Origin of the sequence: Epilithonimonas hungarica (genome assembly GCF_900102265.1) — a bacterium.
Lineage (GTDB): Bacteria > Bacteroidota > Bacteroidia > Flavobacteriales > Weeksellaceae > Epilithonimonas > Epilithonimonas hungarica.
The window spans coordinates 634,385-749,727 of the sequence record NZ_FNBH01000002.1 but is presented as its reverse complement, the minus strand read 5'-3'; the positions used below and the strand labels follow the sequence as shown (position 1 = coordinate 749,727).

General features: G+C 36.4%; 117 protein-coding genes and 3 tRNA genes (2 of these 120 running past the window's edge). 70 read left to right on the top strand and 50 right to left on the bottom strand.

Features of this window, described 5'->3' with window-relative positions; translation table 11 throughout:
• The 5 genes from BLT30_RS10690 to BLT30_RS10670 all read left to right on the top strand — a co-directional run.
• Positions 1 to 513, top strand: partial view of a DUF3341 domain-containing protein gene (locus BLT30_RS10690; RefSeq protein ID WP_089873519.1) — the 3' portion only. Its footprint begins 18 nt before the window's first position; 513 of the gene's 531 nt are visible here — the last part of the coding sequence; the start codon falls outside the window, past its left edge; the stop codon is at positions 511 to 513.
• The gene (locus tag BLT30_RS10685) at positions 506 to 1,231 is read left to right on the top strand and encodes a c-type cytochrome (protein ID WP_089873518.1); all 726 of its coding nucleotides are present in this window, start codon (positions 506 to 508) and stop codon (positions 1,229 to 1,231) included. Before BLT30_RS10690 ends, BLT30_RS10685 begins: the two co-directional genes overlap by 8 nt.
• Before the next feature lie 11 nt (positions 1,232 to 1,242).
• A complete protein-coding gene (locus BLT30_RS10680) occupies positions 1,243 to 2,577 on the top strand; it encodes a quinol:cytochrome C oxidoreductase (RefSeq protein ID WP_089873517.1) in 1,335 nt (444 codons plus the stop codon).
• Between the two features lie 76 nt (positions 2,578 to 2,653).
• On the top strand, positions 2,654 to 3,349 hold the full coding sequence (locus BLT30_RS10675) for a 3'-5' exonuclease (RefSeq protein ID WP_089873516.1): 696 nt from the start codon (positions 2,654 to 2,656) through the stop codon (positions 3,347 to 3,349).
• Positions 3,350 to 3,351: 2 nt separating this feature from the next.
• Positions 3,352 to 3,678, top strand: a complete 327-nt coding sequence (locus BLT30_RS10670) for an SUF system Fe-S cluster assembly protein (RefSeq protein ID WP_027383088.1) — start codon at positions 3,352 to 3,354, stop codon at positions 3,676 to 3,678.
• Positions 3,679 to 3,711: 33 nt separating this feature from the next.
• Here BLT30_RS10670 and BLT30_RS10665 read toward each other — a convergent pair whose 3' ends face one another.
• The gene (locus BLT30_RS10665) at positions 3,712 to 4,116 is read right to left on the bottom strand and encodes an OsmC family protein (RefSeq protein ID WP_089873515.1); all 405 of its coding nucleotides are present in this window, start codon (positions 4,114 to 4,116) and stop codon (positions 3,712 to 3,714) included.
• Positions 4,117 to 4,234: 118 nt separating this feature from the next.
• Positions 4,235 to 5,083, bottom strand: a complete 849-nt coding sequence (locus BLT30_RS10660) for a beta/alpha barrel domain-containing protein (protein ID WP_089873514.1) — start codon at positions 5,081 to 5,083, stop codon at positions 4,235 to 4,237.
• Positions 5,084 to 5,384: 301 nt separating this feature from the next.
• Between BLT30_RS10660 and pepT the strand changes: the two genes are divergently transcribed.
• From pepT to BLT30_RS10640, 4 genes are read left to right on the top strand one after another with little or no spacing between them, the layout of a single operon-like run.
• Positions 5,385 to 6,635 carry a peptidase T gene (gene pepT, locus BLT30_RS10655; RefSeq protein ID WP_089873513.1) on the top strand — a complete coding sequence of 417 codons (1,251 nt, stop codon included), beginning with the start codon at positions 5,385 to 5,387 and terminating at the stop codon, positions 6,633 to 6,635.
• Between the two features lie 28 nt (positions 6,636 to 6,663).
• Positions 6,664 to 7,083, top strand: coding sequence for a SufE family protein (locus BLT30_RS10650; RefSeq protein WP_027383098.1), 420 nt, complete (start codon positions 6,664 to 6,666; stop codon positions 7,081 to 7,083).
• Positions 7,084 to 8,049: a glycosyltransferase family 9 protein gene (locus tag BLT30_RS10645; protein WP_245707162.1), complete on the top strand. Its 966-nt coding sequence runs from the start codon at positions 7,084 to 7,086 to the stop codon at positions 8,047 to 8,049.
• Complete coding sequence (locus BLT30_RS10640; protein WP_089873512.1) at positions 8,046 to 8,948, top strand: glycosyltransferase family 2 protein; 903 nt, start codon at positions 8,046 to 8,048, stop codon at positions 8,946 to 8,948. The genes BLT30_RS10645 and BLT30_RS10640 overlap by 4 nt, the downstream gene beginning before the upstream one ends.
• Here BLT30_RS10640 and BLT30_RS10635 read toward each other — a convergent pair.
• From BLT30_RS10635 to BLT30_RS10595, 9 genes are all read right to left on the bottom strand, one after another.
• Positions 8,923 to 9,393 (bottom strand): VanZ family protein, encoded by a 471-nt coding sequence (locus BLT30_RS10635; protein WP_089873511.1) that lies wholly within the window; start codon positions 9,391 to 9,393, stop codon positions 8,923 to 8,925. The two genes, BLT30_RS10640 and BLT30_RS10635, sit on opposite strands and share 26 nt — an antisense overlap.
• A 186-nt stretch (positions 9,394 to 9,579) precedes the next feature.
• Positions 9,580 to 9,654: transfer RNA gene (locus BLT30_RS10630), tRNA-Val, on the bottom strand.
• 49 nt (positions 9,655 to 9,703) lie between these two features.
• Positions 9,704 to 9,778, bottom strand: a tRNA-Val gene (locus BLT30_RS10625).
• Between the two features lie 35 nt (positions 9,779 to 9,813).
• Positions 9,814 to 9,888, bottom strand: a tRNA-Val gene (locus BLT30_RS10620).
• Between the two features lie 44 nt (positions 9,889 to 9,932).
• On the bottom strand, positions 9,933 to 11,171 hold the full coding sequence (locus tag BLT30_RS10615; RefSeq protein WP_089873510.1) for a bifunctional folylpolyglutamate synthase/dihydrofolate synthase: 1,239 nt from the start codon (positions 11,169 to 11,171) through the stop codon (positions 9,933 to 9,935).
• 92 nt (positions 11,172 to 11,263) lie between these two features.
• Positions 11,264 to 11,926 carry a hypothetical protein gene (locus BLT30_RS10610; protein ID WP_089873509.1) on the bottom strand — a complete coding sequence of 221 codons (663 nt, stop codon included), beginning with the start codon at positions 11,924 to 11,926 and terminating at the stop codon, positions 11,264 to 11,266.
• Between the two features lie 3 nt (positions 11,927 to 11,929).
• Entirely contained in the window at positions 11,930 to 12,574 is a 645-nt protein-coding gene (locus BLT30_RS10605) for a MotA/TolQ/ExbB proton channel family protein (RefSeq protein WP_089873508.1), read from the bottom strand.
• Positions 12,575 to 12,675: 101 nt separating this feature from the next.
• Positions 12,676 to 13,605: a ferric siderophore ABC transporter substrate-binding protein gene (locus tag BLT30_RS10600; RefSeq protein ID WP_245707161.1), complete on the bottom strand. Its 930-nt coding sequence runs from the start codon at positions 13,603 to 13,605 to the stop codon at positions 12,676 to 12,678.
• A 73-nt stretch (positions 13,606 to 13,678) separates the two neighbouring features.
• A complete protein-coding gene (locus tag BLT30_RS10595) occupies positions 13,679 to 14,137 on the bottom strand; it encodes a hypothetical protein (protein WP_089873507.1) in 459 nt (152 codons plus the stop codon).
• A 227-nt stretch (positions 14,138 to 14,364) separates the two neighbouring features.
• Between BLT30_RS10595 and BLT30_RS10590 the strand changes: the two genes are divergently transcribed.
• From BLT30_RS10590 to BLT30_RS10580, 3 genes are read left to right on the top strand one after another with little or no spacing between them, the layout of a single operon-like run.
• Complete coding sequence (locus tag BLT30_RS10590; RefSeq protein ID WP_089873506.1) at positions 14,365 to 16,164, top strand: DUF885 domain-containing protein; 1,800 nt, start codon at positions 14,365 to 14,367, stop codon at positions 16,162 to 16,164.
• Positions 16,164 to 16,760: an HPP family protein gene (locus BLT30_RS10585; protein WP_089873505.1), complete on the top strand. Its 597-nt coding sequence runs from the start codon at positions 16,164 to 16,166 to the stop codon at positions 16,758 to 16,760. The genes BLT30_RS10590 and BLT30_RS10585 overlap by 1 nt, the downstream gene beginning before the upstream one ends.
• 4 nt (positions 16,761 to 16,764) lie before the next feature.
• Positions 16,765 to 17,211 carry a DinB family protein gene (locus tag BLT30_RS10580; RefSeq protein WP_089873504.1) on the top strand — a complete coding sequence of 149 codons (447 nt, stop codon included), beginning with the start codon at positions 16,765 to 16,767 and terminating at the stop codon, positions 17,209 to 17,211.
• Here BLT30_RS10580 and BLT30_RS10575 read toward each other — a convergent pair whose 3' ends face one another.
• Positions 17,212 to 17,832, bottom strand: a complete 621-nt coding sequence (locus BLT30_RS10575) for an endonuclease III domain-containing protein (RefSeq protein WP_089873503.1) — start codon at positions 17,830 to 17,832, stop codon at positions 17,212 to 17,214.
• Between the two features lie 35 nt (positions 17,833 to 17,867).
• Here BLT30_RS10575 and bcp point away from each other — a divergent pair, with 35 nt between their 5' ends.
• Positions 17,868 to 18,314, top strand: a complete 447-nt coding sequence (bcp, locus tag BLT30_RS10570) for a thioredoxin-dependent thiol peroxidase (RefSeq protein ID WP_089873502.1) — start codon at positions 17,868 to 17,870, stop codon at positions 18,312 to 18,314.
• Between the two features lie 72 nt (positions 18,315 to 18,386).
• Positions 18,387 to 19,397: a S41 family peptidase gene (locus BLT30_RS10565; protein ID WP_089873501.1), complete on the top strand. Its 1,011-nt coding sequence runs from the start codon at positions 18,387 to 18,389 to the stop codon at positions 19,395 to 19,397.
• A gap of 35 nt (positions 19,398 to 19,432) precedes the next feature.
• On the opposite strand, the gene BLT30_RS10560 is transcribed toward BLT30_RS10565, so the two are convergent.
• The 4 genes from BLT30_RS10560 to BLT30_RS10545 form a co-directional block, all read right to left on the bottom strand.
• Positions 19,433 to 19,900 carry a GyrI-like domain-containing protein gene (locus BLT30_RS10560; protein WP_089873500.1) on the bottom strand — a complete coding sequence of 156 codons (468 nt, stop codon included), beginning with the start codon at positions 19,898 to 19,900 and terminating at the stop codon, positions 19,433 to 19,435.
• Positions 19,901 to 19,902: 2 nt separating this feature from the next.
• A complete protein-coding gene (locus BLT30_RS10555; RefSeq protein WP_089873499.1) occupies positions 19,903 to 20,415 on the bottom strand; it encodes a GNAT family N-acetyltransferase in 513 nt (170 codons plus the stop codon).
• A 151-nt stretch (positions 20,416 to 20,566) separates the two neighbouring features.
• Entirely contained in the window at positions 20,567 to 21,040 is a 474-nt protein-coding gene (locus BLT30_RS10550; protein ID WP_245707160.1) for a GNAT family N-acetyltransferase, read from the bottom strand.
• Positions 21,041 to 21,088: 48 nt separating this feature from the next.
• The gene (locus BLT30_RS10545) at positions 21,089 to 22,159 is read right to left on the bottom strand and encodes a calcium:cation antiporter (RefSeq protein WP_089873497.1); all 1,071 of its coding nucleotides are present in this window, start codon (positions 22,157 to 22,159) and stop codon (positions 21,089 to 21,091) included.
• 160 nt (positions 22,160 to 22,319) lie between these two features.
• Here BLT30_RS10545 and BLT30_RS10540 point away from each other — a divergent pair, with 160 nt between their 5' ends.
• On the top strand, positions 22,320 to 22,766 hold the full coding sequence (locus BLT30_RS10540) for a carboxymuconolactone decarboxylase family protein (protein WP_089873496.1): 447 nt from the start codon (positions 22,320 to 22,322) through the stop codon (positions 22,764 to 22,766).
• A gap of 46 nt (positions 22,767 to 22,812) precedes the next feature.
• Here the strand turns inward: BLT30_RS10540 and BLT30_RS10535 are convergent, their stop codons facing one another.
• Entirely contained in the window at positions 22,813 to 24,945 is a 2,133-nt protein-coding gene (locus BLT30_RS10535; RefSeq protein WP_089873495.1) for a S46 family peptidase, read from the bottom strand.
• Positions 24,946 to 25,033: 88 nt separating this feature from the next.
• On the opposite strand from BLT30_RS10535, the gene BLT30_RS10530 reads away from it, so the two are divergent.
• Positions 25,034 to 25,471, top strand: a complete 438-nt coding sequence (locus BLT30_RS10530; RefSeq protein ID WP_089873494.1) for an META domain-containing protein — start codon at positions 25,034 to 25,036, stop codon at positions 25,469 to 25,471.
• Positions 25,472 to 25,595: 124 nt separating this feature from the next.
• Positions 25,596 to 26,009, top strand: a complete 414-nt coding sequence (locus BLT30_RS10525; protein ID WP_089873493.1) for an OsmC family protein — start codon at positions 25,596 to 25,598, stop codon at positions 26,007 to 26,009.
• Positions 26,010 to 26,012: 3 nt separating this feature from the next.
• Here the strand turns inward: BLT30_RS10525 and BLT30_RS10520 are convergent, their stop codons facing one another.
• Positions 26,013 to 27,572, bottom strand: coding sequence for a tetratricopeptide repeat protein (locus BLT30_RS10520; protein WP_089873492.1), 1,560 nt, complete (start codon positions 27,570 to 27,572; stop codon positions 26,013 to 26,015).
• Positions 27,573 to 27,816: 244 nt separating this feature from the next.
• On the opposite strand from BLT30_RS10520, the gene BLT30_RS10515 reads away from it, so the two are divergent.
• The 8 genes from BLT30_RS10515 (at position 27,817) to BLT30_RS10480 (ending at position 35,957) form a co-directional block, all read left to right on the top strand.
• A complete protein-coding gene (locus BLT30_RS10515) occupies positions 27,817 to 29,961 on the top strand; it encodes a T9SS type A sorting domain-containing protein (RefSeq protein ID WP_175487175.1) in 2,145 nt (714 codons plus the stop codon).
• Positions 29,962 to 30,124: 163 nt separating this feature from the next.
• Positions 30,125 to 31,339: a GTPase HflX gene (gene hflX, locus BLT30_RS10510; protein ID WP_027383120.1), complete on the top strand. Its 1,215-nt coding sequence runs from the start codon at positions 30,125 to 30,127 to the stop codon at positions 31,337 to 31,339.
• Positions 31,339 to 31,968 carry a DUF4919 domain-containing protein gene (locus tag BLT30_RS10505; protein WP_089873490.1) on the top strand — a complete coding sequence of 210 codons (630 nt, stop codon included), beginning with the start codon at positions 31,339 to 31,341 and terminating at the stop codon, positions 31,966 to 31,968. Before hflX ends, BLT30_RS10505 begins: the two co-directional genes overlap by 1 nt.
• A gap of 31 nt (positions 31,969 to 31,999) precedes the next feature.
• The gene (locus tag BLT30_RS10500; protein ID WP_089873489.1) at positions 32,000 to 33,283 is read left to right on the top strand and encodes a cation:proton antiporter; all 1,284 of its coding nucleotides are present in this window, start codon (positions 32,000 to 32,002) and stop codon (positions 33,281 to 33,283) included.
• Between the two features lie 164 nt (positions 33,284 to 33,447).
• The gene (locus tag BLT30_RS10495) at positions 33,448 to 34,077 is read left to right on the top strand and encodes a chloramphenicol acetyltransferase (protein WP_089873488.1); all 630 of its coding nucleotides are present in this window, start codon (positions 33,448 to 33,450) and stop codon (positions 34,075 to 34,077) included.
• A gap of 7 nt (positions 34,078 to 34,084) precedes the next feature.
• The gene (locus BLT30_RS10490) at positions 34,085 to 34,909 is read left to right on the top strand and encodes a SecDF P1 head subdomain-containing protein (protein ID WP_089873487.1); all 825 of its coding nucleotides are present in this window, start codon (positions 34,085 to 34,087) and stop codon (positions 34,907 to 34,909) included.
• The gene (locus BLT30_RS10485) at positions 34,906 to 35,622 is read left to right on the top strand and encodes a DNA alkylation repair protein (RefSeq protein ID WP_089873486.1); all 717 of its coding nucleotides are present in this window, start codon (positions 34,906 to 34,908) and stop codon (positions 35,620 to 35,622) included. Before BLT30_RS10490 ends, BLT30_RS10485 begins: the two co-directional genes overlap by 4 nt.
• Entirely contained in the window at positions 35,622 to 35,957 is a 336-nt protein-coding gene (locus BLT30_RS10480) for a DUF6122 family protein (protein ID WP_089873485.1), read from the top strand. Before BLT30_RS10485 ends, BLT30_RS10480 begins: the two co-directional genes overlap by 1 nt.
• A 24-nt stretch (positions 35,958 to 35,981) precedes the next feature.
• On the opposite strand, the gene BLT30_RS10475 is transcribed toward BLT30_RS10480, so the two are convergent.
• Complete coding sequence (locus BLT30_RS10475; RefSeq protein WP_089873484.1) at positions 35,982 to 36,362, bottom strand: group III truncated hemoglobin; 381 nt, start codon at positions 36,360 to 36,362, stop codon at positions 35,982 to 35,984.
• A 268-nt stretch (positions 36,363 to 36,630) separates the two neighbouring features.
• Here BLT30_RS10475 and BLT30_RS10470 point away from each other — a divergent pair, with 268 nt between their 5' ends.
• The 3 genes from BLT30_RS10470 to BLT30_RS10460 all read left to right on the top strand — a co-directional run bounded on the left by BLT30_RS10470 (position 36,631) and on the right by BLT30_RS10460 (position 38,464).
• Positions 36,631 to 37,584, top strand: coding sequence for an ion channel (locus BLT30_RS10470; protein ID WP_089873483.1), 954 nt, complete (start codon positions 36,631 to 36,633; stop codon positions 37,582 to 37,584).
• A 2-nt stretch (positions 37,585 to 37,586) separates the two neighbouring features.
• Entirely contained in the window at positions 37,587 to 38,075 is a 489-nt protein-coding gene (locus tag BLT30_RS10465) for a YkgJ family cysteine cluster protein (RefSeq protein WP_089873482.1), read from the top strand.
• A gap of 98 nt (positions 38,076 to 38,173) precedes the next feature.
• Entirely contained in the window at positions 38,174 to 38,464 is a 291-nt protein-coding gene (locus BLT30_RS10460; RefSeq protein ID WP_089873481.1) for a hypothetical protein, read from the top strand.
• Between the two features lie 31 nt (positions 38,465 to 38,495).
• On the opposite strand, the gene hemE is transcribed toward BLT30_RS10460, so the two are convergent.
• From hemE to hemA, 4 genes are all read right to left on the bottom strand, one after another.
• Entirely contained in the window at positions 38,496 to 39,521 is a 1,026-nt protein-coding gene (gene hemE / locus BLT30_RS10455) for a uroporphyrinogen decarboxylase (RefSeq protein WP_089873480.1), read from the bottom strand.
• 137 nt (positions 39,522 to 39,658) lie between these two features.
• Positions 39,659 to 40,342 carry a uroporphyrinogen-III synthase gene (locus tag BLT30_RS10450; protein WP_089873479.1) on the bottom strand — a complete coding sequence of 228 codons (684 nt, stop codon included), beginning with the start codon at positions 40,340 to 40,342 and terminating at the stop codon, positions 39,659 to 39,661.
• A gap of 133 nt (positions 40,343 to 40,475) precedes the next feature.
• A complete protein-coding gene (gene hemC, locus BLT30_RS10445) occupies positions 40,476 to 41,384 on the bottom strand; it encodes a hydroxymethylbilane synthase (protein ID WP_089873478.1) in 909 nt (302 codons plus the stop codon).
• Positions 41,353 to 42,642, bottom strand: coding sequence for a glutamyl-tRNA reductase (hemA, locus tag BLT30_RS10440; RefSeq protein ID WP_089873477.1), 1,290 nt, complete (start codon positions 42,640 to 42,642; stop codon positions 41,353 to 41,355). The genes hemC and hemA overlap by 32 nt, the downstream gene beginning before the upstream one ends.
• 287 nt (positions 42,643 to 42,929) lie before the next feature.
• Between hemA and BLT30_RS10435 the strand changes: the two genes are divergently transcribed.
• The 5 genes from BLT30_RS10435 (at position 42,930) to rodA (ending at position 48,671) form a co-directional block, all read left to right on the top strand.
• Complete coding sequence (locus BLT30_RS10435; RefSeq protein WP_027383133.1) at positions 42,930 to 43,955, top strand: rod shape-determining protein; 1,026 nt, start codon at positions 42,930 to 42,932, stop codon at positions 43,953 to 43,955.
• Between the two features lie 25 nt (positions 43,956 to 43,980).
• Positions 43,981 to 44,835, top strand: a complete 855-nt coding sequence (mreC, locus tag BLT30_RS10430; RefSeq protein WP_089873476.1) for a rod shape-determining protein MreC — start codon at positions 43,981 to 43,983, stop codon at positions 44,833 to 44,835.
• Positions 44,825 to 45,331, top strand: coding sequence for a hypothetical protein (locus tag BLT30_RS10425; RefSeq protein WP_027383135.1), 507 nt, complete (start codon positions 44,825 to 44,827; stop codon positions 45,329 to 45,331). The genes mreC and BLT30_RS10425 overlap by 11 nt, the downstream gene beginning before the upstream one ends.
• A gap of 86 nt (positions 45,332 to 45,417) precedes the next feature.
• A complete protein-coding gene (locus BLT30_RS10420) occupies positions 45,418 to 47,445 on the top strand; it encodes a peptidoglycan D,D-transpeptidase FtsI family protein (RefSeq protein ID WP_089873475.1) in 2,028 nt (675 codons plus the stop codon).
• Positions 47,442 to 48,671, top strand: a complete 1,230-nt coding sequence (rodA, locus tag BLT30_RS10415; RefSeq protein ID WP_089873474.1) for a rod shape-determining protein RodA — start codon at positions 47,442 to 47,444, stop codon at positions 48,669 to 48,671. Before BLT30_RS10420 ends, rodA begins: the two co-directional genes overlap by 4 nt.
• Positions 48,672 to 48,751: 80 nt before the next feature.
• Here rodA and BLT30_RS10410 read toward each other — a convergent pair whose 3' ends face one another.
• Together BLT30_RS10410 and BLT30_RS10405 are read right to left on the bottom strand one after the other, a co-directional pair.
• Positions 48,752 to 50,125, bottom strand: coding sequence for an alpha-amylase family glycosyl hydrolase (locus tag BLT30_RS10410; protein WP_089873473.1), 1,374 nt, complete (start codon positions 50,123 to 50,125; stop codon positions 48,752 to 48,754).
• Between the two features lie 263 nt (positions 50,126 to 50,388).
• Positions 50,389 to 52,011 carry an ABC-F family ATP-binding cassette domain-containing protein gene (locus BLT30_RS10405; protein ID WP_089873472.1) on the bottom strand — a complete coding sequence of 541 codons (1,623 nt, stop codon included), beginning with the start codon at positions 52,009 to 52,011 and terminating at the stop codon, positions 50,389 to 50,391.
• A 158-nt stretch (positions 52,012 to 52,169) separates the two neighbouring features.
• Here BLT30_RS10405 and smpB point away from each other — a divergent pair, with 158 nt between their 5' ends.
• The 3 genes from smpB to BLT30_RS10390 all read left to right on the top strand — a co-directional run bounded on the left by smpB (position 52,170) and on the right by BLT30_RS10390 (position 55,041).
• Entirely contained in the window at positions 52,170 to 52,634 is a 465-nt protein-coding gene (gene smpB, locus BLT30_RS10400; protein WP_089873471.1) for an SsrA-binding protein SmpB, read from the top strand.
• 67 nt (positions 52,635 to 52,701) lie between these two features.
• Positions 52,702 to 54,195, top strand: a complete 1,494-nt coding sequence (locus tag BLT30_RS10395; protein ID WP_089873470.1) for an OmpA family protein — start codon at positions 52,702 to 52,704, stop codon at positions 54,193 to 54,195.
• A gap of 105 nt (positions 54,196 to 54,300) precedes the next feature.
• Positions 54,301 to 55,041 (top strand): YebC/PmpR family DNA-binding transcriptional regulator, encoded by a 741-nt coding sequence (locus BLT30_RS10390; protein ID WP_089873469.1) that lies wholly within the window; start codon positions 54,301 to 54,303, stop codon positions 55,039 to 55,041.
• Between the two features lie 72 nt (positions 55,042 to 55,113).
• Here BLT30_RS10390 and rpmA read toward each other — a convergent pair whose 3' ends face one another.
• Positions 55,114 to 55,371, bottom strand: a complete 258-nt coding sequence (rpmA, locus tag BLT30_RS10385) for a 50S ribosomal protein L27 (RefSeq protein WP_027383144.1) — start codon at positions 55,369 to 55,371, stop codon at positions 55,114 to 55,116.
• A 28-nt stretch (positions 55,372 to 55,399) separates the two neighbouring features.
• Positions 55,400 to 55,795 carry a 50S ribosomal protein L21 gene (gene rplU / locus BLT30_RS10380; RefSeq protein WP_027383145.1) on the bottom strand — a complete coding sequence of 132 codons (396 nt, stop codon included), beginning with the start codon at positions 55,793 to 55,795 and terminating at the stop codon, positions 55,400 to 55,402.
• A 385-nt stretch (positions 55,796 to 56,180) separates the two neighbouring features.
• Here rplU and BLT30_RS10375 point away from each other — a divergent pair, with 385 nt between their 5' ends.
• The 4 genes from BLT30_RS10375 (at position 56,181) to BLT30_RS10360 (ending at position 60,070) form a co-directional block, all read left to right on the top strand.
• On the top strand, positions 56,181 to 57,683 hold the full coding sequence (locus tag BLT30_RS10375; RefSeq protein WP_089873468.1) for a GH3 auxin-responsive promoter family protein: 1,503 nt from the start codon (positions 56,181 to 56,183) through the stop codon (positions 57,681 to 57,683).
• Positions 57,680 to 58,045: a hypothetical protein gene (locus BLT30_RS10370; protein ID WP_089873467.1), complete on the top strand. Its 366-nt coding sequence runs from the start codon at positions 57,680 to 57,682 to the stop codon at positions 58,043 to 58,045. The genes BLT30_RS10375 and BLT30_RS10370 overlap by 4 nt, the downstream gene beginning before the upstream one ends.
• Positions 58,046 to 58,197: 152 nt before the next feature.
• Complete coding sequence (locus BLT30_RS10365) at positions 58,198 to 59,433, top strand: MFS transporter (protein WP_089873466.1); 1,236 nt, start codon at positions 58,198 to 58,200, stop codon at positions 59,431 to 59,433.
• Between the two features lie 13 nt (positions 59,434 to 59,446).
• A complete protein-coding gene (locus tag BLT30_RS10360; RefSeq protein ID WP_089873465.1) occupies positions 59,447 to 60,070 on the top strand; it encodes a hypothetical protein in 624 nt (207 codons plus the stop codon).
• Between the two features lie 50 nt (positions 60,071 to 60,120).
• On the opposite strand, the gene glmM is transcribed toward BLT30_RS10360, so the two are convergent.
• Positions 60,121 to 61,503, bottom strand: coding sequence for a phosphoglucosamine mutase (gene glmM / locus BLT30_RS10355; protein ID WP_089873464.1), 1,383 nt, complete (start codon positions 61,501 to 61,503; stop codon positions 60,121 to 60,123).
• Positions 61,504 to 61,573: 70 nt separating this feature from the next.
• On the bottom strand, positions 61,574 to 62,572 hold the full coding sequence (locus BLT30_RS10350) for a DUF4421 family protein (protein ID WP_089873463.1): 999 nt from the start codon (positions 62,570 to 62,572) through the stop codon (positions 61,574 to 61,576).
• 129 nt (positions 62,573 to 62,701) lie between these two features.
• Between BLT30_RS10350 and BLT30_RS10345 the strand changes: the two genes are divergently transcribed.
• Positions 62,702 to 62,926, top strand: a complete 225-nt coding sequence (locus BLT30_RS10345) for a DUF2683 family protein (protein WP_089873462.1) — start codon at positions 62,702 to 62,704, stop codon at positions 62,924 to 62,926.
• The gene (locus tag BLT30_RS10340) at positions 62,914 to 63,204 is read left to right on the top strand and encodes a type II toxin-antitoxin system RelE/ParE family toxin (protein WP_089873461.1); all 291 of its coding nucleotides are present in this window, start codon (positions 62,914 to 62,916) and stop codon (positions 63,202 to 63,204) included. Before BLT30_RS10345 ends, BLT30_RS10340 begins: the two co-directional genes overlap by 13 nt.
• Here the strand turns inward: BLT30_RS10340 and BLT30_RS10335 are convergent.
• The 5 genes from BLT30_RS10335 to BLT30_RS10315 form a co-directional block, all read right to left on the bottom strand.
• Complete coding sequence (locus BLT30_RS10335) at positions 63,201 to 63,344, bottom strand: FeoB-associated Cys-rich membrane protein (protein WP_083600775.1); 144 nt, start codon at positions 63,342 to 63,344, stop codon at positions 63,201 to 63,203. The two genes, BLT30_RS10340 and BLT30_RS10335, sit on opposite strands and share 4 nt — an antisense overlap.
• Before the next feature lie 7 nt (positions 63,345 to 63,351).
• Positions 63,352 to 65,382: a ferrous iron transport protein B gene (gene feoB / locus BLT30_RS10330; RefSeq protein WP_089873460.1), complete on the bottom strand. Its 2,031-nt coding sequence runs from the start codon at positions 65,380 to 65,382 to the stop codon at positions 63,352 to 63,354.
• Positions 65,379 to 65,633 carry a FeoA family protein gene (locus BLT30_RS10325; protein WP_089873459.1) on the bottom strand — a complete coding sequence of 85 codons (255 nt, stop codon included), beginning with the start codon at positions 65,631 to 65,633 and terminating at the stop codon, positions 65,379 to 65,381. Before BLT30_RS10325 ends, feoB begins: the two co-directional genes overlap by 4 nt.
• A gap of 98 nt (positions 65,634 to 65,731) precedes the next feature.
• Positions 65,732 to 66,637: a GLPGLI family protein gene (locus BLT30_RS10320; protein WP_089873458.1), complete on the bottom strand. Its 906-nt coding sequence runs from the start codon at positions 66,635 to 66,637 to the stop codon at positions 65,732 to 65,734.
• 56 nt (positions 66,638 to 66,693) lie between these two features.
• Entirely contained in the window at positions 66,694 to 67,446 is a 753-nt protein-coding gene (locus tag BLT30_RS10315; RefSeq protein ID WP_089873743.1) for a Rossmann-like and DUF2520 domain-containing protein, read from the bottom strand.
• 141 nt (positions 67,447 to 67,587) lie between these two features.
• On the opposite strand from BLT30_RS10315, the gene BLT30_RS10310 reads away from it, so the two are divergent.
• From BLT30_RS10310 to serS, 16 genes are all read left to right on the top strand, one after another.
• Entirely contained in the window at positions 67,588 to 68,145 is a 558-nt protein-coding gene (locus BLT30_RS10310; RefSeq protein WP_089873457.1) for an RNA polymerase sigma factor, read from the top strand.
• Positions 68,146 to 68,215: 70 nt separating this feature from the next.
• Entirely contained in the window at positions 68,216 to 68,797 is a 582-nt protein-coding gene (locus BLT30_RS10305; RefSeq protein WP_089873456.1) for a hypothetical protein, read from the top strand.
• Between the two features lie 18 nt (positions 68,798 to 68,815).
• Complete coding sequence (locus tag BLT30_RS10300; protein ID WP_089873455.1) at positions 68,816 to 69,421, top strand: hypothetical protein; 606 nt, start codon at positions 68,816 to 68,818, stop codon at positions 69,419 to 69,421.
• A 131-nt stretch (positions 69,422 to 69,552) separates the two neighbouring features.
• Positions 69,553 to 71,694, top strand: coding sequence for a peptidylprolyl isomerase (locus BLT30_RS18530; protein WP_089873454.1), 2,142 nt, complete (start codon positions 69,553 to 69,555; stop codon positions 71,692 to 71,694).
• 124 nt (positions 71,695 to 71,818) lie between these two features.
• Positions 71,819 to 72,772, top strand: a complete 954-nt coding sequence (locus BLT30_RS10290; RefSeq protein ID WP_089873453.1) for an MlaD family protein — start codon at positions 71,819 to 71,821, stop codon at positions 72,770 to 72,772.
• A gap of 2 nt (positions 72,773 to 72,774) precedes the next feature.
• On the top strand, positions 72,775 to 74,091 hold the full coding sequence (locus BLT30_RS10285; protein WP_089873452.1) for a 4Fe-4S dicluster domain-containing protein: 1,317 nt from the start codon (positions 72,775 to 72,777) through the stop codon (positions 74,089 to 74,091).
• Between the two features lie 68 nt (positions 74,092 to 74,159).
• The gene (locus BLT30_RS10280; RefSeq protein WP_089873451.1) at positions 74,160 to 75,545 is read left to right on the top strand and encodes an AAA family ATPase; all 1,386 of its coding nucleotides are present in this window, start codon (positions 74,160 to 74,162) and stop codon (positions 75,543 to 75,545) included.
• 8 nt (positions 75,546 to 75,553) lie between these two features.
• Positions 75,554 to 76,084, top strand: a complete 531-nt coding sequence (locus tag BLT30_RS10275) for a hypothetical protein (RefSeq protein WP_089873450.1) — start codon at positions 75,554 to 75,556, stop codon at positions 76,082 to 76,084.
• Between the two features lies 1 nt (position 76,085).
• Positions 76,086 to 76,871 carry a (Fe-S)-binding protein gene (locus tag BLT30_RS10270; protein ID WP_089873449.1) on the top strand — a complete coding sequence of 262 codons (786 nt, stop codon included), beginning with the start codon at positions 76,086 to 76,088 and terminating at the stop codon, positions 76,869 to 76,871.
• Between the two features lie 32 nt (positions 76,872 to 76,903).
• Positions 76,904 to 78,040: a hypothetical protein gene (locus tag BLT30_RS10265; protein ID WP_089873448.1), complete on the top strand. Its 1,137-nt coding sequence runs from the start codon at positions 76,904 to 76,906 to the stop codon at positions 78,038 to 78,040.
• 23 nt (positions 78,041 to 78,063) lie between these two features.
• Positions 78,064 to 78,552, top strand: coding sequence for a hypothetical protein (locus BLT30_RS10260; protein ID WP_089873447.1), 489 nt, complete (start codon positions 78,064 to 78,066; stop codon positions 78,550 to 78,552).
• Positions 78,553 to 78,578: 26 nt separating this feature from the next.
• On the top strand, positions 78,579 to 79,712 hold the full coding sequence (locus tag BLT30_RS10255) for a glycosyltransferase (protein ID WP_245707159.1): 1,134 nt from the start codon (positions 78,579 to 78,581) through the stop codon (positions 79,710 to 79,712).
• 2 nt (positions 79,713 to 79,714) lie between these two features.
• Entirely contained in the window at positions 79,715 to 80,977 is a 1,263-nt protein-coding gene (locus tag BLT30_RS10250; RefSeq protein ID WP_089873445.1) for an oligosaccharide flippase family protein, read from the top strand.
• Between the two features lie 70 nt (positions 80,978 to 81,047).
• Entirely contained in the window at positions 81,048 to 82,949 is a 1,902-nt protein-coding gene (gene asnB, locus BLT30_RS10245; protein ID WP_089873444.1) for an asparagine synthase (glutamine-hydrolyzing), read from the top strand.
• 25 nt (positions 82,950 to 82,974) lie between these two features.
• Positions 82,975 to 83,478: a hypothetical protein gene (locus tag BLT30_RS10240; RefSeq protein ID WP_089873443.1), complete on the top strand. Its 504-nt coding sequence runs from the start codon at positions 82,975 to 82,977 to the stop codon at positions 83,476 to 83,478.
• Positions 83,479 to 83,567: 89 nt separating this feature from the next.
• Positions 83,568 to 84,836 carry a serine--tRNA ligase gene (serS, locus tag BLT30_RS10235; RefSeq protein ID WP_089873442.1) on the top strand — a complete coding sequence of 423 codons (1,269 nt, stop codon included), beginning with the start codon at positions 83,568 to 83,570 and terminating at the stop codon, positions 84,834 to 84,836.
• Positions 84,837 to 84,932: 96 nt separating this feature from the next.
• Here the strand turns inward: serS and BLT30_RS10230 are convergent, their stop codons facing one another.
• The gene (locus tag BLT30_RS10230) at positions 84,933 to 87,059 is read right to left on the bottom strand and encodes a helix-turn-helix domain-containing protein (protein ID WP_089873441.1); all 2,127 of its coding nucleotides are present in this window, start codon (positions 87,057 to 87,059) and stop codon (positions 84,933 to 84,935) included.
• 76 nt (positions 87,060 to 87,135) lie between these two features.
• Complete coding sequence (gene ruvC / locus BLT30_RS10225) at positions 87,136 to 87,690, bottom strand: crossover junction endodeoxyribonuclease RuvC (protein ID WP_089873440.1); 555 nt, start codon at positions 87,688 to 87,690, stop codon at positions 87,136 to 87,138.
• A 76-nt stretch (positions 87,691 to 87,766) separates the two neighbouring features.
• On the opposite strand from ruvC, the gene BLT30_RS10220 reads away from it, so the two are divergent.
• Both BLT30_RS10220 and BLT30_RS10215 read left to right on the top strand, forming a co-directional pair.
• Complete coding sequence (locus BLT30_RS10220) at positions 87,767 to 88,630, top strand: phosphatase PAP2 family protein (RefSeq protein WP_089873439.1); 864 nt, start codon at positions 87,767 to 87,769, stop codon at positions 88,628 to 88,630.
• 126 nt (positions 88,631 to 88,756) lie between these two features.
• Entirely contained in the window at positions 88,757 to 91,489 is a 2,733-nt protein-coding gene (locus tag BLT30_RS10215) for a M16 family metallopeptidase (protein WP_089873438.1), read from the top strand.
• 225 nt (positions 91,490 to 91,714) lie between these two features.
• Here BLT30_RS10215 and BLT30_RS10210 read toward each other — a convergent pair whose 3' ends face one another.
• The 4 genes from BLT30_RS10210 to BLT30_RS10195 form a co-directional block, all read right to left on the bottom strand.
• Positions 91,715 to 92,500 (bottom strand): FRG domain-containing protein, encoded by a 786-nt coding sequence (locus tag BLT30_RS10210; protein ID WP_089873437.1) that lies wholly within the window; start codon positions 92,498 to 92,500, stop codon positions 91,715 to 91,717.
• 107 nt (positions 92,501 to 92,607) lie between these two features.
• Positions 92,608 to 92,988 (bottom strand): VOC family protein, encoded by a 381-nt coding sequence (locus tag BLT30_RS10205; protein ID WP_089873436.1) that lies wholly within the window; start codon positions 92,986 to 92,988, stop codon positions 92,608 to 92,610.
• Between the two features lie 183 nt (positions 92,989 to 93,171).
• Complete coding sequence (gene hemH / locus BLT30_RS10200; RefSeq protein WP_089873435.1) at positions 93,172 to 94,206, bottom strand: ferrochelatase; 1,035 nt, start codon at positions 94,204 to 94,206, stop codon at positions 93,172 to 93,174.
• Between the two features lie 115 nt (positions 94,207 to 94,321).
• On the bottom strand, positions 94,322 to 95,200 hold the full coding sequence (locus BLT30_RS10195; RefSeq protein WP_089873434.1) for a NifU family protein: 879 nt from the start codon (positions 95,198 to 95,200) through the stop codon (positions 94,322 to 94,324).
• A gap of 363 nt (positions 95,201 to 95,563) precedes the next feature.
• Between BLT30_RS10195 and BLT30_RS10190 the strand changes: the two genes are divergently transcribed.
• Together BLT30_RS10190 and BLT30_RS10185 are read left to right on the top strand one after the other, a co-directional pair.
• Positions 95,564 to 96,082 (top strand): gamma carbonic anhydrase family protein, encoded by a 519-nt coding sequence (locus BLT30_RS10190; RefSeq protein WP_089873433.1) that lies wholly within the window; start codon positions 95,564 to 95,566, stop codon positions 96,080 to 96,082.
• Positions 96,083 to 96,121: 39 nt separating this feature from the next.
• Positions 96,122 to 97,069, top strand: coding sequence for a YihY/virulence factor BrkB family protein (locus BLT30_RS10185; RefSeq protein ID WP_089873432.1), 948 nt, complete (start codon positions 96,122 to 96,124; stop codon positions 97,067 to 97,069).
• Here the strand turns inward: BLT30_RS10185 and BLT30_RS10180 are convergent.
• Positions 97,062 to 97,490 (bottom strand): hypothetical protein, encoded by a 429-nt coding sequence (locus tag BLT30_RS10180; RefSeq protein ID WP_139166619.1) that lies wholly within the window; start codon positions 97,488 to 97,490, stop codon positions 97,062 to 97,064. The genes BLT30_RS10185 and BLT30_RS10180 overlap by 8 nt on opposite strands.
• A gap of 178 nt (positions 97,491 to 97,668) precedes the next feature.
• Here BLT30_RS10180 and BLT30_RS10175 point away from each other — a divergent pair, with 178 nt between their 5' ends.
• Positions 97,669 to 98,724 carry a DUF4407 domain-containing protein gene (locus BLT30_RS10175; protein WP_245707157.1) on the top strand — a complete coding sequence of 352 codons (1,056 nt, stop codon included), beginning with the start codon at positions 97,669 to 97,671 and terminating at the stop codon, positions 98,722 to 98,724.
• A 31-nt stretch (positions 98,725 to 98,755) separates the two neighbouring features.
• On the opposite strand, the gene BLT30_RS10170 is transcribed toward BLT30_RS10175, so the two are convergent.
• Complete coding sequence (locus tag BLT30_RS10170) at positions 98,756 to 99,103, bottom strand: hypothetical protein (RefSeq protein ID WP_089873429.1); 348 nt, start codon at positions 99,101 to 99,103, stop codon at positions 98,756 to 98,758.
• A gap of 342 nt (positions 99,104 to 99,445) precedes the next feature.
• On the opposite strand from BLT30_RS10170, the gene BLT30_RS10165 reads away from it, so the two are divergent.
• On the top strand, positions 99,446 to 100,312 hold the full coding sequence (locus tag BLT30_RS10165; protein ID WP_245707169.1) for a T9SS type A sorting domain-containing protein: 867 nt from the start codon (positions 99,446 to 99,448) through the stop codon (positions 100,310 to 100,312).
• A 130-nt stretch (positions 100,313 to 100,442) separates the two neighbouring features.
• Here the strand turns inward: BLT30_RS10165 and guaB are convergent, their stop codons facing one another.
• The 8 genes from guaB to BLT30_RS10125 all read right to left on the bottom strand — a co-directional run bounded on the left by guaB (position 100,443) and on the right by BLT30_RS10125 (position 108,938).
• Positions 100,443 to 101,903 carry an IMP dehydrogenase gene (gene guaB, locus BLT30_RS10160; RefSeq protein WP_089873427.1) on the bottom strand — a complete coding sequence of 487 codons (1,461 nt, stop codon included), beginning with the start codon at positions 101,901 to 101,903 and terminating at the stop codon, positions 100,443 to 100,445.
• Between the two features lie 215 nt (positions 101,904 to 102,118).
• Complete coding sequence (locus BLT30_RS10155; protein ID WP_175487173.1) at positions 102,119 to 103,726, bottom strand: BamA/TamA family outer membrane protein; 1,608 nt, start codon at positions 103,724 to 103,726, stop codon at positions 102,119 to 102,121.
• 51 nt (positions 103,727 to 103,777) lie between these two features.
• Positions 103,778 to 104,572 (bottom strand): SDR family oxidoreductase, encoded by a 795-nt coding sequence (locus tag BLT30_RS10150; RefSeq protein WP_089873425.1) that lies wholly within the window; start codon positions 104,570 to 104,572, stop codon positions 103,778 to 103,780.
• Complete coding sequence (locus tag BLT30_RS10145; protein ID WP_089873424.1) at positions 104,573 to 105,244, bottom strand: hypothetical protein; 672 nt, start codon at positions 105,242 to 105,244, stop codon at positions 104,573 to 104,575.
• A 20-nt stretch (positions 105,245 to 105,264) separates the two neighbouring features.
• Entirely contained in the window at positions 105,265 to 105,924 is a 660-nt protein-coding gene (locus BLT30_RS10140) for a hypothetical protein (RefSeq protein WP_089873423.1), read from the bottom strand.
• Between the two features lies 1 nt (position 105,925).
• Complete coding sequence (locus BLT30_RS10135) at positions 105,926 to 107,146, bottom strand: 3-phosphoshikimate 1-carboxyvinyltransferase (protein WP_089873422.1); 1,221 nt, start codon at positions 107,144 to 107,146, stop codon at positions 105,926 to 105,928.
• 74 nt (positions 107,147 to 107,220) lie between these two features.
• Positions 107,221 to 107,547 (bottom strand): nucleotide pyrophosphohydrolase, encoded by a 327-nt coding sequence (locus BLT30_RS10130; protein WP_089873421.1) that lies wholly within the window; start codon positions 107,545 to 107,547, stop codon positions 107,221 to 107,223.
• A complete protein-coding gene (locus BLT30_RS10125) occupies positions 107,547 to 108,938 on the bottom strand; it encodes a hypothetical protein (protein WP_089873420.1) in 1,392 nt (463 codons plus the stop codon). The genes BLT30_RS10130 and BLT30_RS10125 overlap by 1 nt, the downstream gene beginning before the upstream one ends.
• A gap of 192 nt (positions 108,939 to 109,130) precedes the next feature.
• On the opposite strand from BLT30_RS10125, the gene BLT30_RS10120 reads away from it, so the two are divergent.
• The 6 genes from BLT30_RS10120 to paaC form a co-directional block, all read left to right on the top strand.
• Entirely contained in the window at positions 109,131 to 111,212 is a 2,082-nt protein-coding gene (locus BLT30_RS10120) for an alpha-ketoacid dehydrogenase subunit alpha/beta (RefSeq protein ID WP_089873419.1), read from the top strand.
• Between the two features lie 69 nt (positions 111,213 to 111,281).
• Complete coding sequence (locus BLT30_RS10115; protein ID WP_089873418.1) at positions 111,282 to 111,896, top strand: TetR/AcrR family transcriptional regulator; 615 nt, start codon at positions 111,282 to 111,284, stop codon at positions 111,894 to 111,896.
• 312 nt (positions 111,897 to 112,208) lie between these two features.
• Positions 112,209 to 113,291 (top strand): 1,2-phenylacetyl-CoA epoxidase subunit PaaE, encoded by a 1,083-nt coding sequence (gene paaE, locus BLT30_RS10110; RefSeq protein WP_089873417.1) that lies wholly within the window; start codon positions 112,209 to 112,211, stop codon positions 113,289 to 113,291.
• A gap of 361 nt (positions 113,292 to 113,652) precedes the next feature.
• Positions 113,653 to 114,612: a 1,2-phenylacetyl-CoA epoxidase subunit PaaA gene (gene paaA / locus BLT30_RS10105; RefSeq protein WP_063970554.1), complete on the top strand. Its 960-nt coding sequence runs from the start codon at positions 113,653 to 113,655 to the stop codon at positions 114,610 to 114,612.
• Positions 114,613 to 114,672: 60 nt separating this feature from the next.
• Complete coding sequence (gene paaB, locus BLT30_RS10100; protein WP_063970555.1) at positions 114,673 to 114,960, top strand: 1,2-phenylacetyl-CoA epoxidase subunit PaaB; 288 nt, start codon at positions 114,673 to 114,675, stop codon at positions 114,958 to 114,960.
• A 313-nt stretch (positions 114,961 to 115,273) separates the two neighbouring features.
• On the top strand, positions 115,274 to 115,343 hold the 5' end (the start) of the coding sequence (paaC, locus tag BLT30_RS10095) for a 1,2-phenylacetyl-CoA epoxidase subunit PaaC (protein ID WP_089873416.1). Its footprint extends 695 nt past the window's final position; the window shows 70 of its 765 coding nt (coding positions 1–70); it begins with the start codon at positions 115,274 to 115,276; the stop codon falls past the right edge of the window.

The window sequence follows — 115,343 nt, the reverse complement described above, 5'->3', positions numbered from 1 at the left end:
ATATATGGACTTTACGGCGACGACGATGATCTAATGCACGGCGTTAAAGCCTTTAATGACACTAGTATAAAAATTAACGAAGTTTATACACCATTCCCGGTTCACGGACTAGACAAAGCTCTTGGTTTAAAGAAAACCAGAATTTCTGACGCTGCATTTATCTATGCTTGCTATGGTGTTACAATCGGGATTACTCTGACCGCTTATATTATGAATCACGACTGGCCACAAAATATTGGAGGTAAGCCTTCTTTTGACTGGTTGCACAATATGCCGGCTTTCTTGGACCCAATGTTTGAATTGATGGTTTTCTGTTCTGCTCACTTGATGTCATTGACTTTCCTTGTAAGAAATAAAATGTATCCGGGAGCAAAACCTCAGAATCCAGACCCAAGAACTACGGATGACAAATTTATGATGGAGTTTATTGCTAAAGATGATCAAGAATTGGATTTTATTAAGCAAAAACTTATTGATACAGGTGTTGAAGAAATAACAGTTAAAGATGCTTAAGATGAAGAATAGTATATTAAAATTGACTGCGATCTTTGGTTTAACAACTGTTTTACTGAATTCTTGCGGTGGCCCAAAAGATAACCCGCCTTTGGTATATTTTCCAGATATGTATTTTCCTGTAGCTTATGATCCATTGATGAAAGCTAAAGATGCATATTCTGATCACGAAAATGAAATTCCTGCTTTTGTAGCTCGTAATGGAGCAACTGGACTTTCTCCTGTAGAAGGAACTGTTCCTCAAAACAAGGACGGAATTGTAAGTGAAGAAACTCTGCCTAAAAATGTTGATGAATATAACGCAGGATATGATGCTTCAAAATTGGTAACAGCTTCTCCTTTAAAACCTGAGAATCTTGAGAAAGATTTGGCAAGAGGGAAAGTATTGTTCGACCATACTTGTTCTGCTTGTCACGGTACAGGAGGTGATGGACAAGGACCAATTGTAAAAAGTGGTGCTTATTCTGGAGTTCCTAATTATGCAGATAGAGATATTACAATCGGTTCAATCCATTATGTTTTGACCAACGGTAGAAACGCAATGGGTTCATACGCAGGACAATTGAATGTGGGAGATAGATGGAGAGTGGCTTTATATGTCTACAATACTTTTAAAGCACCAACTGCTACAGCAGCTCCGGCCGCTGCAACTCCAGCTACGACAGAGAAAACTACCACTGCTCCTGCAGCAGCTGAAGCTAAAACCAATGCTAAATAAAAAAATAGAAAATGTATAGTTTTTCACCTAAATTAAGATTATATTCAATTATACTCATTGTTGTAGGAGTTGCTTTATTCGGTATTGGTTATGCACTTAACCATGGATTGGATGATACGGCAATCTCCCATTGGATGGAGTCAGTTCACTCAAAAGGACACGAAGCTCCTTCACATTCAAGCGAATTGGTTGGTCCACAAGACCACGAAGCGCATTTGGAACACGCTAAGCATCAGATTCATAATCAGCCGTTGGCAGCAATCCATACATTTGCGGTTTTCGCTTTTGGAATCAGCTGTTGTGCATTATTCTTTTACAGTATTCAGCATGCTGCACATGCGGGCTGGTCTATTATTGTAACAAGAGTTATGGAAGCTATCGCTTCATTCATCCCTTACGGAGGAGCTCTTTTAGTTATAATTATGTTACTGAATATTTCAGGATACGGGCACCTTTTTCATTGGATGGACCCAGAATTGACAGACCCGAATTCCCCAGAATTTGATGTGATATTATTCGAAAAGAAAAGATTTTTAAACATTCCTTTCTATGCTATCAGAACATTTATTTATGTTGTAGGAGCGTCTTTCTTCGTTTGGAAACTGAAAAGTATTTCTAAGAAAGTTGATGAGAACAAAGGAGACAGAAAAATCTACGCAAGTTTGTACAGCTGGAGCGTTGGTTACATTGCATTCTTCGGATTTGCATCTGCAGCTTGGGCTTGGGATTGGTTGATGTCAATTGACCCACACTGGTATTCTACACTTTATATCTGGTACTCAATGGTGAGTTGTTTATCAACTTCTATTGCGGTAATGATCATTATCAGTGTCTATCTTAAGAAAAAAGGAGTTTATCCTCAGTTCAACAATAACCATCTTCACGACCTAGGTAAATTCTTATTTGCTACAAGTATGTTGTGGTCTTACCTTTGGTTCTGTCAATTTATGCTTTATTGGTATGCGAACGTTCCGGAAGAGGTTAACTATTTCTTTGGTAGATTCGAATATTATGCACCGACTTTCTTACCAATGTTGATCATTAATTTCCTTGCTCCGCTATTGGTTTTAGTAAGTAGTAGCATCAAGAGGAATTATAAAGTGGTAACGTTTATGGCTTGTGTTGTAATCATCGGTCACGCAGTGGATTATTTCAATATGGTAATGCCGGGAACAGTCGGTCCTTATTGGAACAATGCTTCAAACGCATTATTAGTTTTAGGTTCATTTGTTTTCGTAATTGGTTTGTTTACATTCACAGTGATGACAGCTTTATCAAAACTGAAATTAATGCCAACTGGAAACCCATTCTTCCACGAATCAGAGATTTACGAATATCCATTCTAATTAATTTTAGATCTGAAAATATAAACCCAGCAGCAATGTTGGGTTTTTTTATTAATTTTAAAAAAACAAAAGACAAATGATTCATAAGATCCCAATCGAAAATATACTTTTCCTCGACATTGAAACAGTTCCTCAAATTGATACTTGGAACAACCTGGATTCTACAACACAATACCTTTGGGATAAGAAAACTAAGTCTCAAAGAAAGGAAGAAATCGAAGCTTCAGAGTTCTATGAACAAAGAGCTGGAATTATGGCAGAATTTGGGATGATCATCTGCATTTCTATTGGAATGGTTGATAGCAATTCCGGAAGACTTAAAATCAAAACCTTTTCGGGAAAAGAGAAGGATTTGTTGATTTCATTTTGTGAACTCTTCAATAATCCTCGATTAAATAATGTCATACTTTGTGCGCACAATGGTAAAGAATTCGATTTTCCCTATATTGCGAGGCGGCTTTTAATTCACGGAATTCAACCGCCGATCCCGTTTCAGATGTTTGGAAAAAAGCCTTGGGAAATTCCTCACATCGATACGATGGAACTTTGGAAATTCGGAGATTGGAAAAGTTATGTTTCGCTGGAATTATTGGCCCATATCTTCGGAATTCCCACTCCCAAAGATGATATCGACGGAAGTATGGTGGCCGATATATACTACAAGGACGGCGATATAGACAGAATCATTCATTATTGTGAAAAAGATGTCTTAACTTTGGCAAATATTTTCAGACGGATGCGTCAGGAAGATTTATTAAAAAGATTAGATTAAAAATGAAATATACAGACGACCAAATTGCTGATATTGGTGAAGAAATAATTAAAGAACTTAAAACGGTTTTTGACCCTGAAATTCCGGTTGATATTTATGAATTAGGGTTGGTTTACGATGTACAGATTTCTGATGAAGGTGAAGTTCTCGTGATAATGACCTTAACTTCTCCGAATTGTCCGGTTGCAGAAACCCTTCCGGTAGAAGTAGAGGATAAAGTAAGAGGAGTAGAAGGTGTGAAATCCGCAAAAATCGAACTTACTTTTGAACCGACCTGGACCAAAGAAATGATGAGTGAAGAAGCCAAGTTTGAACTTGGTATGTTATAAAAATAAATCCTGCAATTTGCAGGATTTTCTATTTTAATTTTGATATTCAAATAGGAATATTTTCTTGATATCTGGATGTAAACTAAGATACACTGGACTTGTTTTAGCTGTATTTTCGACAAACTCTTTTTCTTCCGGACTGTAAGAATGTGGGAATTTGAAGACGCAGAAAATCTCACCAATTCTTCTTGGTTCAAAATACATTGTTTTTTTCAATTCGCAAGTTGCACCTGTGATATCAATATTTCTATCCTTGCCCAAAACAACAAGTGAAGCGAATACACTCTCTGCCAATGCCGTTGCAAAAATATCTGTCGGTGAAAAATGCTCACGTACAGTAAAATCATTGGAAGGAACATACGTTGAGAAAACTTCACCGGAGGCTTCGTGCACAGATTCAATTTTTGATTCTCCTAAGTAAGTAGTTTTTGAAGTCATAACCGATAGTTTTTTAATTGTTTTTTCTGTAATAAATTTACATCATTTTTTTGAAATCCCGAATTCTGAATGTGAATAATTATTAAAATATGATATAATTTATGTCTACATAGAGAATTTAAAAATGGAAAATATCTTTTGCCATATTGTATGCACTCTCAAAGTGGAGTAGATTCTGATGAATATCCAATTTTTCTGATTGCATAAAAGTGAAAACCTTTTCTGTAGGCATATTTCCAACCAGATCATCTTTCGCCATTGGACAGCCTCCAATTCCTTTTATGGCACTATCAAATCTTCTGCAGCCTTCATCATAGGCAGCTTTCAGTTTGATGTAAGAATCCTCGTATCGGTTATGAAAATGTGCCCCGAAATTGATGCCCGGGTATTTCACAGGAATTTTGTTAAACAAAAGCGATATTTTTTCCACATCGCCAACGCCTGTTGTATCAGAAAGTAAAATATTTTTGATTCCAATTTCCTCAAAACGCTTGGCCCAAAAATCCACATCTTCCCATTTCCAGCTCTCGCCGTAAGGATTCCCAAAGGCCATCGAGAAATAGAGATTCAGTTGTCTGCTTTCAGATTTAGTAAGCTCCAAAATATTCACAACTTCTGTGAAAGCTTTTTCACGACTTTTATTTGTATTTCTGTGTTGGAATGTTTCAGAGATTGAGAAGGGAAATCCCAAAATGTCAACTTGCTCGTGAGTTAAAGCTTTTTCTGCACCTTTCAGATTGGCAACGATTACAGAAAGCTTGGTGTTGGAAAGCGATTTGTCGATTTCATCCACAACAATTCCAGAGTCCGCCATCTGGGGCATTGTTTTCGGGTTGACGAAGCTTGCGCAATCTAAAACATCAAAGCCCACTTCCATCAACCGGTTGATGTAGTCTATTTTCGTTTGCGTGGGAATCATTTCTCCCCAGCCTTGCATTGCGTCTCGTGGACATTCTGTTAAGAACATTTTATCATTTTTTAATTATTTGGGAGTGTCCTTTTGTCCCGATTTTATCGGAACAAGCAGGTCGCGCTTTCCGCTATATCTTTTTCTTTGCAAACCTTCATTCTTCAGGCTTACAAAGAAAAAGGATGCCGCTGCAATCGCTCAGGCGTGCAATTCGGCGTTCCAGTGCGACTCATTGGCGCTCACTTCGCTCGCACACAAATACATCCAAAATTTTGACAAATCACACTCATCAATCCTTCAGATATTATTTGTCGTTCACTGCATAAATATATAACTTTGCGGAGATATAGCAAATTATATGGAAAACATCCAATTGGACGGAGTTTGGAAAGAAAAGCTCCTGAACAGATTCATCAAATATATCAAGATATTTTCTACCAGCGATGCAGAAAGCGAAACTACACCTTCTACGGAAAGACAGTGGGACATAGCGAATTACCTTCATGAAGAATTGAAGGAATTCGGTTTGGAAGATGTAAGCATAGATGAAAAGGGATATGTTTTTGGATTTATTCCTTCTAATATTGAGGAAACTGTTCCACAAGTTGGATTCATTGCGCATTACGATTCTTCCCCAGATTTCAATGGTGAGAATGTGAATCCACAGATCTGGGAGAATTATGACGGAGAAGATCTGTTGCTGAACAAAGAAACAGGATTTACTCTGTCATCATCAAAATTCAAAGACCTTAAAAAATATATCGGACAAACCATCATCACAACAGATGGAACAACATTGTTGAGCGCTGATGATAAAGCTGGTGTTGCAGAGATTGTAACTGCGGCAGAATTTCTTCTGGCCAATCCACAGATCAAACACGGACGAATTTCTATTGGATTCAATCCGGATGAAGAGATAGGAAGAGGCGCGCATCATTTTGACGTAGAGAAATTCGGAGCAGAGTGGGCTTATACAATGGACGGCGGGGAAATAGGAGAGTTGGAGTATGAAAACTTCAATGCGGCTGGAGCAGTGATAAAAATCCATGGATTGTCAGTACATCCAGGTTATTCTTTCGGAAAAATGCTGAATGCAGGTTTAGTGGCTTCAGAATTTATCAATTCGCTTCCAGCGAATGAAACGCCTGCAACGACTAAAGGCTTCAAAGGTTTTTTCCATTTGACAGATTTCGAAGGTGATGTTTCCGAAGCTAAACTTCAGTACATTATCCGTGACCACGATGACCAAAAATTCGAAGACAGAAAAAAACTGATTTCGGGAAAAGTTGAAGAAATCAACAAAAAATATGGAGACAAAACTGCTGAGATAGAAATCAAGCCGCAATATCTCAATATGAAAAAGCAGTTCGAAGGCAAAATGCATATTGTTGATATTGCAGAACAGGCAATGAAAGATTCCGGAATCGAGCCGAAAATCAAGGCTATCAGAGGCGGAACAGACGGCGCCCAGTTGTCTTATATGGGATTGCCTTGCCCGAATATTTTTGCTGGTGGACACAACTTCCACGGACCTTACGAATTTGTACCTTTGGAAAGTATGATTGCGGCCGTAAAAGTGATTGTAAATATTGCCCAGTCGGTAAAATAATTTAATTTTAAATCAAATAAATTTCTGAATGACAATCAAAGAAAAACAACAAGAACTCATTGATGAATTTGCCTTTCTGGACGATTGGGAGCAGAAATATGAATATATCATAGACCTTGGGAAAGAGCTAAAAGGACTTCCTGAGGACAAAAAAACAGATGATAATCTCATCAGAGGCTGCCAGTCAAAAGTTTGGATCGATGCAGAGTTCAAAGATGGAAAATTGTTTTTCAATGCGGATTCTGACGGAATCTTGCCAAAAGGAATTGTTTCGCTTTTGGTGAGGATCTATAGTGGACATTCTACTCAAGAAATCCTTGACTCGGATTTTGATTTTATATCTGAAATCGGATTGCAGGAATTCTTGTCCCCATCCAGAGCCAACGGCTTAATGGCTATGACCAAGCAGATCAAATTTTACGCTGTTGCATTTCAACTAAAGAAGTAGGTGAAAAGAATTCTGGCATATCGTTTTTCTGCATTCGGAGATGTAGCCATGACAGTTCCCGTCTGCGTAGAGTTTCTGGAACAGAATCCTGATGTTGAAATTGTATTTGTGAGCAGGGACAATTTCAAAGATCTTTTTGACAAACATCCGAGACTGAAGTTCCACGGAGTCAGCTTCGATGATTATAAAGGGATTTTCGGAATCAGAAAACTGACGAAACAATTGATCAGACAATTTAACCCCGATTACGTTGCCGACCTACATGATGTGATCAGAACCAAAATGATCAATTCTATTTTTTTTAGACATGGTTTCAAAGTTTATCAGATCGATAAAGGAAAAGATGATAAAGAGCGACTTACAGATGTCTGGAATCTTGATAAATTTCAGCTGAAAAGAACAGTTGAAAGATATGCCGATGTTTTTCGGAGAATGGGTTTCAAGTTGGAATTGTCACATCAATTACGGCCTGAAATTGTCAATAAAAAAGATATTGGATTTGCACCTTTTGCACAACACAAAGGAAAGATGATGCCGGAAGAAAAATCTTTTGAATTGGCAAAAATCCTAGCAAAAACCCATAAGGTTTATTTTTTCGGAGGAGGAAAAGAAGAAAATGAGATTTTAACAAAATGGGAAAGTCAAATTCCAAACACCTATAGTTTATCAGGTAAATTATCGCTGAAGGAAGAACTTAAAAAAATTTCTGAACTGAAAGTTATGATCTGTATGGATTCTGCGAACATGCATTTGGCAAGCCTAATGGGAACTAGGTGTATTTCTGTCTGGGGTTCTACGCATCATTTTGCCGGCTTTCTTGGTTACGGACAAAGTGAAGATGATATTGTCCACGTTAAGGATCTATCTTGCAGACCTTGTTCTGTTTTCGGCGATAAAGAATGTTTCCGGGGCGATTATGCATGCCTGGAAGAAATTAATATACAGAATATTATAGATAAGGTATGAAGCTGAGTATTTGTATTCCTATTTATAATTTTGATGTCAGTGAGCTTGTTAATGATCTTTACAGCCAGATTGCTTTGGATAATCTGGATGCGGAGATCATTTTAATTGATGATGCTTCTAAAAAAGAATTCATTGACAAGAATAGAGCTCTGGAATCCAAATCTGATCAATTCATTTTCCTTAATAAAAATATAGGACGTTCCAAGATACGAAATCTATTTACAGAATATTCAGACTCAGAGTATTTACTTTTCCTGGATTGTGATGGAAAAATAATTGATAAAAACTTTCTCAAGAAATACTTTGATTTTATTAATGGAAAAAACCCCGATGTTATTTACGGAGGTAGAAAAGTAGATGAGAAGAAACCGGAATTGGAATTTGGTCTACGCTGGAAGTTTGCGACCGAGCGAGAAAATTTGCCGGTGAAAGAACGGATCAAAATGCCATATTCCAGTTTTCAGACCAATAATTTTATTGTTAGGAAAAGTATTTTGGAAAAAGTTCCTTTCAATGAGGGAATAACTCAGTATGGTTATGAAGATCTGATCTTCGCCAAAGACCTTTTTAAAATCAAGGTTAAAATTGAGCATATTGATAATCCGATTTTCAATAATGATGTGGAAACCAATGTCATTTTTCTTGCAAAAGCAGACCAGTCTGCGAAAAGCCTCTCTCAGTTAATCAAGAAAGATAAAGATATCGAGAGAATATCTAAAATAAAATTGGCCAAAGCTTATTTTAGATTAAAACGGACCGGAGGAATTTTTATTTATAGGTTTATCTATAAACTATCGAAGCCATATATAGAAAAAAAACTTCTAGGAGGACATGCATCTCTAAAAGCCCTTGATTTTTATAAATTGGGACAACTTATTGGTTATATGAATAAGAATTGATCTTGGGATACCCTAATCCTAACTCTAGTCTTATATTAGCTATGTTCAGCCACGTTGCTAATTTCAGCCCGAAATACCCGATCAACATCCCAAAAGTATTAAGAAATACATCATCGATGTCAGCTGTTCCTCTAGCTGTGTAAAGCTGTGCTAATTCTATCATTGATACCCAGGAGATAAACAGGCAAAATAACAAGGGAAGATTGTTGAGGCGCTTATCTAAAATGCTTAACCATCCGTATGGAATGAATACCAATATATTTCCTAAAATATTGACCATGAATTTCTGAGAAAAAAACTGATGATAATTGAGGAAGTATTGGATACTGTGAAAAGGATTTAATTGTAAAAACCCGAATTCAGGATGTCTTCCGCATCCATAGAACATCATATATAACAGAAAAATAGTGTAAAAGAAGATCAACACTGCATAATATCTTTTCATAGGTTTCCTTTTTAGGGGATTAGTAATTAAAAGAGTTTTATACCAACAAGGCGTAACAATTTTATCTTTTACAACTTATCAAAAATCTTTCCGTTAACTAAGAATTAAACAAGTGATTAGCTTTTTTATAAAAACTTTAACATTATGTTAAATGAGAAAATAGAAATTAACAAAATTTTAAGAAAGTGGGCAGTACAGGATTCGAACCAGTGACCTCTGCGATGTCAACGCAACGCTCTAAACCAACTGAGCTAACTGCCCAAAACTTTGACTTTAAAGAAAAAATCTCCCAGTTTCCTGAGAGATTTTGTGGGCCCTGAGGGATTCGAACCCCCGACCCTCTGGGTGTAAACCAGATGCTCTGAACCAACTGAGCTAAGAGCCCTGAAATTTTTTTAAAGGCTTCAGTATCCTTTTTTGTGGGCCCTGAGGGATTCGAACCCCCGACCCTCTGGGTGTAAACCAGATGCTCTGAACCAACTGAGCTAAGAGCCCGCAACGGTTTGCCGTTTTGAGTGGTGCAAATATACAACTTATTACTAAATCAACAAATTTTTTTCTAAAAAATCTCCCACTACAAAGTTGCTTCCGCCGATGAAGACCATTTCCCCATCTTTACAATTCTGTTTTGCAGAAAGATAGCCATCTTGGACGCTATTGAAGATTTTATAATTTAATTCAGATTTTTTCAAGAGATATTCATAATCCTCGGGATGCCTTCCTCGGGTGATGGTTGGTTTTACAAAATAAAATTCGGCTTCGGAAGGTAGCATTGGGATTACTTCATCTATTTTTTTATCATTGACGAAGCCAAGAACAATATGTTTATGCTGAGAATAACCTTTCAGTTGATTAAAAACTTCTTCCAAACCAGCTTGATTATGCCCTGTATCGCATATTGTTAAAGGCTCTTTTGAAAATTCATACCAACGACCAATGAAGTTGGTATTTCTGTGAACATTCAAAAGTCCGGATTTTAAATTTTCATCATTGATTTCAAATCCTTGATTTTTTAATTCATTTACCAAAGCTAAAACCACTTTGATATTCTTCTTTTGATAATTACCTTTCAAATCAGATTCTAAAGTCGTTTCTATTTTTGTTGCATCTACAAAAGCAGAACATGTTTTTTTGGCTTTATTAGTGATGATCTCCTTTACAGAAGGATTTTCGTCCCCGGAAATAATTTTAATATTTTCTTTTATAATTCCAGCTTTTTCTCTGGCTATTTCTTCAATAGTATCGCCTAAGATATTCTGATGGTCAAGCCGAACATTCGTAATCGCAGAAACCAAAGGTCTGATGATGTTTGTAGAATCCAATCTTCCACCCAGGCCAACTTCAATAATTGCCAGATCGACCTTTTGCTGATAAAAATATTCAAATGCCATTATCGTTGTGAACTCAAAAAAAGAAGGCTGAATTTCGGATGGCAATTGTTTTAATTTTTGAATAAAATCGTAAACAAATTCCTTATCACAATTTTTTCCGTCAACTTTGATCCTTTCTGTAAAATCAATCAAATGTGGCGAGTTGTAAAGCCCGGTTTTATAACCAGATTCCTGAAGGACCGAGGCCAGCATATTGCTTGTAGAACCTTTTCCATTAGTCCCGCCAATGTGGATGGTTTTGATTTTATCTTGCGGATTTCCGAAAAAATCACAAAGTTTTCTGATATTGTCGAGTCCGGGTTTGTAAGCCTTTTGTCCGTCAATCTGATAATTAGGAGCTTGAATAAAAAGCCAGTCAACGGCTTCCTGATATTCTTGTGAAGTCATATTTCAAAATGAAATACAAATTTAAAAATAAGGAGAAATCAATGGAAATTAATTTTGGAAATTTAGATAAAAAAAATTTTAACGGAATGAGGTTAGAAATTGATAGTGTAAGTTCCCTGGGAAATATTCTGAGACTTCTTTGCTTTCACATATTTTTTTGTCCAGATCACGGCTGCGGTAATATTACAGGCGTCTTTTATTCCACTACTTCGTCCGGCGTTGGTCACATTTCCTGCTTTATCAACGGTAATGAACATCACGAGCTGACCCTTGGTTTTACAATTATGAGAAGGTAGTTTTCCTGCTTTTCCCATCGTTCCGGGGATGAAAGCAGTAAGGATTCTGTCTTTTCCAATTTTAGTGATTTTGCCATCCTTTGAATCAGTTGTTTTAGAATCCTTTGTTTCTTCTTTTTTAGTGAGTTTTTTATCGTCTTTTACGGGGTTTTCTGTTGATTTTTTCTCTTCTTTAACTGGTCCTTTCTTTTCCTCATTTGGAGAAACTTTAGCAATAGAAACGGTGTCAGGAGGTAGAACTTCAACGTCCGGAACGTAGATTTCTTGTTTTACGACAGAATCTTGTTCTGGTTCTTCAATAACTGATTTTACAACCTCAGTAATTATAGGTTTTGGCTGTTCAGAGGCTTTGTAATAAAGAGAATTAAAGGAAAATAAAAGCACAAAAAATAACAACGCAACGACATAAAATGCAATTGGCAATCCGGATAATTTTTTTGTTCTTCTTTGGAATTCCATTTTCTAAGAAGGTTTATTGATGATATCCAAAAATTCGTTTGTATGATATTGGATTTTCATCAAAAGATAATCAACTTTCGAAACCAAGATATTGTGAAAAACATAAGATAGAAAACCGACCAAAAGACCGATTGCAGAAGGGGCTAGGGCTTTATAGAAATCAGCAGCAAGAAGATTCTGAGAAATCACAGAATCTGTTTTGGATATCGTTCCAAATGTAGAAGCTAAAATGAGAACACCACCAAGAAGTCCTAACATAGGCGCAGCACCGGAAAGCGTTGCTAGAAAAGTGATATTTTTTTCTGCTTTATTAAGTTCTATTTGGGCGTGCGTTTCCATTGCATTGGCAATTTCGCTTATTGGACGACCTAATCTATTAAGTCCTTTTTCTACACTCCTGGACTCTGGAGAATTGTCTCTTCTGCAAAAATCAACAGCGGATTGGATTCTTCCATCATTCAGAAGGTCATTCACGTTTTTCAATAAGTAGGGATCAACTCGATTTTCCCGATTGAGGGCGTATAGTTTCTGTCCAAAAAAAACAATGGCTGCAATTCCTAAAAATATAAGAATAATGATAATGGAAACACTAAGCAGACCTCCTCCAAAAAGAAATTCCCAAATTGATATCGACGATTGTTTTGCCATAGTTCTTAATTGTTATTACAGTTTCAAATTTATGAATTACCAGAGAATTAATCTGAACGGATTAAAGAAAACTTTACGAAATATGATTATTAATAGGAATGTTAAAAAACAATTTTATACGTTCCTTTGGATGACACATTCGCAGCTTCCGCTTTTACATATTGCTTCACCCAATTGATCGCAGTACTTGATACGCAAGGGTCAGAAACACCGCTTGACCGTCTTGCAGATGTTACCTTTCCGGATTTATCAACCGTATAAGAAATGGTAATGCTTCCACTTGCGGAACAATCGTGATTGGGTTGTGCCCCGCCTCTTCCCATCGTTCCTGGGATAAAACCGATTAATTTTCTGTCAACACCAATTAAACTGGTTCCATCTCCGTCACCTCCTAGCGGATCACCATAATTTCCTGGTCCTGTTCCGTTTCCTTGAGACCCGGATTTTGTTCCTCTTCCTTTCAGTAGGTTTCCGATGGCCGCATTTCCTTGCCCGTCTCCAGTTGCATTTTCTTTTTTGATGTCGCCTTTTGTATTGCTTTTTCCAGTAGTGTTTTTTGTGGAATTGGCAACGGCTGGAGAATTAGCTTTTTCGTTGGATTTTTTCGTTGTGATAGGCGGATTTTTTGTTCTCGTAGGTGTTGGGACTACATTTTCCGGAATGTCTTTTTCAGTTTTTTCTTTAGAGACTTTCGCAACTTCAGTTACGATTTCTTTTTCTTCCTTTTTCTCAACTATTGGAGCCGGACTGCCTTCTTCCTCCTTCGGTTCTTCTATGTCTTTTCCGTTTCTGTTATCACCATAGTTGATACGCATTTCCGTCAATTCAACAGGAATGATATTTTCGCTGTTAACAGCCGTTATTTTTTTTGATTTAATGAAAGAAGCTGGAAGACAAAATAAAATGGAAAAGATGAAGATCCCAACCACCAAAGCTTTGGTCAATGTAAAATCATAATGTTTCCGGTACTCGTAGGCACCGTAAGCTTTATGCCGGTCTTCGAAAATAATATCATCTAAATCCTGATACATAGGGAATAACTTGTTTGCGTTATAACTTATTATCTATAACGAATCGTAAATATAAATATTATTTTCTGAAAGATCAGTCGTCCACTTCTATCTCATCCGGACGGAAGTGACATTTTAGTTTGAATTCAATGGGATTTTCAGAACCCGTATAGAAGTCTGTGATTTTCCCTGTCCAGCAAAGCTGAAGGTCATCATTGTCGTTTTTATCAAATTTCAGCTCATTGTCAAACAAGAACGCTTCCTCATCATCAAAAAGGTCGACTTCTGTATAAGAATCATCATCCGTGTCCTCTACAGAAAAAGTCTGTCCTTCCAATTCTGATGTTGTAATTGGAAAATCAAAAATATTAAGAGAGATCTGAGGAAAATTGTATTGCAGAGAGTCGTCCTCAACGTGGTCTAAAGAATCATTCGTTATAACCTCAACTTCCAAAAAATTCTGCTTGTTGCTATAGACAGATTTGCAATAAGTACTGTCAATAAAATACTTCAGAGTTTCCTCTGGATGATAAATCTTTAATATTCCTTTCATTGTAAGGATAATGAATTATGAAATGATAAATTTTTAAATTGTGTCTAACAAAGATAAAAAATTGAATGAATGTGAAAAATTTTTGTCGATTATTTTTGAAAATAATCATAAAGATTGATGTAATTCTTGATATTGTGTTAATCTTGAGATGCAATACCCTTAAAAAATTGAGGTCGATTTTTTATGATCTTAAAATATTATCTTTACACTGCCTAAAAAAATTAAGAATGAAATCTTTTTACAAAATATTATTTTTTGCCGTTCTCCTTTTCTCGGTTTCCTGTAAAAAAGAAGATTCTCCAATGGTAAAGAATGTCGGGTTCAGCGTTTCTGATCTGGATTCTATCGCTGCAAATTATTACGAAGGATATCTGAAGTTTTATCCTCTGGAAGCTACTTCCCAAGGCGATGAAAGGTACAACGACCTTTTGCCAAATAATCTGAGCCAGGATTTTATCAAAAAAGAAATTGCATTCTATAACTCAGTCCATGATCAATTGAAGTCTGTGGATTATAATTCTTTGGATAATGACCAGAAAGTGGTTTTTGACGTTCTTGAATATACATTGATCGACAAGCAGGAACGTTATGCTTATCATCCGGAATATATTCCTTTCACGCAGTTTGGCGGATTGCCTTTGGATTTTCCGATGTTGGGAAGTGGAACTGGGATTCAGCCTTTTAAAACTGAAAAAGATTATGATAACTGGCTGAAAAGGGTGGACGAGTTTCCAATATGGATGGATTCGGCAATTGAAAACTTCAGATTGGGGATTAAAAATAATGTGGTTCTTCCAAAATCATTAGTTGTAAAAATGATTCCTCAGATGAAAGCCGAAGAAATCACAACATTTGAGATAGAAAAAAATATTTTTTACGGTCCGATAAAGAATCTTCCAAAAGATTTCAAACCGGTTATCGCGAACAAATATGCGAAGCTTTATCAGGATGCTATCAAAAGCAAATTGATTCCGGCTTATCTTAAAATGGCTGATTTTCTTGAGAAAGAGTATCTTCCAAAATCCAGAACGACAGATGGTTATAATGCTTTACCAAACGGAAATAATATCTATGCTTATTACGTGAAAAGCTGGACAACAACAGATAAAACACCAGACGAAATTCATAAAACAGGACTCGCTGAAGTTGAAAGACTTCGTAAAGAAATGGAGAAAGTGAAAAATCAAGTTGGCTTCAAAGGTTCTTTGGAAGAATTCCTGAATTTTGTAAAAACTGACCCCAAGGCAATGCCTTATAAAACATCAGCTGAGGTCTTGGCGGGCTTCCAATCGATTCTAGATAAGATTACTCCGAAGCTGAAAACAATGTTCAATGTAACGCCAAAAACACCTTTCGAAATCCGTCAAACCGAAAAATATAGAGAAGCCAGCGCCAGCGCAGAATATATCCAGGGAAGTCCGGATGGAAAACGCCCAGGGATTTTTTATACACCAATTCCTGACCCGAAAAAATTCAATGTGACTTCTGGGATGGAATCTCTTTTTCTCCATGAGGCAATTCCTGGCCATCATTATCAGATTTCGCTTCAGCAGGAGAATTTGAAGTTGCCTAAGTTTATGAGATTCGGTTGGATTGGAGCTTATGGCGAAGGTTGGGCTTTATATTGCGAATCGCTCGGCCCAGAGTTCGGGCTTTACACAGACCCATATCAGAAAATGGGTTCTTTGAGTGACGAGATGTTGCGCGCTGTTCGTTTGGTTATCGATACGGGAATCCATACTGGGCAGATGTCACGCGAAGATGCCATCAAATATTTCTTGAGCAATGTTGCTTATGATGAAGCCGGAGCAACTGCTGAAGTTGAGCGATATATGGCAATGCCGGGACAGGCTTTGAGTTATAAAACCGGTGCAATGAAAATAAGAGAATTGAGAAACAAATATCAAAAAGAGCAAGGAAAGAAATTCAATCTGGCATCTTTTCACGACGAAGTTTTGAGCCAAGGTTGTCTTCCATTAGAGGTTTTGGAAAGAAAAATGAACCTTTGGGCGAAAAGTGTGAAATAATGAAAAAGCATATAAAAAGAAGACTAAGACACACTAAATACATCTTTTATCAAGAAACTCTTATTGATTTCAAAGACCATTTTTGGTCGTTTCTTGGTGCTTTTTTCGGAATCGGATTGATTGCATTTCTTCAATCTCAACATTTCTCAGAGATTGAAAACGTCTTTCTAATTGGCTCTTTCGGCGCATCTGGTGTTTTGATTTATGGTGCTGTAAACAGTCCGCTGGCACAACCAAGAAACCTGATTGGCGGACACGTTTTGTCAGCTTTGATAGGTATTACGGTTTTTAAATTTTTACCGGAAATTCTTTGGCTGAACGCTTCTGTCGCAGTTGCTTCTTCCATTGTTGTAATGCAAATCACAAAAACGATGCATCCGCCAGGTGGGGCAACAGCTTTGATTGCGGTTCTTCCGTCAGATAAAATTCAGGACTTGGGATATTGGTATGTTTTGTCGCCAGTTTTGAGTGGCGCGTTGATTTTATTAATTGTTGCCTTGATTTTTAATAATATTCCAAAAGGTCGAAAATATCCACATCGAATTCGTCAATCCAAATATGTTCATATGAGGAGAATGATGAAAAATAAAGATTAAAACTATGATAATAGAAAGCCTGAAATCTCTTTATAATAGAGATTTAAACAAATTAAAACTTGAAATCGAATCTTATAAAAGTGAAGAATCAATTTGGAAAATCGATAAAAATATTTCAAATTCTGCTGGGAATCTTTGCCTTCATTTGGTCGGGAATCTCAGTACTTACATCGGTGCTGAACTTGGAAATTCAGGATATGTGAGACATCGGGATTTAGAATTTTCATCGAAAGATATTCCTAAAACTGAACTTCTAGAAAAAATTAAATCTTTGATAGAAATTGTTGATTCTACACTCAATCAATTGTCGGATGAAGATTTGAAAAAAGATTATCCAACAGAAGCATTAGGCTATAAAATGACAACAGGATATTTTCTAATCCATTTGCTTTCTCATTTGGATTATCATTTGGGACAGATCAATTATCACAGAAGGCTATTAGATATTTAATTATTTCTCAAACAACATTTTAGTCAAAAAATCCTTCTCTTGACTTCCTCTCGCCGGCGAATATTCCCGTCCGTAAAAAATGATTTGAAGATGTAATTTGTTCCAGACACTTTCGTCCCAAAGATTTTTTGCGTCTCTTTCAGTTTCGACAACGTTTTTTCCTTCGGTCAGTTTCCATTGTTTCATCAATCTGTGGATATGCGTATCGACAGGAAACGCTGGAAAACCAAATCCCTGACTCATTACAACAGAAGCCGTTTTGTGACCGACACCAGCCAAACTTTCCAATTCTTCATAAGTCTGAGGAACCACGGAATTGTATTTTTCCACCAGAACTTCCGCCATTTTTTTCAGGTTTTTCGCTTTGGTATTTGTGAGTCCAATTCCATTTAACAATTCTTTGATTTCTTCAACGCTCAGCTTGGCCATTTTTTCAGGCGTATCAGCAACAGCAAAAAGTCCTGGCGTGATTTGATTCACTTTTTTGTCTGTCGTCTGTGCAGAAAGTGCCACTGCAACCATCAGAGTATAAGCGTCTTTGTGTTCCAGGGGAATCGGAACTTCTGGATATAATTTTTCTAATTCTTCCTGAACTATTTTTGCTCTTTGCTTTTTCGTCATTTTGATGGTAACTTTGTCGTACAAAAATAGAAATTATGTTGAAGGTTGGCGATTCTTTACCGGAATTTATCGGAACAAATCAAAACGGAGAACAAATCGATTCTCAAAAACTGAAAGGCAAAAAACTGATTGTTTTCTTTTATCCGAAAGCGAGTACGCCAGGTTGTACAGCAGAAGCCTGTAATCTGAGAGACAATTATTCGGTTTTGAAACAGAAAGGTTATCAGCTATTGGGGGTCAGTGCGGATTCTGTGAAACGTCAGAAAAATTTTAGTGATAAAAATGGATTACCGTTTGATATGATTGCAGATGAAAATCACGACATCATTGACAAATTCGGAGTTTGGCAGCTGAAGAAGTTTATGGGACGGGAATTTATGGGAATCGTGCGAACGACTTTTGTTTTTGATGAAAAAGGGATTTGCAGGCAAGTCATTGATAAAGTGAAAACTAAAGACCACGCAGCTCAAATTTTAGACTAAGTAAATATTCATCTGTAGAAATTATAATTGTCACTCTTAATGATTGTTAATTGAATACCAATAAACTCCTTTATGAAGAAATATTTTTTATTATACTGTATCTTGGTTTTCCAAATCTCTTATTCTCAGACTTTTAAAAATGATTCTGTAAAACAATTTATTGATAAATCTTTTGCATTAATAAAATCACATTCAATAAATGTTGAAGATTTGGATAGGATTAAAAATGAGTTATATTCAAAATCTGCAAATCTTTCTTCTGTTGATGAGTTGGCACCTTTATATGAGGGTGTTTTTAAAGAATTAAATGACCATCACGGTGGTTTAAAATATAAGGGTAAAACATATGGCTGGAAAAAACCATTAGTTTCTAACAGTTCTTATTTGAAAGAAAAGATAAAGACTGAAAAGACAGTTAAAAGTAAAGTCATTGATAAAAAATATGGATATATCCGGATTCCGGGCAATAATGATTTTTCTTTTAAAAAAGTTGATAGCATTTCGGATGATATCATTTCACACATCAATGCTGTTAATTCGAATAAAATTAAAGGCTGGATTATTGACCTAAGATTGAATACGGGAGGAAATATGTATCCCATTCTTCTTGGTTTGAAGAACTTCATTGGAAATAATTTGGTATTTGGAGGCTTTAACGATGCCAAGAATCAATCTAGTGGAAAATGGGAGATTTATCAGGATAAAATGTTGATTGACGGGATTGAGCTAAATAGTAAAACGACTTTAAAAAATTCTTTAAAAGAAGCTGTGCCAGTAATTATTTTGACAAGCTGCTATACTGCAAGTGCCGGAGAAATGACTGCTATTTCTTTTATTGGAAGAAATCGGACTTTTATAGTTGGAGAACCAACTGCAAATTACACTACCGCCGTGCAAGGTTTTAAAATCAATAATATTGCTGGTATTAATCTGTCTACAGACTATGTGATAGATAGAAATCAAAAGATCTATAAAAATAATATAATACCTGATTTTGAGATTATAGGCGGCGATGATTTGGAAAATCTAATGAATGACCATAAAATTATTAAGGCTTTACAATTATTAAAAGAGATAAATTAGAGATTGCCAACAATATCACCGAGATTACAGAATAATTATTTTATAGGAATCCAAATCTCTTCCTCTGCAGAATCATCATTCGGATTGTAATCGTCTCGGAAAATCTCAAAATGTGGTCTGTTATCAATCTCAAATTGATTTTCCGGAATGAAATTTTGAAAAATATGTCTGAAAATTTCCGGTCCGTTTTCTGCTTTACCTTTGTAGTTGAAAACCAGATATTTTCCACTTCCTAATTCAAACGATTCAAAATCATTTGGAATATTATCGAAATCGGAAACTTCAGCCAGAGCATATTTTCTGAAAGACTGATTAGGCGTAAAATGCTCAGGATAGATTTGAAGCGAAAATAATTGACTGGAAATTCGGTTTGTGATCTCACTTCTTCTCATCATAAATTTTCTCCACACAATTGGCGTTTTATCTTCCTGAAAAGAAGTTGTAATGCTGAAACCAACTAGTTTTTTTTCTTCAATAATTTCGATGCGATGAGGTAAATTCATTATTATAAATTCAGTTCATAAAGATTCAAATCTGCATCGTCATTCGGGATTCTAACAACTTCTTTGAAACTCAATCCAAGTTTTTCAATCAATTTGATTGAGGAAAAATTCTCCGGCAAAGTAATCGCACTGACTTTTTTTATTCCGAAATCATTGATTCCAATATCCATCACTTTCTTGGCAGATTCGTAAGCGTAACCTTTGCCTTCATATTCTTCCAAAAAGGCAAAGCCGATGTCAACGCCATCAATTCCTTCTCTGTCATACAAACCAACAGTTCCGATTTTTGTATTATTTTCTTTCAGAATTACAACAGCATTTCCAAAGCCGAGACGTTCGATTTGAGGAAGATTTTTTTCCCGCACATAATTTTCGGCATCTTCTATATTATGAATATTTCGGTCACCAATATTCTTTAGCCATTTTTCTGTGTTTACCAATTTCAACAGAAATTCGGCATCGTCCAAATCAACAAATTTGATAATGAGACGTTCTGTTTCGTAAGTTTTTGACATCGATTATTATATATTAAACCACATAGACACATAGAAACGAATTGTAAAACTAATAAAAAGATCAAATAGAATTGTAAATTATCTATCTAATCTAAATCCAGGACGAAAAAATATGTGTCTATGTATTGAAAAAGATTATTGGTATAAAAAATTAATTCTCATAATACCTCAATTCCTCATTGTCATCTGGAAAAATGACATATTTTTTGAATTGAAATCCAAGCCTTTCAATTAATTTTTGAGAAGAAATATTCTCGTCAGAGGTCATTGCTGAGATTTTTGTCAAACCGAAATTGGTAGCGACCAATTCTTTCAATTTCGAAGCTGATTCATAAGCAAATCCTTTTCCTTCAAAATCCGGAAAAAAAGAAAAACCAATGTCAGGAACTTCGATTCCATCTCGAACAAATACGCCAACAGCGCCGATTTTTTTGTTGAGCTCCTTATGAATCACAACATAATTTCCGTAGCCTAATTTTTCAATATGAGGTAAAAATCTTTCCTTAATATATTGTTCAGAATCTTGTTTGGTACGGAGATTTCGGTCGCCAATGTGTTTGATGAATGATGGCAGATTATACAATTCCAAAAAGAAATCTGCATCGTCTACGTCGGCGAGTTTCATTTTTAATCGTTCGGTTTCGAAGGTTTTCATTTATCAAAAATATAAAATTTAAGGAACGATAACCGTAAAAATATAAGCGAGTAGATTGACCAAAAGTACAACACCGTAAAGAATGTTTGTTTTTCCTCGGTTTAAAGATAGCATCACGGTGTAAAGTGATAATGCGAGTAAAACCATCGATTTGATGTCTAGTCCGAGCAATAATGGCATTTCGTAAATAATTGAAACTACCGCAACACACGGAATTGTCAATCCAATACTGGCGATTGCAGAGCCCAAAGCCAAATTCAAACTTGTCTGGAATTGGTTTCTTCTTGCTGCTTTTATCGCTGCCATACCTTCTGGTAAAAGGACAACTGCTGCAATGATAACACCAACTAATGCTTGTGGCGCTCCCAAATTATGGACCATACTTTCGATTTGAGGAGACAGTGCCTTTGCGAGAAAAACTACAACACCCAAACAGATGATCAGAAATATCAGGCTCATTGTGCTTTCGAAATTGGTTGGTGGTTCCGCGTGTGGTTCATCGTCATTCTCCGGTAGAAAATAATTTCTATGTCTTACCGTTTGAACCATTAGAAATGTACTATAAATAATTAATGAGGCAATTGAGAAGAAGATCAACTGCGCTTTGCTAAATGTTGCAGAAAGTTCGGTGGTGGTATAATTTGGTAAAATCAAAGTCATTACAACAATTGCAACGAGACTTATCAAAGCCATATTACCAGAAGTTCGTGCGAAGAATTGCTCTTTGAATTTGATTCCGCCGAGAAGAAGACAAGCGCCGAGAATTCCGTTTAAAATCAACATTACTGCAGCGAAAACTGTGTCTCGGGCTAATTTGTCGGTTTCTTTTCCACCGGCAACCATTAAGGAAACGATCAGTCCGACTTCCAAAACGGTGATTGCTATCGCTAAAATAATAGTCCCGAATGGCTCGCCCACTTTATGCGCTACGACTTCGGCATGATGAACAGCCCCTAAAACCGACGTGATGAGTAGCAAACCGCCCAAGCCGGCCAGCCATCCATTATTATCAACAAGACCGAAAGAATAATAAGCAAGGGATAATAAAGGGAAAATGTAGGACCAGTGAAGTAAAGATTTTAAACTCATAAAAAATGATTTCTCTAATTTACAAAAAAATATTTTAGCAGTATTTTTGATTTTTCACCCAACAAAAAAGCCACCAAACTGATTTCTTAAACCAGTTTAAGTTTTTCAAAGTCTACAAGTCAGAATTTTGCTCAATATATTAATCAATAAAAATAATTTTATGAGTAACAGATTAAATATTGCAAAAACTGATGCTGCGGCTTACAAGGCAATGCTTGGATTGGCAAATTATCTTCAGAACATTTCGCTAACCCATACTTGGCAGGAATTAATCAAGATAAGAGCTTCACAAATCAACGGTTGTGCACATTGTCTGGATTTGCATACCAGAGATGCCGTAAAACTGGGCGAAAACCCACAACGGATTTATCTTCTTAATGCTTGGCGAGAAGCGCTGGAATTATACTCTTTTGAAGAGCAGGTTATCCTGGAAATAACAGAAGAGATGACATTGATCAACCGGAAAGGCTTATCAGAAGAAACTTATTATAAAGCAAAACAGCTTTTTACGGAAAAACAAATTGCTGAAATTATAATGACTGCAGTTATAATTAATGCTTATAACAGAATCGGGATCAGTACGCTGATGCCAATTTCTAAAGGATAATTAAAAAAGCCACCAATATTGGTGGCTTTCACTATATTAATGATAATTATTTTACCAAAGTTAATTCGCTGATCAATCTTGTTGCACCGGCATATTTGTCAATAATCCAAAGAACGTAACGAACATCGACGTTGATGGTTCTCTGTAATTTTGGTTCGAAAACGATATCGCCGCTCAAAGCTTCGCTGTTCCCGTCGAAAGCAAGACCGATAAGATTCCCATATCCATCAATGATTGGAGAACCTGAGTTTCCACCCGTGATGTCATTATTAGACAAGAAGTTAATTGGCATAAATCCTTCTTTGTCTGCATATTGACCATAATCTTTTTTCTTGGCAAGGTCTAGAACTTTTTTAGGCAGGTCAAACTCTTCGTCCCCTTTTTTGTATTTGGCAACCATACCGTTGATGTCGGTATAATAGTTTTCTTTGATGCCTTTGTAGTTTCTGTCTTCTCTTACAGGAAGTGTTTCAATCGTTCCGTAAGTTAATCTCATGGTAGAGTTGGCATCCGGATAGAATACTTTTTCTGGTTGGGCTTTTCTAAGACCATCTAAGAAAAGTCTGCTGTTTTTAGCAAAATTTTCATCGATTTTGGAATATTTCTCGTTGCTTAATTTTTGGTCTTCAACAATTCCGTTTACGAATTGTCTCAATTTATCAGCATCTATTTTCAATCTGTCAGGATTTTCTACGAAAGCCAAAGCCGATTTTTTATTAGCAAAAATAGAAGAGAATGCCAAAGTCGAAAGGCTGTTCACATCAGCAGCTAAAATTGTTGGAGAAGCAAATTCTTTCGACACCTTTGTTTTGTAAAGATTAGCCAATGAGTTAAGCATTTCTCCTTCTACATTATCGTGGAAACCATCATAAGCTTTTTCTACAGCATCCAGAACTTTTGGCTTCATAGCCGTTTTTCCGGCTTCATCTTGGTCAGCGTAGGTTTTGAAAAGGCTTCCTAATTGATAGGCTGTTGCAATGTAATGTGCATTTCTCTGTAAGATCCCTCCGTAATTACGCTCTACATTCCTTCCGGAGATTTGCTTGTAATAAGTTTGTATTTCCGGTAGAACACCATAATAAGTCTGCTCATTTGGAGACTGAGCGGCCCATTGATTATAGATCTGTTCTGTTTTTTGTTTTTCGGCAACTGTTCCGTTTTTCTTTACTGCATCAATCGTCCCTTGTCTGTTCTTCCAATAATTAGCAACACTTGCGTACTGAGATGCATAATCCAACTGAGTTGCTTTGTCTTTATCCATATATTTTTTCAAAACATCCATAGTCAGTTTAGATGCCTCTACCCAAGCCGGATAATCTTTGTCAACCATTTGCTCGATTCCGTAAGAGGTCAAATAACGGTTGGTTCTTCCTGGATACCCCAGGATCATTGCAAAATCACCTGGTTTATAACCTTTAAGGGAAATTGGTAAGTGGTGCTTTGGTTTCAGTGGAACATTGGTTTCAGAATATTCTGCAGGATTTCCGTTGGCATCAGCATAAGCACGGAAAACCGTGAAATCTGCCGTGTGTCTTGGCCATTCCCAGTTGTCTGTATCGCCACCGAATTTTCCCAATGATGATGGAGGCGCTCCAACCAATCTGATGTCTTTATAATCTTGATATACAAAATAATAGAACTCATTTCCGTTGAAGAAATCTCTTACTACAACAGTGTATTTTCCGTTCTCAGAATTTTCTGTCTGGATAGCTTTGTATTCTGCATCGATAACCGCTTTTCTGTCAGCGGCAGACATATTATTATTAAGTTTTGCATTGATTCTTGCAGAAACGTCATCCATTCTTACAAGGAATCTTACGTAAAGACCTTTAGCATTGAATTCTTCATTCGGTTTCATTGCCCAGAATCCATTCTTCAAGTAATCTTTTTCAGGAGTGGAAGCCGCAGCAACAGCGTCATAACCACAGTGGTGATTGGTAAAGATCAGACCTTGGTCAGAAACCATTTCACCAGTACAGAAACCACCGAAACTTACGATGGCGTCCTTTAAACTGGAATTGTTCACGGAATAAATTTCTTCCGGCGTCAAATGCAGGCCTTCTTTCTGCATATCAACGCCGTTCAGACGTTTTACAAGCATCAGAAGCCACATGCCTTCATCCGCTCTCATCTGAGCATAACCCAAGATCAAGGTCAATACTAAAAATATTTTTTTCATAGAGAATTATTTTAATGGGGCTAATTTAATCATTATTTTATATCTAAGTGGTACGAATTTGGCTAAGAGATTAGGCAAAGTTCAAAGTATGAAATTTCTACAGTCAATCGGTATTCTATCATTAATATTACTTCTTACAGTTTCTTGTAAATCATCAAATAATTCTATGTCAGGAATGCAGAATCTTCACAAAAAATGGATGCTCGTTGAATACAAAGATTTTACTAAGGAAGAGTTGACAAAACTGGAAGCTAATGTTGATTTGACGAAAAATCCCGAATCGCCGAATCGTTACACTGCGAAAATGGGATGTAATGGAATGTTTTTCACGGCGGAATTTAATAATGGAAAAGCAAAATTTTCTGGTGTTGGTTCTACAATGATGTACTGTGACGGAAGAATGAGGTTGGAAGAATTATTCGGAAAAGATTTACCAAATATGAATCAGTACATAATCGAAGGACATTTCTTAACTTTAACGGATGGAAAATCAACAATGAAGTTTGTGGCTGCAGATTGGGATTAAGAAATTAATGATGAATTATAAATTATAGTCATTTGCGACTTAAAATATTGAATTTTTAAAAAACTTGCGCCTTTGCGATAAAAAATAATACAATCAATAATATAAATCCAAAACAAAATTTATTATGAAAAGAAGTGCAAAAGCAGTCTGGAAAGGAACAGTAAAAGACGGGAGCGGTGTTTTAACGACTCAAAGTACAACACTTGACGAAACACAATATTCTTTCAAAAGCAGATTCGAGGAAGGTGTTGGGACCAATCCGGAAGAATTGTTGGCAGCAGCCCATGCAGGTTGTTTTACAATGAAGACTTCGGCTTTGTTGACAGAAGCTGGTTATAATCCGGAAACTTTGGAGACCGATTGCAAAATCAGTTTGGTAGACGGAAAAATTACTTTATCAGAATTGACATTGACTGCAAAAATCCCTGGAATCTCAGAAGATGATTTCCAGAAAATTGCAAAAGATGCCAAGGAAAATTGTCCTGTAAGTCAAGCTTTCAGTTTTGAGAAAACATTGACAGCAACTTTGGTTAGCTAAATACTAATATTTGATCAAAAAATTATTGAGACTTTCTGAATTGGAGAGTCTCAGTTTTTTTCTAAGTCTGGACCTCGCAACTACAATGCTGTGCGGACTTTGGTGTGTAATGTCGGAAATTTCTTTTGAGGATAAATTAAGTTTGAGAAAAGCGCAGAGCCTCAATTCATTCTTGGTCAGATCAGGAAACTCGCTGAGTAATTTCTTATAGAAACCCTCCTCAGTTTCCATAAAAATCTTTTCAAATTCTGCCTTCCCAAAACTTTTGGAACTTTTTCTAAGGTCAGCTAAGATATTAGAGATTTTATTGTCAGATGTTTCTGTTCCGGAATTCAGTTCGCTCAACTCTTTTTGAGTGGATTGGAGAACCTCGGAAGTTTGCAGCATTTGGATGGCGCTATTTGTCAGTTCTTTATTTTTCTCTTCTAATTTCTTGGCCAATAATTCGTTTTCAGCAACTCTTTTGGCAGTTTTATTTTTCTGTAATTGGAATAACAAAAAGATGATAACCGAGAAAGACAAGAGCAGAACGATTCCAAAAATAAAGAATCGCTCTCTTTTGGTTTGAGAAGCTAAAAGCTCATTTTGCGTCATTTTTTCATTAAACTCGATTTCCAAGCGGTTAACTTTCTTTTCATTTTCCTGATTGATGGAAGCTTCGGATAAAGATTTTGCGGTGTGCAGGTATTGCAGAGCATTTTTGTAATCCTTTTCTTTTTCGAATAGTTTTACTAAACTTTCTGATGAATAAAGCTTGATGTCGGAAAAACTACTCTTGTCAGCGATATTATAGGCGTTTTTCAAATAATATAATGCAGAGTCCCGGTTATTCAGATTATCGAGATTGATTTTTCCAAGAATATTATAAAGGCTTGCTATATCGTAGGGTGATTTGATCTTCTTCGCTAAAGTGATGCCTTGTCTCAAATTTTCTACGGCAGTGTCGGTTTCTTTTAATTTCAGATTTACATTGGCAATATTCTCATAAGCCATAATAATATTAAGCGTGTCTTTTGAGGCCGTATTCCGATTCTTGAATTCCTTCAACATTTCCAGTGCTCTTGCATAATTTCCTTGTTCTTTTTCCAAAACTGCGAGATTGTTGTAAATAATAGAACCTTCTACAGATTTGTCACTCGCTTTGCTGTTTTCAAAATTTTTAAGTGATTGTTCCCAAAATTGTCGTGCTTTCTTATAATTTCCCATTAGGTAATAACAACCTCCAATGTTGTTCAGAATAGAGTAAGAGTCGCGGGACTCTATTTTGTTGTTGATCTCTAATCCTTTGTAATAATAATTAAGTGCCTGATAATAAGATTCTTGGTCTTTGTATGTGTTTCCCGCTGTAACGTAAAGGCTGATTTTTGTACTGTCGGCCAATTTGTTTTCCAGTTTAAGAGCTTCTTGCAGATAGCTCATCGCTTTTGTTCTGTTGGTCTGCATATAATCCACCGTCTGCTTCAGAAGAGTAGAAGCATACTTATCCGGGTCTTTGGAAAGACTGGTCTGGCCGGAACTCAGTACTAAGCTAAAAGCAAAAAATAAACAAAAAATCCAACGCATTTTCAGAAATATGACCCGAAGATAGGAAGAATAATTTTCAAAAAAAACTACTTTTTTAATTAATTGATTTTCAGAATTTTAATTGATTTGTATATATAATGTTACCTTTGCTTTTTTGTTAGTAGTCATATTGTTATCTCAACAAATGTCCAAAATCTTTGATGATATTCTAATATTGTCTCAATAATTATAAAATATTTTTAAAATGAATGTGAAATTACTATTTAAGTGCCTGTTTCTATTTATGTTCAGCATAACTAGTGCGCAGCAGATTACATTGGATACTTCTTTGGTTTCCGATGAACCAAATACAATTGAAGAATTCTGGTATTGGTCAGGCGGATTTCCGGTGTTAGGTTCCGGATTTACACCTAATTCTACAGTAACGGTTTTTGATACCGATCCAAATGGAAAGAGATGGAGGGACTTTACGGGAACTGTAGATTCTCAGGGTAAATTTTCTGTGCAAATAAGTGCTAAAATGATCCGTTCTCTGAAAGGCGCTCATACAGTGAAAGCTACAGACGGAGAAGGAAAAACGGCAAATGCTACACTACAGGTTGTTGCAAATGAAAATGAGGTAATAGAAGCTTCTGTTTCCAATAAAATATTGACAATGGCGCAGTTCTTTGACTTTGGGATAAAACTCCACGCTACCAATATTGAACCGAACGCACAAGTCGTGGTTCATATTTTCTCTCCCAACGAATCTGGTTCCGGTATTACTGGACAATATTATGCAGATGCCAACGGAAACTTTGATATCGTTTTCAATGGAAATACTCCAACTTATCCTTGGGGTGATACCATGCCTGATATCGCAGGCACATGGAGGATCAATGTAGAGCAATTCGAAACTAGTTTCTACGGTACAACAGAATTTCGGGTATTGCCAGACAATCCTAGTCCACAGTCGTATGATTTAATTTCTAATGTGGACAATGGTATTCCGTCAACACCAATAACGCGCTTCGAAGTGAATGGCGTGGGCTACAATTCAGATCCGAACAGTTCTGCTTTCTACGAAGATATGACAGACAAAGTGTTCAGTTTACAGGCGGGACAAACTTACAATGTGAAAATTAAAGGTAAAAATCGTGTTGATTATGCGCCGGATACTTATACCCTTTTCGTTGACTGGAATCACAACGGTATTCTGGATGAAAGCAACGAAATCGTCAGTGAAGGTTATCTTTTCGGATCTTCGGGTGTGGATGATAAATTTACGCAATTCCCAATAACAGTTCCGCAAAATGCGATCAACGGAAATACAAGGATAAGGGTGCTGAAAATGCAATCAGCTACAGAGTATTCTATGTTTTGGCCTATTGGTGCTTCAGGGTATTATTACAATTCCGGGCAGGCAGAAGATTACACTTTGAATATCTCTGGTGGTATTGCAGATCCAGGATGTGACTTTAGCTGTCCTTCAGATATTAATGCCAATACAATTCCAGGAGGAGAAACTGCAGTCGTGAATTATAGTTTACCATTCAATTGCGGTTCTCAAGGAAGCTCCAGTTGTGGAATAGATTATCCGGGAAATAATTATGAGAACTGGATGCCTGCTTCAAACTTCAATACCGTAGCTAACGACTTTGTGATTCCTGCTGGGAAAACTTTGAAAATCGATAAAGTTATTCCTCATTTGATTAGATTCTCTTACGGAGCAACTGTTGCATTCTATAAAGATAATAATGGCAAACCGGGAGAATTGATCATGAATTATGCTGCGCCAACGATCGAATCACAAAATGAGATAGGAAGTACTACTGGTGGAACAGCATATGAAACGGTTATCAAATTGCCAGAAGTATTAGAATTGACATCGGGGAAATATTGGGTTGCCATTAATATGCAGGGCCCGTTGGTTTCTTGGGAAATAAAATCGGCTTTATCAAACGGAACCACTGCATTTACAACAGGTGACGGACTGAACTGGACAGCAAAAGAAGGTTTTGATGGTGTTTTCAAAGTGAGTTATGTCTGTGAGACTCCAGAACCGCAAGTTGTTTTGGTTCAGGGATTAGAATCGGGAGTTGCGTTCCCTGAAGGCAATACTGTTGTTGTCCATAATCTGGTATATGAGGGCGCTGTTATAGATACTTGTGTATTTAACGTACACGTTGATAAGATCCTTGGGACAACGGAAACCTCTAAAAATCAAATTTCTTTCTATCCAAATCCGGTAAAAGATATTTTGAAAATTTCAAACATCAAGGATATTAACAACATAAATGTTTACGATATGTCGGGTAAGGAAGTTTTTGCAAAAGAATTGCATCAAAAAGATGCTGAAATCAACCTTTCCAAACTGGCTTCCGGAATTTATATTATGAAAGTAGGCAGCGGAAATGAAGTGAGGGCTTTCAAGCTTATCAAAAAATAAAAATCTTCATAATTGTGCTTTTGGGTCGTTCCTTTTTGGAGCGGCCTTTTTTTTGCAGACAAGATTTATTGTTACATAGAGGTCTTCATTATTATCAGACTTAAACTTTTGTTTTTTTGATAAAAAATAGTATCTTGTCAAAATCAGAAATTATAATTTTTAAATGTTAGAAAAAAAAGAACATCAGTATGAACAAGCGGTTTTGGTGGGCTTAATTACCCAAAATCAAAGCGAAGATAAACTGATAGAATATATGGACGAACTGGAGTTTCTGGCTTTCACAGCAGGCGCTACGGTTGCCAAACGTTTTACCCAAAGATTGACCCAGCCAGATTCCAAAACATTCGTAGGAAAAGGAAAAATGGAGGAGATCCGTGACTATGCGAAAGAACATAATATCGGAACGGTCATTTTCGATGATGAATTGTCACCTTCCCAATTGAAAAACCTGGAGCGAGAAATGGAAGTCAAAATCCTTGACAGAACCAATCTGATCCTAGATATTTTTGCCCAAAGAGCTCAGACTTCCTATGCAAGAACGCAGGTAGAATTGGCTCAGTATCAATATCTTTTGCCGAGATTGACCAGGATGTGGACCCACCTTGAGAGACAAAAAGGGGGAATAGGGATGCGTGGACCTGGAGAAACGGAGATCGAAACCGATAGAAGGATTATCCGTGACCGGATCACTTTGTTGAAAGACAAATTGAAAGTTATCGACAAACAAATGGGAACGCAGCGTAACAACCGTGGAAAAATGGTGCGTGTTGCACTCGTTGGTTACACAAATGTGGGAAAATCAACCTTGATGAATGCTTTGTCAAAATCCGATGTTTTCGCTGAAAATAAATTGTTTGCAACGCTGGACACAACGGTTCGTAAGGTTGTGATTGGAAATCTTCCCTTCCTTTTGACGGACACCGTTGGATTCATCAGAAAGTTGCCGACGCAATTGGTGGAAAGTTTCAAATCAACTTTGGATGAGGTGCGTGAAGCCGATTTGTTGATTCATGTGGTTGACATTTCGCACGAAAGTTTTGAAGACCATATTAATTCTGTGAATGAAATCCTTCAGGAAATCGATGCGCATCAGAAACCCATGATTATGGTTTTCAACAAAATTGATGATTTCAGTTACGAGAAAAAGGATGAAGATGATTTGACGCCTGGTTCCAACAAAAATATTTCTTTGGAAGAATGGAAAAGAACTTGGATGGCGAAGTCCAAATTTCCAACGGTTTTCATTTCTGCCTTAACGAAAGAGAATTTCCCAGAGATGAAGAAGATGATTTACGATGAGGTTCACAGGATTCATATTTCCCGTTTCCCTTACAACGATTTGCTGTTCGAATATTTTGAGGATGAAGAGGAAAATTAATGAATAGAATCTTCTTGTTTTTCTTTTTGCTGATTTCGATTTTGGGGTTTTCTCAAAAATCAAGGATTGATTTGGATCAAATCAAGAAAGAAATTACCGACAAAGAATCGGATCATTTCTATGAAAAAATGGTCTTCAAATTCCAGGCTCTTCCCAAATCGATTGACAGTCTGGAAGCGCAACATTTATATTATGGAAGGTTGTTTCTAGATAAAACTGTTTCTACAAGTGACGAAAATTTCAAAAAAATACTGAAAGATCTCCATAAGCAGAAGTATGAAGAAACAGCAGAAAAAACGAAAAACCTGTTATCAAAAGACCCTACCAATCTGGACTTGCTGATGATAATGCTGCAATGTTATGACAAGCAGAAAGATCTCAAGAATTTCTCCTATTATTACGGTCAATTCCAATTGCTGACAAGAGCGATTTTTGATTCCGGGGATGGAAAGAATGAAGAATCTGCCTATCTCGTCAATTCTGTTGGTGACGAATATATTCTGCTCAACATTATTCGGTTCCCAATGGGAGCCAAAAGGTCTTCCCAGCCTACAGAAGGGGGAATGTTTGATATTTGGGAAAATAACAATACAAAAACTTACATCAAAGTAATCTATAATGACTTTTAACTAGGTCAAAAATCTATATAAAATAAATAAAATGGAGTTATATTACTCATTTTCAGTTCTTATCGTTTTAGCCTCATTATTCGCATATATCAATTATAGAGTTCTAAAGCTGCCAAGTACAATCGGAATAATGGTCATCGCCATTATCGTTTCTGTAACCTTGGTAGCATCAGGCGAAAATTTCTTACCAAAAACCACCAGTCATTTGACCGAGTTAGTCCACAACTTCGATTTTACCGAAGTTCTGATGGGAGCAATGCTTAACTTCCTGCTTTTTGCAGGAGGAATCCATATTAATATCAAAGATTTAAAAGAACAATTCGGTCCGGTTGTAATGTTTTCAACCGTCGGCGTTATTATTTCAACATTTGCGGTAGGATTTGGTGTGTATTATCTTCTGCCTTTGGTTGGTATTCAGATGCCGTTGATTTATTGTCTCGTTTTTGGGGCACTGATTTCACCTACCGACCCAGTGGCGGTTCTCAGTATTTTGAAGCAGGCGAATGTTTCAAAATCCTTGGAAACCAAAGTGGCTGGAGAATCCCTTTTCAATGATGGGATGGCGGTTGTGGTTTTTACCGTGGTTTTACAATTGGCAATCGGAAAAGAAATTGATTTGAATGTCGAAAACATTGGGCTTTTATTACTGCGAGAAGCAGGCGGAGGATTGCTTTTAGGTGTTCTTCTGGGATTATCGGCTTCTAGAGCAATGAGGATGGTAGATGACTATATTATTTCTGTATTGATCACGTTATCAGTTGTTATGGGTGGTTATCTGATTGCACACGAAATGCACATTTCAGCACCTTTGGCGATGGTTGCAGCGGGATTATTTATGGGGAATTTCAGTGAAAGCTTCAAAATGAAATCAGAAACGCAGGATTATCTCATCAAATTCTGGGAACTGATCGATGAAATAATGAACGCTGTTCTGTTCCTTTTTATCGGTTTTGAATTGCTGCTAATCAAAGACTTAAATGAATATCTTGTTGCCGGTGGAATTTGTATTTTAATTGTTCTTTTAGCGCGTTGGATTGCGATTTTTGTTCCAACGAAGTTTATGGCTTTCAAATATCGATTCAGTCCGCAGACGGTGAAGGTCTTGGTTTGGGGAGGAATTCGTGGTGGAGTTTCCATTGCATTAGCTTTGTCCATACCTGTGAATGAGTACAGTCAAATTATCATCAGTATTACTTATTGTGTGGTTGTGTTTTCAATTATAGTTCAGGGATTGACGATTGCGAAAGTTGCCAATCCTAAAAAGATTGCAACCGAAGAAAAAATCATTGAACAAACTCTTGAAGAGACGCATTAATTTGAAATAAAAAAAATTAAAAAACCACATAGACATATAGAAAAACAAATTATTTATTTTGAAAAAGTTAAAATAGAAACAAATGTCTAACTATTTTATCTTGAAAATTGACAAAAACTATGTGCCTATGTGGTTAATTATCACTAGAAGCCAAAAATTATATAATGAAGGTTATCGATATAAAAAACTGGAAAAGAAAAGAACATTTTGAGTTCTTTTCCGGAATGAAAAGTCCTTATTTTGGGATTGTTACAGAAGTTGATTGTACAGAGACTTATCGATTGGCAAAAGATAACAATGAATCTTTTTTCGCGCATTATCTTCATAAATCAATGAAAGCAATTAATTCTGTTGAGGAATTTGGTTATAGGATTGTAAATGATGAAGTTATAGCGTTTGATATCGTTCACGTTGGTTCTACAATTGCCAGAAACGATGGAACGTTTGGCTTCTCTTATTTCGAATATTCTGATGATTTTCAAATCTTTAATCAAAATCTCCAAAAAGAAATTAATGAGGTTCAAAATTCAACTGGTTTAAGAATCAGAAACGAAGAACTTCCACCAAATCATATCCGGCATTCCACAATGCCCTGGACGCATTTTACAGGTTTACTTCATCCAACAGATTTCGACCCAAAAGAATCTATTCCAAAAATTGTTTTTGGAAAATTCTCTGAGAAAAATGGAAGAAAAATGTTACCGGTCTCTGTAGAAGGGCATCACGGTTTGATGGATGGTTTTCATCTGGCTAAATATCTTGAAGAGTTTCAGAATCAGTTAAATTTAAAATAATTTATAAATGATGAAAAATCTGTTTTGCCTTTTTAATTTGTTGATTTTTGGATTTGTTTTTTCTCAAAATCAATTGTCTCAAAATCAAAAAATTGATTCCATTATAATTGGAAATCAAACTTTTGAAGCTTACAAAGCCAATATTGTAGAGTATGGAATAAAACCTATGAAGGTTGCATATCCGAATGCTCCGAAGGAGTTTTGGGATGAAATTGATTCAAAGCTAACTGATGCGGAAATCTTAACTCAAATTCGTGCGGTTTATAAGGAATTCTTTACTGATAATGAGATTAATGAACTTTATAAATTTATAACTTCTCCATCGTACAAAAAATACACTTCTGATTATGGAAACATTCAAGGGAAAATTCAAGAGAAATTCTTTTGGATAGGAGAAAAACTAAGTAAGCTGGAAACGGAATTATCTAATAAAGAATTATCTTCAAAATTTGATTCTAATGATTTTGTTCCCGTAAAAACCAATCTTCAAGATGGATTTTACGAAGTTTTGAATGATGAAACGAAAGATGCTTCTAAGATGAGATTTTCTAAAACACCATCAATTTCTTTGAAAAATGTCTCAATTGCAAAGGGAAATTTGGATGGTCTTAACCGACTTATCATTAATCTAGAATTAGATGAAGAAGGCTCGGCTTTATTTCATCTTTTGAGTTTTAAAAATAGAGGGAAACCAATTGCAATTGTTGTTAATAAAAAAATAATTTCTGCACCAGTTGTGATGGATGCTATTACAAATGGTAAGGTTCAAATCTCTGGAAAATTCAGTGCTGAAGAAGTTAAAGAAATTACGAATAAACTGAATTTAAAATGAAATTAGTTGATGATATAAAACAAGCTCTCGAAATTCTCTCAATTCCCGAAAAGGCAGAATTCTTCCCAAAATTTTTCAAAACTGGAAAAGGTGAATATGGTGAAGGCGATTTGTTTATTGGTGTGAGTGTTCCAGACCAAAGAAGTATTGCAAAAGAGTTTTATAATAAAATTTCTCTTGATGAGCTCAGTAAACTTTTATCTTCAAAAATTCACGAACATCGTTTGACAGCTTTGCTCATTTTGGTTTATAAATTTGAAAAAACAAAAGATAAAATTCAACAAAAAGAAATCATCGATTTTTATCTGAATCATACAAAACATATCAATAATTGGGATTTGGTAGATACGTCTTGTTACAAGATTTTAGGCCGATATTGTTTTGAAAATCAAGATTCTAAAATCTTAGAAAAATTATCGAATTCCAAAAATATATGGGAGATGCGAATGGCGATTGTAGGCACAATGCATCACATCAAAAAAGGACAATTTGAATTAACCAAAACCTTCGTTCTTAAAAACCTGAAACATCCGCACGATTTGATGCACAAAGCCAACGGCTGGCTTCTCCGGGAAATGGGAAAAATGAACGAAACCGAATTGCTGGATTTTCTCAATTTACATTACAAAGAAATGCCAAGAACTTGTCTCCGATATGCTATTGAAAAACTGGATGGGGAACTTCGGCAAGATTATTTAAAAGGAAGAATCTAATGGATTGTTTTTGGCTGAGACCGTTTTTGCATTATTTTTTACACTTTGGTTTTCCCGTTGTGCTGGCTTTCCTGTTTTTTAGAAAAGATTGGAAAAAAGCTTATTTCATAATGTTGGCGACCATGTTGGTAGATGCGGATCATTTGCTCAGCACACCGATTTTTTCATCGGACAGATGCAGTATCAATTTTCATCCGCTTCACACGTATTGGGCAATTGGCGTTTATTTTCTGTTATTATTTTTTAGAGGAATTCCGAGGATTATAGGCGTTGGATTATTGTTTCATATGTTGACAGACTGGATAGACTGTCAGTTGCATCATCTTGGATTTTAGAGAGGATTTTCGGAGATCTGACGACTATTCCTTCCTGGCATTCGCCATTTTATGATTCATAATTCTGGCAATGTTCAGGGCTCGGTTAATCGCATTTTCTGCATTTTCCCCGTCAAAGTTTTCGTGAACTGTTTTTTCCCAGATCTGCAGCCAGCGATTAAAATGTCTCTCTTCCAAAGCCGATACTTCATTGATTGGAAAATGTTTCGCCATGGGATGACCTTCGTAAACAGGATTTCCTAACAGAATACTTTCCCAGAAATTATACATTTTCGGAAGGTGTTTGCTGAGGTCAATCTTTGCAACATCTGTGAAGAAAAATCCGATCACATCATCTTTTATCACTTTGTTATAGAATTTGTTGACCAGTAATTCTACGTCTTCACGATTTGTAATATCTTTCATTTTACAAAATTATGGGTTTTATATCAAGTTGAAAATAAGATTATTATCAGTTTTTGTATCTTTGGTAAAAGCATAATTATGTTGACATTTACAGTTTTGCCAATCTTAGTGGTCATTGGTTTTATTTCGGTTACGCTTTATAAGCATTTTTATAAAAAGAATAGACAAGACATGAAAGCATCATTTCTGTTTGTGTTTTTTTTCTCTGCAATTTGGGGAGGATTATATTATTTAGTATTTTCTTGAGAAAACGGCTAATTTTGCACTTATGTCAAAATTCAGTTTTTCCAGATTAAAAGCAATCAAAGACACAGGTTTTGGAGATAATTTTTCTGGTAGATTTATTAATAAAGACGGCTATCCGAACATAAAAAAGAAAGGCGTTAACATCCTGAACCGTTACAGTTGGTATCACACGATGCTGAATCTCAAAAGATGGCAGTTTATTGGACTTTTGGTTGGAAGCTATATCGTTGTGAATTTTATTTTTGCTTTGATTTATTATTCTATTGGAATCGAACATCTTACCGGCGTCGACAAAAGTAATTTCCAAAATGAATTTACAGATGTTTTCTTTTTCAGTTCCCAGACATTTACTACGGTTGGTTACGGACGGATTGCGCCAGTTGGTTTCCTGGCTAGTTTGGTGGCAACTTTTGAAGCTTTCTTAGGATTGTTAGCATTTGCGATCGCAACCGGACTTTTTTACGGGCGCTTTTCCCGCCCACGTGCATTTCTGCAATTTAGTGATATTGCCTTAATTTCCCCTTACAAAGATAAATCCGGACTGATGTTCCGTATGGCGCCATTCAAAAATACATCGCTTACAGATGCGAGTATTACAGTTTTGGCTTCCTTTGAAATTACAGAAAATGGAGAAACAAAAAGTTCGTTTTACACCTTGAAATTAGAAGTCGCAAAAATTACTTCATTAATTCTGAATTGGACAATTGTACATTATATAGATGAAGAATCTCCTTTTTATAGCCTGACGCAGGAAGATCTTAAAAATATTGATATTGAGATTATAGTTCATGTCAAGGCATTTGACAGCATATTTTCCAGCGATGTGGTACAGAGAACAAGTTATACCTCAGACGAAATCATTTATGGTGCAAAATTTGAAAAAATGTATGGCCCGGATTCTACTAATCGATTTACAGTCCTGAACCTGGATTTGATTAATAGTACTTTTCCGGCATCATTACCAGAAATTTCGTAATTATGGATCTCGAATTTTATAAAAAGCAGGCTCAGCAAAAGCAGAAAGACCACAAAAAGTTTTTGGAAGGACTCAAAAAGAAACCGCCAAAGAACCTGGATTATTTGGTCTTAGAAAAACATGAAGAAACTTTTGAAGAAATCGATTGTCTCAGCTGTGCGAATTGCTGTAAAACCACAGGTCCGCTTTACACAGAAAAAGACATTGAAAGAATCTCCAAGCATCTTCGGATGAAACAAGCTGATTTTGAGTCTAAATTTCTGCGAGTTGATGAAGATAACGATAAAGTTCTCCAAAACTTACCTTGCTTTTTCCTGAATGATGACAATACTTGTTCAATTTACGACGTTCGTCCAAAAGCTTGCAGAGAATATCCTCACACAGACCGGAAGAAAATCTATCAAATCAATAATCTCACGATTAAGAACACTTTGATTTGCCCCGCAACTTATGTCTTCGTAGAAAAACTGAGAAAAGTTTTGGATAAGTAAGTTATATTAAAGTTTTCCCAAAAATCTTATAATTTCCAAATTTAACATAATATTGGTGTAATGTTTGAATTTCATAATGTACACTAAATAAAAATATTATGAAAAAGTTAATAGCAGGCGGCTTGATAATTTTCGGAGCAATGTTTGTTACTGCGCAGGTAACACCGCCACAAGACACAACAAGAACCAAAACGGAGAAGAAGATGAATAAAACAACTCCGGAAACTGTTCAGCCCAACGGAATGAACAGAACGATTGATACGACTACAATTCAGGATAAATCCAAAAAAATGGAGGACAAGAATAGAAAAAGACTTGAACCTCGAAAGGATGGATTGAACAACGAAGCAGTGAAACCAACACAACCTGCACCAGGACAAGTAGAATAAAAAAGGAGCAAATTAATTTGCTCCTTTTTGTTTATGGTTTCCATTCAACCACAGCTTTTATAAAAGCTTCGGCATTTTCAACCGGAATATTTGGTAAAATCCCGTGTCCGAGATTGACGACGTATTTGTCTTTTCCAAAACGGTTTATCATTTCGTGAACCATTTTTCTGATCGTTTCCGGCTTCGAGTGCAATCTCGACGGGTCAAAATTCCCTTGCAAAGTCACAGCATTATTCGTGAATTGCCTTGCTAATTCCGGAGTAATTGTCCAATCGACACCAACTGCAGAAGCTTTAGATTTCGTCATATCTTCCAAAGCAAACCAACAGCCTTTCCCGAACACCACAACGTGCGTTAATGGCGCCAAAGCTTCAACAATCTGATTGATATATTGCCAGGAAAATTCCTGATAATCAGCCGGTGAAAGCATTCCACCCCAAGAATCGAAAACCTGAACTGCAGAAACACCTTTTTCCACTTTTCGTTTCAAATAGGCAATTGTCGTGTCCGTGATTTTTTGCAATAATCTGTGCGCCGCTTCCGTTTGCAAGAAGCAAAAAGACTTCGCAATATTGAAATCCTTAGAACCTCTTCCCTCGATACAATAACAGAAAATCGTCCAAGGCGAACCGGCAAAACCAATCAACGGAATCTCATTGTCCAACTTTTCCAAAGTCATTTCTATAGCATCAAAAACGTAACCTAACGTGTCGTTTACATCTGGAATGATTACGTTATCAACTTGTTCAGCAGTTCTGATAGGTTCGTCCAGCCAAGGTCCAACAGATTCTTTCATTTTGAAATCGATTCCCATTGCCTGAGGAACCACCAAAATATCGGAGAACAGAATCGCCGCATCCAAAGGAAATCTTCTGATCGGCTGAACCGTGATTTCCGAAGCCAATTCCGGCGTCTGACATCTTGTGAAAAAATCGTATTTGTCGCGCAAAGCGATGAATTCCGGCAGGTATCTTCCCGCTTGTCTCATCATCCAGACTGGCGGTCTTTCCACGGTTTCTCCGCGAAGCGCCTTTAAGTATAGGTCGTTTTTAATCATTTTATATATTATTTTGGGCGCCTTTATCCGCCTTCCGCTCCCAATCTTTTCACTTCACTTCGTTGCGTAAAAAGGATTTCCGCTCAAGTCGGGGCGCGCTTCGCAAAATACAACTTTAGCCTTTCAAATTAACGTTTTCAGAAAGTTGAACTTGCCTTTGAAATCAAATTTAAAATATCAGCCAGCGTATTTTTTGAACTTGTAATTATTTTATTATCAGTTAGTTTTTCCAATTCGGAGGTCGTTGTTTTTCCAATTGAAAAAATCTTCATATTCTCTAAATTATTAAACTTTGCAAAACTACGAACTCCACTCGGACTGAAGAAAACTATCGCCTGATATTTCTCATCGATTTTTGGGTAAAGTAGTTCAGTCCTATAAACAGGGATTTTTCTATAAGAAATATTTTGCAAGGGCAATTTCTCATCCAGAATATCAATTGCAATATTGCCACAAAAATGCAGGAACTTTTCGTTCACAGAATTTTCTGTTATGAAATTTGAAAGTTCATTAGCGTTCTTACAAAGTTTGAAAGTCCCGAAATTATGTTTCCTAAGTTCTTTTTTTGTCTGCGAACCAACAGCGTATATTTTATTATAATTCTTCGGTTCTGCGAAATTTTCATTTGCTGAAAATCCATTCTCAAAAAAGGCTTTCACGCCATTTATACTTGTGAAAATGAGTGAATTGTTTTTTAAACCGAAAGTTTTAGTTTTTATAAATTCAGTATGGATAACTTCTACAAAATCAACCAAAAAATCAGCTCCCAATTTCTCAGAAACCTTTTTTCTGTCCAGTGATTTTGTAAAAAGGATTTTCATATTTATAAAGTCTTCGAGAGCCTCAGACTGACGATGGTAAAATTAAAACATTATTTTGTCATTCCGTAGGAACCCCGACAGCTAAGTTTAGATTCCTACGGAATGACAAACAGAACGTAGAAAGTATTTACTATTAAAGACTTTTTTGGATTTCCTCCATCAATTCCCTGCCTCCGTTTTCCAAAACCTTCAAAGCAATTTTGTCTCCAAAGTTCTCAGAATCGTTCCAGTCAAAAATCTCATCAGTTTCGATGCAGTTTTTTCCATCAAGAGAACAAAGTCTTCCTTGAAATCTGATTTGCCCATCAAGCATTTCTGCTTTTGCACCAATCGGAGCAGTACATCCACCTTCCAACGTTTTCAGGAATTCTCTTTCTATGGTTACACAAATCTCAGTTTCTTTATGAGAAATCGATTTTAGAGATTCGTTCAATTCTGCATTATCAGACAAACTTGCAATTGCAACAACCCCTTGCGAAGGTGCTTGCAATAAAAACGGGATTTGTTCATAATTAATATCCAGGTCCATTCTTTTGATTCCGGCCAAAGAAAATATTGTGGCATCGGCAATTCCTTCATCCAGCTTTTTCAAACGTGTCTGAACATTTCCTCGGATGTCTGTAAATTCAGTTTCAGGAAATTCTTTCAACCAAAAGGCACGTCTTCTCAAACTGCTGGTCGCAATTTTAAGTACTTCCAAATCCAAAGGCTCAGCATCATTATTTCTAACCAAAACATCTTCCGGAAAATCTCTTTCCAAAACTGCAGAAATCTGAATGTTTTCAGGTAATTGAGTCGGAACATCTTTCAGAGAATGGACAGCAATATCAATTTCCTTATTTAATAAAGCAATATCCAAATCTTTTGTGAAAACGCCGGTAATCCCTAATGCATAAAGTGGTTGGTCAAGATTTTTGTCTCCGGAACTTACGATAGGAACAATCTCTGTTTTGAAACCAAGACCTTGTAATTTTGATTCAACTTCGTGGGCCTGCCAAAGTGCAAGCGGACTATTTCTCGTTCCTATTCTTATTTTGTTCATCGGATTCTTGTTTATGGATGTCCAGGATATCCTCCATTATTTTTGTGATTTCGTTCGCGCGCGACGGATTTTCCAGAATATATTTAGCAAAACGGTTCGTGATTTTTTGAACCAAGTTATTAGATAATTCCATATCCTCAATTTTTGCGTAATGGAATTTCTTATGGATGTTGTGCATCTCGATTTCCTCAATCTGTTTCAAAGAATTTTTGAACTGATTGATTTGTGGTGCCAACTTCCTTTTCTTTTCCCAATCTACAAATTCCTTCGCCATTTCTTTGATGATGCCTTCTGCCTTTGGAATTTCCTTTTTTCGCTGCTCCATGGTTGCTTTGATGGTTTGCGAAAGTTGGTCAACATCGATCAATGTTACGTTTTCCCAATTTCCGATTTCTTTCTGAACATTATTCGGAATCGATAGATCAATGACAAGCATTTCTTTATCTTTTGGAAAATTGGATTCGTCAATAATATATTTCTGGGCACCTGTTGCCACAATCAGAACATCGGTCTGCTTCAGTTCTTCTGGAAACAGATTGAAATCGATTTGCGGAATACTATATTTATCAGCAATTTTTTCGGCTTTTTCAAAAGAACGGTTGGCAATTTTGATTTTCGGCTGATAGATATGTTTTACAAGATTTTCGATCGTATTCTGTCCGATTTCTCCAACGCCCAAAAGAAGAATATTCTTCTCGTGAATATGTCTCGTATTATTCAATATATAATGAACTGCCGCATAAGAGACCGAAGCGGAACCTGTACTGATTCCGGTTTCATTCTTGATTCTTTTTGAAATCTGAATCGATGAATTAATGGCTCTTTCCAAATAAGGATTAGAAAAATCTTTATATTTTTTGAATCGGTGGTACGCGTTCTTGATTTGAGAAACAATCTCAAAATCACCGATGATCTGGCTTTCCAAACCTGCCGCGACACGGAAAAGGTGGAAAAGTGCATCTTCCCTCTGCAGGACATTCACATATTTTAAAAACTCTGAAAGAGAAACACCGACTGTGTTACAATAAAGTTCGGCAATGTGAAGATAATTTTTAGTCGTAGAATAAATTTCGGTTCTGTTGCAAGTGGAAACCACGAAAGCATCGCCGTAATCCTGCTCGTGGATCTGGTTGACAAATGACTTGACGTGTTCATCGAAGAAAGCAAATTTTCCACGCGTTTCTGCATCGGCTTTTTCATAGCTAATGCTTAGAACGGCGAAATCAGAAGTTTGATGAAATTTATTTTTTAGGCTCATTTTCAGTTTGCAAATTTACAATTTTTAAAACTAAGACTGTTTCTGAATATCATTTTGGAAAATTGATAAAATCTATAAGTTTTCTGAAAATTATAAACAGATTTCCAACAATATATTTCTCTTTTTGAAGTTTTAATATGATAGGTTTGTTTGAACCTGAATTTTGGAATTTTTAGTAATTATTCGATATGAAATTTTAAGGAAATTTTAACCAAAATATTTTTAATTCAATCTATAGAATAAGTCTAAATTCCTATCTTTGTCAACTTAACAATTATTGAACGGAAATGGGTATATTGGATATGTTTACGCAAGAGATTGCGATTGACTTGGGTACAGCGAATACGCTAATCATACATAACAACAAAATCGTTGTAGACCAGCCTTCTATCGTGGCGATAGAGCGCTCGTCCGGCAAACCGATCGCTGTTGGGGAACAGGCAAAACATATGCAAGGGAAGACCCATGAGGATATCAAAACAGTTCGCCCGTTGAAGGATGGTGTGATTGCAGATTTCCACGCTTCCGAACATATGATCAAGGAATTTATCAAGCAGATCCCGGGTATCAAAGGAAAGCTTTTTCAACCCGCACTCAGAATTGTTATTTGTATCCCGTCCGGAATTACCGAAGTTGAAAAAAGAGCGGTAAGAGATTCTGCCCAAAAGGTAAATGCGAAAGAGGTTCGTTTGATTTATGAACCAATGGCTGCTGCAATAGGAGTTGGTATTGATGTTCAGAAACCGGAAGGTAATATGATTATCGACATAGGTGGTGGTACAACAGAAATTGCTGTAGTGGCGCTTGGCGGAATCGTTTGTGACAAATCTGTAAAAATTGCAGGTGATGTTTTCACCAATGATATTGCTTACTATCTTAGAACGCATCATAATTTATATATCGGGGAAAGAACGGCGGAGAGAATCAAATTAGAGGTTGGTTCAGCTGTTGAAGAACTGGACGTTCCGATTGATGATATTCCTGTACAAGGCCGTGATTTGATTACCGGGAAGCCAAAAGAGATTATGGTCAATTATAAAGAAATTGCCAAAGCGCTTGATAAATCAATCATCAGAATCGAGGACGCCGTAATGGAAACTCTTTCTTTGACTCCTCCTGAATTGGCAGCGGATATCTACAAAACCGGAATTTATCTTGCTGGTGGTGGCGCTCTTTTGAGAGGTTTGGCAGACAGACTTCACAGAAAAACCGGACTTCCTGTTTTCGTGGCAGAAGACCCATTGAGAGCGGTTGTAAGAGGAACAGGGATTGCTCTTAAAAATATGGATAAATTCAATTTCCTTATCAAATAATAATTTTTTCGAGGTCTTTTTTTAGATGGGTGCTTTGCTGAGATTTTTTTCCAAGAATGCATTATTTGTGTTCTTCATATTCCTGCAATTGGTTGCAATTGTACTGATATTCAGCAAAAATGCTATGCAGCAAAGTTTCCTGGCAGCAAAAACGGCGGCTTTCAATTCTTGGGTTTCCGGTTATATCGATGAGGGAACTTCTTACTTGAAATTAAAACAAATCAATGAAGACCTTATTGTTCAGAATAAAGCTTTGATGAAAGAACTTTACGGAAAAGAAAAGCTGGACAAGCCAGTTTTCCGAAGAGTTTATGATACGATCGGAGGTGGACAGATTTATACTTTCGTTGACGGAGAAGTTGTTTACAATACTATCAACAGAAAAGATAATTATTTCACAATTAACAGGGGACGTCTGCAAGGCGTAAGTTCTAAAATGGGTGTTATTGCACCTCGAGGAATTGCCGGAATCGTTATCAATACAACAGATAATTATTCTTTGGTTCAGTCGGTTTTGAGTACCAATAAAATCAAAATCAGTGCATCGCTTAAAAAGTCAGGATATTTTGGGACACTTTCCTGGAAAGGAGATGATACCAGAACGATGACGCTTTCTGATATCCCGAAATATGTTCCGCTAAAAGTTGGAGATACGGTTGTAACAGACGGGAAATCCTCAATTTTCCCAGCAGGAATTCCGGTGGGAACAGTTGCCGGTTATCAGGTTGACAGCAAGACAGGATTCTGGGACGTTTCTGTAGAACTTAGCGAGAAAATCGGAAAGCTGAGTACGGTTTATGTTGTAAGAAATCTTAAAAAATCGGAGGTTCAGAAAATAGATGATACTTTAAAGGCTCAAATTAAAAAAGATGGTCAGTAGAAACATTGCATCAGACTTGCTTTTAATAGCAATACTTACAGCTTTTCAGGTTTTTATCCTGAACAGGATTGCTTTGTTTGGGCAATACATTCCGGTGCTTTATCCTGTATTTGTAATGTTCTATCCGTTTTTTCGAAATCAATTTCAGTTTTTAGGATTGAGCTTTTTATTAGGATTATGTGTGGACGCATTTTTGGGAACTTGGGGTATCAATGCTTTTGCGACGACAGTTATCGCTTACTTTAGGACAATCATATTCAGAACATCAACGGATACGACTACGGATTTCTTTTCTTTCCAAAGTATCCAGTGGACACAGTTCATATTTTTTATCATCACCAGTATTTTTATCCATCAATTTTTGGTACAGTACATCGAGTTTTTTAAATTCGATAGATTTTTTGAAATTTTATTTAATGTAATAGTAACCAGTATAATCTCGTTTGTATTTATATTAGCCTATACATTAGCATTTAAAATCAAGCAAAAAGTCTGAAAATCGAAAAATGTGTATAAAAAACCAAACTATATTTTCTTTGACATTGAGGTTGCATATGTCCTCTAAAAAATAGAAAAGCACATATGAAATCACAGTATCTCAAAATCATTCTCGCACTTTCCATCATTGCATTAATTTTTATTGCAAGGCTTTCCTATCTGCAATTGTTTACTGACAGATATGCGCTTAATGCTGCCAATACCTCAATCAAAATCGAATATGTAATCCCACCAAGGGGTGTCATCTTTGATAGAAACGGTAAAATCCTTGTAGGGAATCAGCCGGCGTTTGAGATTTCATATACAGCGGCACTTCTTAAACCTGATTTTGATACACTTGGTTTTTGTAAATTGATTAATATCTCAAAGCCGGATTTCATCAAAACGATGAAAAACATTGAGAAAGAAAAATATTATTCCAAGTTGACGCCAATGACTTTTATGAAAAATCTAAGTCGTGAAGAAATGGCGAGGATTCAGGAATTGATTTTCAAATATCCGGCATTTTCAATTGTTCCGCGTCCGCAGAGACAATATGAAATCAATACTTCCGGAAATCTTTTGGGTTATACCAATCAGGTGAATGATAATGATATTAAGAAAGATTCTTTATATTATTTACCTGGAGATATTGTCGGGAAAAGCGGGATAGAAAAAGCTTACGAAAAAGAGCTCAGAGGTGAAAAAGGAATGAAATATATCCAGAAAGATATTCGCCAGAGAAGCATTGGTTCTTACAAAAACGGAGAGCTTGACAAAGAAGTTGTAACCGGAAAAGACCTGACTTTGACCATCGATTACGATTTGCAAAGAATGGCGGAGGAAATGTTAGTTAATAAACACGGTGCAATCGTAGCATTAGACCCAAACAATGGCGAAATCCTGACAATGGCAACCGGCCCGGACATCGATCCGAATCTTTTTACAGGACCAAACAAATCCAGAAATCTCTACAAACTTGCTAACGATACGATTTTCGAAAACAAGCCAACCTTTGACCGCTCTGTTCAGGCAGCTTATCCACCGGGTTCTACTTTCAAATTGTTGACAGCTCTAGCGGCAATGGAAATGGGTGTGATGACGGATAAAACAATTTTCCCTTGTGGAAGAGGTTTCTTTTATCGTGGGAAAAGCATCAAGGGGCACGGTGGCGCAGATCCACTGATTCCATCGATTCAGGTTTCTAGTAACTGTTATTTCACTTATGCCTATATATCAATCATAAAAAAATATCCGGGAAACCCATCAAAAGGGGTAGATGAATGGAAAAAGATCATCAATAGTTTTGGCGTTGGGGAATTCCTTAATAACGATTTGGCGGTCGGTGCAAAAGGTAGAATCCCATCAGGAGAATTCTATGAAAAAAGAATGAAATCTATTTATAAAGCCAGCGGTTCTAAACGGACAGATTATAAAAACTGGGACGAGATGCCAACTGGAGCCATATATAATGGTATGGGACAAGGAGATGTACTTTTGACACCGATGCAAATGGCCAATTTTGTAGCAGCTATTGCAAACAAAGGCTGGTATTATACACCACACGTTGTAAAATCTATCGATGGAAAACCAAATCCCGACCCAAGATTCAAGAAAAAACATATGACATTGGTTCAGAATCCTCATTTCTACAATGTTGTTCTTCAAGGTATGGAGGCCGTAATGTTGAGAGGAACGGGAAGAAGCTTGCTTTCTAAAGATTTCACACAATTGGCGAAAACAGGTACAGCTCAGGTGCCGCAAGGAAAAGATAATTCGATTTTTGTTTTGATTGCACCTGCGGATAAGCCGAAGATTGTTGTTGCGGCCGTTATGGAGCACGCAGGATTTGGAGCAACTTGGGCAGGTCCGGCTTGTACGACCATTGCCGAAAAATATATCACTGGGGAACTGAAAAGGGAAAATCTTTACAAAAAAATGATTACCTCGAGTTTTATGCCCGAGTATAAACGACAGTACATTTCTGAAATGAAACGAAAAGGGTGGTACAAAGAACCGCCTAAAGATTCAGCTCAGTTGAAGAGAATAAAAGACAGCTTACAAGCCATCCAAGAAAAAAAATTAAAGAAAGACAGTTCAAAAGTTAAACCTCTAAAATCCAAAGTAAAATGAAGTGGGCAGAAGGGATTGATAAATTAGGAATAACGCTATATGTTCTGTTATGTGTCTTTGCAATTCTTAACATTTATAGTGTAAAAGCAGAGTTGGGGCAAAAGCAGTTGATATTCTTCGGAATTTCTTGCTTCATTGGGATGATTATATTCTTTATGAGAACCAAGTTCTTCGAGAATATGTCTGCGATCATTTATGTTGGAGGAGTTTTGCTTTTAATTGGATTATTTCCCTTCGGAACAGAAATCCTTGGTCAGAAAAACTGGTACAAATTCGGTGGATTCACGATGCAGCCTGTAGAGTTTGCAAAGATTGGAACAGCTCTTATGCTGGCAAATTATGTTTCCAATCCGGATTTTAATCTCAAGAATAAGAAAGTACTCTATACATCTTTGGCAATTGTTGCAATTCCTGGAGTCGTCGTTCTAATGATTCCGGATGTCGGTTCATTATTGGTATTTTTCGCTTTTTTAATGGCACTTTATAGAGAGGGACTTTCGGGTTGGTTATTTGGTGTGATCTTCACCTTTGCTGCCGTTTTTCTCATCTCGATTGCGGTCAATCCGTTATATGTTGTGATTGCAATTCTTATCATTGCGGCTATTTTTGTTTTTTTCAACTTTTACACGATTCAAGGAAATGTCATGTATATTGTTGCGATTGTTTTTACAGTCGGGATCCTTAGTGCATTGTCTTATGGGTCACCTTACATTTTAACCAAACTTCCAAAGCACCAGCGCGAAAGAGTTGAGGTTTTATACAAAGGGGAAAAAGCCTTCCGGGATACTTCAGGCTATAACTTGCTGTATTCTAAAACGGCAATTGGTTCTGGCGGATTGAAAGGAAAAGGATATAAGCAAGGTTCGGTAACACAAGGTAAGTTCGTTCCGGAGCAGGAGACCGATTATATTTTTTGTACCGTTGGAGAAGAATGGGGTTTTCTTGGTAGCACGATCTTGATTCTCTGCTATGCGGTTTTCATTGGCAGGATCTACTATCTGTCAGAAAATCAAAAATCAACATTCAATCGGGTTTTTGGCTATTGTTTTGCATCTATTTTATTAATACACTTTTCCATCAATCTTGGGATGGTAATGGGACTTTTCCCGACTGTTGGGATTCCTTTGCCGTTTTTCAGTTACGGTGGAAGTTCGCTCCTGGCCTTCTCGATAATGACCTTTATTTTCTTCAAGTTGAACTATGCAGACAAAAACAGCCTTGTATAAAACGAAGCTGAACTTTATTATAATTAAAAATTTTAGTATTAAAAATAAATCTGTACAATCTGCCTTTTAGTGATTTGAATTTAATTCTTTACTAAAACCAAATACTCCCAAGGTTTCAGGTTGATAGTTGTCTTTTCAGAATCGATGTTAAAAATTTTTCCGGTGAATAATTCTCGATATTGTCCGAAATAATATTTGGTATCAACGGAAGTTGGAAGGCTTTTATCCGAGAAATTGAAAATAGATAAGACTGAGTTGTCATTCTTTTCACGATAAAAAGATAAAACATCATTCATCTGATCATTGGTTACTCGAATCATTTCTCCGCCCCATTTCCCATTCCAAAGCGCTTGGTTTTTATGCTTCAGATCAAATAACTTCTGATACATTCCATAGAATTTGTGGTCTTTCCAAACGATTTCATCTTTCTCAAAAAACGCAAGACTTCTGTCCAGCCCAGCTTCTTGTCCACTGTAGACCAAGGGCATTCCGTTGGCTGTTCCGCAAAGTGCCATTGCTGTTTCCAATCCTTTTCCGAAGTTTGAATACTGGTTGCCTTCCCAGGAATTCTTATCGTGATTATCCGTGAATAGCATTCTGTAAGAATCATAAGGAAAACTGCCGACATCGTGTGCCATATATTCGTATAAAGCATTAGCGCCTTTCTCACCTGTTGTTGCCAGTTTCAGTTTGTCCCAAAGCGTCCAGGAATAGGTCATATCAAAGGATTTTCTGTAAAGGTCACGCGATTCCCATTCTGCCAACATAAAAACCGGTTTTATCTGGTCAAGCTCTTCTCTTGCATTTTCCCAAAAATCAACAGGGATAAAGCCTGCAACATCACATCTGTAACCATCAATGTTGGCTTCTTTTACCCAGTATTTCAAAACGCCCGTCATATATTCCCGGAAGTCAGGATTGTTGTAATCAAAATCGATGACATCATCCCAATCGTACCAAGGTGTTGGCTGGAAATTACCTTCCCTTGATTTCGTATACCAATCCGGATGTTCTTTTGCCAGCGGATTGTCCCAAGCGGAATGATTCCCGACCCAGTCAAGCACAACGTACATTCCCATCGAATGGATTTTGTCAACCAAATTTTTAAAATCCTTCAAAGTTCCAAAGTCAGGATTCACACCTTTGAAATCTTTCACGGAATAATAACTGCCGAGTTTTCCTTTTCTGTGCATCTCTCCGATCGGATGGACGGGCATCAGCCAAAGAATATCAACACCCATTTTTTTGAGTCTCGGCAAATGTTTTTCAAAAGCTTTGAAAGTGCCTTCTTTGGTATATTGTCGGATGTTGACTTCGTAGATTGTCGCATTTTTGCTCCATTCGGGATGTTTGAGCTGAACGTAAGGTTTTGGCTGATAACGGGAATCTTTGGTTTGTGATAATCCCAGAAACGGAATCAGCAGAAATAAGAAAAGATATTTTAGAGAATTCATAAGGCTTATATATTTCTCTAAAATTAGAAAAAAGACTAATTAAGTTATTGAATTATTTTTAATTCTTTTCGGATTAAAAAAATACGAACGCCTAATTCCAAAACAAATAAGCCTTCCGCCAAAATGAACAAAGCTTCCGCCAAAACAAACAAAGCTTCTGCCAAAGTGAATAAAGCTTCCGCCAAAATAAAAAGACAATTTCCAAATAAAAAAAAGCATTCCGAGTTTTTTCGAAATGCTTTTTTTAATTTTTTTTTAAAGAATTAAGAATACATCTGCTCTTGTAATTCTTTGATTTTTTTGTCCGATAGATATTCATCGTAAGTCATATCTCTGTCGATGATTCCTTTCGGCGTCAACTCGATGATTCTGTTACAAACCGTTCCCAGCAATTCGTGGTCATGAGAAGACAATAGGATGTTTCCTTTGAAGTTGTTCAATGAGTTGTTCAAAGTTGTAATACTCTCCAGGTCCAAGTGGTTGGTTGGCTCATCCAAAAGAAGAACATTCGCTTTCTGAAGCATCATCCTACTGAACATACAACGCATTTTCTCACCTCCGGAAAGAACTTTACAAGACTTAAGCGCTTCGTCCCCAGAGAAAAGCATTCTTCCCAGGAAACCTCTCATAAACTCTTCATGACGCTCTTCATCATTTTTCGTGAATTGTCTCAACCAATCTACCAAATTAAGGTCATCTTGGAAGAAATCCGTATTGTCCAAAGGCATATAAGATTGGTTAGTCGTAACGCCCCAGGCAATAGCGCCTTTGTCGGCTTCTACATTTCCAGAAAGGATTTGGAAAAACTCAGTAATTGCCAATGAGTTCCTTGAAAGAACAGCAACTTTATCTCCTTTTTTAAGGTTAAGGTCAACGTTTGAGAACAATAATTCTCCGTCTTTTGTTTTTTCAAGACCCTTAACATCTAGAATTTGGTCACCAACTTCTCGTTCAACATCGAAAATAATTGCAGGATAACGACGGGAAGAAGGTTTGATGTCATCGATGTTCAATTTGTCAATCATCTTCTTACGAGCAGTAGCTTGTTTGGCTTTCGCTACGTTAGAACTAAATCTAGCAATGAAATCCTGTAATTCTTTCTTCTTATCTTCTGCTTTTTTGTTGGCCTGAGCTCTTTGTCTCGTAGCTAATTGAGAAGCCTGATACCAGAAAGAGTAGTTACCGGTATATAAGTTAAGTTTAGAATAATCCAAATCTCCAATATGTGTACAAACCGTATCCAAGAAGTGACGGTCGTGAGAAACTACTATAACCGTATTCTCATAATCTGCTAAGAAATCTTCCAGCCAAGCAATCGTTGCAATGTCCAGGTCATTGGTAGGCTCATCCAAGATCAAAACATCAGGATTACCAAACAAAGCCTGTGCAAGCAAAACTCTTACTTTGTCTTTGTTTTCCAATTCGCCCATCAATTGATAATGCATATCTTCTGTGATACCAACATTTGAAAGCAAAGTTTGCGCATCGGCTTCAGAATTCCATCCGCCCATTTCGTCATATATTACACCTAGTTCTCCAGCCTTGATCCCATCTTCATCAGAGAAATCTTCTTTAGCATAAAGTGCGTCCATCTCTTCTTTGATATCGAAAAGTCTCTTGTTTCCTCTAAGGATGGTTTCTAAAACCGTGAAGTTGTCATAAGCAAAGTGGTCCTGCTCAAGAACCGACATTCTTTTGCCGTTCTCCAAAGACACATTTCCAGAAGTTGGTTCCTGTTTTCCGCTTAATATTTTGAGAAATGTAGATTTTCCGGCACCATTTGCACCGATAATCCCATAACAATTTCCTTTCGTGAATTTTATATTAACTTCGTCAAAGAGAACCCTCTTCCCGAACTGTAATGATAAATTAGATACTGTTAACATATAGTTTTGTAAATTTGTTGCAAAAATACGAAAATAAGTTGGGATAGTGAAGTGTCTGCAACGACTTATAATATGAAATAGCAATAGTCAAATCCTTAAATAAACTACTATTAATTTAGACATTTACATTTGACCTTTGAAAAAAGCCAAGCTTCCAAATGAAAGTTAAAATAGAAAAATCTGTTAACATTCTTAACAAACGTGCCCGCTTCGAATATGAAATTCTGGATGAATACGAAGCCGGAATTGTATTAACCGGTACCGAAATAAAATCACTGCGTTCTTCCAAAGCATCCATCACCGAAAGCTTCTGCCAGTTCATTGATGATGAATTGTATGTTATTAATATGGTGATAGATGAGTACAAATTAGGAACTTTTTATAACCACAAAACAAAAAGGGAACGGAAGTTGCTACTGCATAATTACGAATTGCAAAAACTTAAAAAAAAGTTAAAGGATGTTGGGAATACTATAATCCCGTTAAAGCTTTATATCAACAATAATGGAAAAGCGAAATTGCTTATTTCTTTAGCCAGAGGGAAAAAACTCTATGATAAAAGAGAGGCAATAAAAGATAGAGAGAATAAAGTCAACATCCAGCGATTGTTAAAGAAAAACTAAAAAAACTTTGTTTATAAAGAAAAATTATATTTATTTTGCATTATCAATTATTTAATCATTTAATTCTATGAAAAATCTAAAATTAGGAATTTCAGCATTGGCGCTTACTGTTGCCTCTACTGTTTTCGCACAAACTACTTCCAACCCGTGGGTTATTGGAGTGGGTGCTCATGGAGTGAATCACGTTGCTCAGAGAGGTAATTTCAGCAATACATGGTCATTCAACAATTTTAAAGACAACTTGTTTGGTGTTTCCAAATATTCAATTACACCACCACTTTCTAAATTGACAGTTGCAAGAAGCCTTAGCAAAGGTATCGTGCTTGACTGGCAAACTACAGTGGGAAATGTTGAGAATAAGAGATTTGCTATGGACAAAGAATTTTTCCTACAAACAGGTCTTGGGGTGCAGTTCAAAGCAGCTGGTCTTTTGTGGGATGAAGAATCTTGGTTCGATCCTTACTTGAGAGTTGGTGCTAATTACTTGAGACATGATTATACAGGATTGTCTTTCCCAGCAACTGATACAAGAGGTGAGTATTATGGATCTTATGATAAAGATGGTAACTTAACTGGAAAAGCAAACCACTTTACAGTTAGTACAGGTGCTGGTATTAATTTATGGGTAACTAAAAACTTCGGTTTAGGTGTTCAGGGAGATTATGTTACTACTCCTGTTGACAAATCTAATGTTGCTAACTTCTGGCAGGCTTCAGCTTCATTATTGTTCAGATTTGGTAACACAGATAGAGATAAGGATGGAATCCCAGATAAAGAAGATGCTTGTCCTGATACGCCAGGTTTACCAGAATTCCAAGGATGCCCTGATACCGATGGCGATGGAGTTCCAGATAAAGATGATCAATGTCCAGATGTAGCTGGTCCAAAAGAAAACAATGGTTGTCCTTGGCCAGATACAGACGGTGACGGAGTATTAGATAAAGATGATGCTTGTGTTGACGTTCCTGGTCCAGCAGAAAACAAAGGTTGTCCTTGGCCAGATACAGATGGCGACGGAATCTTAGATAAAGATGACGCTTGTCCTACAGTTCCAGGTCTTGCTAAATACAATGGTTGTCCTAAACCTAAAACAGAAACAGCTAAAGAATTAGAGCAAAATTTTGGAGGTGTATTCTTCGATTTCAACAAAGCTACAATCAAAGCTGAGTCTAAAGGAGCTTTAGATGCTGCTGCTGAGTTAATCAAAAAAGACGGTGGTAACTATCTATTGGAAGGTAGAACAGATGCTAAAGGATCAGAAGCTTATAACTTGAAACTTTCTAGACAAAGAGCTGCTTCTGTAGTTGCTGCTTTAGATTCTAGAGGTGTAGATCCTAACGCTCTTAAATCTATAGGTGTTGGTAAGGCTAAAGCAACTGTTCCGGCTACGGCTTCAGACGCTGAAAGACAAGTAGACAGAAAAGTTGTTGTAACTGCTGTTGAAGATGCTGCTCAATGGAGCGCTCTTAAGAAAAGAGATTACGAAGATCCAACTCCAGTTAAAGTAGTTAAGAAAAAAGCTCCAGCTAAGAAAAAAGCTCCAGCTAAAAAGAAAAAATAATTTTAAATAATTAATTTTCTAAATATAAATACCTCCAATTTTATTGGAGGTATTTTTTTTGTTTTCAGATTTCTGTACTTTTGTAGAATAAAATAAAAACTTATAATGGGAAGAGCGTTCGAATATAGAAAAGCTTCAAAGATGGCCAGATGGGATAAGATGGCCAAGACATTTTCAAAGATAGGAAAGGATATCGCTTTGGCGGTAAAAGCGGGCGGTCCTGATCCAGACTCCAATCCGGCACTTAAAAGATGCATCCAAAATGCCAAGGGTGCTAATATGCCAAAGGATAATGTAGAAAGAGCTATTAAAAAGGCAAGTGGTGCTGATGCCGAAAACTATGAGGAAATCACCTACGAAGGATATGGACAGGGTGGAGTAGCTTTCTTCGTAGAATGTACAACAAATAATCCTACGAGAACTGTAGCCAACGTAAGAGCTATTTTCAATAAGTTTGATGGTAACCTTGGGAAGAATGGGGAATTGGCCTTTATTTTTGATAGAAAAGGTATTTTCACAATTGATTTAGCTCAAATCAAAATGGATTGGGATGACTTCGAAATGGAAATGATTGATGGCGGAGCAGAAGATGTAGAAAAAGACGATGAAGAAGTAATGATTACAACCGCTTTTGAAGATTTTGGTTCATTGTCACATAAGTTGGACGAATTGGGAATCGAAGCAAAAAGTGCTGAATTACAAAGAATTCCGAATAATACCAAAGGAATGACAGAAGACCAATTTAAAGCTAACATGAAGATGTTGGAACGCTTCGAAGAAGACGATGATGTTCAGAATGTATTTCACAATATGGAGTTTACAGAAGAACAATTAGAATCGCTTTAAATTTCTAAGATATAAACAATAAAAAATCCCGACTGAAAAGTCGGGATTTTTTATTTTATGAAACGCTGTTGATTATGCGTTTGGTTCAACAGATACAAAAGACCTGTTGTTTGCTTTCTTTCTGAAAACTACTTTACCGTCAACCAATGCAAACAAAGTATGATCTTTACCGATACCAACATTTTCACCTGGGTGATGTTGAGTACCTCTTTGTCTGATAATGATGTTTCCAGCAATAGCGTCTTGACCTCCGAAAATCTTAACACCTAATCTTTTAGAGTGAGATTCTCTACCATTTTTGGAACTACCAACTCCTTTCTTGTGTGCCATTTTATTTTAAGCTTTTTTGGATTAAAAATTATTCAGCAGATTCGCTGGTTTCTGTTACTTCAGCTTTAGCAGCTTTTTTAGGAGCAGCTTTTTTCGCTTCTTTTTTCGCACCGTCAAAACCAGTGATAGAAACAATCTGGATTTGAGTTAATTGTTGTCTGTGACCATTTTTCTTAGCATAACCTTTTCTTCTTTTCTTTTTGAAAACGATTACTTTGTCAGCTTGAACGTGGTCAAGAATTTCTACTTCTACGGCGATACCGTTTACAGCCGGGGCACCTACAGTTACTGCGCCGTTTACAGTAAGAAGAACTTTATCAAAAGAAACTTTCGCTCCTTTGTCTCCTTTCAAACGGTTCACAAACAACTTTTGGTTTTGCTCAACTTTGTATTGAAGCCCTGCTATTTCTACAATTGCAAACATTGTTTATAAATTTTTATAATTATTCGAGGTGCAAAAGTAAACATTTTATTTAAAAAACACAAGACTATTTGTAAATATTTAGTTCTGTGATTATTAATATTAGTTTGGGCAGCTTAATCCGCCTTCCGCTCCCAATCTTTTCACTCCACTACGTTGCGTAAAAAGGATTTCCGCTCAAGTCGGGCTGCAGATTCAACATAAAACAAACTTTCAACATAAAAAAACAACATTTTTCATCCAAACTTATCTAAGCGAAGCGCCTTTGTGACCTTAAAACATTTTGATATAAATAGAACCTTTGTGAACTTTGTGTTCAAAAACTATAACCCAAAGTAACTTATATACAAGATAAACTCTAACTTTGACAATCGAAATTTTTTGCGAAATGCTAAATTTTATAAAGAAAAACATCGCGCTCATCTGGGCAAAAAAACATATCGAAAAATCCAAAAATTTTAAAATCAATGCAATTGAGAATCAGCAGGAATTACTTTTGGATTTGGTAAAGACAGCTGAGAAAACATTATTTGGCAGAGAACATCAATTTGAATCCATAAAATCGATTGAAGATTTCCAGAAAAACGTTCCTGTTTCGGATTACGAAGATTTAAAACCTTACATCGAGAAAATCAAAAAAGGACAAGCCAAAATTCTTTGGCCAGATTTACCAGAATATTTTGCTAAAACCTCTGGTACAACTTCCGGCTCCAAATACATTCCAATTTCCAAAGAAGCAATGCCTTTTCAGGTTGCAGCTGCCCAAAGTGCTATTTTTCATTACATCGAGAAAAAAAATAATGCAGATTTCGTTGGTGGGAAAATGATTTTTCTCCAAGGTTCCCCAGAATTAGAAGAAATTAATGGTGTAAAAACTGGAAGATTGTCAGGAATCGTAGCGCATCACATCCCAAATTATCTTCAGAAAAACAGACTGCCGAGCTGGGAAACAAACTGCCTCGAAGATTGGGAAACCAAGGTCGATAAGATCGTAGAGGAAACCGAGAACGAAAATATGACCTTGATTTCCGGGATTCCGCCTTGGCTGATCATGTATTTTGAAAAATTGATTGACAGGCATGGAGAAAAAATAACAGAGATCTTTCCTAATCTTCAACTCATTATTACAGGCGGTGTCAACTATGAACCTTATCGAGATAAGATGAACGAATTACTGGGAAAACCAGTTGATATCGTTCAGACTTTTCCGGCTTCGGAGGGTTTTTTTGCGTTTCAGGATGATTATCAGAAAGAAGGATTGCTGTTGTTAACCAATCACGGAATTTTTTACGAATTCATTCCTTTAGAACAATACGGAAAACCCAATGCAGAACGTTTGACGCTGAAAGATATCGAACTTAATAAAGATTATGCCTTGATTCTGACGACCAATTCCGGACTTTGGGCTTACTCGATTGGGGATGTTGTAAGATTTATTGATAGAAATCCGTACAGAATTTTGGTTTCCGGAAGAACAAAACATTTCACTTCTGCTTTTGGCGAGCACGTAATTGCATTCGAAGTGGAAGAGGCTTTGAAAGCAACGGTTGAGAAATTCGCAGCTCAGATTACGGAATTTCATCTCGCGCCACAAGTTAATCCGGAAGAAGGATTGCCTTACCACGAATGGTTCATCGAGTTTGAAAAAGAACCTGAAAATTTTGAAGCTTTCAAGTCTGAATTGGATCTACAACTGCGAAAAAGAAATACTTATTACGATGACTTGATTTCCGGAAATATTCTGCAACCTTTGGTGATTACAAAACTCAAGAAAAATGCTTTTCAGGATTATGCGAAGTCGGAAGGTAAATTGGGCGGGCAAAATAAAATCCCAAGGCTTGCAAATGATAGAAAAATTGCATTATATTTGGAAAAACTAAATCTACAATGAAAACTTTTTCTTTTATTATTGCTTTATTTCTGCTATTGCAATCTTGTACCACAACCATTTACAGGAATAATGTGAACAAGGACGATTTTTCAGCAATTCAGGCTGGGAAAAAATATACTTTTTACGAAAACGGCAAGCCTAAGTATAAAGCCATAGTTTCGGCTGTGGAAGAAAATAAAATTGTGGGAATTGCAAATAGTCAAGAAGTGAACATTGCGAAGAATGATATCAGAGTGATTAAGAAAAATAATCCTGGCGGAACGACGGCTATAGTTGTAGGCTCAGCTGCTGGTATGGCTGCGTTTGTTGCATTAATCGTTTCGTTAGTTAATAACAGCTCTCCTGATTACTACTATTATTAAGAATCTGAAAATATTAGAATTTGGAAATGTCAATTGATATTACCGAATCTCTGATCGACGGACAGCGGGATTAAGCTCCTAAAAAAATACCTTTTCCGAATAATTTGCCGAAAATCGAATGCCAGTTGAATGCTATCAACTATTTTTGCATAATGGTTTCATTCACACCGCTTCGGGTTTTAAAAAATATAGAATTTCGTCATCTTTTAACAGGAAGATTTTTCTTAATCATCGCCTTCCGAATGCTGGCAACTTTGCTCGGCTGGTGGGTTTATCAATTGACAAAAGACCCGTTCTCCATCGGATTGATTGGACTTTCTGAGGTAATTCCTGCAGTTTCCTGTGCACTTTATGCTGGTCATATCATCGATATGAACGAGAAGAAAAAACTCTTGCTCATTTGTAATTATGCTTATGTGGCTTTGATAAGTTTGCTGTTGATTCCGGCATTTTTAGGGCACAGGATGCATTTTACAGGGCACGAGATCACTTATTTTATTTATGGTGTGATCTTCTTTACGGGAATTTCACGTTCGTTTTTGGGACCATTGGTTCCATCGATGATTCCGAGGATTGTGAAGCAGGAAAATCTTCCTTACGCAGTGACACTGAATCAGGCGACGTTCTTGATAGCTTCGGTTTCTGGTCACGCATTAGGTGGGTTTTTGATTGCAATGATTACGATAAAATGGACTTTGGTAGTGATTGTCTGCAGTATGACAATAGCTTCTCTGTTTTTCTGGACAATCAACAAACAGCAGTCTGAAAATAAAAATAAAGATGTAAAAGTCTTCGAAAGTATGAAAGAAGGTTTGGCTTACATCTATAAAACCAAGGAAATTCTGGGTGCGCAAATGCTGGATATGTTTGCGGTTCTGTTTGGTGGTGCTGTTGCGATGATCCCGGTTTTTGCGAGCGATATTCTGAAGGTCGGTTCCGAAGGTTTTGGACTTCTGAATGCGGCATCTGATATTGGTTCGATGCTGATTATTATTACGCTTTCTTTGGTTCCACTTAGAAAAAATCAAGGAAAGATCCTATTATTTGTAGCTTCCGGATTTGGACTTTGTATTATTGGATTTGGATTATCAAAACTGTACTGGTTGTCATTCGGATTCCTTGTTTTGAGCGGAATGTTGGACGGAATCAGTGTTGTCATCCGAGGAACGATTGTTCAGTTGAAAACACCGGAAGAAATCCGTGGACGTGTTCTAAGTGTGAATTCTATTTTCATAATGTCGAGCAATGAGCTTGGACAATTTGAAAGTGGATTGACGGCGAAACTGATGGGCGTTGTCCGTTCTGTGGTTTTTGGAGGAACGATGACGGTTTTGACGGCGTTGTTTATCGGAGCGACTTCTAAGAAGTTGAGGAAGATGGAGTATTAATTTTAATTGAATTATGAAACCAACTTTAGAATTACCAATTACAATCAGATTTCCTGAAGAAAATGAAGTTCCTATGAATTCTTCAGTATTAGAAAGGCTTAGAGAAAGTAAATCAGCAAATATTGTAGAAGGTTATACTTTAAATCAAAAACAAATTGATTCTGAAAATAAAGATTTAGGTTTTGAATTTTATGCAGAAATTAATGTTAATAATTCTAATCTTTGGAATCTCATTATTGCTTTAACTGAGAGTTTGCCAGAAGTTTCATCTCTTCTTTTCGGACATATTGATTTTGAAATCAATTATGGAAATTATGAAGATAAAAAAGAAATTCTCGAATTTATAAGCCAATATAAAGTTGAATTAACGGAGGATGCATTTATTAATTTTGGTTTGATTTATCAAGATAAAGAAAATCTAATTGAAATTTTCATTGATGAAAGCAAATATGTGAAATATTGGGGAGTAAGTGAAAAATTATTTAGAGAAATAATGGGAGATTTTAAACTTGAAGAAATCAAAAATCTTGAATTTATTGATGAATATCCAAAAGTTCGGGAGCCTTTGAGATTACATAATCCAAATACAATTGATTCAAATGAATTTATTCAGATTTTAAAAGGAAAATATTTATAGTCAGAGATATTTCAAAATAAAAAAGGAAGCAAATTTTGCTTCCTTTAATTTTATATCAAACTTCTGATCTTCGCAATCATATCATCGCCTAATTTATCCGCTTCTTCCTGAGAAAATGCCTCAGTGTAAATCCTGATAATCGGTTCTGTATTAGATTTTCTCAAGTGAACCCAGTTTTCAGGGAAATCGATTTTCACACCGTCCACTGTTGAGATTTCTTCATTTTTATATTCTTCCTGAACTTTGATTAATAAAGCATCAACGTCGATATCTGGCGTCAATTCGATTTTCTTTTTACCCATAAAATAACTTGGATAAGTGGCTCTCAGCTCGGAAACCGTTTTGTTTTCTTTCGCCAAATGAGTCAAAAATAAAGCAACACCAACCAAAGAATCTCTTCCGTAATGAAGCTCCGGATAGATGATTCCACCGTTTCCTTCACCACCGATTACAGCATTTTTTTCTTTCATTAATGTCACCACATTCACTTCTCCAACCGCACTTGCAAAATATTCTGAATCAAGTCCTTTTGCAACATCTCTCAACGCTCGGCTGGAAGAAAGATTGGAAATTGCCACACCATTTTTATTTTTCAATAGATAATCCGCAACGGCAACCAAAGTATATTCTTCTCCGAACATCTCACCTTTTTCGTCCACCAAAGCCAGTCTGTCCACATCTGGGTCAACCACAATTCCCATATCTGCTTTTTCTTTGATGACCAACTCACAGATGTCGCCAAGATGTTCCTTCAAAGGTTCCGGATTGTGAGGGAATTGTCCATTTGGTTCGCAATATAATTTCACAACTTCAACGCCGAGTTTTTCCAAAAGAGGTGGAATAGAAATCCCGCCGGTAGAATTCACCGCATCAAGTACAACTTTGAATTTCTTAGCTTTTATCGCCTCAACATCTACAGTTGGTAAATCTAAAATTTGTTTGATGTGAATATCGAAAGCGTCGTCTCGGGTTTCATATTTCCCCAAATCATCCACTTCCGCATAATTGAAATCTTCATTTTCTGCCAAAGCCAATACTTCTGCACCATTTTCTCCGCTGATGAATTCGCCTTTGTCATTCAATAATTTCAGAGCGTTCCATTGTTTTGGATTGTGAGAAGCGGTAAGGATAATTCCACCATCGGCTTTCAGTTCCGGAACCATAATTTCGACGGTTGGCGTTGTAGAAAGTCCTAAATCTACAACATTAATTCCAAGACCTTGCAACGTAGAAGCTACAAGAGATGAAACCATTTGACCAGAGATTCTGGCATCTCTTCCGATAACTAAGGTCAAATCTTTTTTATTTTTATTATTCTGAAGCCAAGTTCCGAATGCCGAAGCAAATTTCACAACATCCAGCGGAGTCAAGTTATCGTTTACTTTTCCGCCGATAGTTCCTCGGATTCCGGAAATTGATTTTATTAATGACATTTAATAAATTTTAAGGTTTTTTCTGAATGCAAATGTATTAAAAAGAAGTCATTTTGTTTTTAATTCTATATTAAAGCTCAGGTATTTTATCCTGAATTTTTTCATAGACCTTTTTCACTTTCGAAGGCGCGTTTAACCTATAGCCGAAAAACAAAAGAACATAGAAATTATTATTAATAATATTAGAACCATTGTCGTCATAATGATTACCAGAATAATTGAATTTGGAACCGAAGAAAATGTTCTCAGAATTATAACCCAAATGAAGACCAGCGCCGAAATTCTGAGTGAAAAAATTTTGTTTTTCTTTTTCATCTTTTGTGATGTCAGCTTTATAACTGCTCCATTTTTTTCCTAATCCTGTAAAGGCAAATGGTGCAATATTGAAGTGCTTTGTAACAACATAATTATAATAATAACCAACATCAAAACTCAAATCCAATTGATGTTCTCTGGATTTTATAGAGTTCAGATTATCAGAAAAAAGAACATATTCATAATTAATGGACGGCACAAAACTTCCACTGCTCGCTTCCTGCCATTCTTTTTGGTAATAAATGCCTTTCAGAGAAAAATTCTTATTGAAAATATAAGAGGTTGAACCTCCAAAACTTTGGATTCTGAGATTCGGAAAAGTCAAATAAGGGTCTTTTCCTTTTTGCCAATTGCTTACAAAATCCTGAGTGTTGCTGATGTAATACCCTTTGCTATTCTTGTATGACAGTGTCTGGATAATGTTTTTCGGAAAGAATCTGAAAGTGTAGTTGGTAAAACTGCTTTTTCCTTTCAAAGCATTGTTGTTTCCCTGTAAAAAATTGGGAGCGAAAGACACAGTTGCACTGACGATTTTATAATCAAACCCAATAGTTGTATTAATTTTATTATTGAGATTCAGCCTTGGTTTTATATCTAATCCTTTGGACGAAATGACATAATTGTCAATGTTGGTGTCAAAATTAAGGCGAAGAATGATTTTGTCGTCATAGGAAATCACTTTATTATGAATGCTGTCATTCTGTGCAAATGTTAATACGCAGAAATTGAGCAAAATAAAAGTAAGGATTCGCATTGATTAGTTTTATTTTCTAAAATTAATGACTTTTTTTATATTGATAATACAATTGGAGTTTGATTTGAAAAATTAAGAATTCGAAAAAATATAATTGATAATTATTTATAACTTTGTAAAAAGCAAAATATGAACGCCTTTATCATACACCCTGCAAATCAAGAAGAAGCAAGCTTATTGGAAAGCCTTTTGAAGAGAATGAAGTTCTCATTTGAAAAAGTGTCTGAAGAAAAAATAGCTGTTTCTCCAGAAGAAATTCAATCTATCAATAGAGGAATTGATGAAGCTAATGAAAACAAACTGACCAACAGTTCCGATGTTCATAAAAAAGCTAGAGAATTATGTTCGAAATAAAATGGACTCCCGAAGCGGAAAAATTATATTTTGAAACCTTAGAATATTGGATTAATCATAATAAATCCAACACTTATTCTCTGAAAATTATTAAGGAAGTTGAGAGAAAAGAAAAATTATTAGCAAATAATCCTTTTATTGGAGCTATAATTATTGGAGCAAAAGATGAAGTTAGACGAGTTTTGATTCTGGAAAATTTCTCTCTTCATTACAGAATTAATAAAACAACAATCGAAATTGTTTCTTTTTGGGCAAATAAAAAAGATTTGAAAATTTAAGAACAGCCACAATCCGGACCGCAGTTTTTCCCGTTATCTTTTTTGGAAAATGTTTTTGTAAGCTTTCTGACAATTGCATAAACAGCTGTTAAAACGATAAGCCCGATAATTACGTATTGTAAGGTTAATGAATTGTCCATTTTAAATTTACTTTAAAATTTGATAAATAATCAAAGCCGAAAAGTATGCCAAAAATGTCATCGAAACGGTTTGTAACATCGTCCATTTAAGGCTTCGCGTTTCTCTGTAAACAACAGCAATTGTAGAAATACATTGCATCGCAAAAGCATAGAAAAGTAAAATCGAAACACCTGTTGCAAAACTGAAGACTTTGTCACCATTGGGATGAACGTCCAATCTCATTTTTTCAATTAATTTTCCTTCCGGAGCTTTATCATCCAGACTGTAAAGTGTTGATAAAGTTCCTACAAAAACTTCTCTTGCCGCAAAACTTGTCAAAATTCCGATTCCCATTTTCCAGTCGTAACCAAGCGGAGCAATGGCTGGTTCCATCGTTCTTCCGATTCTTCCAAGATAAGAATGGTCTAGAGATGATTCTGTCGCTAAAATCTCATCTTTATGTTGTGGCGGCCCAAAATAACTCAAAGCCCAAAGAATAATACTCACAGTGAAAATCACTTTTCCAGCACCGGAAATAAACTCCCAAACTTTACCTAAAACCAATTTGAAATCATAACCAAACAAAGGCATTTTATAAGTCGGTAAATCCATTACCAGGAAACTTTTGATTTTGGTTTTGATGAAACTTTTCAAAATAAATGATGAAAATAATGCCATCAAAAATCCTATCAGATACATTATCATCAATGCAATTGCTCTGTATTTGATTCCATAAAAACTTTCGTCAGGAATAATCAATCCGATAATAATACTGTAAATCGGAAGTCTCGCAGAGCAAGTCATAAAAGGCGTTACAAGAATGGTAATCAATCTTTCTTTAACGTTCTCGATGTTTCTGGTTGACATTATCGCCGGAATTGCACAAGCTGTTCCGGAAACCAATGGGACAATACTTTTTCCATTGAGACCGAAAGGTCTCAGCATTCTATCCATCAGGAAAACAACTCTCGCCATATATCCCGAATCTTCCAAAAGATAAAGAAAGTAAAGAAGAATTCCGATTTGAGGTGCAAAAATCAAAATTCCGCCAATTCCCGGAATGATTCCGCTGGAAACCAATGAATTGATTGGTCCTTTCGGAAGATATTCGCCCGAAAATGCTGATAACCAAGTGAAGAAATCCTCAATCCAGGTCATCGGATATTCTGCAAGGAAAAAAACACTTTGGAAAATTAATAACAGAATCAAAAGAAAAACAACATAACCCCAAACTTTATGAACCAAAACTTTGTCCAGTTTTTCAGTCAATAATTCCTTTAACTGAGGTTTTTTTTCTGTGATTTCGGAAGTGATTTTATCAATATTCTGATATCGTCTTACAGTTTCCGTAATCTGCAAACGTTTTGGAACACTGCATTTTGAGTCTTCCTGAGTGATGATTTCGTGGATGTTCTCAATTTTTCCGAGATAAGTATCGGCAGCTAAAAGTGTCCAGATTTTATAGAGATTTTTCTCGGTTGTGTTAGATGAAACCTTGTAAACCAAGGCTTTCTGTTCCAATGGAATTTCGAAAGAATTAGTCTCCGAAATTTTAAATTCATTGTTAAAAACCGCTTCACGAACGGTTTCTATTCCCAAATTTTGTTTTGCATTGGTTTCAAAAACAGGAATATTAAGAATCTGCGAAAGCTTAGAAATATCAATTTTGATTCCTCGTTTTTCGGCTTCATCCACTTGATTGATAACCAAAATCACAGGAATTCCCAAATCCTGAATCTGCTGAAAAAGAAGCAAGCTTCTTCTCAGATTAATAGCATCAGCAATGTAAACAACACCGGAATAGTCTTCCTGAATCAGATAACGTGAAAAAATAGCCTCGTCCTCAGAAGTTGGATAGATGCTGTAAGAACCAGGCAAATCAATAACCTCGACTTCCTCGTTTTTGTAAATGTAATTTCCGGAATGGCTGGCAACAGTAACACCAGCATAGTTTCCCGTTTTTTGTTTTCTGTTACAAAGAATATTGAAAAGTGTGGATTTCCCGACGTTGGGATTCCCTACCAAAAGAATTTGTTTTTGCTTTTTGTCCTGCATCATTCCGAAAATTCTACCTTAATAAATCTTGCTTCTGCTTCTCTCAGGGCAATTCTGGTTTTGTCAGAGCCATATTCTATATAAAGCGGACCATTGAAAGGCGCCTGATAAAGAACTCTGAAAGTGGTTTCCGGAAGCAATCCCATTTCGATTATTTTTGTCGGCATCTGGAGGTTGTCGTTGTCGTAACCAAGAATTTTCCCGATTTTATTTTTCGGAAAACAGCAGAGCTTATCGATATGTTTTGTTTGCAAGACTAAAAATTTTGGACTACAAAGATAGCTTATTTCAAATTAATCTAAATAAGAGATTGGTCATAAAAAAACCGGAAACTTAATTTCCGGTTTGATACTTATTTTTTCTTTTTGTCTTTCTCTGCGACTTGAACAACTTCTATCGGGTTGTCGTTGGCATTGAAGAAATCTTTTGCGATTTTCTCTTGATTTTTCATCATTTCTCCAATGGTTATATCGCTTCCAGGCATTTTCATAGTCAGCATATTTTGAGGGACTTGGGCGCGCCATTCTGCCATCGGGTCTTGTTTGTAGGCGGCGTAAGCTTTATCAAACTTATCTTTCGGAATTATTTTTTTCTCATTACTTATCATTCCGGATTGTGCCTGTAATTCTTCTACATAAGAGAATTCCTTCCAGTTTTTTACCGTTTTGTTTCCGGATAACAGCCAGGAATAATTTTTGCCCTCATCCTCGATTTTCACAATCAATCCAGGTAAACCATAGAATTTATAAGGCCCATCTTGAAAAGGAATATCAGTTGAGAACCAAGCCGTCCATTTTCTTCCGCCAAATTCTGTCGTCGCTTTTTGAGTATTGTATTCTCCGATTTTTTCTTTGTCAGAAAGGATTTTCCAGTCGAATTTTATAGCTTCTTCGTAAGCGAAAAGATTTTTGCTGATCCTGTCAACATATTGCTCTTTCATATCAGGATACATTTTATATATCTTGAAAGCGAATTTTGGCATTTTTATCGTTTTCGAAAGGTCTTTCCAAGCTTTGGTTTTTTGCATTTCTTCCACAGCCATTTTTATGATGGAATCCTGTGCTGTGATTGTGAAATCCTGATAGATCGATTTGTCTTTCACAATATCAAGAGTAGCCATTACCTTATCAATTTTTGCCGAATCTTTTTTCGGTTTGAAGCTTAATTCATAAAAGAAACGGTTGGCTGTTTCCTGAGCAGAAACCATTAATCCTAATAATAACAAAGGAAGAATGACTAATTTTTTGAGAGATTTCATAATTTCTATATTTTCTGTTTTCTAATAATTAGTGCAGTATTCTCAAAAATGTTACACTATTTATGATACATTTTTTTAATCGACTCATTCATCAGTTGATAAATTTTCAAATGTTCATTATCATTAATGAGCTCTTCGTGGAGTTTTAAAATTCTTTCATCGCCTCTCACGGCTGGTCCGGTTTGTGCGGATTTTGGTTCCAGATGATGGATTTTTTCTACAGTTTCATCAATTAATGGAATAAAATATTCGAAAGGCAAATCCTGAGAATCCGATATCTCTTTCGCTCTTGCAAAAAGATGATTCACAAAATTGCAGGCGAAAACAGCCGTCAGATGAATGTATTTTCTTCTTTCATAATCCGAGGTTTCCACGTTTTCTGAAATAATTGAAGCTAATTCAAATAACGATTTTTCATCAATCTGATTTTCGGCTTCTATGAAAAACGGAATTTTGGAATAATTGAGATTTTTGGTTTTGGAAAAAGTCTGCAAAGGATAGAAACTTGCTTTTCTATAATTACCTTTCAAAATTTCCATTGGAAGCGAACCGGAAGTATGAGCAACTAATGCATTTTCTTTTTTAATTAAACTTGAAACTTGTTCAACCGAAGAGTCTGAAACAGAAATCAAATAGAAATCGGCATCTTCCAATTTATCCGTAGAAAAAGGAATGTTGAACTCTTCGGAGATTTTTCTTAATTCAATTTCATTTCTCCCGAAAACCTGATGAACCCGGATATTATTTTGAGTAAAAGCTTTTGCTAAATGATAAGCGACATTTCCCGAACCAATAATGACTGTTTTCATATAACAAAGATAAAATTTTGTGAGATAGGTATGATTTTTAATAATCATTAATATGACAGGTTCAAATATGTTTTTCAAAGAAAATTGAAAAAATAATTTAACTTTGGTCTTATTTTTTAATCAAAACTACGAAACCCCTGAATGAAGCTAAAGGATGAGGAGATTGTAAAGCTTTTATCTGCACCTCAAACTGTGGAAAAAGGTTTGCGTGCGATGATGGATGCCTATCAGAGCCGGCTTTATTGGCATATCAGGCGACTGATTGTGGACCACGACCTCGCTCAGGATGTTTTGCAGGATACATTTATCAAGGCGTATCAGAATATTCACCAGTTCAAGAGTGATAGCAAATTGTACACTTGGCTCTACAGAATTGCAACCAACGAATCTTTGCAGCAACTCAACAAAATGAACCGGATGAAAAAGACAGATGAAGATGCAGAATATCATATGCAGAATCTGGTCGCAGATAACGCTGGAAAAGATGCGGAGGAAATCCAGGTTATGTTGCAGAAAGCAATTCAGACATTGCCGGAAAAGCAGAAGCTGGTTTTCAATATGCGATATTATGATGATTTGCCTTACGAGGAGATCTCGAAGATTCTGGATATGTCTGTCGGAACTTTGAAGACCAATTATCATTATGCAAAAGACAAAGTTGAACAATATATAAAGGACAACTACTCGGAAGAGTTTTAAATATTAGAGAATATAGTTATGAAACGTCATCTGACGTTCCATTTGACAATGAAAAATTAAATAAAAGCAAATGAAAATTGATATAGAAAAACTGAACAGAAAAACACCTTATCCGGAACCTTCGGAAGGGTTTTTCAGAACGCTTCAGGATAGTGTGATCTCGAAAACAATTGGAGAAAGAATCCCAGTTGTTCAGAAAGAAGCAAAAGTTTTCTCTTTGAATTTCAAATGGGTTGCTGCAGCGGCAATTGTTATGATTGCAGGTATTACTGCGTTTTTGGGACTTAATGATGGTCCTGAGATGCAAATGGCTCAGCAAAAACCAATTATTGATAGCGTTTACGAAGTCCATTCTACGGAGCAAGAACCCGCAAATGCATTAGCTGACAACAATGATGTTTCAAATCCAATCCAATCTGTTGAACATAAAGCAGAGCATTTGAAATCGCAGAGGCCTATCGCTAATTTGTCTAAGTCTGATAATCGTAGAAACAATAGTTTTGATAATACGGACAGACAGGATTATGCTGTGGAAACGAAAAGAAGGTCCGAGTCTGAGGTTGAAAAGGTTCTCGTAGCTTTCACGCCGGACCAGATAAAAGATATTGACAGGAATAGTGAACAGGATGTTTATCTTGACCTTTATAATTAATAACAAAATATTAGAGAGATGAAAAAATTGTTATTGACTATTTTGATTGCGGGATTATTTTCTGCACACACAGCCAGAGGGCAAGAACGTAGAACAGGAACTCCGACCACAACACAAAGAAGCAGCCCAGGTTCTTCTTTCAGAAGTGGTTCAACAACATCGTCATTGTCACCTTCCGGAACTTACCAGAGACAAACGAGTATTCCCAGAGCATCTGAATGGAGAACAATGAACATCGATGAGAAAAAAACGGCTGTAAGTAATATGTCCGTAAAAGAACGTTCTGCCTTTCTCCAAAAGATGAAAGAGAATATTGCAATTGATGACCTGGAAATTCCTACAGACAAACAAGATGAGTTCAAAAGCCTTTTTGCGGAATATCAAAGTAACCAGAAGCAGATAAAGGAAAAATTTAATTCGGATAAAAATTTTGGAAACCTTTCTAATGAAGAGGCTATCAACCGATTAAACCAGAGTTTTGATGTTGGGCAACAATTGCTTAATAACAGAAAAACTTATGCGGATAAATTTTTAAAAATTCTTACGCCACAGCAAGTTTTGAAACTTTTCCAAAACGAAGGGAAAATGCGAGAGAAAATACTGGATAAGAAAAACGATAAATAGATCAAGAAACCTCTAAATTTTGGAGGTTTTTTTTATTTTATCAAGCACATTTACAAATGTATCCAAATTATTTTTCCTATTCTCTTAAAAATATGTATTTTCGCAAACTGATTATAAACACATAATATAAAATGGCAATTTTAGGCGAAATTAGAAAAAGATCGTGGCTATTATTAGGCGTCATAGCTTTAGGATTAGTATCATTTCTTTTTAATGCTGATACCTTTGACAAGATGTTCTCAAAGAATCCGAATGTTTTTGGTAAGGTAAATGGTGATGATATCACAAGAGATGAGTTCAACGACCAACTTTTCATAATGCAGCAACAGGCTCAGCAACAAGGACAACCAACCAAGGGTCTTGAGGAGCAGGCTTGGCAGATCCTTGTGCAGTCAAAATTGATAAAACAGCAGTTTGACAAAATGGGACTTAAGCTTACAGATGAGATATTCTGGAGTCAGCTTCAGTATGATCCTATTTTCGCACAAAGTCAGCAGTACTTTGATGAAAAAGGAAACTTCAAACTACAGCAGCTTAAATCAGAAATAGAAGCTTCTCAGGTTTCAAATCCTGAAAATTATTCCTATTGGTTGAAAAATAAAAAAGCAATCGAGTACAGGATGATGGCAAGAATGCTTTTCGGAAACTTGACCTCTGGTATAACTACCAGCAAAAAAGAAGCTGAGCTGATGATGAAGTTCCGTGATGATATGGCCAATATTGATTTCGTAAAAGTTGATTATCTTGAGTTTTCTAAAAAGAACAACGTAAAAGTTACAACACAAGATCTTGCGGACTATATCAAGCAACATCCAACAAGATTCAAAGCAACTGCAAGCAGAAACTTGGCCTATGCTTATTTTCCGGCTATACCTAGTCCTCAAGATGATGCAGCAACGCTTAACGAGATCAACAAGCTTTTCCTTAAAGGAACAGATGCTTCTAACGGGACAGAAAACTTCCAGAATACTACGAATGATTCTATGTTCGTAGAGCTTAATTCTGATGTTCCTTTCATCCCTCAATATGTAAGCCCTACACAATTGCCAACAGAACTTAAGGATAAAATTGCTACAGCAGCTATCGGACAAACTTTTGGACCTTACAAAGAGCAAAGTCTGTATGTGGTTTCAAAATTGTTAGATAAGAAAGCATCTGATTCCACATTATCAAAACATATCTTGATTGCCTATAAAGGAGCTGAAAGATCAACTTCTAACAGGACTAAAGAAGCAGCTAAGAAAACTGCAGATAGTTTATTGGCTGTAATCAAAGCTGACCCTGCGAAATTTACTGAAGGACTTAAATTGTCTGATGAACCAAATGCTGTTGAAAGAAACGGAAGTGTAGGATGGACTACTCCGGCAAGTCAGTTTGCACCGGGATATTTGAGCTTTTTAGCAAATAATCCTAAAGGAGCAACAGGATTGCAGGAAACGGCTTTCGGATATCATATCATTAATGTTGAAGACAAAAAATCAGGGGCGATGACCTATAAGATCGCTCATCTTGCAAAAGCTATCAAAGCTTCTGATAAAACAGAAAACCAAGTGTTGACCCAAGCTACAAGATTTATCCAGCAGACTGAAGGAAAAAGCTTTAATCAATTCAAAAGTTTAGCTGAAAAAAATAAATATAGATTCGATAATCCCAAAACTGTAGGTCGTTTCCAAGGAACGCTTCCAGGTCTTAATACGGATAAAGATCCGGATGTGATTGCTTGGGCTTTCGATAAGAAACGAGAAATTGGAGATACAGATATTTTCACAGTAGAAGGAACCGGAGATAGAATAGTGGCCTATTTGGTAGGGAAGCAGGATGAGGGTCTTGCTGATCCAGAAACTGTAAGAGATCAGATCGAACCGATTGTGAAAAATAAAGTTCTTGCCAAAAAAATCATCGAAAAAATCAATGCAGGAAAATATGCATCCCTTGACCAGGCGGCAAAAGCTTTTGGTACGACAAAAGGAAGTGCGGATGTTAACTTATTCAACCCGGCTGTAAATGGAGCAATGGAACCTAAAGTTGCTGGTGCTGCATTTGGAGTGGCTGCAAACAAATTGTCCCAGCCGATCGAAGGGATGACGGGTGTTTATCTGGTCGTTAAAAAATCTGTTAAGACCAACAAACTGCCAGGAGATATTAAGCAGATTACAGAATCTATCAATCAGCAGAATTCTCAGCAATTTACTGGCGCATTCTTGAAGAGTCTTCAAGACAATGCCAATATCAAAGATTTTAGAATCGAGGTTTGGGACAAGACAGCTCAATAATAGATTCAATAATATATCAAAATAAGCAGAAGCGGCATGATTGTCGCTTTTGTTGTTTTTTATTTATAATAATTATAGATCCAATATTCTTATATTTGCTAATTAGTAAAAACCCAACAAAAACGTGAAGTTAAGTAAAGAATTAAAAACAGGATTGATCGCTATATTCGCTATTGTCAGTTTTGTCGTACTTTATCAATTTATGAAAGGAAAAAGCCTTTTTACAACTGATAATATCTTTTATGTAAAGTATGATAACGTAGAAGGTCTTTCTGCTTCCAATCCCGTTTCTATCAACGGATTAAAAGTAGGACAAGTAGATGAAATAAAACCGATAACTTCCAAAGGCGGTAAGTTGCATTTTGTTGTGAAATTGACCATTGATGACAATTTCGAATTCTCTAGGAATTCTACAGTGGAGATTTTTGAACCAGGTCTAATGTCCGGAAAGGAGATAAAGGTTAATCTGTTTTATGGAGGAGATACGGCAAAAGACGGAGATACTTTAAAAGGGGATTATCAATTATCAATGCTGAATTCATTGTCATCCCAGGTAAAACCTGTGAAAGATCAATTATCAAATGTTCTATTGAAGCTGGATTCGACCTTGGCGAGTACAAACAAAATTGTAGATGAGCAGAACAGAAGAGAGATCAAATTATTGCTATCTAATCTCAACAGAACAATTGAGTCTTTCAAAGCAACTTCCGATAGAACCAACGGTATTTTGGCAAGTAATGAAAGGGGACTGCACGAAGTGGTTGCAAGTGCCAATCAAGCAATGGTAACGGCCAATAGGACTTTGGATAAATATGGCTCTGTTGCTGAGCGTGTGGATATTGAGAAATTGAATGGGACAATCGATCAGTTCAATCAGACCGCTGGCAAACTGAATAACGTTATTTCCGGCATACAAAACGGGGAAGGTTCTCTTGGTAAATTGGCAAAAGATGAAGAGCTTTACAACAATCTAACAAAAACTTCGAAAAACCTTAATGAGTTGGTGGAAGATTTCAAGACCAACCCAAAAAGATATCTGAACTTCTCGGTTTTTGGAAAGAACTCTGACAAAAAATAACTATGCAATATATTGACAATGTAATTTTTTTAATTCTTTTGGTAGCAGGCTTTGGTTTATTTGCTAAAAGTCTGAAAGAATTATATCGCAATATCAAATTGGGTCGAGAAATCAACCGGACTGACAGAAAACCGGAGCGTTGGGCAATCATGGCCAGAGTTGCACTTGGACAAAGTAAAATGGTAAAACGTCCTATTGCTGGGATTTTGCACATTTTTGTGTATGTTGGATTCGTTATTATCAATATAGAATTACTGGAGATCATTATTGATGGTATTTTCGGGACACACCGATTTTTGCATAGCATTTTAGGAGATTCGGTTTATTATTTCTTTACAGCGACTTTGGAAGTTTTAGCGGCCTTGGTCGTGTTGGCAGTGGTTGTATTTTTTATCAGAAGAAATTTTTATGGCGTCAAAAGGTTAACGATGAAAGAATTGTTCGGCTGGCCAAAACAGGATGCCAACTGGATTCTGATCATCGAATTCTCTTTGATGGTTGCTTTCTTCACGATGAACGGTGCAGATTATTATTCTGATTCAGCTCGTTTTGGTTCTAATTTCCCCATTTCAAAATATTTGTTTCCTTTCTTTCAAAATTTTAGTTTGGAAACACTTCATATCATAGAAAAATCTGCGTGGTGGTTTCACTTTGTCGGGATTTTGTTCTTTATGAATTATCTTTATTATTCCAAACATCTTCATATCATTTTGGCCTTTCCGAATACATGGTTTGCGAATCTTGAGAAAAAAGGGAAATTCAACAATTTGGATTCTGTGACGAAAGAGATCAAGTTGATGATGGACCCGAATGCCGACCCTTATGCGGCTCCCGCTGAAGGTGAGGCAGAAGTTCCTTCGAAGTTTGGCGCTGAGGATATCTTTGACCTCAATCAGCATCAGTTAATGAGTGCCTATTCTTGTACAGAATGTGGAAGATGTACTTCTGTTTGTCCTGCGAATATCACAGGAAAAAAATTGTCTCCAAGGTTGATCATGATGAAGACCAGAGATCGTCTGGAAGAAGTCGGTAAAAATCTTAATAAAAATGGAGGTAAGTTTGTTGATGATGGAAAAAAACTATTGAACGATTATATTACCAAAGAAGAGCTTTGGGCGTGTACCACCTGTAATGCTTGTGTAGAGGTTTGCCCGGTTCTGATTGATCCGCTATCGATTATTTTCGAGATGAGAAGATTCCTGGTAATGGAACAATCCGCAGCACCTACAGAATTGAATCTGATGATGACCAATGTCGAGAACAATGCTGCACCTTGGCAATACAACCAAGCAGACCGTTTGAACTGGGCAAATGATTAGAGAATGTTTTTTATGTAAGCAATAAAACTAATAAAAATTGTAAATTTAAACATTATTTAGAGCCAATAATGAACTCAAAACTAATTGTTAAAAATTTTGGACCAATAGAACATGCCGATTTAGATTTAAAAAGTGTAAATGTTTTTATTGGACCACAAGCTAGTGGGAAAAGTACTTTAGCGAAATTATATACGATTTGTAATTCACCAAGATTATATCATAATTTTAAAGAAGGTAGAAGATCTTTTTTTTCAATCACTAAAAATAAAGAAGATTTAGAACTTTTTAAGGAGCCTAGCTTCACTAAGTTTAAAGAAGCACTTGAAGATTATTCTATAGTTGATTGTCTCAATAGTAAAACAGAAATCTTATTTGAGAGTCCGACCCATAAAATTATATTAAAAAAGAGTAAGATTGTTTTTAGTGATAAGATTAACCTTTCTAAAATAAATGAAGCTTTTGAAAATCATGACTTCATTAAATGTAAGAAGGAGTTTAAGAAACTTTCAGGATTATCTCAAAATTTTGATTTTTCGTACAAATTTTCAGTAATGTGGGACAGGCTGAGTCAAACAGAAAAATCATTAGAAGATTTTTCTAAAAAGTTTCGCGAATTTTCAGATAGATTTGATTATGATCTCGATTTGTCCGAAAAAGAAGTTTTAAACGTTATCGAAACAGCAAATACTACGAAAAGAGAATTCTTTTTTAAATCACCTTTGTATATTCCTGCTGAGAGGGTTATTATTAATTTATTAAAACAAGCTGCACTTTCTTTCCAAAATCTTGAAGTGCCAATTCCCAAGCATCTACTAAATTTTGCGAGTATATATAGTAATGCATCCTATGAGATTAAAGAGTTTGATATAAGTTTCTTAAAAGAAGGTACAATATATAAGAATGTAAATGGAGAAGATAGAATTTATTTTTCTAAGAGGAAAAAAATGAAATTAACAGAAAGCGCATCAGGATTTCAAAGTATAATCCCGATTATTCTTCCTATTGAGTTTACAAAAAATAAAGAAAGGGGTGGGGGTAATTATTCATTCGTTATTGAAGAACCTGAAACAAACTTATTTCCTAGAGCTCAATATGATTTACTAAAGCTTCTTGAAAGTGGTAGAACTGATGATTTTGGAAAAATTGATAAAGGCACAATACATTTTTATACAACACATAGTCCGTTTTTCTTATCTTCAATCAATAATCTCCTTTTTGCATTTATGAAAGGAAATGAAAATGAAGGAAAAAATAGAGAAAAAATTAATAAAATAATTTCAAAAAGATCTTGGATAAATCCTGAAGATTTTGCTGCATTTCAAATTGTAAACGGTAAGACAAAGTCAATATTAAATTTGAAGACAGGTTTAATAGAAAACAATATAATAGATAGTGTTTCGGAAGATATAATGAACGATTTTAGAGAGATTGCATATATATCAGCAGATAATTAAATTATTAGATGAAAAATATATTTAATAATAACAATTTCCCCAATTGTATCGAAACTGAAACGGAAAAGATAATTTATATAAAAGATCCCGATACGAGTGGCTCTCCTTGTATTATTTCGAATGCAAATGATTTTGATTTTCAAATAAATAATCCAAAACAAAAAGAAATTGTTTTTTTGAAGATTGATAGTTGTTTATTTAATAGCCAAGATGGAAGAAAATGTGATTTTTCAATTAATGATGAAAAGGTAGTTTGTTTTGTAGAAGTTAAAAAATTAAAAGATTTTACTAATTCTTGGAAGTCTGATTCTAAAAAAGATGACGCTTTAGATCAAATCATTCAGACAATAAAAAAAATTAAAACTAATTACAATTTGACTGATATGAGAAATGTTTTTGCGATAATTTGTTTAAAACCAAATGTCCCAACACATACACAAATTATCCAGACCGCAGATCAAGTTAGAATTAATAATTTGTTATCAGAATGTGGTTGTCCTAATTTATATATAGGAAATGAAATAACTTTTAATAACTAATATGGATTTCACTATAAAAACAATGGCAGAATACGCAATGGAAGGCAAATCTCCCGAAGTTCTCTTCTGGGTAGGTTGTGCTGGGAGTTTCGATGATCGTGCGAAAAAGATCACACGTGCATTCTGCAAAATCCTTAATAAGATCAATGTAGAATTCGCTGTTCTGGGGCAAGAGGAATCTTGTACTGGCGACCCTGCAAAACGTGCCGGGAATGAGTTTGTTTTCCAAATGATGGCCTTGACCAATATCGAAGTGCTGAATGCCTACGAAGTCAAAAAAATAGTCACAGCCTGCCCGCATTGCTTCAATACGTTGAAAAATGAGTATCCGAGTCTTGGCGGGAATTATGAAGTGATGCATCATACTCAATTCCTAAAACAATTGATGCAGGAAGGAAGATTGAAAATAGAGGGCGGAAGCTTCAAAGGAAAAAAAATTACATTCCATGATCCATGCTACCTTGGGAGAGCCAATGACGAATATGAGGCGCCAAGAATGCTTCTTGAAAAACTGGATGCAGAATTGGTGGAAATGAAACGTTGCAAGACAAACGGATTATGTTGCGGAGCTGGAGGAGCACAGATGTTCAAGGAACCGGAAAAAGGGAATAAGGATATCAATGTGGAAAGAACAGAGGAAGCGCTTTCATTCGAACCAAAGATTATTGCGACAGGTTGCCCTTTCTGTAATACGATGATGACAGATGGCGTGAAACACTTTAATAAAAATACAGAAGTAGAAGTTAAGGATATTGTAGAGCTTTTGGCAGAAGCTGAAGATCTATAATTGAAAAAACAAACTAATATCTCTGGTTGTCCATGGAAAAAAAATGGAAGCTTTCCTTGTTATTTTTGCTGCCGATTTTAGCAGCACTTACTTTTTGGAATTACAACAACAGAGTTTATGATTGGGATATGCCGGGGTACATCGGTTGTATGTACGCTTTAGATTATCCTGGTTTGCCAGACAAAGTTAGAGAGCTTACTTTCTCATCAATAAAAAAAGAAGCGCCAGCTGGCCATTATGCAGATATTAATGGGACCGATCCCAAGGATGTAACCAGGCAATATTTTGAGAAGAATACACGATCTTTTACGGAACAACTTCCTTACTATGAAATAAAAGTTGGATATAATCTAGTAATAAGATTCTTGTACAAGATTGGATTTACAGCACCAATGTCAGTTCTTTTCTTAAGCCTTATATCCTATTTTTTTTCTGGTATTCTCCTATTTTATATATTCAAAATTATTTTCCCAAATAATTATTTGATTGCTTTTTTTGCAACCAACGTGATGTTATTGTTACCACCGGTAATAGAGATGTCCAGAATACCCACGCCGGATATGTTTATTTTAGTAATGTTATTGATCTTTATGATAGCACTTCTCCAAAAATGGAAAGAATGGACTGTGTTTATAATACTCTTTTTGATAACCTTCATCAGGCCGGATTATATTACTTTTACTCTTACCTATCTTGTAACAGCCTGGATTTACGCATTTATAATTGATAAAAAATTAGATTTGAGCTATTTTTTACAAGCTGCAGTCCTCATAGTATTATATTTTTTCATAATCAAATTTTACAATTTTCCCGGATGGAAGAGTCTTTTCTATGATACCTTTATATACAGAAGGCCTTTTGTTTCGACACAAGCAGCAAGCTTCACTTTACAAGATTATCTTCTGATTCTTTTTGAAAAAATAATAAATTTTAAAAAAGTAACATTAATTGCTGTTGGGAGCTTAGGTTTGATATTTTATTGGTCAAAAGATAAATGGATAAGGATCTATTCGCTTTTTATTTTCATTAATATTTATATCAAATTTGTTTTTTTTCCACAATCAGCCACACTAAGATTTTTCTTCGGATTCATTATTTTGCTTTTAATAATGCTTTCATTTGCATTGAGTAAAAAGTACAATGGTTTGCGACTCGGGAAAAATCCGTAATTTTATATTTTAAATTACTTAAAATGAAAATAGAGGAATCAAGTATTGTAGAAACAAACGACTATCGCGTTATTATATATCCTGCATCAAGACCTTTTACAGCTAAAGAAAGCAAAATCATTGCAGAGAGACTATATGATTTCTTAGGTGATTGGGCAGCGCATGGGAAACCACTTTCATCCTCTTTCAAGATCGAGAAAAATCAATTCATCATCATCTGTGTGGATGAGGAAAAAGAAGCGGCTTCTGGTTGTAGTATTGATGCACTTGGAAAAATAATGAGAGAATTGGATTCGGAGTTTGATTTAGGGCTGTTTGATAGAATGAAGGCAAGCTTTGTCGAAAACGGGGAAGTAAAAACCCTGAAGCTATCCGATTTTAAGAATAAAATAAGAAATGGCGAATTATCAAAGGACATCGAGGTTTTCGATTTTTCTAAGAACACTTACCTTGATTTTCTAAGTCATTTTTTACAGCCATTCAGCAGAAGTTGGGCTTCATCCATTTCTTAGTTTCCGAACGTAAACCGATGTAAATATTGAGAGTACTTTTCCTGACCACGGCTCACAAATATAATGATGATCGCATTTTTTATCATCAGGCGACAGAACTTGTGAAACGCGGTTTTGATGTGAAGATTTGTAGTCTGTGTTCGGAATTTCAAGGAGTAATTGATAAGGTTGAAATCGAATCTTATTCGATACTACATCACAGCGCAAGACAAAAGACAGAAATTTTTCTGAAAGTTTGTAACGATTATCAGCCGGATTCTATTATTTGTTCAGAACCAATTGCAATAATTGCGGCCCATAAATTCAAAAAAGACAAGAAAATAAGTGTCATTTACGATGTTACAGAATGGTATCCGGCAATGTCTATGCTTCAAGATCATGGTTTTCCGCTGAAGATAGTGCATGGAATTAAGTTTTTTCTGATACAATTATACGCAGGTCTTTTAAGCACTCATTTTATTTTTGGTGAAGAAACTAAAAAATTTCCCTTAGCTTATTTTTTTCCTTTTAAAAAGAAAATGATCTTACCTTATTATCCTGATGAAAGTTTCGTTTCCGAGGGCATAAAAAAACTTGAAAGTAACCAGATCACACTTTGTTATACAGGAGCACTTTCTGAAGATAAAGGAATTGGTAATTTTTTCACAGCCATCGAAATTCTTAGGAAAAGACGACCGGAATTAAATATTAAAATTCTGATTATAGGTTCTGCAAGAACAGAAACAGATAAAATTTATTTCGATGATCAACTCAAAAAATTGTCTGTTAAAGCTATCGAGATCAGAAAACCTACATCATTTGAAGATTTTACCAAAGCTTTTTCAGATGCCGACATTTGTTTTGATCTGAGAGAATTTAATTTTGAAAATCATCATTCTCTTCCCATCAAGCTGTTTTATTATATGGGAGCAGGAAAACCGATTATTTATTCCAGTTTGAAGGGAATTAGAAAACACATGGATGTGTCAGATTTCGGATTTTTGGTCGACCCTAAAGACTCTGGGTCTATTGCTGACTGTATAGAAAAATATATTGTTGATTCTCGGTTTTATGATTTGCATGCAACTAATGCGAGAAAAGAATTTATCCAAAAATATAATTGGAAAATCATTAGCGATTCTTTCATTAACTTTATAGAAAATTCTTTACCTAAAAGCTAAAAATGAAGCAGCTCAAAGTTGTTCAGACTTTCATTTCCCGGTTTTTGATATTGATACTAAGTTTCGGCCTGGTCATCTTTTCTACCAATATCTGGGGAAGCGAAGGGAAAGGAACGATTTCGATTGTCGTTGCGAATGTTGCTATTGTCAGTTTTTTCAGTAGCATTTTTTCAGGCAGCAGTACATCATATTTTGCCCATAAGTTCAAGATAGAGCAGGTATTGGTCTATTCCTATATTTGGTCATTACTTGTAGGTATTACAGTTCCTTTGGCCTTCAGTTTTGCTTCGCTTCAGGGTTCGTATTTATATTATCTGATTGGTATTTCAGTATTTTCATCGCTACTTACGACCAATATCAGTCTGTTCATTGGCACTCAGAATATCAAGATGTTCAATCTTTATACGGTTTTACAACAGCTGATGCACGTTTTGTTCATAGTCATTTTGATCTATTTTGTAAAACTAAAAGACGTTTCTGTTTATTTTCTTGCTCAGACCCTATGTTTGATGTTGTTGTTTTTATTGAGTTTTTACCAGATCTTAAGAAAATGCAAGATCAGAGATTTTAAGTTCTCAAAAAAAGTATTCATCGATATGTTCGAATACGGTTGGAAAACACAGTTAAGCGCATTTATTCAGTTTTTGAATTACAGACTTTCATTTTACTTTTTAGAATATTTTGAAGGCATTGCTGCGGTTGGTATTTTTTCCATAGGGATTACTTTTTCCGAGGCGATCTGGACGATCACCAGAAGCATCGCAGTGGTTCTTTATTCTGATGTTGTCAACTCTAAAAGTAAAGAAGGATCCATCATCAAAACCAAATCTTCGCTCAAAATTTCATTTACACTGATGCTTGTCTTTCTTATTGGAATTATCATTATTCCGGCACAAGTTTATGTTTTGATTTTCGGGAACGAATTTAGCAAGACCAAAAAAATTATGCTTCTCCTCTCTCCAGGGATCTTTGCAATAGCAATAAGTGATATGGTCGGCTATTATTTTTCTGCGATCAAGCATCTCAAGATCTTAAATGTAAAATCAATTATAGGCTTACTTATAACAGTAATTCTTTCTTATTTCGCTATCCCGCGATGGGGAATTTGGGGCGCTTGTTTTGTAACATCCGCTTCTTATTTGGTTTCAGGATCGATATTGTTTTGGAAATTCTACCAGACCACGGATTTCAAGATTCGGGATTATTTGATAACGAAAGATGAAATTACTGCTCTGATGCAAACTTTTTCCAGGAAAAAATACTAATATTCCTATTCAGGAGTTCTTAGAAATAGAAATCAAAAACTTATTTTTACGAATCGAAAAAGATTAAGACATGTGCGGGATCTGTGGTTATTATTTATCAAAGAAAGGAATTTCCTCTAAGAATATTTTGGAGATGAATAATGCGATCAGGCATCGTGGTCCGGATGATGAAGGGTTTTGGCTTTCGGATGGATTACAAGGACATTCTTTTTGTGGAGAGAGTTCTACACAACAAGTCAAAAATATCTTTCCTGTTCTACCTGATTCAGAGTCTAATATTGCATTAGGATTTCGTAGGCTCTCTATCTTGGATCTTTCGGAAAAAGGCCATCAGCCGATGCTTGCCGACAATCAAAGGATTACGGTCACATTCAACGGAGAGATCTATAATTTCAAAACATTAAGGAAGGAATTAGAAGATTTGGGACATCATTTCAAAAGCCATTCTGATACAGAAGTTATTTTAAGGTCTTACGAAGAATGGGGAACGGATATGCTTCCTAAATTGGATGGGATGTTTGCTATAGCCTTGGTGGATCTGGATAAAAAAAAATTACTTCTGGCAAGGGACAGGGTAGGGATGAAACCTCTGTTCTATTACGAAAAAGAAAACGAATTGATATGGGCGTCAGAAATAAAAGCAATTTTGAAGAATGAATGCGTCACTCCCGAGATCAACTGGCAAGGCGTTTACAGTAACTTTCTTTTTCAGACAACATTGGCTCCGGAAACTTGCTTTCAGAATATCTATTCTTTGGAACCAGCAACTTTTTTGGTCTTTGACCTGAACGATCTTTCATCATCAAAAGAAAAATATTGGGACTTTCCAACCAAAAGTCTGAATCAGATAACAGAACAAGAAGCAATCACCGAGATTGATAGATTGCTTTCGGAAAGTGTGGAAAAACAGCTTTTTGCTGATGTCCCTGTGACAAGCATGATGAGTGGCGGAATAGATTCCACCTTGATCACTGCAAAATCAAAACCTTACAAAGAAGATATCAACGCCTTTACGATTGCGTATCAATTTTCAGAAAATGAAGTGAAGAATGCTTCTCTGATGGCTGAGAAAATAGAGATTCCGCATCATATAAAAAATGTTACCGATGAGGAAGTTTTGGATCAATTGAAAGAAAATATCCAACATTTCGAGGAACCTTACAGCAGCTTGGAAGTTCTGATGAACGCTGCAGAATATGCAAAGGAGCTTGGATTCAAGGTTGTTTTGAGCGGAAATGGAGCTGATGAGCTTTTTGCAGGATATTCCCATTCTTTGAAGCTTGATAAATGGAGGTCTACGAGAAAATTTAATTTCATCCGTCATTTTATTTTCACAAATGATAATTTTTCTAAAAAAGTGAAAAATTATTTTTCTCAGGATAGTATGTTGGAATTTTTCAGACAAAGTCAGGTCGGGATGAAGCCTTTCGAAGCCAAAAATATTTTTAAGAAAAATATATTTAATAAGATCAATTCAGATCTACAAGACAAAAAATTATCAGAAACGACAGATTATCAAGGTCTTTTTGAATATGATATGAAGTACTCTCTATCGTCACATCATGTTTTCCGCGATGATCTGAGCGCAATGAAATATGGCGTAGAATTTCGTTATCCCTATCTCAGCAATGATTTGATCGACTATGTCTCAACATTGCCGGAAAGTTTAAGATATAACGGGATCCAGAATAAACCGCTTCTAAGAAAAGTGGCTGAAAAATATGTACATCCGGAGATCTTGAAAATGCCAAAACGTGGTTTCTCTTTTCCGCTTTCACATTTCATCAAAACAGAACCAAAGGTTAGAAATTTTATCTTAGAAAATCTGGATAACCTGAAAAAGAGAGATTTTTTCAACCCGAAACTCATTGATGATTGGTGGAACAATCAAAATAATGAATACGATTGTGTGAAGATCTGGCAATTGGTGACATTCGAACTTTGGTATCAGAAATATTTTGAAAACCGATAACATATTTTTATTTTACCTTTGTGTTATGAAGAAATATTTTCTTACAATCACACTTGTCTTACTTACATTCGTCTGTTGCCGTGGAGATGAAGAAGATATCCAGACGATCGATCAGGTTCTGAATCTTTATATCCATAATTCTGCCGGTCAAGATATGTTGAATTCTAAGATCGATGGTTCCTACACTTCTATTAATTTGGTTGATCTTTTAGATGAAACGGCCCTTAAGCCTATTACAGGATATAGCTTGATAAAAGATGCGGACACTGTTACTTATCTGGATTACCCAGCCGGAGCGGTTAGACTTTTGCAGGATTCCATAAGCCCGGAAGAGAAAATATATTACTCCAATTTTATAATTCAGCTTGTGACTACTAAGAATTCAGTCACAACTACAGACCCTGATACGATCAGGATCGAATACAAATGGACACCTTCTCTTTTCCAACTGTCAAAACTCTGGTATAATGATGAACTGAAGTTCACAAAAGTTCAAGGACAGAGAAATGTGGTCAAAATCGTGAAATAAAATCGTTAAATTTGCAGCGGACTGTTCAAAGTTCGTGGTTTTGAGTTCAATATTTATTCAAAACCTTAAACCCTAAACTTTAAACTTTTATGTTACAGGTTAATTTTTTGCGCGAGAACAAAGAGCGCGTTTTGGAAGGCTTGAAGAAAAGGAACTTCAAGGAATTAGATTTGGTCGATGCAGCAATCAATGCTGACGACGAAAGAAAAAGATTACAGTTTGAGCTGGACTCGCAACTTTCCGAAATGAATAGGATCTCCAAAGAAATTGGGATTCTGATGAAAGACGGAAAAAAAGAGGAAGCAGAAACAGCAAAATCCCAAACGTCGCAATACAAAGAATCCAGCAAAGAATTACAAGCTCAACTGAACGATGCTGAGAAAAGCCTGATCAATATCCTTTATCAGCTCCCGAATATTCCTAACGAGAAAGTGGTTGCCGGAGTTTCTGCCGATGATAACGAGATCATTTATGAATCTACAACTGTTGAAGGCCTTGGAGAAGGCGCAATCCCACACTGGGAATTGGCAAAAAAATATAACCTGATCGATTTTGAATTAGGTGTGAAGATCGCTGGTGCTGGTTTTCCGGTTTATTTCGGGAAAGGCGCACGTTTGCAGAGGGCTTTGGTTCAATATTTCCTGGACAAAAATACAGATGCAGGTTATCTGGAAGTGAATCCACCTCACGTTGTGAACGAATCTTCCGGTTATGGAACGGGACAGTTGCCTGATAAGGAAGGACAAATGTACTACGTGAATGCAGATGATCTGTATCTGATTCCGACTGCGGAAGTTCCGGTTACGAACCTTTACCGTGATGTTTTGTTGGATGAGAAAGATCTTCCGATCAAGAATACGGCATTTTCCCAGTGTTACAGAAGAGAAGCGGGAAGTTATGGTGCTCATGTAAGAGGTTTGAACAGACTTCATCAATTCGAAAAAGTGGAGATTGTGAGAATCGAGAAACCTGAAAATTCTTATGCTGTTTTGGAAGAAATGGTAGAGCACATCAAATCTATTTTGGAAGATCTGGAATTACCATACAGAATCATGAGACTTTGCGGCGGCGATACAGGTTTTGCATCGGCAATGACTTACGACTTCGAGGTTTGGAGCGCAGCGCAGGAGAAATGGCTGGAAGTAAGTTCTGTTTCCAACTTCGAAACGTTCCAGGCTAACCGTTTGAAATGCCGTTACAAAGGCGACGGAAAAACGCAATTGGTTCACACATTGAACGGTTCTGCAATGGCATTGCCAAGAATTATGGCGGCGCTTTTGGAAAATAACCAAACTCCAGAAGGCATCAGACTACCAAAGAAAATCGCAGAATATGCCAGATTTGAATTGATTAATTAATTCTAATTTTAAAATATGAAAGCCACAAATAAACTTTGTGGCTTTTTATTTTGACAAATTCACGGTATAAAATATTTGCTGGCTTTTATGTTAAAATTACTTCTTCAAATTCAAAAAATAATTCCAGATCAAACGGATCTCACCATAATCAAAATCCGATGGCAAAGCGGCTTTCCAATCATTGATATTATCTTTCGGACTCTGTTTGAAAATCTTTTCAAAAGCGGTCACTTTTTCCTTAGGATAGATTCTCAGCAAATCATTTCTGTCCAGTAGATTCTGCTCTGCATATTTTGACAAATGTCCGAAAATTGTGGAATTGACCAAGCCTCTTTCTCTTGCGATCTCAGAAACTGTTTTCCCGTCTTGGAACAATTGATAGGTCAAAACGTGTGTCGGAACTTTCTTGATTGCCATAGAAACTTCTACATCTTTTTCTTTATCAAATAAAGGTGTTTCCAAAAGATAAACATCTTTCAGATCCTTAAGATAATCTTCAATATCATCCAGCCAGACACGGAAATCTTCGTTGAAAGCTTTCAGGCCTTTTACACCTTTGGTTTCAGAATAAAAATCTTTGAGTGGAGAAAATATTTTCTCATTCACATTTGTGAAAAAGAAATTGACGGCACCTTTAGCTTTGACTTCAATCTCGGTCCATTCCTCCTCACCTTGCAGGAACTTTTGAGTTTTTTGAATTAAGATTCTCTCGAATTTCTGAAAAATAGTAATGTAATTTTCAATGTCAGCTTTCAAACAATGATAAAGATAATCAGCTTTTTCCTTATCGATGAACTTACTGCTTCGGCTGATGACCATCCAGTTTTCCAAAGCGGATTGAAACCAAACACAGTCAATTCTTCTGATGACTTTTTGGATGCTGTAATTGTATTTTTCAGAATTAAGGATTTCCTCAATTTTCGAATTGGCGTGCGTCTCATCCTGAAACTTCGAAACCCGTTTGTCAGAGAAAATAACTTCAGGTGTGATCTTGGATTTCAAAATAATTCCTTCCAAAGTTCGGCAACGTGATAATGCGACATAAACCTGCCCGGAAGCAAAACTTTTCCCCGCATCGATGATCAGCCTGTCGAATGTCAAACCTTGACTTTTATGGATGGTAACCGCCCAGGCCAGACGGATAGGGAATTGTTTGAAACTTCCCAAGACTTCTTCTTTGATATTCTTTTCATCATCAAGGGAATATTTTTTCTGTTCCCAGGTTTCCGCTTTCAAAGTGATCTCTTCCTCGCTTCCGTCAAGGATCACAGAGATTTCATCTTCGTCGAGATATGAGATCTGAGCGAGTTTTCCATTGTAATATTTTTTGTCGGATGACGTGTCATTTCGGATGAACATGATCTGTGCACCAACTTTCAGTTCCAGAACCTCATCATTCGGATACTGTGTTTCCTTGAAATCGCCAACAACATCTGCAATGTAAGTATGAGATTTTCCGCCAAGCTCTTTTATCTTTTTTTGATTGATGTCATCCGCCATTTTGTTGTGCGAACAGAGATAGACATAAGCCTCATCTATTGGATCAAAGTCGGGCTGATATCTTTCATTTAATGCGTCGAAGTCTATATCCTCGGTAATCCCGTCCCGGATGGCATTTAAGATTGCGAGAAAATGTTCATCGGTCTGTCGATAAACTTTGGTGAGCTCCAATGTGATGAAATTACTGCCTTCCAAAGCTTTGGCGTGAAAGAAAAAAGGCGATGAATAATACATCGAAAGAACATGTTCATCCCTTACCACAGGAGGCAGCTGATAAAGGTCACCAATGAACAACATCTGAACACCACCGAATTTCTGCTGATTCCTGCGGACGTGTCTCAGGGAAAAATCCATCATATCCAGAACATCTGCACGAAGCATCGATGCTTCATCAATAATAATGATCTCGATCTCCCGAAGAAGTTTCAGTTTATCTTTTCGGTATTTGAAATGGACCATCAGGTCTGCAATATTGTTCGCCAGATTTTGGTTGATTCTTTCTGTGGTCGGGAGAAAGGTCCTGAGCGGCAATCCAAACATAGAATGTATGGTAACACCGCCAGCATTGATAGCTGCGATTCCTGTTGGTGCAACTACAATGTGTTTTTTCTTGGTTTTTTTTACAAAATCGTTCAGAAATGTAGTCTTTCCGGTCCCTGCTTTTCCGGTGAGGAAAATGCTTCGGTTGGTATGTTCTACGATTTCAAAAAGAGAGTCATTCATCGATTCAAAGATAAAGAATCAGGAGAGACGAATCAAGTTTAAAGAAAACAGAAAAAAATTGAAAGAGCGAAGAAAATTATTTAATCCTATCCGGATTTTGTTTTAAAAAGCTATCCCAACCGGAATAAGATTTGTCTGTCAAAATATTTCCTGAATTGAAATGATGACAAACCGCAACGGCCAAACCATCGGAAGCGTCAAGATATTTTGTAGGGAATTTTTTTAGTTTCAAAAGGTTTTGTAGCATTCCTGCGACTTGTTCTTTACTGGCATTTCCATTGCCGGTGATTGCCATTTTGATTTTTTTAGGAGAATACTCGATAATAGGAATGTTCCTGTGGAGACTTGCGGCCATTGCGACACCCTGAGCCCGCCCAAGTTTTAGCATACTTTGTACATTTTTCCCAAAGAATGGCGCTTCCAAAGCGGTTTCATCAGGATTATACTCATCGATCAAGGCCAATGTTTTATCGAAAATGACCTTGAGTTTTGTTTCATGATTTTCGTATTTTTTCAGGATCAGTTCGTGGATGGCGATCAGCTCCATTTTACTTCCCTTGACAGAAATAATTCCAAACCCCATTATTGCGGTTCCCGGATCAATTCCTAAAATTACTTTTTCCACTACCATATCTGCAAAATTACAATTATTATTGAGATAATTTTCTATTGAACTATCTTTGCACTCGAATGTAACCGATAGATCTATGAAGTTTTTCATTCCATTTTTTCTTTTTCTCTGTATTAATACTTTTTCTCAAAATGCTGACAGTCTGAACATGGAGATTGGTAATGTTGAAATTGAAAGTTCCCAAATTAATGCTAAAGCAACTATTGGCAGACAATTGGTCTTGGATGGCAAACAGATCGTGGATAACATTTTTCACAGTTATTCCAGACCTTATTATTGGAAAAAGGACAATTGGTTGGACTTTGGAGGTGTGGCAATTGGAACTGTTTTATTGTATTCTGTAGATAATGACACCAGTCGTTTTTTTATGAAACAAGGAGAAAAAGCGCCAGAGTTTCTTAAAGGTTTTGGTTATTATTTTGGAAGCCCGCAAAACAATTATGGGATAACCAGCGCGGTATATCTTACAGGACTTTTTACCAAAAATGACAAAATAAGAAATACTGGTATTCTGATGATCTCATCGGCGACTACGGCGGGATTAATACAAACATTTGCCAAAGCGCTGGTTGGGCGTGCTCGTCCCGGAGCTGGTGAAGGTAAATCCCATTTTGAACCTTTTAGTGGGCAGCCTGCATATAGATCGTTTCCATCGGGGCATACGATTTTGGTCGCTACAACAATGTTCTCATTGGCCAAGCAATTTGAAAATCCCTGGGTAAAAGCCGGGATCTATTCTGTTGGATCTATTACACCAGTGTCAAGGATGTGGGATGGTGCGCATTTTTTCTCGGATGTTTTTCTCAGTGCGGCAATCAGCTATTTTGTAGTAGAGGGAACTTATCGGTATATGAATCATTTTGATGATAAAAAATATCGAATTATAAAATGGAATATCAATGCTTCTCCAAATATGTTAGGAATTACAGGTATTTTTTAAATTAATCACATTTCCGTATGCAATAATATAGTAAATAGTTAATTTTTTCATAAAAACTGACTGAGTAATCTATTTTAATAGAAATAGTCTTTAATTTTAGAAACCTAAAAATTTAACTATAGAAACATGAAGAATTTTCTACTGACTGCGGCGGTCGTGTTCTATGCAGGTTATGCGACACCTGTGTTTTCTCAAAAAGCCGAAACTCCAAAATTTATCAGTAACACAGAAGGAATCAAAGAATATTCCTTGAGCAACGGAATGAAAGTTCTTTTACTTTCCGATCCTTCTCAAAGTAACGCTGTTGTGAATATCGTTTATAATGTTGGTTCCAAACACGAAGGTTATGGCGAGAAAGGAATGGCGCACTTGCTGGAACACATGCTGTTCAAAAGTACGAAAAAGCTAGGAGATATCAAGAAAATGTTGTCTGACAAAGGAGGTAACGCCAACGGAACAACTTGGTACGACAGAACCAATTATTATGAAGTATTTCCTTCTAATGATGAGAATCTGAAATGGTTCCTGGAAATGGAAGCAGACAGAATGGTGAATGCAACAATTCTTCAGTCAGACCTTGATAAGGAATTTTCAGTCGTAAGAAACGAGTTTGAGATCGGGGAAAACAATCCAGGCGGTGTATTGATGGAGCGTATAGTTTCTACAGCCTATCTTTGGCATAACTACGGAAACAGTACGATCGGAAGTAAAGAAGATGTTGAAAGAGTAAAGGCGGTGACGCTGAGAAAATTCTACGAAAAATATTATCAGCCAGACAATGCAACTTTGATTGTTGCTGGAAAATTTGATGAGAAAAAAGCTTTGGAATATATTACTCAATATTTTTCAACCATTCCAAAACCTGCCAGAGTTCTTGAAACGCCTTACACTGTTGAACCAGCTCAGGACGGAGAGCGTTTTGTAGAACTGAAACGTTCCGGCGATAGTAAAGTAATAGGTGCGCTCTATCATACGGCACCTTATGCGGACAAAGATTACGCAGCGTTGGATGCATTGCAGGAAGTATTGACGGCCGACCCTTCCGGTTATCTTTATAAAGCAATGATCGATACACATAAAGCAGCTTCTGTTTATGCTTATCAACCATTGGTAAGAGACGCAAGTTATTTGTATTTTGGGTTGGATGTTCCGGCTGATAAAGATGTGAAAGCCACTGAAAACGATTTCCGTGCAGCATTGGACAAAATCGCTACTACAAAATATACAGAGCAAGATGTGGCAAGAGCGAAAGCTAAGTTGCTGAAGCAAATCGAGAATATTAAGAACAACACTATCAATTTCGCAATTAATTTGACTGAGATCGTAGGTGCAGGTAATTACAAATTAGGCTTCCTTTACAGAGATGCAGTTGAGAAATTGACTGTAGCAGATGTTCAAAGAGTCGCTGAGAAATATTTTAGAACGAACAACAGAACAGTTGGTGTTTTCATGCCGGCAAAAGATGAGGTAAGAGTTAAGAATATCGAATATACCAATGAACAGATTGCTTCTCTGACCAACGATTACAAAGGGAAAGCTCTTGAAAAAGAAGCGGCACCTTTCGAAGCGAGTATCAAAAATCTGAAAGCTAATTTGACAGAAGGCAAATTAAGCAACGGAATGAAATACGGTTTGATCAAAAAAGATATCAAAGGTGGTAAAGTGCTTGGAAGCTTCAAATTTCCAGTAAGTAATGCTAAAGATTTAAATGGCAAATCTGATGTAGGTTCTCTGATGGCCCAGGTTCTTAAAACAGGAACTAAGTCTCACACCAAAGAACAGATCCAGGATATGCTGGACCAATGGAAATCTAACGTCAATTTCGGATTCAGTGGCCAGACATTATTCGTGAATTTCAGTACTTACAAAGAAAGCCTACCAAAAGTAACGGCTCTTATCAAGGAAATCCTGACAGAATCTACTTTCCCGGAGGCAGAATTGGCAAAAACAATCAACGAGTACAATACTTATCTTGAAAGTTCACTGAATGACCCGCAGTCAATAGCGTTCACAGAGATTGAAAAAATCACTGAGAATTATCCTAAAGAAAGTATCTATTACACGGCTTCTACTCAGGAACAGATTGATAACAACAAGAAAGTGAAGAGAGAGCAATTGGTAGACTTCTATAACAAGATCTTAGGCGGAAACAACGGTGTTGGTTCTGTTATCGGAGATGTTGACAGCAAAACGGTTGCAGGATTATTGGAATCAACTTTCGGAAAATGGAATTCAAAATCAACCTACGAATACATTAAGCCGGAATTATTTGCAACCAAAAAACAAGACAAAGAATATCTCACACCAGATAAAGAAAATGGTGCAGCGGTTGGGAAGATCAGTTTCTCTATGGACAGAAAATCTCCGGATTATCCAGCTTTCGTTATTGCCAACGAAATGTTAGGAAGCGGTGGTTTCTTAACGGCGAGAATCCCAACCAGACTTCGTGAGAAAGAAGGAATCAGCTATGGCGCAGGTTCTTACATCAATGTTCCTATTGATAACAACGTCGCATCCTGGGCTTGGTATGCGTTCTTCAACCCGACCAAAAAAGATGCAGTGAGCAAAGCTTTGAAGGAAGAAGTTAACAAAGCAGTAAAAGACGGTTTCACAGAAGAGGAATTCAAATCTAATTTAACATCTTGGCTCAACTCGAGAAAAACAGGTCTAGGAAACGACAATACCTTGATGGGATTGGTTAACTCTCAGCTTCAGTATGGCCAGTCTTTGGATGAGTATGATGCTTTGGAAGCAAAAGTTTCTGCATTGAAGGTATCTCAGGTGAACGATGTTCTAAAAAAATACATCAGCGAAGATAAGTTGACTTCTGTATTTGCAGGAGATTTCAATAAAAAATAATTAAAAAGATTATTCAAAAAATAACCCTTTCAAAGTTCCAAACTCTGAAAGGGTTTTCTTTTTTATCAAACACTTTGTCAGGCTGAGGCTCTCGAAGCCCGCAAGAAAAGAATAAATCAATAACGAATACAATATCCACATTTTTGTCATTCCGGAGGAATCTCAACATATTATTAAAAATGTAGCTCTTAGAGATGAATCTATTAATCTGTAAATTCTTATTATTCAAATTTTTCTTTTTTCCCGCGTATATTTTTTTCCTTCATAAAATAAAGGATATGATGCCAAATCGGATTGTATTTTCATTGAAAGGCCATCCAAATCGGGATATATAGTAAACCTATTCACATTTAATTTATCTAAATCTTTTTTTATGGATTCTTTATATGCTGACGGAATTACTATTTTACATAAATATTTAAGTTTATCCTGCTCTTCCAGTAAATCATTAAAACTTTTAATTTGTAAATTTTTCTGCAGAGGATGTAATATAAAACATCCATCTTGAGCCTTGACTCTTTCATTAATTTGAAAAGGTCTAACTAAATGATATTCATTTTCATTGTTAAGATTTTTATTTACATAATCATATGTATGTCCTTGATTTGGAAGAAATTCATATACACAACAATCAGATTCTAAAGAAGAGTTTTCTACTGCAAAAAATAAGGCAATTAATGGACTATCTGTCCAATCTAATAACCTAGTGGGTAATCCGTGATGTTGAGCAACTACCATTAAATCAAGCCTATCTTTGATGTTATATTTTTCAAGTAAATTAATTCCTTTCCTATGAAAATCATCAAGAATATAATTTTCATAGGTTTCATAGTTTGGTAATATTTCTGCTTTAGAATTATCATTAATGGATATTTGAAGCCTATAAAATGAAGGAGTTAGCTTCCACTCTTTATCTCTTTGTCCACGATAAATACATTTCATAATTAATGATTCTCGTATTTCTAAACAATTAATAAATTCGATTAAAGATGTAACAGTTATTTCTTGCATTATAATAAATTGATAAACTTCTTTTGTAAATATAATTATAATTCATAAAAACGACTCTATCAAAATCCCAAACAAAAACCCGCTTCAAATAGTTGAAGCGGGCTAATTTATTTTGTAATTCTAAGGTCAGAAACAATGATCTTGTAATGGTCACAATCCTCAAAACAGATTCCGTTTTCTTTCCAATAAGGATTTTTCGGTTCTAGAATCGGAACTTTGTAATATTCAAGATTCGCAACGATCTTCTGAAACTCTTCCAAAGTTTCCGGATAGAAAACCAGGATATCATCATCATCGAATTTAGATTTCGGAAGATTGCCGTCCTGCGTAAATTCCAAATGCCAATTCTCATTTTCCTTCCCAAGAAAAACCCCGGCATAACCATTATGTTCCTTGAAATCTCCGAGAACTTTAAAGTCCAAAACCTTGGTGTAAAAACCAATCAGTTTTTCCAGATTCTGAGTATGTCGTGCATATCGGAAAATCATTTTAATTTTTGTTTGAAGTTATATTTTATCGCAAAGGCACAAGATTAAAAAAATAATAAATAAGAAGGTGCAAAGATTTTATCTTCGATAAAATAACGATTTGATGAGCGAAGCGTCTTTGCGACTCTTAAAAACATTCAGCAGTTAAAAAACTTTGCGACTTTGCGTTAAAAAAAGCAGAACTTAAAATTGAGACAATTTCTCTTCAGATAAAATCTTCACAACATTCACCCAATTTGGGTCTTCATTCAAACAAGGAATATAATCGAATCTCTCGCCTCCGCCGTGCAGGAAAATCTCTTTTCCCTCCACAGAGATCTCCTCTAAAGTTTCCAAACAATCTGACACAAAAGCGGGACAAACAATAGCCAGTTTCTTGATACCTTTCTTACCAAGACCTTCCAGTGTGGCGTCTGTGTAAGGTTCCATCCACTTGTCTTTACCCAATCGTGATTGGAAAGTGACCAAGACTTTTTCCTTGGGCAAACCTAATTTCTCACGAACCAACTCCGTCACTTTATAACATTGATGTCTGTAACAGTATTTATGCGAAGGAAGATTATCTTTCTGGCAGCAGTTATCCATACTGCAGGTCTTCGTTGGGTCGGTTTTATAGATGTGTCTTTCCGGAACGCCGTGATACGAGAATTGAAGCAAATCAAAATCTGGAGGCAACTTTTCGCCAATACTTTTCGCCAAAGCATTGATATAGATCTCTCTATTATAAAACGGCTGAACATAATTGATCTTGATATCCGGAAAGAATTTCAGTCGAACTTCTTCCGCTTTGTCGATCACGGTTTCTGTTGTACTCATCGCATATTGCGGATAAAGCGGAACCAGCGTGATTTCCGTAATGCCTTTGTCCACCAATTCCTGAATCCCGGTTTGTATCGATGGTTCGGCATAACGCATTCCCAAACCGACCGGAACATCCACGATCTCCTGAAGCCTCTGCTGAAGATGTTTAGAAATCACGATCAAAGGCGAACCTTCGTCAGTCCAGACTGTTTTGTAAGCTTCCGCCGATTTCTTTGGCCTGGTTTTCAAAATAATCCCCTGAACCAATAATGCTCGGAAAATCCAGCGATAATCGATAACTTTCTCGTCCATCAGGAATTCGTCCAGATAATCTTTTACATCTTTTACATCCGTCGATTTCGGCGAACCTAGGTTGACCAATAGAATTCCTTTTTTGTTGTTTGATTGACTCGGCATACTTATTTGTTAAAGCAATATTTTTCCATTCAGTAGGAAACGTTTCCTACTGAATGACAAATTTAATGATTAAATTAATTTTAGTTTCATTGCCAGGCTGAGGCTCTTGAAGCCTTTATCCATTCACGGCTTCCACATTTTCAACCAATTCCGGAACGAACTGTTTAAGGATGCTTTGGATTCCGTTTTTCAACGTTGCTGTGGAAGACGGACAACCGCTGCAGGCTCCTTGAAGAAGCATTTTTGCTGTTTTATTTTCTTGGTCGTATTCGATCAGAGATATTTTTCCACCGTCATTTTCTACAGCCGGAGCAACATATTCGTTCAGGATATCACTGATTTTCTGCTCATCATTCGTATATTCTCTGTTGATGATTTTCAGAACAGGGTTCTCGTGCTGATGAGGTTCGGCATTTGAAATGGTTTTCCCGGCCTGCAAAAATTCTGCAATGAAAGAACGAACCTGATTCATGATCTCGTGCCATTGAAATTGTTCATCTCTGGTCACAGCAACAAAATTATCACTCACATAAACTTCTTTCACAAAATCAAATGCTTCATATAATTCCTGCGCCAAAGGAACGCTTTCCGATTCTTCTCTAGACTTCACTTCAATAAATCCGTCCATCAACATTTTGCTGGAAATGAATTTCATAACTGCAGGATTTGGGGTCATCTCAGAATAGATCTGATACATTTCTTTTCTTTTCTGAAGATAGATTCTAGGATTGGCCAAAAGCTCATCTTCGATAATATTTTTCAGACTTTCTGCAACATGTTCCCATTCCACAGTATCTTCTTTTGCAACGGCAATGAAATTGGCTGTGATGAAGATTCTGTTCACGAAAGGATAATTAAACAATTCCTGAGCCAACGGGATTTCGGAAATGTCAGAATCGCGGTCAAGTTCTAATGAACCTGGAATGAGATTGTAGTCTGTTACAAACTTCATCACCTTCGGATTCTCTGTAGGTTCTATTATGATTTCTTTCATTTGTTCTATTTATTTTTTAATTGTGATGTAACATTCAGACTGCAGTTTTCAGAAACTGACAAAAGTTATAGCTGAATGTTTCATTTTAAGTCTATTGAACTACAAAATTATCGTAAATTGGTGGAAGAAAAAAGCCGATAAATCCCAATGTTATGTTAAGTTTTGATTATGAGAAGCTTTGCGGATTTTCGATTTTTTCTATTGGTTTGATTTTGGCTAAATGAATGTCAAAATTTGATTGGAAAACCAATCTGCGCCCCGGCCTGAACGGAGCTCTTTTTATTTTTTTCCCGGAAAAATAAAAAAGCGGGAGTGGAGGACGGATAAAGGCGCCCAAATATTTATAATTCTAAAAATAAAATAATGGCAATTATCAGAGAGCTTTTAGGAAAAACGCCTCAGTTGGGGGAAAATACTTTTGTGGCAGAAACGGCGGTAATTATTGGTGATGTTACGATGGGAAAAGATTGCAGCATTTGGTACAATGCAGTTTTGAGAGGCGATGTTCATTTCATCAAAATGGGCGACAAAGTGAATGTTCAGGACAATGTGATGATACATTGCACTTACCAAAAAAGTCCGACGACGATTGGAAGCAATGTTTCGATTGGTCATAATGCAATTGTTCACGGATGTACAATCAAAGATAATGTGCTGATCGGAATGGGAGCAATCGTAATGGATGATTGTATCGTGGAAAGCAATTCGATTATCGCGGCGGGTGCTGTTGTAACGGCTAACACGATTATCAAAGAAGGCGAAATTTGGGCTGGCGTTCCTGCAAAAAAAGTGAAGGATGTGTCTCAGAATCTTGTAGAAGGCGAGATCAATAGAATAGCCAATAACTATGTTAAATACTCCAGCTGGTACAAAGAGGAATAGGTTGGTATAAAGATTGAATTTCCCAAAGAAATTTAAACGATGAATAAGCTTAAATCTTTTTGGGAGGTTCTGAAGGAAACCTTTGGTGAATGGATGTCTTCGTCAGCAGCCAAAGACAGTGCGGGTATGGCCTACAATGCAATATTTTCTTTGCCGGGATTGTTGATCATCATCATCTGGGTTACCGGGCATTTCTTTGGTGAAGAAGCGGTAAATGGAGAAATCAGGCGTCAGCTTCAAGGAATAATGGGTTATGATGGTGCTAAAAGCATCCAGGATATTATTGCAAGTGCGATGATTGATAAAGAAAATTTCTGGATGAAAGCTCTCGGCGTTGGAACTTTGGTCTTTGGTGCAACCAGCTTATTCTTCCAAATGCAGACCACACTCAATAATCTTTGGGATGTGGAAGCGGCACCCAAGAAGGCCTGGCAGAAATTCATCCTTGACAGAGCTAATTCCCTTGGGATGATTCTCATCATCGCATTCCTTCTTTTGACAAGTATGTTGCTTTCGTCTGTTATTGGTTTGGCCAATCAATGGATCACAAGATATTTCGGAATGGAAACTTATGTGATTGTCCAGGCTAGTAATTTCATTTTAGGATTTGCTGTCGTTACAGTTTTGTTTGCTTTTATGTTCAAAGTGCTACCAGATGTGGAAATCAAATGGAAATCGGTTTGGATTGGAGCAATTGTTACGGCCCTACTTTTCAATATCGGGAAAATGCTGATGAGTTTTTATTTCGATTTTTCAAAACCAACGTCCATTTTCGGAGCGGCAGGAACTGTGATTTTGCTGATGATGTGGATTAATTATTCCTGTCAGCTCGTGTTTTTCGGGGCAGAATTTACCAAGGTTTACGCTTACAAAAGAGGACACAAAATCATACCCTCCAAACACGCTAAGTGGAGCAAAGAAAAATTATACCGAGATGTTGAGGAACAAAAAAAACAACTTGCTCTCCAGAATTCAGAACCTATTTAAATACAGGCTTTTCATTTTCACAAACGATATTCTCAGGTTGCATTACCAGCATACAATCTGAAACCAGATTATACTTCTTATTGTAATCCGCGGCTCTCTGATTGTAAAGATTGACTTTTTCGAGAAACTTCACTTCATCAATTTTATTAGAATAAGCAATGTAGCTTACAGGTCCGCCACAAGCTTTTGCTCCTAATCCAATGGTTTTCCAATCGGCGGGATTGGTGCATTTTTCACTTTTTGCCATTGCAAGGATTTCAGATTTCAGATTCTCCATTTCGTTTGATTCCTGTTGAGTCAGATTGCCAGCGCTATCTACGGGTCTTTCAGGAAGCGGTTTTGGAAGTGTGTCCGGATTAATGGTTGATTTACAAGAAAATGAAACCATAATTATTCCTAAGCAAAACCATAATTTTTTCATAAAATACTTTTTGAGTGTGTCATCAAATATGATACCTATAAATTTAATATAAATAAAATTAAAAAATGGTACAGATTTAGATATTAGGCAAAACCTAATACTATTTGTAACAAATTAACGTTTTAAAATACAAATTATGATGAATTTATAATCAATGAAAAATACTAACACTCATAAAATGAATTGGTTTCAGCATTTTCTGATGATTTGTTCCGGCGGGAATATTCATTTGCTGAAAAAATCGCCTTCCGAATGGAACAAGTTTGCAGGAATCGGGGGAATCGTTTTGTTTACTGCGATTTTTGCAACATTATCGGCAGGTTATGCGATGTTTACCGTTTTTGATAATATTTGGGCTTCCGTTGGGTTTGGAATTCTTTGGGGATTGATGATCTTCAACCTCGATAGATATATTGTTTCCTCGATCAAGAAAACCGGAACTTGGTGGAATCAGGTTTTGATGACCATTCCGCGTTTGATTTTGGCAACGTTTCTCGGAATTATTATTTCAAAGCCTCTTGAGCTGAAAATCTTCGAAAAGGAAGTTAACAAACAACTAAATACGATTATTCAAAGAAATAAGAAACAATTGCAGGCAGAGATGAGCGGAAGGATTTTGCAGCAATCCGGACCTTTTGATTTGGAGAAGAAACAAATCCAGAATCAAATCAAAACTTATCAATTAGCTTATGACTCGGCCTCTGTAGAATTGGAAAAAGAAATTTTGGGTAAACAATCTGGTTTAACAAGTGGAAAAGTGGGATTCGGAACCAATGCGAAACGTAAGTCTGAATTGAAAGAACAGAAACGGGCCGACCTGGAAAATTACCAAAAACAACAGCAAGAGCGTTTGCAATATCTTGACAAAGAAATCTCAAAAGTCTATTCCAATCTTGAAACCGAAAGAAAATCAACAGAAGGTATCGAAGATAAATTCAATGGTTTTGCGGCAAGACTACAGGCATTGGATGAATTGGGGAAAAACTCGGCAATCATTGCTTTGGCAGCAAGTTTTATTATGGGATTGTTTGTCTGTCTTGAAATTTCACCAGTTTTGATAAAACTAATTTCTTCGGTCGGTCCTTACGATTATCTTTTGGAAAAAACAGAAAATGAGTTCAGGCTTTATTCTAAGGAGAAAATAAGGAAAGGAAATTCTTTGACAGATTATCGGATTGACGATTTTGAAGATGATCTTAAAATTAGAAAAGATAAAAAACAGGATAATACATAAAAAGAAAAGCTTCCAAATCCGGAAGCTTTATTTATTTTAAATCGCCAACTAAAAAGGGCTGTTCGGCGTTATCATTATAATCTCTCATAAATCCAATTTCTTTCGATTTTGTAATCTCGGATTTTGAAGTTCCGGAAAACCCATCCCCAAAATCGATACTAAAATCGATATAACTCAATCTGTTTTTTGTAAACTGGATCTTATTATAAACAAGAATGATGTTTTTTTCCTTCAGATTCTTTTGCAGGCTCATCAAGTCCTGCCTCGTCATTTCTTTGTTGAAAACAACAGCTATCACTTTCTTATTAGGAGTGAAAGAAAGCATTCCGAAAACAAAAACAGATAAAAATAATATTGAGAATAGGACCTTCTTTTTCATTGCAAAAAACTAAGCTGCAAATTTATTAAGTTATTTGATAATCAACGTTAATTTGAGCATTATTTTATAAAAAATATAGAAATTTTGAAATTGGCCGTTAAAAATGAATGGTGGTAAACAAATTTTATTGTTTCCAATACTTGTTCTAAATATTTGTTTCTTAATTATTTATAATTAAAAATTACAAAAGCATATTGAGGATGTAAACGTTAAAATTAGAAATCAATGCCAAAAATTAAATGTTTGTTTGTTTTTTTTGAAAAATAATTAATAACTTTGGCTTCCTAATTTTAAAATTTAATTATTATGAAAAGAATTTTATCTTTTTCTTTAACAGCGGTGATGGCTTTTACTGCTTATTCGCAAAGTCTTTGGACAGACAATTTTGAAACCTACAGTGTGGGCAATTTAAATACCCAAGGAGGTTGGGCCAGAGATGGCGGAGGAAATGCAAACTGGACCCAGGTTGCTAATATTGATGCTGCTCACGGCAAATCTTTTAAATTGGCTAGTATTGCTGCTAATGAAGGTGTATGGCATTTTCATAGTACTAACTGGGAAGGTAGATCTAGTGCAAATAATATATTTGTATTAGAATTTGACTATTATACAGGAACTGGAGGTGCAGGAGGTGCAGGAGTTGTGCAAATTTATGATGTTGATGCTGGTTTTGAGCAGCCATTCGAAATTGGATGGAGTCAAGATGATGGCTATTTGTATATAGCTGACCAATTAGACGGCGAGATACTTGTTGATCAGGTTACAACTAATACTTGGTATCATATTAAAGCGGCTTATGATAAAACAACAGGTGAAGTAAGTGCTCAAGTTAACGGTGGTGATGTTATAAGCTATTTTGGTACTCCTGATTTGAATCCACAAGAATTTGATGTATTGTTATCGGGTATATCTACTAGCGGTTTTGATAATATCGTTGCAAGTGCAACTAATACAAGTCCTTTCTTGGCTGTGTCTGATGTAACTAAAAAATCTTCTGTAAGCGTTTATCCAAATCCTGCTACAGATGTTGTTAATATCAAATCTGATAAGAAAGTAGAATCCGTGTCTATCTATGATGCAGCAGGTAAAATTGTAAAAACTACAGCTGAAACGTCTATTAATGTAGAGAATTTTGCTAAAGGTTCTTACATCGTAAGCATTAAATATGCTGATGGTTCTAAAGAATCTACAAAAGTTATCAAGAAGTAATTCCTGCAACTTTAAGTAAATTTTAAGAGCTACAGAAATGTAGCTCTTTTTTATGTATAATTTTTGTAAAAAACTCCGAGTCATTAGTCATTAAATGATTCGGAGTTTTATTGTAATAAAATAAATCCTTTTACAAAGAGTAATTCGGAGCTTCTTGCGTAATAATCACATCGTGTGGATGGGATTCTTTCAAACCACTTCCTGTTATCATTACCAATTTTGAATCTTTTTGCAAAGTTTCGATATCCTTTGCACCGCAATAACCCATTCCTGCTCGCAAACCGCCAGTCAATTGAAAAATCACATCTTCCAGTTTTCCTTTGTGAGGAACTCTTCCTTCGATTCCTTCCGGAACAAATTTTTTGGCTTCACTCTGGAAATAACGCTCTTTTCCGCCACGTTTCATTGCAGAAAGAGAACCCATTCCCTGATAAGATTTGAATTTTCTTCCCTGGAAGATAATTTCTTCTCCTGGAGCTTCATCTGTTCCAGCAAGAAGTGAACCCAGCATTACAGCGCCAGCACCACTTGCAATGGCTTTTACAATGTCTCCGGAAAGTTTGATTCCACCATCAGCGATAACAGCTACATTTTTCTTTTTCGCAAATTCGTAAACGTTATAGATTGCTGATAATTGAGGAACGCCGACACCGGCAACGACTCTGGTTGTACATATAGAACCTGGCCCAACACCAACTTTAAGAACATTAGCACCAGCTTTTATCAAATCTTTTGCAGCTTCAGCAGTTACGATGTTTCCACCAACGATGTCAAGGTCTGGGAATGTTTTTCTGATTTCAGAGATTTTATCCAAAACACCTTTCGAATGTCCGTGAGCTGAATCAATGGCGACAATGTCAACACCAGCTTTTACCAATGCTGTGATTCTTTCAATTGTGTCTTCACCAACGCCAACTCCAGCCCCAACGATAAGACGGCCGTTTTGGTCTTTGTTGGCATTCGGATATTCTAATTGATTGTCGATATCTTTTATTGTAATTAATCCAACGAGTTTGTTTTTCTTATCAACAATTGGAAGTTTCTCGATTCTGTTTTTCAGCAAAATTTCTTTCGCTTTTTCAAGATTCGTTGTTTTATCAGATGTGATAAGGTTTTCTTTCGTCATTATTTCCTCAACCTTAACTTCAAGATTTTCTTGATATTTCACATCACGGTTGGTAATGATACCGATGAGGTAATTGTTTTTGTCAACGACAGGAAGTCCGGAAATTTTATATTTTGCCATCAGTTCTTTGGCTTCTGCCAAAGTATGGTCTTTTGACAAAGTCACTGGGTCGGCAATCATTCCGTTTTCGGAACGTTTCACGCTGTTGACTTGTGATGCCTGTTCGGCAATTGTCATATTTTTGTGAATAAATCCAAGACCGCCGACTCTTGCCAATGCAATCGCCAATTCTGCTTCTGTAACCGTATCCATCGCTGCGGAAACAATCGGGACATTAAGCGAAATTTTGTCTGTAAGTCTTGATTTTAGGGAAACCTGGTTAGGTAAAACTTCTGAATAAGAAGGAACTAGAAGCACGTCATCGAAAGTGATGGCTGTCTCTACAATTTTGTTATGAATAGACATCTTTACTTTCTTTGCAAAATTAAGCTATTTTTATGGAATTTGAAAATATCGTAATTTATTTTATAAATAATTAATATTCAGGGAAATGTTGTTTGAATGTTGAATCCCATAGCCCTGATGGGAACGGCATCCTTTTGCAAAAAACAGCCTCGGAATGAGTTGTTGGGTTTTTGCAAAAGATATAGTGGACAGCAGGTTCCCGGCTTCTAAAAAAATTAAAAACGACTGAGAATTCCCCAATGGATTTTCACTTCGTTGAATTTAAATGGATTGCCGATTTCGTTTCCGTTGGAAATTTGAAAACTCATCAAACCGACGGGAAGAAAAAAGTTGAATCCCAGGCCTACGCTGTAGAGTTTTGGCGTGATTCCCAGGGCTTTGTTGGACATTTGCCCATATTGCGCAAACAAATCGAAAAAGGCTTGGTCATTGACGAGATAACGGTATTCGGCACCAGCAAAGGCGTAAAAATCGCTGACGAGACTCTGCTCATTAAAACCCCGCATCGAGTTCCAGCCTCCAAACCGAAAAAGTTCGTTTGTAGATAATTCGTTTTTTGAACTGAGCAAAGCGGATTCTCCTTTGATGTTAAGAAAGTGATTTCCTGACAAATTGAAATTATGTTCCGCAAAGAGAAAATACCGGATCTGGTCAAATTTTTCCTGCGTATCATCATAAGTTGTCTTCAGGAAATCGGCTTCTATACGGATATTACTTTTGTTCATGAACAGCGGAATATCGCTCCCTTCCTGATACTGATAATAAACACCAATGCCTTTTTTACTGTAATCCCGACCACTCGTATACAGCGAATCCAAAATCGCAGAAGACTCGAAAGTTCCTTTGAGACCGAGTTTTTGTTTCGGAGAAAGATGATAATAAACTGCAGGCAGAAATTTGACGTTCGCAAAAGTGGAATCCTGTCGGAAAATGTTGACATTCACGTTCAAACCGACATTGCTCCCAAAAGTGTAAGGAATATCAGTCTGCATATCAAAAGTCTGACCTTTGTCGGGATTTCTCTGCCAATATATGCCGATGCTTTCGAAGCTGTTGAACATATTTTTCAGCATTACATTCAGTGTTCCGTTGACGGTAAATTTTTCAGTTTTGTCATTTCCGAAGCCAATCATCCCGTCAAAAGTATTGGTTTTTCGTTTTTGAGTGAATAGAAAAACCTGCGTAGAATCTTTGGTAAATAAGGTCTGCGGTGGTTTTTCCAATGACACAAACTGATGATTCTGCAAAGACTGGTTCATAGAAACCAGATTCTTATCATCGTAGTTTTTTCCGACATATTGTTTGTTGAGATTCTTAACGAATTGTTTCGGTAAACGAGTATAACCTTTGAAAACAATGCCGTCGATTTTCCTTTGTGAAGCAGGAACAACCGATATTTTTACCGAAGGAACTCCGTTTTCCATTTTCTGGAACTTGGTTTTCACACGATTGAAAGCGAAGCCTTTATCCCGATATTTTTGATTGATATTTTTCTTAAGCGAGTCTAGGTTTTTTGTATAAACCTCATTCTTCTGAAACTTCAAATCAGAAACTAAAGAATCTGAGAATTTGACATTGGCTTTGTTAAAGTTTGGGCCTTTGTCGTAATAGATCTCTGTTCGATTTTCGATTTTTTTGACGTCCTTCAGTTCTGTAAAAAAGTAAGAATTTTCTGCCAGAGAATCCAGAAATTTAACTGCTTTTGCTGAATCGGAAACGATTTTCTTTACTTTGGTTTCTTTGTCTATTAGCCAAAATTCTTTTGTTTGAGCATAAGAAAATATGCTCAGAAGTAACAAGAATATATAGAACAGCTTTTTCAAAATAAATATAAAAGGCTTTCAAAAATAAAAGCCTTAATTCTAAAACCGAAGTTAGTCCATTTTATTATACTTCTTCATCAGATTTTCGTAAGTATTCTGAGGAAGAATCCATTTGAGAGGAACGCCAATTTTCTGCCCGAATTTCCCGAAATAGTAATGTGCTTTCCATTTTGATTTCTGAAGAAGATTATCAACATAAACTGCAACATCCAAAGGCTCAGTTCCGTCGCCAACGTGGGAATTCATCAAAGCATAGACTTTCTCGAAGACATTTCTGTAAGGCTCAGACACTTTAGTTTTTACACGATTTTCCGCAATATTGGTTTTGATGTCGCCCAAATGAAGGGAACAAACGTGGATATTCCAAGGATAAACTTCGTAGCGCATTGCTTCCGTCACTTTGTCCAAAGCAGATTTGGAAGCGGAATAAAATCCACGGAAAGGCAATCCCATTTCGGAACCGATGCTGGAAATGTTGACGATTTTTCCGGATTTCTGTTCTCTCATTTTCGGAAGAACAGCCGTCATCATTTGTACAGAACCGATCAAATTGAGATTGAATAACTTCGTAATATCTTCTTTGCTTGAATCCTCAACTGCACCAACCATTCCCATTCCGGCATTGTTGATAAGCACATCGATTCTGGTTTCTGTTTTCAGGATTTCAGAAATGGCGTTGTCTATTTGTTCTTTCTCCGTAATATCTGTTGGAATCGAAACGAAATAATCGGAGCTTACGACTTTTCTGCTAAGTCCATAAACTTTGTTTCCTCTCTTTCCGAAATATTCTGCAAGTGCAAATCCAATTCCGGATGATGCGCCTGTGATAATGATTGTTTTTGACATTTAGAAATTAAAAGATTTTTTTGAATTAGGAATTTTGATTTCATTTTTCCCCATTTTATAGTCGCTCATTTTTATGAGTTTGGGAATTTTGTAAATGAATTCTTTATAGTAATTTTTAGGAACTTCTCTTTCGTAGCCGCTGTCACATTCAGAATATTGGTCATCGATAATAACTTTACCAGTTGAAAAATTGATTTCGTTGGAGAAATTAAATTCGCAGGTGTCATCAAATTTCGCCAAAGCACCAATCAGATAAAAATCACCGTTTTGGAATCTATAAGTATTTTTTGAAGTCACAGTATGACGGGAATTTGAGAAATAAGATTGAAAAATGATTAGGCAATTATTTTTAATACTCAATTCCAATTCATTACTTTCCGGATAAAATCCTTCTTTACTATCGAAAAGCAGATTAAAATTCTCTTGCCAAACTTTTAATTTACCATTAATATTTTTCAGAATGTAGAGTTTTCTTTCCAATCCATTAGAAATGTTATTGATGATTTTATCAGTATTAAAAACCATTACAATTTCCTCTTTTCCATCTTTGTCCAAATCACCTTTTACTTCAATGATTTTCTCATAACCTTTCGGAATTACAAAATCCTTCAATTCCTGAGATTGGAGAATCGAGAAAAAAATTAAGGTTAAGAAAGAAAAGAGATATTTCATTTTAAACTAGATAACTCTATTTAATTATTAATGATTTTGCACAAATTTTCTGACTGATTGTAAGGATTGCCATCTGTTTTTATGATTTTTGTAGCTATATCATTTGGAGCAAAGACAATACTTCTTATATGTATTTTCGGCTTTTTTCCTGTATAAGCACCATCTTTAATATTTGAAAATGACACAATCGTTTCATCAAAGTTGATTTGTGCAATCTGAATTGGGTTTCCGAATTTTTTTATAACATCATCTTTTGATATTCCAATTAAGCTGTCAGAATCAAATTTTTCCGCATACCTAACTTCATATACTTCTTTAACATTATTTTTAGAATCGAACTCAAAAGTCAAAAAGCTATAACTCTTATCTGTAATATTGTAACTGCTTAAATCAACACCTCCAGAGCAATCTATATAGATACTGTCCTTTTTATCTCGATAAAGAAATTTTGAATAAGATTCTATGTTTTCAGTCCTAAGAGGTTTTCCTAATTTACCAATAATTTCTTTCTTACTTTTTCCTAACAATTTATCATTGAATAAATCTTCGTCATATTTTTCTGAATAAACCGTATTGTATTCTAAATCTGCAGTTTCTATTCCTTCAATAGATTTCACAAATTTGTAGCCAGCGAAAATGACAAATAGTATTAAAATTACATAAAATAACTCTTTCTTCATCCTAGATATTAGTTGTCACTTCAGCAAAATCCTCCCAAAACTCAGGATAAGATTTCTCGACAACGTCTTCATTTTCGATATTCAGTTCTATAACCAACGCAAAAGGTGCAAAAGCCATTGCCATTCTGTGGTCGTTGTAAGTCGCGATAGAAATGTTATCTTCTGGCTCAATGAATTCACAAGATTCGATTTTATCAACCGTGATATGTGTTTTTCCACCGATTTTCAATAATTCATTTTGAAGCGCCACCAGTCGGTCGGTTTCTTTAACTTTTAAAGTATGAAGTCCAGTTATAATGAATGGAATTTTCAATGCCGTTGCTGTTACACAAAGGGTTTGCGCAATGTCAGGACAATCATTCATATCCAGAGAAATCAATTCAGGATATTCAAAAGCGGGTTCAGGTAATAATGAAATCGAATTTTCTGCATAATCAGAAACGGTGTTGATTCCAAAATATTTCCAGTAGATTTCTTTAATTATACTGTCACCTTGAAGAGAAAGTGTATGATAGCTTTTCAGAGTAATCGATTTTCTACCAATCGCAGACAATGAATAGAAATAAGAAGCAGAAGACCAATCGCTTTCCACTTCGTAATGTTCGGTTCTGAAATTATCAGAATGAGAAACAATTTCGATTGTGTTTTCTGCAAAATGGGATTTGATTCCAATTTCGTTCAGGATTTTCAGAGTCATTTCGAGATAAGGTCGGGATGTGATTTCGCCTTCCAATTCCAATGTTAAACCGTTTTCCAATTTTCCTCCAATTAAAATCAAAGAAGTCAAAAACTGACTGGAAACATTGGCCGAAATTTTAACCGAATTTTTCTGCAATTTCTTTCCGATGATCTGCAACGGCGGAAATCCTTCTTTTTCAAGATAAGTGATGTCAGCCCCAAGAGATTGAAGTGCATCTACCAAAGGTTTGATTGGTCGGTTTTTCATTCTGTCAGAACCTGTCAAAATGGTTTTCCTGCCTTCAAAAATGGAATAATAAGAAGTCAGAAATCGCATTGCAGTTCCAGCGTGGTGAATATCAATGGTTTCGGAATCTGATTCCAAAGCTTTTTTTAACAAAGTAGTGTCCTGAGAATTGGAAAGATTAAGCATGTCAATATTCCCAAACAATTTCCCTAAAATCAAAAGACGGTTCGAAATACTTTTCGAACCGGTAATTTGTATATTTTTTCCGTCTATTAATTCTGATTTTTTTAATATCATAGTTTTGTGAGATGTGAAAAATAAAAGGTAAAAGGTCAATAAAAACTTTTTGACTTCTTACATTTTACCTCTCACTATTTTAATTTTTCATTATTGGCGTGTCGGTCTTTGTCACGCTCTGTTTTAACTTTTAATTTTTTATCAAATGCTGACTGCAAATCCGTTCCTGTTTGATTCGCTAAACAAATTGTCACAAAAAGGACATCAGCCAATTCTTCGCCCAAATCTTTGGATTTGTCTGATTCTTTTTCAGATTGTTCACCGTATCTTCTGGCAATGATTCTGGCAACTTCGCCGACTTCTTCCGTCAGCATTGCCATATTTGTCAATTCATTGAAATAACGGACACCGATGGTTTTTATCCATTCATCAACCTGATTTTGAAGTGTTGTGATTTCCATTATTGATAAGCTCCTAAAGTTGCAGGATAAGTTCTGGTAATTCCAACAATATCTGTTGCTGTGATAGGTGTGTTTAAATTAGTTCCCTTGCTTCTTGCTTTAGAATTAGCTTTCACTCTCAAATTCATTTTCTGAGTAAAATAATTCTGAAATTCCGGATCTTCGTTGGCAGTATTAGTATTACCAATGGTCAACCCAGAATTAGATGTAAATTTCAATAATGAATTTCTGAACTCATATTGAAAAGTTAAGACATTTCCATTAGATTTATTAATTGTAATCATATCTGGTGTATCACCATAAATAATTGAATTATTGACATTCAATTCAAAATCTCCAATTTCAGGTTCTCCATTTTCATTTTCCCAAATATCACTTGCATAGATTCCCAAAGCAGACATCGAAGGATTCAGATTCCAGTAATTAGCAAGCGTACAATAATTAAGTGTATAATCTCCACCAGCAGCAATCGCAAGGTCAGCTTCACCACAGTTGTTCATAACAACATTATTCATTGTAAGTTGTGAATGAATTCCATAAATACCAACATTCTGAAAAGTATGGAAAATAGAATTGTTGATGGTTGCATCATTCTTTTTCAGCTGAAGACCTACGTTTCCACCAAAAACTCTTGCATAATTCATATTAAGAAGAGAGCCTTCTTCCATTTTGATGCCGTTCCAGTTGGCAGGAAGTGTATCATATTTGGTGTCACTTCTATCACCCCGGAAAATCACTTCTTCTCCTAAAGCTCCATTGACAGTTAAGCCAGAATTTTTCTCAAAATTCATTCCGCTGTTTTTTCGGAAATAGACTTTGGTTCCTTTTTCCATTGTTAAAGTTTTTCCTTCAGCAATCGTCAAATCTCCAAAAATGATTTTAGCTTTATTATTTGTCCAGGTTGTATTTTCTGAAATGATATTTGGATTTGTATCGGTTTTAATAAAATATTCTGCATCCTGAACCACGGAGAAAAGTGTCACTTTCTGTTCTCCAGCAGGTGTATTGAAAACCACTTTGTCTTCGGCAATAGCTTCCGGAGCATTTGCAACAGGCGCAATTTCTACGAAAACATAAAGACTATCTTTCTTTCTCAGAGCCACATTTTCAAAACTCGTTCCAACTTTCCCATCTACATTGATTCTGTAAAGCGAACCACTTCCACCTTCCAAAGCAATTCTTGGAATGAGAACATCCTTGTTTTCATTATTATAAACCTTTACAGCATAAGTTTCCGAACGCATTTGGTTGTAAACGGTGTCGCAAAAAACTGTGTCAGTAGAGAATCTCAAAAGTTGAGTGGGTGAATCAAAAGAAATATCATCACGATTACAGCCTGCTAATAGCAAAAGTGACCAAAATGCGATGCCAAGAAATATTTTTAGTTTCATTTAAATCGTTTAATCTTCAAAACTACAAAATTTAAATTTTTATTTTGTAAAAGCTAAAATTTTCTTAAATAATTTTAATAGTCACAAAAACTAACTAACATTTGTTAGTTTAATAAAAAAGTGTATTTTTGAATAAATCACATTCAATATACCCAAACTGAGAATAATGGATTGAATGTCAAATGTTTAAATATGCAAATCACTGAAAAACATTTTTTAAACAAAAAAATTAGCCTGACGGATTTACTAAAATCAGCTTATCGTCTGATGTTTACGGCGAAAACAATGACCGATTTGTTCGAGCAGGAAAAAAAGACAACATCAAAATATGTACACGCTACTTCCCGCGGACACGAGGCGATTCAGCTGGCATTGGGGATGCAGTTGTTGCCTCAGGATTTCGTGAGTCCTTATTATAGGGACGATTCTATTTTGCTTGGAATTGGAATCACACCTTACGAATTGATGCTTCAGCTTTTAGCAAAACGTGACGATCCATTTTCTGGCGGAAGAACTTATTACGCTCATCCAAGTTTAAGACGCGATGATTTTCCAAAAATGATTCACCAGAGTTCCGGAACAGGGATGCAGGCGATTCCAACAACTGGAATTGCTATGGGAATGAAATACAAAGAAGAAACAGGGATTGCCGAAAATCTTGACGAAAAACCAATTGCAGTCTGCTCACTCGGAGATGCAAGTTGTACAGAAGGCGAAGTTTCCGAAGCTTTTCAAATGGCAGCATTGAAACAATTGCCGATCCTTTATCTCATTCAGGACAACGAATGGGATATTTCCGCCAGCGCGGACGAAATCAGAGCGCAGGATATTACACAATATATGCAAGGTTTCAACGGCATCGAAACCAGAACCATTGACGGAACCGATTTTATTAAGTCTTATGAGGTCGTCAAAGAATGTATTAAAATCATCCGTGAAGAAAGACGGCCAATGCTAATTCACGCAAAAGTTCCATTACTCAATCATCATACTTCTGGCGTCAGAAAAGAATGGTATCGGGATGACTTGGAAGAATGTGCGAAGAACGACCCATTAATTAAATTAAGAAACAAACTTTCAGAATTCAGTATAGAAGATTCTGAAGTTGAAACCATAGAAAAAGAAGTTGCAGAACTCGTAAAAACTGATTTCGAAAATGCAGTTTTGGCAGAAGATCCAAAACCGGAAGATGCTTACAAACACGATTTTGCACCAACGCCAATTACTGAAGAAAAAGGAGAACGTTCCCCAAGAGGAAAAATCCCAACCGTAATGGTAGATTGCGCTTTATTTGCCATCAGAGAATTAATGACAAAACATCCGGAAGCCTTGTTATATGGTCAGGATGTTGGATTGAGATTAGGCGGGGTTTTCCGTGAAGCAATAACTTTGGCAGCGCAATTTGGAGAGAAAAGAGTTTTCAATACACCGATTCAGGAAGCGTTTATCGTAGGCTCAACGGTTGGAATGAGCGCAGTTGGATTGAAACCGATTGTCGAAGTCCAATTCGCAGATTACATTTGGCCCGGCCTGAATCAGTTATTTACAGAAGTTTCCAGAAGCTATTATTTGTCTAATGGAAAATGGCCGGTTTCGATGATTCTACGAGTTCCGATTGGCGCTTACGGAAGTGGTGGACCATACCATTCAAGTTCGGTGGAAAGTGTTTTATGCAATATCAAAGGAATCAAAATCGCTTATCCATCAACCGGTGCAGATTTGAAAGGTTTGATGAAAGCCGCTTTCTACGACCCGAATCCAGTTGTGATGTTAGAGCACAAAGGATTGTATTGGTCAAAAATCGAAGGAACAGCAAATGCAAAAACGATAGAACCGGACGAGGATTACATCATTCCGTTTGGAAAAGCAAGAGAAGTTTTGCTCTGCGAAAATCATCAGAACAAACCGACCTTAACCATCATTACTTACGGAATGGGCGTTTATTGGGCTTCGAATGCAGCGAAAGCATTTGACGGTCAGATCGAAATCATCGATTTAAGAACGCTCGCCCCGTTGGATGAAAACCGGGTTTTCGAAAGTGTTAAAAAACACAACCGATGTATCGTTTTGACAGAAGAGCCAGTGAATAATAGTTTTGCCCAAAGTTTGGCGGCGAGAATCAGTGAAAATTGTTTCAGACATCTGGATGCGCCTGTAAAAGTAGTTGGTGCAAAAAATCTTCCTGCGATTGCTATCAATTCCGAATTGGAGAAAGAGATGTTGCCGAACACAGATAAATTAATTAAAGAAATAGAACAATTGTTGAAATACTAAGTTCCATAGGAGCGAAATGTTTGTAGAATGATTTTTATTTGAAAAGGAACTCCGTAGGAGTGACACAGAATGACACAAGAGTTAACTATTAATAAGAAGATAAACAAAATCAATAAAAAAGAATTGATTTTGGCAGAAGCCGCAACGCTTTTCAAAGAAAAAGGTTTCGGCGGAACAAGTATGCGCGACCTCGCCGAAAAAGTGGGGATGGAAGCCGCAAGTATGTACAATCACATCAAATCAAAAGACGAAATTCTGGAACTGATTTGTTTCAAAATAGCCAATCAATACATTTCCCAGCTTCAGGAAATCGAGAATACGAACCAGACCTTTCAGGAAAAACTGAACGCCATCATCGGACTTCACGTTCAGTTGATTATTGAGGATTCGGCATCGGTTTCTGTTGCGAATAACGATTGGAAATATCTTTCCGAAGAGAAGAAAAATCAATACAAGCAAATCAGAAAGTCTTACGAAAAAAGCTTTGCGAATATCATAGAACAAGGAATGGAAAACGGCGAATTCAAAAAGATGAATGTTTCCGTCGCTCTTTTCACAATGTTGTCGTCACTAAGATGGATTGAACTTTGGTACAAACCAAGTCGCGACATCACACCACAGGAATTGGAAGAAGATTTGAAAACATTATTGATGCAAGGAATGCTAAAAGAATATAGAGAATAGATTGATAGATGATAGATTTGATAGAATTAATTTGTGAGCTTCGTTAAGTTTGCAGTTTATACTGAGCCTGTCGAAGTACCTTGTGTATCTTAAAATATTTTCAACAATGCCAAAAAAATCTTTGTGAACTTTGTGTTCAACTAATAAATGGTTTAAATATCAATAGAGGCGGGCTTTAGCCCGTCTGATAAATAGAAAAGTAATTTGGCTATAGCCAAATTTTATAAATCTTAGCTAAGCGTAAACGGCTTTGCGAACATAAAAACATATAGTTAATCAAAAAAACTTTGCGCACTTTGCGTTTAAAAATAAATGTCAGTAGTTTTTCACCCTTTAAAAGTAAAAAAAGTCAAGAAAGAAACACAGGATTGTGTTTCCGTGAGTTTTGATGTGCCTGCAGAATTATCAGAACAATTCAAATTCACGCAAGGACAATATTTGACATTCCGACAAATCAATGGCGAACAGGAGCTACGTCGTTCTTATTCGATTTGCGCAAGTCCGCACGAAAACGAATTGAAAGTTGCTGTAAAAAAAGTTCCCGAAGGTTTATTTTCTTCTTTTATGAATGAAAACCTGAAAGAAGGAGACATTTTGGAAGTGATGCCTCCAATGGGGAAATTCTACACGGAACTCAACCCCGAAAACAAAAAAATTTACGTTGCTTTTGCTGCTGGAAGCGGAATCACGCCAATTATTTCGATTATCAAATCCGTTTTGAAAAACGAGCCTCAAAGCCAATTTATCCTGATTTACGGAAATAAAAATAAAGGAACGATTATTTTCAAAGAAGAAATCGAAGCTTTGAAAAACCGTTTTATGGAACGATTGAGCGTTTATCACATTCTCAGCCGAGAAGTGGCAGATGCTGACTTGTTAAGCGGAAGGATCAATTCCGATAAAGCTGAATCTTTTCTTAAAAATATCATTCCGGCCGAAAAAATCGATGAGGTTTTCCTTTGCGGACCGGAAGAAATGATTCTGAGTGTGAGAGATACTTTAATCCAATCCGGCGTTGAGGCTAAGAAAATTCATTTCGAATTATTCTTCAGTGCAGCCTCAGCCGAAAAGAAAAAAGAACACGAGCTGGCTGTTAATAAATCCGATGATGATTTTAGTAAAGTCACTGTGAAATTGGATGCAACCGCTCTGAAATTAGATTTAGCTTACCACGGTCCAACTATTTTGGATGCCGCTTTGCAAAACGGAGCCGACTTGCCATACGCCTGCAAAGGTGGTGTTTGCGCCACTTGCAAATGCAAACTGGAAAAAGGCGAAGTCGTGATGGACATCAATTATTCCTTGGAACCGGACGAGATTGCCGCAGGATTTATTCTGTCTTGCCAGGCGCATCCGAGGTCGGAGGAAGTGGTTGTGAATTTTGATATTAAATAAAATAAAATAATAATTATGGCAGCTGTATCCGCCTTCCGCTCCCAATCTTTTTTGCAGACGCTTTGTCTTCAATTAGAAAACGAAGTAAAAGCAAAAAAGGATTTCCGCTCAAGTCGGGCTGCAGATTCGGTATAAAACAAGATTAAGTTATAACCACCAAGTTTGTCATTCCGTAGGAAACCTAACGAAGTGGTTCGACGAAGTCAATCTAAACCATTGAGATTTCTACGGAATGACAAAAAAACTTTGAAGTTTAATTCTTTGATGAGTTTTACGTCTTTGCGAACTTAAAAAACGGTAAAATAAATAAAAAACTTTGCGCGCTTTGCGTTTAAATAAAATTCCATTAAACCAAAACATTATGGAAACAACAGAAATCAACTTAGAAGAACATTTTCAGAATAAAATAGACAGCGAAATCCGCATCGAACCAAAAGACTGGATGCCGGACGCGTACAGAAAAACCCTGATTCGTCAGATTTCCCAGCACGCCCATTCCGAGATTGTCGGAATGTTGCCGGAAGCCAACTGGATTACACGCGCCCCAACTTTGAACCGGAAAAAAATTCTTCTGGCAAAAGTTCAGGATGAAGCTGGCCACGGCCTGTATCTCTATTGTGCCGCCGAAACTTTGGGCGTTACAAGAGACGAAACAATAAATGATTTACATTCCGGGAAAGCTAAATATTCCAGCATTTTCAATTATCCAACCTTGACTTGGGCAGATATGGGCGCAATCGGCTGGCTGGTAGATGGTGCTGCGATTCTGAATCAAGTGCCACTTTGCCGAGCTTCTTACGGACCTTATGCCAGAGCGATGGTTCGGATTTGCAAGGAAGAAAGTTTCCACCAGAGACAAGGTTACGAGCTGATGATGAAACTTGCACAAGGTTCGCCGGAGCAGAAAGCAATGGCTCAGGATGCGTTCAACCGTTGGTGGTGGCCGACGTTGATGATGTTCGGACCCAAAGACGCCGAATCTGGAAATACAGAAATGTCAATGAAATGGCGAATCAAACGATTCACCAATGACGAGCTGAGACAGCGTTTCGTAGACGTTTCCATTCCTCAGGCAGAATATCTGGGTCTGACGATTCCCGACCCAGACCTGAAATTCAATGAAGAAACCGGCCATTACGAATTCGGAGAAATCGATTGGGATGAGTTTTGGAAAGTGGTCAAAGGCAACGGCGCTTGCAATAAAGAACGTGTCGAAACCCGCAAAAAAGCCTTCGATGACGGCGCTTGGGTAAGAGAAGCCGCAACCGCTTACCACGAGAAAAGAAAATTAAGAGAAGAACAAAACAGAAAAACAGTTTAATATAAGCCGGCAGATTAAAGTCTATCATCTCTAATCTATCCGTCTCTAATCTGAAATATTATGCAAAATACAGAATGGCCACTTTGGGAGGTTTTCATCAGAAGCAGACAAGGCCTCGACCACAAGCACGTCGGCAGTCTCCACGCGGCAGATGCTGAGATGGCAATCCAAAACGCACGTGATGTTTACACCAGAAGGATGGAGGGCGTCAGCATTTGGGTGGTAGAATCCAAACACATCCACGCCACAAATCCCGACGATTCCGAGGCATTTTACGAACCTTCGGAAGACAAAGTTTACCGCCATCCCACGTTTTACCACGTTCCGGAGGAAGTGAAGAATATGTAATTATTATGGCAGCTATTTCCGCCTTCCGTTCCCAATCTTTTTGCCCAGCTTTTCCAGCCACAAAAAAGGATTTCCACTCAAGTCGGGCTGCAGATTCTACATAAAAATAGATTTCGTTATAACCACGCAGTTTGTCATTCCGTAGGAAACCTAACGAAGTGGTTCGACGAAGTCAATCTAGACTGTTGAGATTCCTACGGAATGACAAAAAACTTAGAAGTCTAATTCTTTGATGAGTTTTACGTCTTTGCGAACCTTAAAACATTGTAATAAATAAAAACTTTGTGCGCTTTGCGTTCAAATTAAACATAAAATGGAAAAAAATAAAAACAACTGGCTCAATTATCTCCTGCACCTCGCAGACACAAGCCTCATTCTCGGAC

Excerpts from the sequence above, each read along its gene's own strand:
- BLT30_RS10685 (WP_089873518.1), top strand. The coding sequence starts at position 506 with ATGCTTAAGATGAAGAATAGTATATTAAAATTGACTGCGATCTTTGGT.
- BLT30_RS10680 (WP_089873517.1), top strand. The coding sequence starts at position 1,243 with ATGTATAGTTTTTCACCTAAATTAAGATTATATTCAATTATACTCATT.
- BLT30_RS10675 (WP_089873516.1), top strand. The coding sequence starts at position 2,654 with ATGATTCATAAGATCCCAATCGAAAATATACTTTTCCTCGACATTGAA.
- BLT30_RS10670 (WP_027383088.1), top strand. The coding sequence starts at position 3,352 with ATGAAATATACAGACGACCAAATTGCTGATATTGGTGAAGAAATAATT.
- BLT30_RS10665 (WP_089873515.1), bottom strand. The coding sequence starts at position 4,116 with ATGACTTCAAAAACTACTTACTTAGGAGAATCAAAAATTGAATCTGTG.
- BLT30_RS10660 (WP_089873514.1), bottom strand. The coding sequence starts at position 5,083 with ATGTTCTTAACAGAATGTCCACGAGACGCAATGCAAGGCTGGGGAGAA.
- pepT (WP_089873513.1), top strand. The coding sequence starts at position 5,385 with ATGGAAAACATCCAATTGGACGGAGTTTGGAAAGAAAAGCTCCTGAAC.
- BLT30_RS10650 (WP_027383098.1), top strand. The coding sequence starts at position 6,664 with ATGACAATCAAAGAAAAACAACAAGAACTCATTGATGAATTTGCCTTT.
- BLT30_RS10640 (WP_089873512.1), top strand. The coding sequence starts at position 8,046 with ATGAAGCTGAGTATTTGTATTCCTATTTATAATTTTGATGTCAGTGAG.
- BLT30_RS10635 (WP_089873511.1), bottom strand. The coding sequence starts at position 9,393 with ATGAAAAGATATTATGCAGTGTTGATCTTCTTTTACACTATTTTTCTG.
- BLT30_RS10615 (WP_089873510.1), bottom strand. The coding sequence starts at position 11,171 with ATGACTTCACAAGAATATCAGGAAGCCGTTGACTGGCTTTTTATTCAA.
- BLT30_RS10610 (WP_089873509.1), bottom strand. The coding sequence starts at position 11,926 with ATGGAATTCCAAAGAAGAACAAAAAAATTATCCGGATTGCCAATTGCA.
- BLT30_RS10605 (WP_089873508.1), bottom strand. The coding sequence starts at position 12,574 with ATGGCAAAACAATCGTCGATATCAATTTGGGAATTTCTTTTTGGAGGA.
- BLT30_RS10600 (WP_245707161.1), bottom strand. The coding sequence starts at position 13,605 with ATGTATCAGGATTTAGATGATATTATTTTCGAAGACCGGCATAAAGCT.
- BLT30_RS10595 (WP_089873507.1), bottom strand. The coding sequence starts at position 14,137 with ATGAAAGGAATATTAAAGATTTATCATCCAGAGGAAACTCTGAAGTAT.
- BLT30_RS10590 (WP_089873506.1), top strand. The coding sequence starts at position 14,365 with ATGAAATCTTTTTACAAAATATTATTTTTTGCCGTTCTCCTTTTCTCG.
- BLT30_RS10585 (WP_089873505.1), top strand. The coding sequence starts at position 16,164 with ATGAAAAAGCATATAAAAAGAAGACTAAGACACACTAAATACATCTTT.
- BLT30_RS10580 (WP_089873504.1), top strand. The coding sequence starts at position 16,765 with ATGATAATAGAAAGCCTGAAATCTCTTTATAATAGAGATTTAAACAAA.
- BLT30_RS10575 (WP_089873503.1), bottom strand. The coding sequence starts at position 17,832 with ATGACGAAAAAGCAAAGAGCAAAAATAGTTCAGGAAGAATTAGAAAAA.
- bcp (WP_089873502.1), top strand. The coding sequence starts at position 17,868 with ATGTTGAAGGTTGGCGATTCTTTACCGGAATTTATCGGAACAAATCAA.
- BLT30_RS10565 (WP_089873501.1), top strand. The coding sequence starts at position 18,387 with ATGAAGAAATATTTTTTATTATACTGTATCTTGGTTTTCCAAATCTCT.
- BLT30_RS10560 (WP_089873500.1), bottom strand. The coding sequence starts at position 19,900 with ATGAATTTACCTCATCGCATCGAAATTATTGAAGAAAAAAAACTAGTT.
- BLT30_RS10555 (WP_089873499.1), bottom strand. The coding sequence starts at position 20,415 with ATGTCAAAAACTTACGAAACAGAACGTCTCATTATCAAATTTGTTGAT.
- BLT30_RS10550 (WP_245707160.1), bottom strand. The coding sequence starts at position 21,040 with ATGAAACTCGCCGACGTAGACGATGCAGATTTCTTTTTGGAATTGTAT.
- BLT30_RS10545 (WP_089873497.1), bottom strand. The coding sequence starts at position 22,159 with ATGAGTTTAAAATCTTTACTTCACTGGTCCTACATTTTCCCTTTATTA.
- BLT30_RS10540 (WP_089873496.1), top strand. The coding sequence starts at position 22,320 with ATGAGTAACAGATTAAATATTGCAAAAACTGATGCTGCGGCTTACAAG.
- BLT30_RS10535 (WP_089873495.1), bottom strand. The coding sequence starts at position 24,945 with ATGAAAAAAATATTTTTAGTATTGACCTTGATCTTGGGTTATGCTCAG.
- BLT30_RS10530 (WP_089873494.1), top strand. The coding sequence starts at position 25,034 with ATGAAATTTCTACAGTCAATCGGTATTCTATCATTAATATTACTTCTT.
- BLT30_RS10525 (WP_089873493.1), top strand. The coding sequence starts at position 25,596 with ATGAAAAGAAGTGCAAAAGCAGTCTGGAAAGGAACAGTAAAAGACGGG.
- BLT30_RS10520 (WP_089873492.1), bottom strand. The coding sequence starts at position 27,572 with ATGCGTTGGATTTTTTGTTTATTTTTTGCTTTTAGCTTAGTACTGAGT.
- BLT30_RS10515 (WP_175487175.1), top strand. The coding sequence starts at position 27,817 with ATGTTCAGCATAACTAGTGCGCAGCAGATTACATTGGATACTTCTTTG.
- hflX (WP_027383120.1), top strand. The coding sequence starts at position 30,125 with ATGTTAGAAAAAAAAGAACATCAGTATGAACAAGCGGTTTTGGTGGGC.
- BLT30_RS10505 (WP_089873490.1), top strand. The coding sequence starts at position 31,339 with ATGAATAGAATCTTCTTGTTTTTCTTTTTGCTGATTTCGATTTTGGGG.
- BLT30_RS10500 (WP_089873489.1), top strand. The coding sequence starts at position 32,000 with ATGGAGTTATATTACTCATTTTCAGTTCTTATCGTTTTAGCCTCATTA.
- BLT30_RS10495 (WP_089873488.1), top strand. The coding sequence starts at position 33,448 with ATGAAGGTTATCGATATAAAAAACTGGAAAAGAAAAGAACATTTTGAG.
- BLT30_RS10490 (WP_089873487.1), top strand. The coding sequence starts at position 34,085 with ATGATGAAAAATCTGTTTTGCCTTTTTAATTTGTTGATTTTTGGATTT.
- BLT30_RS10485 (WP_089873486.1), top strand. The coding sequence starts at position 34,906 with ATGAAATTAGTTGATGATATAAAACAAGCTCTCGAAATTCTCTCAATT.
- BLT30_RS10480 (WP_089873485.1), top strand. The coding sequence starts at position 35,622 with ATGGATTGTTTTTGGCTGAGACCGTTTTTGCATTATTTTTTACACTTT.
- BLT30_RS10475 (WP_089873484.1), bottom strand. The coding sequence starts at position 36,362 with ATGAAAGATATTACAAATCGTGAAGACGTAGAATTACTGGTCAACAAA.
- BLT30_RS10470 (WP_089873483.1), top strand. The coding sequence starts at position 36,631 with ATGTCAAAATTCAGTTTTTCCAGATTAAAAGCAATCAAAGACACAGGT.
- BLT30_RS10465 (WP_089873482.1), top strand. The coding sequence starts at position 37,587 with ATGGATCTCGAATTTTATAAAAAGCAGGCTCAGCAAAAGCAGAAAGAC.
- BLT30_RS10460 (WP_089873481.1), top strand. The coding sequence starts at position 38,174 with ATGAAAAAGTTAATAGCAGGCGGCTTGATAATTTTCGGAGCAATGTTT.
- hemE (WP_089873480.1), bottom strand. The coding sequence starts at position 39,521 with ATGATTAAAAACGACCTATACTTAAAGGCGCTTCGCGGAGAAACCGTG.
- BLT30_RS10450 (WP_089873479.1), bottom strand. The coding sequence starts at position 40,342 with ATGAAAATCCTTTTTACAAAATCACTGGACAGAAAAAAGGTTTCTGAG.
- hemC (WP_089873478.1), bottom strand. The coding sequence starts at position 41,384 with ATGAACAAAATAAGAATAGGAACGAGAAATAGTCCGCTTGCACTTTGG.
- hemA (WP_089873477.1), bottom strand. The coding sequence starts at position 42,642 with ATGAGCCTAAAAAATAAATTTCATCAAACTTCTGATTTCGCCGTTCTA.
- BLT30_RS10435 (WP_027383133.1), top strand. The coding sequence starts at position 42,930 with ATGGGTATATTGGATATGTTTACGCAAGAGATTGCGATTGACTTGGGT.
- mreC (WP_089873476.1), top strand. The coding sequence starts at position 43,981 with ATGGGTGCTTTGCTGAGATTTTTTTCCAAGAATGCATTATTTGTGTTC.
- BLT30_RS10425 (WP_027383135.1), top strand. The coding sequence starts at position 44,825 with ATGGTCAGTAGAAACATTGCATCAGACTTGCTTTTAATAGCAATACTT.
- BLT30_RS10420 (WP_089873475.1), top strand. The coding sequence starts at position 45,418 with ATGAAATCACAGTATCTCAAAATCATTCTCGCACTTTCCATCATTGCA.
- rodA (WP_089873474.1), top strand. The coding sequence starts at position 47,442 with ATGAAGTGGGCAGAAGGGATTGATAAATTAGGAATAACGCTATATGTT.
- BLT30_RS10410 (WP_089873473.1), bottom strand. The coding sequence starts at position 50,125 with ATGAATTCTCTAAAATATCTTTTCTTATTTCTGCTGATTCCGTTTCTG.
- BLT30_RS10405 (WP_089873472.1), bottom strand. The coding sequence starts at position 52,011 with ATGTTAACAGTATCTAATTTATCATTACAGTTCGGGAAGAGGGTTCTC.
- smpB (WP_089873471.1), top strand. The coding sequence starts at position 52,170 with ATGAAAGTTAAAATAGAAAAATCTGTTAACATTCTTAACAAACGTGCC.
- BLT30_RS10395 (WP_089873470.1), top strand. The coding sequence starts at position 52,702 with ATGAAAAATCTAAAATTAGGAATTTCAGCATTGGCGCTTACTGTTGCC.
- BLT30_RS10390 (WP_089873469.1), top strand. The coding sequence starts at position 54,301 with ATGGGAAGAGCGTTCGAATATAGAAAAGCTTCAAAGATGGCCAGATGG.
- rpmA (WP_027383144.1), bottom strand. The coding sequence starts at position 55,371 with ATGGCACACAAGAAAGGAGTTGGTAGTTCCAAAAATGGTAGAGAATCT.
- rplU (WP_027383145.1), bottom strand. The coding sequence starts at position 55,795 with ATGTTTGCAATTGTAGAAATAGCAGGGCTTCAATACAAAGTTGAGCAA.
- BLT30_RS10375 (WP_089873468.1), top strand. The coding sequence starts at position 56,181 with ATGCTAAATTTTATAAAGAAAAACATCGCGCTCATCTGGGCAAAAAAA.
- BLT30_RS10370 (WP_089873467.1), top strand. The coding sequence starts at position 57,680 with ATGAAAACTTTTTCTTTTATTATTGCTTTATTTCTGCTATTGCAATCT.
- BLT30_RS10365 (WP_089873466.1), top strand. The coding sequence starts at position 58,198 with ATGGTTTCATTCACACCGCTTCGGGTTTTAAAAAATATAGAATTTCGT.
- BLT30_RS10360 (WP_089873465.1), top strand. The coding sequence starts at position 59,447 with ATGAAACCAACTTTAGAATTACCAATTACAATCAGATTTCCTGAAGAA.
- glmM (WP_089873464.1), bottom strand. The coding sequence starts at position 61,503 with ATGTCATTAATAAAATCAATTTCCGGAATCCGAGGAACTATCGGCGGA.
- BLT30_RS10350 (WP_089873463.1), bottom strand. The coding sequence starts at position 62,572 with ATGCGAATCCTTACTTTTATTTTGCTCAATTTCTGCGTATTAACATTT.
- BLT30_RS10345 (WP_089873462.1), top strand. The coding sequence starts at position 62,702 with ATGAACGCCTTTATCATACACCCTGCAAATCAAGAAGAAGCAAGCTTA.
- BLT30_RS10340 (WP_089873461.1), top strand. The coding sequence starts at position 62,914 with ATGTTCGAAATAAAATGGACTCCCGAAGCGGAAAAATTATATTTTGAA.
- BLT30_RS10335 (WP_083600775.1), bottom strand. The coding sequence starts at position 63,344 with ATGGACAATTCATTAACCTTACAATACGTAATTATCGGGCTTATCGTT.
- feoB (WP_089873460.1), bottom strand. The coding sequence starts at position 65,382 with ATGATGCAGGACAAAAAGCAAAAACAAATTCTTTTGGTAGGGAATCCC.
- BLT30_RS10320 (WP_089873458.1), bottom strand. The coding sequence starts at position 66,637 with ATGAAATCTCTCAAAAAATTAGTCATTCTTCCTTTGTTATTATTAGGA.
- BLT30_RS10315 (WP_089873743.1), bottom strand. The coding sequence starts at position 67,446 with ATGAAAACAGTCATTATTGGTTCGGGAAATGTCGCTTATCATTTAGCA.
- BLT30_RS10310 (WP_089873457.1), top strand. The coding sequence starts at position 67,588 with ATGAAGCTAAAGGATGAGGAGATTGTAAAGCTTTTATCTGCACCTCAA.
- BLT30_RS10305 (WP_089873456.1), top strand. The coding sequence starts at position 68,216 with ATGAAAATTGATATAGAAAAACTGAACAGAAAAACACCTTATCCGGAA.
- BLT30_RS10300 (WP_089873455.1), top strand. The coding sequence starts at position 68,816 with ATGAAAAAATTGTTATTGACTATTTTGATTGCGGGATTATTTTCTGCA.
- BLT30_RS18530 (WP_089873454.1), top strand. The coding sequence starts at position 69,553 with ATGGCAATTTTAGGCGAAATTAGAAAAAGATCGTGGCTATTATTAGGC.
- BLT30_RS10285 (WP_089873452.1), top strand. The coding sequence starts at position 72,775 with ATGCAATATATTGACAATGTAATTTTTTTAATTCTTTTGGTAGCAGGC.
- BLT30_RS10280 (WP_089873451.1), top strand. The coding sequence starts at position 74,160 with ATGAACTCAAAACTAATTGTTAAAAATTTTGGACCAATAGAACATGCC.
- BLT30_RS10275 (WP_089873450.1), top strand. The coding sequence starts at position 75,554 with ATGAAAAATATATTTAATAATAACAATTTCCCCAATTGTATCGAAACT.
- BLT30_RS10270 (WP_089873449.1), top strand. The coding sequence starts at position 76,086 with ATGGATTTCACTATAAAAACAATGGCAGAATACGCAATGGAAGGCAAA.
- BLT30_RS10265 (WP_089873448.1), top strand. The coding sequence starts at position 76,904 with ATGGAAAAAAAATGGAAGCTTTCCTTGTTATTTTTGCTGCCGATTTTA.
- BLT30_RS10260 (WP_089873447.1), top strand. The coding sequence starts at position 78,064 with ATGAAAATAGAGGAATCAAGTATTGTAGAAACAAACGACTATCGCGTT.
- BLT30_RS10250 (WP_089873445.1), top strand. The coding sequence starts at position 79,715 with ATGAAGCAGCTCAAAGTTGTTCAGACTTTCATTTCCCGGTTTTTGATA.
- asnB (WP_089873444.1), top strand. The coding sequence starts at position 81,048 with ATGTGCGGGATCTGTGGTTATTATTTATCAAAGAAAGGAATTTCCTCT.
- BLT30_RS10240 (WP_089873443.1), top strand. The coding sequence starts at position 82,975 with ATGAAGAAATATTTTCTTACAATCACACTTGTCTTACTTACATTCGTC.
- serS (WP_089873442.1), top strand. The coding sequence starts at position 83,568 with ATGTTACAGGTTAATTTTTTGCGCGAGAACAAAGAGCGCGTTTTGGAA.
- BLT30_RS10230 (WP_089873441.1), bottom strand. The coding sequence starts at position 87,059 with ATGAATGACTCTCTTTTTGAAATCGTAGAACATACCAACCGAAGCATT.
- ruvC (WP_089873440.1), bottom strand. The coding sequence starts at position 87,690 with ATGGTAGTGGAAAAAGTAATTTTAGGAATTGATCCGGGAACCGCAATA.
- BLT30_RS10220 (WP_089873439.1), top strand. The coding sequence starts at position 87,767 with ATGAAGTTTTTCATTCCATTTTTTCTTTTTCTCTGTATTAATACTTTT.
- BLT30_RS10215 (WP_089873438.1), top strand. The coding sequence starts at position 88,757 with ATGAAGAATTTTCTACTGACTGCGGCGGTCGTGTTCTATGCAGGTTAT.
- BLT30_RS10210 (WP_089873437.1), bottom strand. The coding sequence starts at position 92,500 with ATGCAAGAAATAACTGTTACATCTTTAATCGAATTTATTAATTGTTTA.
- BLT30_RS10205 (WP_089873436.1), bottom strand. The coding sequence starts at position 92,988 with ATGATTTTCCGATATGCACGACATACTCAGAATCTGGAAAAACTGATT.
- hemH (WP_089873435.1), bottom strand. The coding sequence starts at position 94,206 with ATGCCGAGTCAATCAAACAACAAAAAAGGAATTCTATTGGTCAACCTA.
- BLT30_RS10195 (WP_089873434.1), bottom strand. The coding sequence starts at position 95,200 with ATGAAAGAAATCATAATAGAACCTACAGAGAATCCGAAGGTGATGAAG.
- BLT30_RS10190 (WP_089873433.1), top strand. The coding sequence starts at position 95,564 with ATGGCAATTATCAGAGAGCTTTTAGGAAAAACGCCTCAGTTGGGGGAA.
- BLT30_RS10185 (WP_089873432.1), top strand. The coding sequence starts at position 96,122 with ATGAATAAGCTTAAATCTTTTTGGGAGGTTCTGAAGGAAACCTTTGGT.
- BLT30_RS10180 (WP_139166619.1), bottom strand. The coding sequence starts at position 97,490 with ATGAAAAAATTATGGTTTTGCTTAGGAATAATTATGGTTTCATTTTCT.
- BLT30_RS10175 (WP_245707157.1), top strand. The coding sequence starts at position 97,669 with ATGAATTGGTTTCAGCATTTTCTGATGATTTGTTCCGGCGGGAATATT.
- BLT30_RS10170 (WP_089873429.1), bottom strand. The coding sequence starts at position 99,103 with ATGAAAAAGAAGGTCCTATTCTCAATATTATTTTTATCTGTTTTTGTT.
- BLT30_RS10165 (WP_245707169.1), top strand. The coding sequence starts at position 99,446 with ATGGCTTTTACTGCTTATTCGCAAAGTCTTTGGACAGACAATTTTGAA.
- guaB (WP_089873427.1), bottom strand. The coding sequence starts at position 101,903 with ATGTCTATTCATAACAAAATTGTAGAGACAGCCATCACTTTCGATGAC.
- BLT30_RS10150 (WP_089873425.1), bottom strand. The coding sequence starts at position 104,572 with ATGTCAAAAACAATCATTATCACAGGCGCATCATCCGGAATTGGATTT.
- BLT30_RS10145 (WP_089873424.1), bottom strand. The coding sequence starts at position 105,244 with ATGAAATATCTCTTTTCTTTCTTAACCTTAATTTTTTTCTCGATTCTC.
- BLT30_RS10140 (WP_089873423.1), bottom strand. The coding sequence starts at position 105,924 with ATGAAGAAAGAGTTATTTTATGTAATTTTAATACTATTTGTCATTTTC.
- BLT30_RS10135 (WP_089873422.1), bottom strand. The coding sequence starts at position 107,146 with ATGATATTAAAAAAATCAGAATTAATAGACGGAAAAAATATACAAATT.
- BLT30_RS10130 (WP_089873421.1), bottom strand. The coding sequence starts at position 107,547 with ATGGAAATCACAACACTTCAAAATCAGGTTGATGAATGGATAAAAACC.
- BLT30_RS10125 (WP_089873420.1), bottom strand. The coding sequence starts at position 108,938 with ATGAAACTAAAAATATTTCTTGGCATCGCATTTTGGTCACTTTTGCTA.
- BLT30_RS10120 (WP_089873419.1), top strand. The coding sequence starts at position 109,131 with ATGCAAATCACTGAAAAACATTTTTTAAACAAAAAAATTAGCCTGACG.
- BLT30_RS10115 (WP_089873418.1), top strand. The coding sequence starts at position 111,282 with ATGACACAAGAGTTAACTATTAATAAGAAGATAAACAAAATCAATAAA.
- paaE (WP_089873417.1), top strand. The coding sequence starts at position 112,209 with ATGTCAGTAGTTTTTCACCCTTTAAAAGTAAAAAAAGTCAAGAAAGAA.
- paaA (WP_063970554.1), top strand. The coding sequence starts at position 113,653 with ATGGAAACAACAGAAATCAACTTAGAAGAACATTTTCAGAATAAAATA.
- paaB (WP_063970555.1), top strand. The coding sequence starts at position 114,673 with ATGCAAAATACAGAATGGCCACTTTGGGAGGTTTTCATCAGAAGCAGA.